This window comes from Actinomadura pelletieri DSM 43383, from assembly GCF_003634705.1.
GTDB lineage: Bacteria > Actinomycetota > Actinomycetes > Streptosporangiales > Streptosporangiaceae > Spirillospora > Spirillospora pelletieri.
In genome coordinates, this window is the sequence record NZ_RBWU01000005.1 from 398,768 (window position 1) to 514,110 (window position 115,343).

At 71.3% G+C, this 115,343-nt stretch carries 95 protein-coding genes and 2 tRNA genes (2 of these 97 running past the window's edge); 44 read left to right on the top strand and 53 right to left on the bottom strand.

Going from position 1 to position 115,343, the window contains the following annotated elements; all coding sequences use genetic code 11:
* Positions 1–855 carry the 3' portion of an exodeoxyribonuclease VII large subunit gene (gene xseA / locus BZB76_RS23635; RefSeq protein WP_121436593.1) on the top strand. 360 nt of this gene lie to the left of the window's left edge, so 855 of the gene's 1,215 nt are visible here — the last part of the coding sequence; its start codon lies beyond the left edge, outside the window; the stop codon is at positions 853–855.
* A 24-nt stretch (positions 856–879) separates the two neighbouring features.
* Positions 880–1,116: an exodeoxyribonuclease VII small subunit gene (locus BZB76_RS23640; RefSeq protein ID WP_121436893.1), complete on the top strand. Its 237-nt coding sequence runs from the start codon at positions 880–882 to the stop codon at positions 1,114–1,116.
* An 18-nt stretch (positions 1,117–1,134) separates the two neighbouring features.
* Here the strand turns inward: BZB76_RS23640 and BZB76_RS23645 are convergent, their stop codons facing one another.
* Entirely contained in the window at positions 1,135–1,863 is a 729-nt protein-coding gene (locus tag BZB76_RS23645; protein ID WP_121436594.1) for a DUF4245 domain-containing protein, read from the bottom strand.
* A 20-nt stretch (positions 1,864–1,883) separates the two neighbouring features.
* Entirely contained in the window at positions 1,884–2,549 is a 666-nt protein-coding gene (locus BZB76_RS23650) for a TetR/AcrR family transcriptional regulator (protein WP_121436595.1), read from the bottom strand.
* 217 nt (positions 2,550–2,766) lie between these two features.
* On the opposite strand from BZB76_RS23650, the gene glpX reads away from it, so the two are divergent.
* Positions 2,767–3,801: a class II fructose-bisphosphatase gene (gene glpX, locus BZB76_RS23655; RefSeq protein ID WP_121436894.1), complete on the top strand. Its 1,035-nt coding sequence runs from the start codon at positions 2,767–2,769 to the stop codon at positions 3,799–3,801.
* A gap of 92 nt (positions 3,802–3,893) precedes the next feature.
* Here glpX and BZB76_RS23665 read toward each other — a convergent pair whose 3' ends face one another.
* Positions 3,894–4,472, bottom strand: coding sequence for a DUF1707 SHOCT-like domain-containing protein (locus tag BZB76_RS23665; protein ID WP_121436596.1), 579 nt, complete (start codon positions 4,470–4,472; stop codon positions 3,894–3,896).
* Positions 4,473–4,675: 203 nt separating this feature from the next.
* Here BZB76_RS23665 and BZB76_RS23670 point away from each other — a divergent pair, with 203 nt between their 5' ends.
* Together BZB76_RS23670 and BZB76_RS23675 are read left to right on the top strand one after the other, a co-directional pair.
* Entirely contained in the window at positions 4,676–5,578 is a 903-nt protein-coding gene (locus BZB76_RS23670; RefSeq protein WP_211343179.1) for an ABC transporter ATP-binding protein, read from the top strand.
* Complete coding sequence (locus tag BZB76_RS23675; protein WP_121436597.1) at positions 5,575–6,384, top strand: ABC transporter permease; 810 nt, start codon at positions 5,575–5,577, stop codon at positions 6,382–6,384. Before BZB76_RS23670 ends, BZB76_RS23675 begins: the two co-directional genes overlap by 4 nt.
* A 31-nt stretch (positions 6,385–6,415) precedes the next feature.
* Here the strand turns inward: BZB76_RS23675 and BZB76_RS23680 are convergent, their stop codons facing one another.
* Complete coding sequence (locus BZB76_RS23680; RefSeq protein WP_121436598.1) at positions 6,416–6,646, bottom strand: hypothetical protein; 231 nt, start codon at positions 6,644–6,646, stop codon at positions 6,416–6,418.
* 28 nt (positions 6,647–6,674) lie between these two features.
* Positions 6,675–8,156, bottom strand: a complete 1,482-nt coding sequence (gene pdxR / locus BZB76_RS23685; RefSeq protein WP_121436599.1) for a MocR-like pyridoxine biosynthesis transcription factor PdxR — start codon at positions 8,154–8,156, stop codon at positions 6,675–6,677.
* 113 nt (positions 8,157–8,269) lie between these two features.
* Here pdxR and BZB76_RS23690 point away from each other — a divergent pair, with 113 nt between their 5' ends.
* The 4 genes from BZB76_RS23690 (at position 8,270) to BZB76_RS23705 (ending at position 13,778) form a co-directional block, all read left to right on the top strand.
* Positions 8,270–9,286, top strand: a complete 1,017-nt coding sequence (locus tag BZB76_RS23690) for a DMT family transporter (RefSeq protein ID WP_121436600.1) — start codon at positions 8,270–8,272, stop codon at positions 9,284–9,286.
* A 1-nt stretch (position 9,287) separates the two neighbouring features.
* Entirely contained in the window at positions 9,288–10,928 is a 1,641-nt protein-coding gene (locus BZB76_RS23695; protein ID WP_121436601.1) for a fumarate hydratase, read from the top strand.
* A 109-nt stretch (positions 10,929–11,037) separates the two neighbouring features.
* Positions 11,038–12,291, top strand: a complete 1,254-nt coding sequence (locus BZB76_RS23700) for a serine/threonine-protein kinase (RefSeq protein WP_170180717.1) — start codon at positions 11,038–11,040, stop codon at positions 12,289–12,291.
* A gap of 80 nt (positions 12,292–12,371) precedes the next feature.
* Complete coding sequence (locus BZB76_RS23705; RefSeq protein WP_121436603.1) at positions 12,372–13,778, top strand: class II fumarate hydratase; 1,407 nt, start codon at positions 12,372–12,374, stop codon at positions 13,776–13,778.
* Positions 13,779–13,800: 22 nt separating this feature from the next.
* Here BZB76_RS23705 and BZB76_RS35375 read toward each other — a convergent pair whose 3' ends face one another.
* From BZB76_RS35375 to mca, 11 genes are all read right to left on the bottom strand, one after another.
* The gene (locus BZB76_RS35375) at positions 13,801–14,778 is read right to left on the bottom strand and encodes an aggregation-promoting factor C-terminal-like domain-containing protein (RefSeq protein WP_211343150.1); all 978 of its coding nucleotides are present in this window, start codon (positions 14,776–14,778) and stop codon (positions 13,801–13,803) included.
* A gap of 423 nt (positions 14,779–15,201) precedes the next feature.
* Complete coding sequence (locus BZB76_RS23715; RefSeq protein WP_121436896.1) at positions 15,202–16,560, bottom strand: PhoH family protein; 1,359 nt, start codon at positions 16,558–16,560, stop codon at positions 15,202–15,204.
* A gap of 117 nt (positions 16,561–16,677) precedes the next feature.
* A complete protein-coding gene (locus BZB76_RS23720; RefSeq protein ID WP_170180739.1) occupies positions 16,678–17,493 on the bottom strand; it encodes an isoprenyl transferase in 816 nt (271 codons plus the stop codon).
* Between the two features lie 299 nt (positions 17,494–17,792).
* Positions 17,793–18,314: a hypothetical protein gene (locus tag BZB76_RS23725; RefSeq protein ID WP_121436605.1), complete on the bottom strand. Its 522-nt coding sequence runs from the start codon at positions 18,312–18,314 to the stop codon at positions 17,793–17,795.
* Between the two features lie 149 nt (positions 18,315–18,463).
* Positions 18,464–19,642: an NlpC/P60 family protein gene (locus tag BZB76_RS23730; RefSeq protein ID WP_121436606.1), complete on the bottom strand. Its 1,179-nt coding sequence runs from the start codon at positions 19,640–19,642 to the stop codon at positions 18,464–18,466.
* A 224-nt stretch (positions 19,643–19,866) separates the two neighbouring features.
* Positions 19,867–21,852 carry a thioredoxin domain-containing protein gene (locus tag BZB76_RS23735; RefSeq protein ID WP_121436607.1) on the bottom strand — a complete coding sequence of 662 codons (1,986 nt, stop codon included), beginning with the start codon at positions 21,850–21,852 and terminating at the stop codon, positions 19,867–19,869.
* 79 nt (positions 21,853–21,931) lie between these two features.
* A complete protein-coding gene (locus BZB76_RS23740; protein WP_121436608.1) occupies positions 21,932–23,296 on the bottom strand; it encodes a dihydrolipoyl dehydrogenase family protein in 1,365 nt (454 codons plus the stop codon).
* Positions 23,289–24,257, bottom strand: coding sequence for a ribonuclease Z (locus BZB76_RS23745; protein WP_121436609.1), 969 nt, complete (start codon positions 24,255–24,257; stop codon positions 23,289–23,291). Before BZB76_RS23745 ends, BZB76_RS23740 begins: the two co-directional genes overlap by 8 nt.
* Positions 24,239–24,874 (bottom strand): tetratricopeptide repeat protein, encoded by a 636-nt coding sequence (locus tag BZB76_RS23750; protein WP_170180719.1) that lies wholly within the window; start codon positions 24,872–24,874, stop codon positions 24,239–24,241. Before BZB76_RS23750 ends, BZB76_RS23745 begins: the two co-directional genes overlap by 19 nt.
* 55 nt (positions 24,875–24,929) lie before the next feature.
* A complete protein-coding gene (locus BZB76_RS23755) occupies positions 24,930–25,178 on the bottom strand; it encodes a hypothetical protein (RefSeq protein ID WP_246007143.1) in 249 nt (82 codons plus the stop codon).
* On the bottom strand, positions 25,178–26,041 hold the full coding sequence (mca, locus tag BZB76_RS23760) for a mycothiol conjugate amidase Mca (protein ID WP_121436897.1): 864 nt from the start codon (positions 26,039–26,041) through the stop codon (positions 25,178–25,180). The genes BZB76_RS23755 and mca overlap by 1 nt, the downstream gene beginning before the upstream one ends.
* A gap of 195 nt (positions 26,042–26,236) precedes the next feature.
* Between mca and BZB76_RS23765 the strand changes: the two genes are divergently transcribed.
* The gene (locus BZB76_RS23765; protein ID WP_121436612.1) at positions 26,237–26,620 is read left to right on the top strand and encodes a DUF4307 domain-containing protein; all 384 of its coding nucleotides are present in this window, start codon (positions 26,237–26,239) and stop codon (positions 26,618–26,620) included.
* A 225-nt stretch (positions 26,621–26,845) separates the two neighbouring features.
* The gene (greA, locus tag BZB76_RS23770; protein ID WP_121436613.1) at positions 26,846–27,346 is read left to right on the top strand and encodes a transcription elongation factor GreA; all 501 of its coding nucleotides are present in this window, start codon (positions 26,846–26,848) and stop codon (positions 27,344–27,346) included.
* An 88-nt stretch (positions 27,347–27,434) separates the two neighbouring features.
* Here greA and BZB76_RS23775 read toward each other — a convergent pair whose 3' ends face one another.
* Positions 27,435–27,914 (bottom strand): Lrp/AsnC family transcriptional regulator, encoded by a 480-nt coding sequence (locus BZB76_RS23775; RefSeq protein ID WP_121436614.1) that lies wholly within the window; start codon positions 27,912–27,914, stop codon positions 27,435–27,437.
* Positions 27,915–28,036: 122 nt separating this feature from the next.
* On the opposite strand from BZB76_RS23775, the gene hppD reads away from it, so the two are divergent.
* From hppD to BZB76_RS23800, 5 genes are all read left to right on the top strand, one after another.
* Positions 28,037–29,128: a 4-hydroxyphenylpyruvate dioxygenase gene (gene hppD, locus BZB76_RS23780; RefSeq protein ID WP_211343151.1), complete on the top strand. Its 1,092-nt coding sequence runs from the start codon at positions 28,037–28,039 to the stop codon at positions 29,126–29,128.
* Between the two features lie 128 nt (positions 29,129–29,256).
* Positions 29,257–30,090 (top strand): RDD family protein, encoded by an 834-nt coding sequence (locus tag BZB76_RS23785; protein WP_121436616.1) that lies wholly within the window; start codon positions 29,257–29,259, stop codon positions 30,088–30,090.
* A gap of 75 nt (positions 30,091–30,165) precedes the next feature.
* Positions 30,166–30,957: an RDD family protein gene (locus BZB76_RS36425; RefSeq protein ID WP_121436617.1), complete on the top strand. Its 792-nt coding sequence runs from the start codon at positions 30,166–30,168 to the stop codon at positions 30,955–30,957.
* A gap of 157 nt (positions 30,958–31,114) precedes the next feature.
* Entirely contained in the window at positions 31,115–32,671 is a 1,557-nt protein-coding gene (locus BZB76_RS23795) for a M1 family metallopeptidase (protein ID WP_246007144.1), read from the top strand.
* A 218-nt stretch (positions 32,672–32,889) separates the two neighbouring features.
* Entirely contained in the window at positions 32,890–34,326 is a 1,437-nt protein-coding gene (locus BZB76_RS23800) for a M1 family metallopeptidase (protein WP_121436619.1), read from the top strand.
* A 61-nt stretch (positions 34,327–34,387) separates the two neighbouring features.
* Here BZB76_RS23800 and ilvA read toward each other — a convergent pair whose 3' ends face one another.
* From ilvA to BZB76_RS23815, 3 genes are all read right to left on the bottom strand, one after another.
* Positions 34,388–35,611: a threonine ammonia-lyase gene (gene ilvA / locus BZB76_RS23805; RefSeq protein ID WP_121436620.1), complete on the bottom strand. Its 1,224-nt coding sequence runs from the start codon at positions 35,609–35,611 to the stop codon at positions 34,388–34,390.
* Positions 35,612–35,689: 78 nt separating this feature from the next.
* Positions 35,690–36,745, bottom strand: a complete 1,056-nt coding sequence (locus tag BZB76_RS23810) for an ROK family protein (protein ID WP_337959767.1) — start codon at positions 36,743–36,745, stop codon at positions 35,690–35,692.
* The gene (locus tag BZB76_RS23815; RefSeq protein ID WP_121436621.1) at positions 36,742–37,905 is read right to left on the bottom strand and encodes an FIST signal transduction protein; all 1,164 of its coding nucleotides are present in this window, start codon (positions 37,903–37,905) and stop codon (positions 36,742–36,744) included. The genes BZB76_RS23810 and BZB76_RS23815 overlap by 4 nt, the downstream gene beginning before the upstream one ends.
* Positions 37,906–38,084: 179 nt before the next feature.
* Here BZB76_RS23815 and BZB76_RS23820 point away from each other — a divergent pair, with 179 nt between their 5' ends.
* Both BZB76_RS23820 and BZB76_RS23825 read left to right on the top strand, forming a co-directional pair.
* Complete coding sequence (locus BZB76_RS23820; protein WP_121436622.1) at positions 38,085–39,521, top strand: sigma 54-interacting transcriptional regulator; 1,437 nt, start codon at positions 38,085–38,087, stop codon at positions 39,519–39,521.
* Between the two features lie 53 nt (positions 39,522–39,574).
* Complete coding sequence (locus BZB76_RS23825) at positions 39,575–41,653, top strand: vWA domain-containing protein (protein WP_121436623.1); 2,079 nt, start codon at positions 39,575–39,577, stop codon at positions 41,651–41,653.
* A gap of 268 nt (positions 41,654–41,921) precedes the next feature.
* On the opposite strand, the gene BZB76_RS23830 is transcribed toward BZB76_RS23825, so the two are convergent.
* Positions 41,922–43,058, bottom strand: a complete 1,137-nt coding sequence (locus BZB76_RS23830; RefSeq protein ID WP_246007145.1) for an alpha/beta hydrolase — start codon at positions 43,056–43,058, stop codon at positions 41,922–41,924.
* 82 nt (positions 43,059–43,140) lie between these two features.
* Complete coding sequence (locus tag BZB76_RS23835; RefSeq protein ID WP_121436625.1) at positions 43,141–44,289, bottom strand: cystathionine gamma-synthase; 1,149 nt, start codon at positions 44,287–44,289, stop codon at positions 43,141–43,143.
* A 172-nt stretch (positions 44,290–44,461) separates the two neighbouring features.
* Here BZB76_RS23835 and BZB76_RS23840 point away from each other — a divergent pair, with 172 nt between their 5' ends.
* Positions 44,462–46,615, top strand: a complete 2,154-nt coding sequence (locus BZB76_RS23840) for an MMPL family transporter (RefSeq protein ID WP_121436626.1) — start codon at positions 44,462–44,464, stop codon at positions 46,613–46,615.
* A gap of 543 nt (positions 46,616–47,158) precedes the next feature.
* Here the strand turns inward: BZB76_RS23840 and BZB76_RS23845 are convergent.
* A complete protein-coding gene (locus tag BZB76_RS23845) occupies positions 47,159–47,314 on the bottom strand; it encodes a DUF2283 domain-containing protein (protein ID WP_121436627.1) in 156 nt (51 codons plus the stop codon).
* A 125-nt stretch (positions 47,315–47,439) separates the two neighbouring features.
* Positions 47,440–48,819: a cystathionine beta-synthase gene (locus BZB76_RS23850; RefSeq protein WP_121436628.1), complete on the bottom strand. Its 1,380-nt coding sequence runs from the start codon at positions 48,817–48,819 to the stop codon at positions 47,440–47,442.
* A gap of 205 nt (positions 48,820–49,024) precedes the next feature.
* Here BZB76_RS23850 and BZB76_RS23855 point away from each other — a divergent pair, with 205 nt between their 5' ends.
* From BZB76_RS23855 to BZB76_RS23880, 6 genes are all read left to right on the top strand, one after another.
* Entirely contained in the window at positions 49,025–49,645 is a 621-nt protein-coding gene (locus BZB76_RS23855; RefSeq protein ID WP_121436629.1) for a sigma-70 family RNA polymerase sigma factor, read from the top strand.
* Complete coding sequence (locus BZB76_RS23860) at positions 49,629–50,714, top strand: hypothetical protein (protein WP_121436630.1); 1,086 nt, start codon at positions 49,629–49,631, stop codon at positions 50,712–50,714. Before BZB76_RS23855 ends, BZB76_RS23860 begins: the two co-directional genes overlap by 17 nt.
* Entirely contained in the window at positions 50,711–51,691 is a 981-nt protein-coding gene (locus tag BZB76_RS23865) for an ABC transporter ATP-binding protein (protein WP_121436631.1), read from the top strand. The genes BZB76_RS23860 and BZB76_RS23865 overlap by 4 nt, the downstream gene beginning before the upstream one ends.
* Entirely contained in the window at positions 51,688–52,551 is an 864-nt protein-coding gene (locus BZB76_RS23870; protein WP_121436632.1) for an ABC transporter permease, read from the top strand. The genes BZB76_RS23865 and BZB76_RS23870 overlap by 4 nt, the downstream gene beginning before the upstream one ends.
* Before the next feature lie 358 nt (positions 52,552–52,909).
* Positions 52,910–54,130, top strand: a complete 1,221-nt coding sequence (locus BZB76_RS23875) for an acetyl-CoA C-acetyltransferase (protein ID WP_121436633.1) — start codon at positions 52,910–52,912, stop codon at positions 54,128–54,130.
* Between the two features lie 239 nt (positions 54,131–54,369).
* The gene (locus tag BZB76_RS23880) at positions 54,370–54,597 is read left to right on the top strand and encodes a DUF4287 domain-containing protein (RefSeq protein ID WP_067799929.1); all 228 of its coding nucleotides are present in this window, start codon (positions 54,370–54,372) and stop codon (positions 54,595–54,597) included.
* 516 nt (positions 54,598–55,113) lie between these two features.
* Here the strand turns inward: BZB76_RS23880 and BZB76_RS23885 are convergent.
* From BZB76_RS23885 to BZB76_RS23895, 3 genes are all read right to left on the bottom strand, one after another.
* A tRNA-Leu gene (locus BZB76_RS23885) sits at positions 55,114–55,186 on the bottom strand.
* Positions 55,187–55,629: 443 nt separating this feature from the next.
* Positions 55,630–56,985, bottom strand: coding sequence for an NAD(P)/FAD-dependent oxidoreductase (locus BZB76_RS23890; RefSeq protein ID WP_121436634.1), 1,356 nt, complete (start codon positions 56,983–56,985; stop codon positions 55,630–55,632).
* Between the two features lie 254 nt (positions 56,986–57,239).
* Positions 57,240–58,067, bottom strand: a complete 828-nt coding sequence (locus BZB76_RS23895; protein ID WP_121436635.1) for a uracil-DNA glycosylase — start codon at positions 58,065–58,067, stop codon at positions 57,240–57,242.
* A 134-nt stretch (positions 58,068–58,201) separates the two neighbouring features.
* Here BZB76_RS23895 and BZB76_RS23900 point away from each other — a divergent pair, with 134 nt between their 5' ends.
* Positions 58,202–59,005: a DUF2510 domain-containing protein gene (locus tag BZB76_RS23900; RefSeq protein WP_147449508.1), complete on the top strand. Its 804-nt coding sequence runs from the start codon at positions 58,202–58,204 to the stop codon at positions 59,003–59,005.
* A 22-nt stretch (positions 59,006–59,027) separates the two neighbouring features.
* On the opposite strand, the gene BZB76_RS23905 is transcribed toward BZB76_RS23900, so the two are convergent.
* The 4 genes from BZB76_RS23905 to eno all read right to left on the bottom strand — a co-directional run bounded on the left by BZB76_RS23905 (position 59,028) and on the right by eno (position 62,473).
* Positions 59,028–59,972 carry a Ppx/GppA phosphatase family protein gene (locus tag BZB76_RS23905; RefSeq protein ID WP_121436637.1) on the bottom strand — a complete coding sequence of 315 codons (945 nt, stop codon included), beginning with the start codon at positions 59,970–59,972 and terminating at the stop codon, positions 59,028–59,030.
* The gene (locus BZB76_RS23910; RefSeq protein ID WP_121436638.1) at positions 59,969–60,535 is read right to left on the bottom strand and encodes a DUF501 domain-containing protein; all 567 of its coding nucleotides are present in this window, start codon (positions 60,533–60,535) and stop codon (positions 59,969–59,971) included. The genes BZB76_RS23905 and BZB76_RS23910 overlap by 4 nt, the downstream gene beginning before the upstream one ends.
* A gap of 87 nt (positions 60,536–60,622) precedes the next feature.
* Positions 60,623–61,084 (bottom strand): FtsB family cell division protein, encoded by a 462-nt coding sequence (locus tag BZB76_RS23915; RefSeq protein WP_121436899.1) that lies wholly within the window; start codon positions 61,082–61,084, stop codon positions 60,623–60,625.
* 105 nt (positions 61,085–61,189) lie between these two features.
* Entirely contained in the window at positions 61,190–62,473 is a 1,284-nt protein-coding gene (eno, locus tag BZB76_RS23920) for a phosphopyruvate hydratase (RefSeq protein WP_121436639.1), read from the bottom strand.
* A 394-nt stretch (positions 62,474–62,867) separates the two neighbouring features.
* Between eno and BZB76_RS23925 the strand changes: the two genes are divergently transcribed.
* Complete coding sequence (locus BZB76_RS23925) at positions 62,868–64,169, top strand: sensor histidine kinase (protein WP_246007147.1); 1,302 nt, start codon at positions 62,868–62,870, stop codon at positions 64,167–64,169.
* A gap of 92 nt (positions 64,170–64,261) precedes the next feature.
* Here the strand turns inward: BZB76_RS23925 and BZB76_RS23930 are convergent, their stop codons facing one another.
* The 6 genes from BZB76_RS23930 to mfd all read right to left on the bottom strand — a co-directional run bounded on the left by BZB76_RS23930 (position 64,262) and on the right by mfd (position 73,656).
* On the bottom strand, positions 64,262–64,492 hold the full coding sequence (locus BZB76_RS23930) for a hypothetical protein (RefSeq protein ID WP_121436640.1): 231 nt from the start codon (positions 64,490–64,492) through the stop codon (positions 64,262–64,264).
* Positions 64,493–64,569: 77 nt separating this feature from the next.
* The gene (locus BZB76_RS23935) at positions 64,570–65,529 is read right to left on the bottom strand and encodes an NADP-dependent oxidoreductase (protein ID WP_121436641.1); all 960 of its coding nucleotides are present in this window, start codon (positions 65,527–65,529) and stop codon (positions 64,570–64,572) included.
* Between the two features lie 177 nt (positions 65,530–65,706).
* On the bottom strand, positions 65,707–68,184 hold the full coding sequence (locus BZB76_RS23940; RefSeq protein ID WP_170180721.1) for a transglycosylase domain-containing protein: 2,478 nt from the start codon (positions 68,182–68,184) through the stop codon (positions 65,707–65,709).
* Positions 68,185–68,263: 79 nt separating this feature from the next.
* Positions 68,264–69,358, bottom strand: a complete 1,095-nt coding sequence (locus BZB76_RS23945; protein ID WP_121436642.1) for a nucleoside triphosphate pyrophosphohydrolase — start codon at positions 69,356–69,358, stop codon at positions 68,264–68,266.
* A gap of 5 nt (positions 69,359–69,363) precedes the next feature.
* Positions 69,364–70,020 carry a SurA N-terminal domain-containing protein gene (locus tag BZB76_RS23950; protein ID WP_147449509.1) on the bottom strand — a complete coding sequence of 219 codons (657 nt, stop codon included), beginning with the start codon at positions 70,018–70,020 and terminating at the stop codon, positions 69,364–69,366.
* Positions 70,021–70,062: 42 nt separating this feature from the next.
* A complete protein-coding gene (gene mfd, locus BZB76_RS23955; protein ID WP_121436644.1) occupies positions 70,063–73,656 on the bottom strand; it encodes a transcription-repair coupling factor in 3,594 nt (1,197 codons plus the stop codon).
* A gap of 268 nt (positions 73,657–73,924) precedes the next feature.
* Between mfd and BZB76_RS36015 the strand changes: the two genes are divergently transcribed.
* From BZB76_RS36015 to BZB76_RS23985, 6 genes are all read left to right on the top strand, one after another.
* Entirely contained in the window at positions 73,925–74,794 is an 870-nt protein-coding gene (locus tag BZB76_RS36015) for a class I SAM-dependent methyltransferase (protein ID WP_246007148.1), read from the top strand.
* A gap of 206 nt (positions 74,795–75,000) precedes the next feature.
* Complete coding sequence (cysC, locus tag BZB76_RS23965; protein WP_246007149.1) at positions 75,001–76,635, top strand: adenylyl-sulfate kinase; 1,635 nt, start codon at positions 75,001–75,003, stop codon at positions 76,633–76,635.
* Between the two features lie 192 nt (positions 76,636–76,827).
* The gene (locus tag BZB76_RS23970; RefSeq protein WP_121436903.1) at positions 76,828–77,808 is read left to right on the top strand and encodes a sulfite exporter TauE/SafE family protein; all 981 of its coding nucleotides are present in this window, start codon (positions 76,828–76,830) and stop codon (positions 77,806–77,808) included.
* Complete coding sequence (locus BZB76_RS23975) at positions 77,786–78,577, top strand: WecB/TagA/CpsF family glycosyltransferase (protein ID WP_246007150.1); 792 nt, start codon at positions 77,786–77,788, stop codon at positions 78,575–78,577. The genes BZB76_RS23970 and BZB76_RS23975 overlap by 23 nt, the downstream gene beginning before the upstream one ends.
* A gap of 106 nt (positions 78,578–78,683) precedes the next feature.
* On the top strand, positions 78,684–79,955 hold the full coding sequence (locus tag BZB76_RS23980) for a hypothetical protein (protein WP_121436646.1): 1,272 nt from the start codon (positions 78,684–78,686) through the stop codon (positions 79,953–79,955).
* A 108-nt stretch (positions 79,956–80,063) separates the two neighbouring features.
* Positions 80,064–81,653: a CBM96 family carbohydrate-binding protein gene (locus BZB76_RS23985; RefSeq protein WP_121436647.1), complete on the top strand. Its 1,590-nt coding sequence runs from the start codon at positions 80,064–80,066 to the stop codon at positions 81,651–81,653.
* A gap of 387 nt (positions 81,654–82,040) precedes the next feature.
* Here the strand turns inward: BZB76_RS23985 and BZB76_RS23990 are convergent, their stop codons facing one another.
* On the bottom strand, positions 82,041–84,878 hold the full coding sequence (locus BZB76_RS23990) for a PKD domain-containing protein (RefSeq protein WP_211343152.1): 2,838 nt from the start codon (positions 84,876–84,878) through the stop codon (positions 82,041–82,043).
* A gap of 400 nt (positions 84,879–85,278) precedes the next feature.
* Between BZB76_RS23990 and BZB76_RS23995 the strand changes: the two genes are divergently transcribed.
* The 8 genes from BZB76_RS23995 to BZB76_RS24030 all read left to right on the top strand — a co-directional run bounded on the left by BZB76_RS23995 (position 85,279) and on the right by BZB76_RS24030 (position 97,101).
* Positions 85,279–86,682, top strand: coding sequence for a hypothetical protein (locus tag BZB76_RS23995; protein WP_121436649.1), 1,404 nt, complete (start codon positions 85,279–85,281; stop codon positions 86,680–86,682).
* Complete coding sequence (locus BZB76_RS24000) at positions 86,679–87,893, top strand: hypothetical protein (protein ID WP_246007151.1); 1,215 nt, start codon at positions 86,679–86,681, stop codon at positions 87,891–87,893. The genes BZB76_RS23995 and BZB76_RS24000 overlap by 4 nt, the downstream gene beginning before the upstream one ends.
* On the top strand, positions 87,890–88,774 hold the full coding sequence (locus BZB76_RS24005; RefSeq protein WP_121436650.1) for a sulfotransferase domain-containing protein: 885 nt from the start codon (positions 87,890–87,892) through the stop codon (positions 88,772–88,774). The genes BZB76_RS24000 and BZB76_RS24005 overlap by 4 nt, the downstream gene beginning before the upstream one ends.
* Before the next feature lie 271 nt (positions 88,775–89,045).
* Entirely contained in the window at positions 89,046–90,554 is a 1,509-nt protein-coding gene (locus BZB76_RS24010) for a GumC domain-containing protein (RefSeq protein WP_121436651.1), read from the top strand.
* A 53-nt stretch (positions 90,555–90,607) separates the two neighbouring features.
* Complete coding sequence (locus tag BZB76_RS24015) at positions 90,608–92,758, top strand: tyrosine-protein kinase domain-containing protein (RefSeq protein ID WP_121436652.1); 2,151 nt, start codon at positions 90,608–90,610, stop codon at positions 92,756–92,758.
* 115 nt (positions 92,759–92,873) lie between these two features.
* The gene (locus BZB76_RS24020; protein WP_246007152.1) at positions 92,874–94,487 is read left to right on the top strand and encodes an oligosaccharide flippase family protein; all 1,614 of its coding nucleotides are present in this window, start codon (positions 92,874–92,876) and stop codon (positions 94,485–94,487) included.
* 5 nt (positions 94,488–94,492) lie between these two features.
* Complete coding sequence (locus BZB76_RS24025; RefSeq protein ID WP_121436653.1) at positions 94,493–95,809, top strand: ParB N-terminal domain-containing protein; 1,317 nt, start codon at positions 94,493–94,495, stop codon at positions 95,807–95,809.
* Positions 95,806–97,101: an RCC1 domain-containing protein gene (locus BZB76_RS24030; protein ID WP_121436654.1), complete on the top strand. Its 1,296-nt coding sequence runs from the start codon at positions 95,806–95,808 to the stop codon at positions 97,099–97,101. Before BZB76_RS24025 ends, BZB76_RS24030 begins: the two co-directional genes overlap by 4 nt.
* Positions 97,102–97,330: 229 nt before the next feature.
* Here BZB76_RS24030 and BZB76_RS24035 read toward each other — a convergent pair whose 3' ends face one another.
* The 12 genes from BZB76_RS24035 to BZB76_RS34915 all read right to left on the bottom strand — a co-directional run bounded on the left by BZB76_RS24035 (position 97,331) and on the right by BZB76_RS34915 (position 110,594).
* Positions 97,331–98,185 (bottom strand): hypothetical protein, encoded by an 855-nt coding sequence (locus BZB76_RS24035; protein WP_121436655.1) that lies wholly within the window; start codon positions 98,183–98,185, stop codon positions 97,331–97,333.
* Positions 98,186–98,321: 136 nt separating this feature from the next.
* On the bottom strand, positions 98,322–99,218 hold the full coding sequence (locus tag BZB76_RS24040; RefSeq protein WP_121436656.1) for a glycosyltransferase family 2 protein: 897 nt from the start codon (positions 99,216–99,218) through the stop codon (positions 98,322–98,324).
* Between the two features lie 97 nt (positions 99,219–99,315).
* Positions 99,316–100,578, bottom strand: a complete 1,263-nt coding sequence (locus BZB76_RS24045) for a sulfate adenylyltransferase subunit 1 (protein WP_121436906.1) — start codon at positions 100,576–100,578, stop codon at positions 99,316–99,318.
* A 44-nt stretch (positions 100,579–100,622) separates the two neighbouring features.
* The gene (gene cysD, locus BZB76_RS24050) at positions 100,623–101,552 is read right to left on the bottom strand and encodes a sulfate adenylyltransferase subunit CysD (protein WP_117400012.1); all 930 of its coding nucleotides are present in this window, start codon (positions 101,550–101,552) and stop codon (positions 100,623–100,625) included.
* 136 nt (positions 101,553–101,688) lie between these two features.
* Positions 101,689–102,597 (bottom strand): 3'(2'),5'-bisphosphate nucleotidase CysQ, encoded by a 909-nt coding sequence (locus tag BZB76_RS24055; protein ID WP_121436657.1) that lies wholly within the window; start codon positions 102,595–102,597, stop codon positions 101,689–101,691.
* 93 nt (positions 102,598–102,690) lie between these two features.
* Complete coding sequence (locus BZB76_RS24060) at positions 102,691–104,166, bottom strand: sugar transferase (RefSeq protein ID WP_121436658.1); 1,476 nt, start codon at positions 104,164–104,166, stop codon at positions 102,691–102,693.
* A 295-nt stretch (positions 104,167–104,461) separates the two neighbouring features.
* On the bottom strand, positions 104,462–105,052 hold the full coding sequence (gene pth / locus BZB76_RS24065) for an aminoacyl-tRNA hydrolase (RefSeq protein WP_420534813.1): 591 nt from the start codon (positions 105,050–105,052) through the stop codon (positions 104,462–104,464).
* A 61-nt stretch (positions 105,053–105,113) separates the two neighbouring features.
* Positions 105,114–105,731, bottom strand: a complete 618-nt coding sequence (locus BZB76_RS24070) for a 50S ribosomal protein L25/general stress protein Ctc (RefSeq protein WP_121436660.1) — start codon at positions 105,729–105,731, stop codon at positions 105,114–105,116.
* Positions 105,732–106,938: 1,207 nt separating this feature from the next.
* The gene (locus BZB76_RS24075; protein WP_211343153.1) at positions 106,939–107,919 is read right to left on the bottom strand and encodes a ribose-phosphate diphosphokinase; all 981 of its coding nucleotides are present in this window, start codon (positions 107,917–107,919) and stop codon (positions 106,939–106,941) included.
* 169 nt (positions 107,920–108,088) lie between these two features.
* Complete coding sequence (gene glmU, locus BZB76_RS24080) at positions 108,089–109,537, bottom strand: bifunctional UDP-N-acetylglucosamine diphosphorylase/glucosamine-1-phosphate N-acetyltransferase GlmU (RefSeq protein ID WP_281273900.1); 1,449 nt, start codon at positions 109,535–109,537, stop codon at positions 108,089–108,091.
* A 153-nt stretch (positions 109,538–109,690) separates the two neighbouring features.
* Positions 109,691–109,763: transfer RNA gene (locus tag BZB76_RS24085), tRNA-Gln, on the bottom strand.
* 69 nt (positions 109,764–109,832) lie between these two features.
* Entirely contained in the window at positions 109,833–110,594 is a 762-nt protein-coding gene (locus BZB76_RS34915; protein WP_170180722.1) for a helix-turn-helix domain-containing protein, read from the bottom strand.
* A gap of 455 nt (positions 110,595–111,049) precedes the next feature.
* Here BZB76_RS34915 and BZB76_RS24095 point away from each other — a divergent pair, with 455 nt between their 5' ends.
* The gene (locus BZB76_RS24095; protein ID WP_121436664.1) at positions 111,050–112,003 is read left to right on the top strand and encodes an acyl-CoA desaturase; all 954 of its coding nucleotides are present in this window, start codon (positions 111,050–111,052) and stop codon (positions 112,001–112,003) included.
* A gap of 17 nt (positions 112,004–112,020) precedes the next feature.
* The gene (locus BZB76_RS24100) at positions 112,021–112,800 is read left to right on the top strand and encodes a TetR/AcrR family transcriptional regulator (RefSeq protein WP_246007154.1); all 780 of its coding nucleotides are present in this window, start codon (positions 112,021–112,023) and stop codon (positions 112,798–112,800) included.
* On the opposite strand, the gene BZB76_RS24105 is transcribed toward BZB76_RS24100, so the two are convergent.
* The 3 genes from BZB76_RS24105 to BZB76_RS24115 form a co-directional block, all read right to left on the bottom strand.
* Entirely contained in the window at positions 112,792–113,190 is a 399-nt protein-coding gene (locus BZB76_RS24105; protein WP_121436666.1) for a VOC family protein, read from the bottom strand. The genes BZB76_RS24100 and BZB76_RS24105 overlap by 9 nt on opposite strands.
* Positions 113,191–113,434: 244 nt before the next feature.
* Positions 113,435–114,247 carry a trans-aconitate 2-methyltransferase gene (locus BZB76_RS24110; protein WP_121436907.1) on the bottom strand — a complete coding sequence of 271 codons (813 nt, stop codon included), beginning with the start codon at positions 114,245–114,247 and terminating at the stop codon, positions 113,435–113,437.
* Positions 114,248–114,273: 26 nt separating this feature from the next.
* Positions 114,274–114,519, bottom strand: coding sequence for a hypothetical protein (locus BZB76_RS24115; protein WP_121436667.1), 246 nt, complete (start codon positions 114,517–114,519; stop codon positions 114,274–114,276).
* Positions 114,520–114,867: 348 nt separating this feature from the next.
* On the opposite strand from BZB76_RS24115, the gene BZB76_RS24120 reads away from it, so the two are divergent.
* Positions 114,868–115,343, top strand: the 5' portion of a protein-coding gene (locus BZB76_RS24120) for a MarR family winged helix-turn-helix transcriptional regulator (RefSeq protein ID WP_121436668.1). 13 nt of this gene lie beyond the right edge of the window; the window shows 476 of its 489 coding nt (coding positions 1–476); the start codon lies at positions 114,868–114,870; its stop codon lies off the right edge, out of view.

Here is a 115,343-nt window from a genome sequence, read left to right on the forward strand (position 1 = left end):
GTGTTGGCGGCCGAGGGGCTGTTCCGGCCCGAGCGTAAGCGGCCGCTGCCGTTTCTGCCCGGCAAGATCGGGCTGATCTGCGGCCGTGACTCCGACGCCGAGCACGACGTGTTGCAGAACGCGCGGCGGCGGTGGCCGGCGGTGGCGTTCCGGGTCGAGAACACCGCGGTGCAGGGCTCGTACGCGGTCGGCGAGGTGATGGAGGCGCTCGGCGCGCTGGACGCCGACCCGGAGATCGACGTGATCATCATCGCGCGGGGCGGTGGCGCGATGGAGGATCTGCTGCCGTTCTCGGACGAGGCGCTCGTCCGCGCGGTGTCCGCGGCCCGTACTCCCGTTGTCAGCGCCATCGGGCACGAGCAGGACTCCCCGATCCTGGACCTGGTCGCGGACGTGCGGGCGTCCACTCCGACCGACGCGGCGAAGAAGACGGTTCCCGACGTCCGGGAGCAGCTTCAGCTCGTCCGGCAACTGCGCGACCGGGGACGGCGCTGTCTGGCGGGCGGGCTGGAGCGGGAGGAGGCGTGGCTGCGGTCGATCCGGTCGCGGCCCGCGCTGGCCGACCCGGTACGGGAGATCGAACGGCAGTCCGAACAGGTCATGGCGCTACGGGACCGGTCGCGGCGCTGCCTGTCCGGCGCGCTGGACCGGGCCGGTGACCAGCTGGCCCACACCCGTGCCCGGCTGCTGACCCTCTCCCCCGCCGCGACCCTCGAACGCGGCTACGCGATCGTTCAGCGGGACGACGCGTCGGTCGTGCGGGAGTCGTCGGCGGTGCGGGACGGCGAGCGGCTCCAGGTGCGGCTGGCCTCCGGCCGTCTCGGGGTCACGGTCACCGAACGCGCGGACTCGTGAGCGAAGGACCGTAGGGTGGGGCAGGTGGCGGACGAGAAGGGGACGGCGGACAAGCCGTCGTACGAGCAGGCACGCGACGAACTGGCGGACGTCGTCAAGCGGCTGGAGGCGGGCGGGCTGACGCTGGAGGAGTCGCTCGGCCTGTGGGAGCGGGGCGAGAAGCTCGCGGCGATCTGTGAGGAGTGGCTGGAGGGCGCACGGGCCCGGCTGGCCGCCGCCCTCGAACGGCCGGGTAACGGCGACTCGGCCGCCCCGTTCTGATCACGCCGTCCGGGTCGGTCAGGACCCCGGAGTGGCGGTCGCCTTGGGCGTCAGCCCGGCGCCGTTCTTGGTCTGCGGCTTCAGGGACGCGGCGAGGACCGCCAGCTCCTCGTAGGACGCCGTGCCGGTCACCACGATGCTCACGCCGTCCGGGAGGGTCCGGGCGAGGGAGTTCGCCTTCTTGTCCTTGCGGTGGTACTTCGTCCAGGCGACGCCGTTGACCTGGTGCGTCCCGGTGGGTTTGCTGCTGTTGGCCATGCGCGGGACGTACTCGGACGCCTTCTCGTTGCTCTGCTCCAGGGCCGCGTACTCGTCGTTCGGCGTCACGAAGCCCAGATGCCAGGCGACGGGCTTCTGCTTGTCCGCGCCGTCCAGACCGTGGACGCGAGAGCTGGTCGGGCGCCACCGGGCGGGGAGCCCCTCGGGCGCGTGCACCGTGTAGGGCGCGTCGTTGCGCATCACCCACAGCTGCGAGCCGTAGTCGACGGTCGGCAGGACCTCCTCGTCGCTGCGCGGCGTGATGGCGTAGATCACCAGCACGAGCAGCAGGCAGGCGCCCATCGCCATGGTGAAGCCGCCGAGCCCGGTGGTCAGCCGCTTGTGCGTGCCCGGACTCACCTCGATCACGGGACGCCCGGCGGGAGCACCCTCGGGGACGTCCCCGGGGGCGTCCTCATGTGCGTCCTGAGAAGCGTCCGCGCGCTGTGCCTCCGTGTCCGAGACGGAGGACTGCCTCTTGTCGGTCACCCTTCCAGGATCCCGTACGGTCAGCCGTGCCCCGTACGGGGGTTCCTGATCGTGCCGAGAATGGCCACGATCTCGTCGGCGAGCCTGCGGGCGGCGTCCTCGTCGTCCATCAGCGAGACCTCCGACACCGCCCCCGCCATCGCGCCGGTCAGCACCATGACCAGGGCCTCGTCGACACCGCCGTCGGCGGTGTTGAACAGGGCGGCGTTGCGGCGTGCCCAGGTGCCGAGCCGCTGCCGCATCACCCGGTCGAAGCCGGGCGGGCCGTCGCCGGAGATGAACAGCCGCGCGACGTCGCGCTCCTTGATGCAGCCGTCGAAGTAGGCGGTGGCCCCGGCGAGGAACTGCTGCATCGGGTCGGTCACGCCCGCCTCCCGCACGGCGTTGATCGCCTGGCGGGTCCGCACCTGCTGGCTGTTCTGGAAGTTCTCGTACAGCGTCAGGTACAGATCGGCCTTACCGCTGAAGTGGTGGTACAGGCTGCCGACGCTCGCGCCCGCCTTCGCGACGATGTCGGTCACCGCGGCCTGGGCGAACCCCGACTCGCAGAAGACGTCCCTCGCCGCGGCGAGCAGGGCGCCGCGGGTGGCCGCCCCGCGGTCGGAACTGCGCGCGGGAACGTCGGCGGGCGCCGCGCCTTCGGTGCGGGTCACCCCACCGGGCGGAACGTCGATATGGCTGCTCATGATGCCTGAGATTACGCCCTCTCCCAGGGGGAAACATCCCTTCCCCGTGCGGCCGTCACTTCCGGCTACACCGTCGCGGCGACCTGAACACGCCATCCGTGCCGGTACGACCGGTGACCCGCTGGTCTGGTCCAATTTGTTGCAGGACGTCCGGTCCACGGAGAATCCGAAGTCACAACAGAACGTGTTCACCACCCAACAAGGGGGCCGCGCCGTCATGACCGATGAGTCCACCGTTTCCTCTCCGCTCACGACCGAACCCGCGGCCCCGGACCGGAACCTGGCGTTGGAGCTGGTACGGGTGACCGAGGCCGCCGCCATGGCCGCGGCCCGCTGGGTCGGCCGCGGGGACAAGAACGGCGCCGACGGTGCCGCGGTGAACGCGATGCGCCAGCTCATCAACACCGTGTCCATGCGCGGTGTCGTCGTGATCGGCGAGGGTGAGAAGGACAACGCGCCGATGCTGTACAACGGCGAGGAGGTCGGGGACGGCTCCGGCGCCGAGTGCGACGTCGCCGTGGACCCGGTGGACGGGACGCGGCTCACCGCGCTCGGCATGAACAACGCGATCGCGGTGCTGTCGGTGGCGCCGCGCGGGTCGATGTTCGACCCGTCCGCCGTGTTCTACATGGAGAAGCTCGTGACGGGCCCGGAGGCCGCCGACGTCGTCGACATCGAACGTCCGATCGCCGACAACATCCGCGCGATCGCCCGCGCCAAGGGCTCCTCACCCCACGACGTGACCGTCTGCATCCTGGACCGTCCCCGGCACGAGGGCATCGTCAAGGAGGTCCGCGAGGCGGGCGCGCGGATCAAGTTCATCATGGACGGCGACGTGGCCGGCGCGATCATGGCGTGCCGTCCGCACACGGGCGTCGACCTGCTGCTCGGCATAGGCGGCACGCCCGAGGGCATCATCGCGGCGTGCGCGATCAAGGCGCTGGGCGGGGTGGTCCAGGGCCGGCTGTGGCCACGGGACGAGGAGGAGCGGCGCAAGGCGATCGACGCGGGTCACGACCTCGGCCGGGTGCTGACCACCGACGACCTGGTGACCTCGGACGACGTGTTCTTCGCCGCGACCGGCATCACCGACGGCGAGCTGGTCGACGGCGTCCGCTACCGCAAGGGCACGGCCGTCACGAACTCCCTCGTCATGCGCTCGCGCAGCGGCACCATCCGGATGATCTCCAGCGAGCACCAGCTCGGCAAGCTGCGCGCCTACAGCTCCATCAACTTCGACACCGCGGTGTGACGGACGGCCGCGGACGCCCGCCGTCCGCGGCCCCACCTCCCTCGCCCCTACCTCTTCCGGCCCTACCTCTTCCGGCCCTACCTCTTCCGGCCCTACCTCTTCCGGCCGAGGCGGCCACGGACGCGGGCGCGCAGCGTGCGTCTGGGCGCCTGGGCGCGGACCGAGCCGAAGATCATGGTGCCGCCGATCTCGATGGTCGGGCCGTCGTTGTCGGGCCGGTCCCGCAGGTCGCGGGCGGTGAGGATGGTGCGCCCGGTGACGTCGACGCGGACGCCCACGGGCACGAGCAGCCGGATCCGGCCGCCGAGGACCATCGACTCGACCACGATGTGGCGGCGCTGGAGGACGGCCTCGCGCAGGTCCAGTTCGACCGTCCCGAACAGGGCGAGCAGGGGAAGCTTCACCGGGACGACCCAGCGCCCGTCCCGGCGGGTGCGGCCGAACAGGACCGAAACGGGACGGTCGTCCACGAGGATCGGCTGGGACTCCTCCGGGCCGAGGTCGCCGGTGAGACCGGTGAGTTCGCCCAGGGTGCGGGCGGCGTAGGCGCGGGAGACCCGGTCGGCGTGCTCGTCGGCGGTGAGGCGCCCGTCCGCGACCGCCTCACTGAGGACGGCGACGACACGTTCGCGGTCGGCGTCGGACGCGCGCAGGTCGCGCACGCTCGTCACCTTCCCGGTCCTACGGGTGGCCGGACGCGGTTCACGATCTCGCTGGGGGACGTCCACATCACGAGGTTAACCGGCGCGATCACGGCCCACCGCGAGAAAACCATTGGGGCCGAGCCCACCCGACTCCTTAATGTGAGGGAATGACCGTGCAACGTGCACAGACCGCCTCTGATCAGGAGGATTCCTCCGGGTCGCCCGAGGAGATGGCGATCAGGCTGCGCGGCGTGGTGAAGCGCTTCGGGGACTTCACCGCGGTGAACGGGCTCGACCTGGACGTCCCCCCGGGCATCTGCCTGGGGCTGCTCGGCCCTAACGGCGCCGGGAAGTCGACCACGATGAAGATGCTCACCGCGCAGGCGATCGCCACCGTGGGCAGCATCCACGTGCTCGGCTTCCGCGTCCCGGAGGAGTCCAAGCGCGCGCGGGCCGCGATGGGGGTCGTCCCGCAGCAGGACAACCTCGACGAGGAGCTGACCGCCCGCGAGAACCTGGAGGTGTTCGCGCACCTGTACCGGGTGCCGCGCCGGGCGCGGCGGCAGGCCGTGGACGACGCGCTGGCCCTCGCGCACCTGACCGAGCGGCAGTCGACCAAGGTGGACGACCTGTCCGGCGGTATGCGGCGGCGGCTGCTGATCGCCCGTGGCCTGGTGCACCGTCCCGCGCTGGTGCTGCTGGACGAGCCGACCGTCGGCCTCGACCCGCAGGTCCGCGCGGAGCTATGGGGCCTGATCGACGGGCTGCGGGCGGGCGGCACGACCGTGCTGATGTCCACGCACTACATCGAGGAGGCCGAACGGCTCGCGGACGAGTGCGCGCTGATGTCGCACGGCCGCGTCATCGCCCGCGGCTCACCGGCGAGCCTGGTGGCCGAGTACGCGGGCGATCAGGTCGTCGAGCACTACGGGCCGCCCGACCGGCTGGCGGAGGTGGAGCGGCTCGCTCAGGCGGCCGGGCTGCCCACGCGCCGCACCGGCCCGTCGGTGTCGGTGCTGAAGGCCGAGACCATGCCGCCTTCCCTGGCCGACGACCTGGGCCCGGACGGCGTCCGCCGTGCCGCCAGCCTGGAGGACGTGTTCGTGGTACTCACCGGGGAGCGTGTGGAATGAGCGGGCAGACGGCGGTACGGGCCGAGCGGGCTCCTCGGCTTCGGCGGTTCGAGTTCGCGCCCGTGCGGGGCATCTGGCGGCACGAACTGGCCCTCTACAAGCGTTACTGGAGGTCGCAGTCGTTCGCCTCGATGGTGGAGCCCACGTTCTTCCTGCTGGCGTTCGGCTACGGGTTCGGCTCGCTGGTCGCGGTGGTCGGCGACTACAGGTACCTCGACTTCGTCGCGACGGGCGTCGTCGGCACGGCAGCGCTGTTCACGTCCGTGTTCCCGGGGATGTTCAACGGCTACATCCGGCGGGTGTTCCAGCACACCTACGACGCGATGCTCGCGGCGCCCGTTGACGTCCACGAACTGGTGACGGCCGAGGCCCTGTGGATCGCGGCGAAGTCGGCGGTGTACTCGTGCACGCCGATCGTCGTCGGGATGTTCTTCGGCCTCGATCCGGCGTTCGGGATGCTGCTGGTGCCGTTCGTGACGTTCTTCACCGCGCTCGGCTTCGGCCTGTTCGGGATGTGGACGTCCTCGGTGGTGCCGTCGATCAACTCGTTCGACTACGTGATCACCGGGGTGGTGACGCCGCTGTTCCTCATCGCCGGGACGTTCTTCCCGATCGACTCGCTACCCGGCTGGGCACAGAACGCCGCCTACCTCAACCCGCTGTACCACTGCGTGGAACTGGTCCGCGACGCGGTCTTCGGCCTGGAGCCGCTGGCCGACCTCGGGCACCTGGCCGGGCTCGTGGTGTTCGCGGCGTTCATGTGGCTCATCGCCGTACGGGGAATGCGTAAGCGCCTCATCGGCTGAGAGTACGAACTCATGGGACGCGCGGGCCGGTTCAGCCGATCTCCAGCGCCCGGACGGCGCGGTCGCCCTCGGCCAGGGCCTGCTCGGGCGTCAGGTCGCGCAGGGCGCGGCTCAGCGCCACCTCGGCGGCGTCGGCCGCGGCCCGGAGGGTCACGGCGTGCTCCTGCGCTCTCTCGAGGTCGCCCAGGCCGACACAGTCGAAGGCCACCTGCGCGTCGTGGCCCGCCATTCTCAGCTGCCTCGCGGCCTCTTCCAGACTCATGGATCACTCCTACCTCGGGGATGTCGTTCTACCCCTCAGCACCGGGAGTAACCGCCTGGCCGAGCAGTCGGGCGGCTTTGACCAGCCGCGGCTCGGACAGACCCGCGTATCCGAGGACGAGTGCGGGCGGGGCGCCGGCCGCGCGTCCGAGCGACCACATGGGACGGGCGGCGGCGACGGACACCCCGGCGTGGGCGGCGCGGGCCACCACCTCGTCCTCGTCGCATCCTCCGGGAAGCTCCACGTACAGGTGAATGCCCGCTGAGACGCCGTGAACCACGGCGCCGGGCAGGTGGACGCGCAGCGCGTCGACCAGCGCGTCCCGCCGGGCCCGGTAGCGCCGCCGCATCGTGCGCAGATGCCGGTCGTACCCGCCGCTCCGGAGGAACTCGGCGAGCGCGTACTGCTCCAGGACGGGCGCGCCGAGGTCGGTGGTGCCGCGATGCTCCCGCAGCCGCCCGGCGACGGCCGGGGGCGCGACCGCCCAGCCGAGGCGCAGCGCGGGCGCGAGGGACTTGCTCACCGAGCCGAGCAGGACGACGCGGTCCGGGTCGACGCCCTGGAGGCAGCCGACGGGTTCGCGGTCGTAGCGGAACTCGGCGTCGTAGTCGTCCTCCAGGATCAGGCCGTCGACGTCCCTGGCCCACGCGATCAGCTGGGCGCGGCGGCGGGCGGACAGCACCACACCGGTCGGGTACTGGTGCGCGGGGGTGACGAGGACGGCCCGCGCCCCGGTGCGGGCGAGGGCGGCGACGTCCAGCCCGTCCGCGTCGACGGGGACGCGGACCACGCGCAGGCCGGACGCGTCCAGCATCGGCAACTGCCGGTCGCTGGTCGGGTCCTCGACGGCGAGGACGGGATGGCCGTCGGCGCGCAGGGTGCGCAGCAGCGCGGACAGCGCGTGCGCCACCCCGTTCATGATCACGACACGGTCGGCGTCGGCATGGGCCGCCCGGACCCGCCCGAGGTAGTCGGCGAGTTCGGCGCGCAGGGCGGGGATGCCGGCGGGGTCGGGGTAGGTCAGCGCGTCGTGCGGGAGCGTGCGCAGCGCGGCGCGGGCGGCGGCGATCCAGCGTTCGCGTGGGAAGGCCGACAGGTCCGGTTTGCTCGGCCACAGGTCGTACGGGAGCGTGGCGTCCGGCCGGGGGTCGCGGGCCGAACGCGCCCCACCTCCCGACGCACCACCCGACACGCCACCCGACGCGCCACCCGACGCGCCGCGCGCCGTGTCGGGGGGCGCGCCGGTGGGACGGCAGTCGGGGCGGGCCAGCGGGGCTATGCGGGTGCCGTCGCCGCGCCGCGCGACCAGGAATCCCTCGGCGGTCAGCTGCTCGTAGGCGGCGACGACGACGCCGCGGGAGACGTCCAGATCGCGGGCGAGGTCGCGGCTGGACGGCAGTCGCGTTCCGGCGGTCAGCCGTCCGGCGCGCACGGCCGCGCGGAAGCCCGCCGCGATCTGCGCCGCGAGCCGACCGGCGGACCGGTCGATCGGGAGATGAAGGTCGGTCACATGACTCTCAGCGTCAAGAGGGAGTGCGCCGTCACGCAACGTCTAATGGCCCATTCTCACCGGCCTCGATTGGCACTGTTGGATGGGCCAAGCGGACTTCTAGCGTTCCGCTCATGAACTCCTCCCACCAGCGCGGCATGATCGGTGCCGGATCCGCGATGTTCCTGGTCGGATCGCTGACCGCCGTGTCGGCGACCATCGCCGACTACCCCGTCTTCGGCGGCCAGGCGGCGCGGTACACGGTCGCGGCCCTGGTGCTGCTGGCCGTGGTCCGGTTCGCCGGTCGTCCCGCCCGGCGTTCGGCGGCGCCGCGCCCGTCCCCGACCCGCCCCTCCCTTCGGGACTGGCTGCTGCTCGCGGCCCTGGCGAGCACGGGCCTGGTCGCGTTCAACGTCTGCATCGTCGCCGCCACGCGGGACACGAGCCCGGCCACGATCGGCACGGTGATCGCGACGGTCCCGATCGTGCTGGCGCTGATCGGCCCGCTGATGGACGGACGCCGCCCGGCCCCGATGCTCGTCCTGGCGGCGTGCGTGGTGGCGTCCGGCGCCGCGCTCGCCAACGGGCTCGGCAGCGGCAGCGTCCGCGGCCTGCTGCTCTCGCTGGGCGCGCTGGCCGGGGAGGTCTGCTTCTCGCTGCTGGCGGTGCCGCTGCTGCCGCGCCTCGGCCCGCTGCGCGTCTCGGCCTACTCGACCGCGCTCGCCGCGCCGATGCTGCTGGTCGTCGGCCTCGCCGTGGACGGGACGGGCGTCGTGCGCACCCCCACGGCGGGCGAGCTGGCGGGCTTCGCGTACCTGTCGGTGTTCGTCACGACGATCGCGTTCCTGCTCTGGTACGGCTCGATCGGACGGCTCGGCGCCGACCGCGCCGGGCTGTTCGCCGGGGTGATCCCGATCAGCGCGGTGATCACGACGGTGGTGCTCGGCATCGCCCGGCCGAGCCTCGCCGACCTGACCGGCGCCGCCCTGGTCGCGGCGGGCGTCGTCGTCGGCCTATGCGCCCGGACCGCCCCCCGCGAGCCCGCCCCGACCGAACCCGGCTCGGTTGGCCCCGCCCCTGCTGAACCCGTCCCGGCCGAACCCGTAACCTGTGAGGCGACCCCCATCGTCATCGCGCGAGGATCTTCCTGAGATGCCTGAGTTCTCCTTCACCGACCTGCTGCCGCTCGGCCCGGACGACACCGACTACCGGCTGCTCACCACGGACGGCGTCGCCACCTTCCAGGCGAACGGGCGGACGTTCCTCCAGGTCGAGCCGGAGGCTCTGCGGTTGCTGACCGAGACCGCGATGCGCGACATCTCGCACCTGCTGCGTCCGGCGCATCTGGCGCAGCTCCGCCGGATCCTGGACGACCCCGAGGCGTCCCCCAACGACCGGTTCGTGGCGCTGGACCTGCTGAAGAACGCGGGGATCTCCTCCGGTGGCGTCCTGCCGATGTGCCAGGACACCGGCACCGCGATCGTGATGGGGAAGCGCGGCCAGCACGTCCTGACCGACGGGAACGACGAGGAGCACATCTCGCGCGGCGTGTACGACGCGTACACGAAGCTGAACCTGCGCTACTCGCAGATGGCGCCGGTGACGATGTGGGACGAGAAGAACACCGGCACGAACCTGCCCGCGCAGATCGAGCTGTACGCGGCGCCCGGTGAGGCGTACAAGTTCCTGTTCATGGCCAAGGGCGGCGGCAGCGCGAACAAGTCGTTCCTGTACCAGGAGACCAAGGCCGTCCTGAACCCGAAGCGGATGATGTCCTTCCTGGAGGAGAAGATCCGTTCGCTCGGCACGGCCGCGTGCCCGCCCTACCACCTGGCGATCGTCGTCGGCGGCACGTCCGCCGAGTACGCGTTGAAGACCGCCAAGTACGCCTCCGCCCACTACCTGGACGCGCTGCCGACCGAGGGTTCGCCGCTCGGGCACGGCTTCCGCGACCTGGAGCTGGAACTCCAGGTGTTCGAGCTGACGCGCAGGCTCGGCATCGGCGCGCAGTTCGGCGGCAAGTACTTCTGCCACGACGTCCGGGTGATCCGGCTTCCCCGGCACGGCGCGTCCTGCCCGGTGGCGATCGCGGTGTCGTGCAGCGCCGACCGGCAGGCCCTCGCCAAGATCACCGCGGAGGGCGTGTTCCTGGAGCGGCTGGAGACCGACCCGGCGCAGTACCTCCCCGACACGACCGACGAGCACCTGGACGACGAGGTCGTCCGGATCGACCTGAACCGTCCGATGGACGAGATCCGCGCCGAGCTGACCCGGTACCCGGTGAAGACGCGGCTGTCGCTGACCGGGCCGCTCGTCGTGGCCCGCGACATCGCGCACGCCAAGATCAAGGAGCGGCTGGACGCGGGCGAGCCGATGCCGCAGTACCTGCGCGACCACGCCGTCTACTACGCGGGCCCGGCCAAGACCCCGGAGGGTTACGCGTCCGGGTCGTTCGGCCCGACCACGGCCGGGCGGATGGACTCCTACGTCGAGCAGTTCCAGGCCGCCGGAGGCTCGCTGGTCATGCTGGCCAAGGGCAACCGGTCCAAGCAGGTCACCGACGCCTGCAAGGAGCACGGCGGCTTCTACCTCGGCTCGATCGGCGGCCCCGCCGCCCGGCTCGCCCAGGACTGCATCAAGAAGGTGGAGGTCCTGGAGTACCCGGAGCTGGGCATGGAGGCGGTCTGGAAGATCGAGGTCGAGGACTTCCCCGCGTTCATCGTGGTGGACGACAAGGGCGAGGACTTCTTCGCCGACACCACCGGACCCGTCCTCGGCATCGGCCGCCGCTGACGCCCGTTCCGGAGGTTTCTTGCCGGAAGGCCACATTACTGGCCCGAAATCCACATTGGTCATGCCGTCTCCGGGATGTCCACCGGGCCACTCCGGTATCTTTTCCGCCATGTCACAGTCAGAGCGCCTCGTTCTCGCGACGCGCTACCGGCTGGTCTCGGAAATAGGCAAGGGTGCCAACGGCATCGTGTGGAGAGGGCACGACGAGCTTCTGGATCGCTCCGTCGCGATCAAGGAGCTGCGGGTCCCCGAGAACCTCTCCGAGGACGACCGGGTGGTCTTCTACCGCCGCACCCTCCGGGAGGCACGTGCGCCGGCACAGTTGCGCACGCACTCCATCGTCGAGGTGTACGACGTCGTCATCGAGCAGGGGCGCCCCTGGATCGTGATGGAGATGATCGAGGCGCCGAGCCTCGAACAGCTCATCGAACGGTCGGGGCCGATGCCGCCCGAACGCGTCGCGCACATCGGCCGCGCGCTGCTGGACGCGCTCAGCACCGCGCACAAGGCCGGGATCGTGCACCGCGACCTGAAACCGAGCAACGTGATCCTGGACGGCGACCGCGTCGTCCTGACCGACTTCGGCCTGGCCTACTCCTCCGGCTCGGCCAGCCTGACGAAGACGGGCCACTTCATGGGCTCGCCCGCGTACGTCGCGCCCGAGGTGGCCGCCGGGGAGCGGGCGACGCCGCGTTCCGACCTGTGGTCGCTCGGCGCGACGCTGTTCGCCGCGCTGGAGGGCCATCCGCCGTTCGAACGCGAGAACGTCATGGCGACGCTGAGCGCGCTCGCCAACGAGTCGCCGCCCGCCCCGCAGAACGCGGGCGAACTCACGCCGGTGATCGTCGGGTTGCTGGAGAAGAACCCGACCCGCCGGCTCAGCCACGCCCGCGCGGTCGACCGGCTCGACCGGGTCCTCACCGGCCCCCGGTCCGCGCGGCGCGCGCAGACGCCCCGGTACCGCGTGATGGTCGTGATCGGGCTGCTCGGCGCGACCGTGGCGTCCTGCGGGATCGGCGCCGCCGCCCTCATCATCGGCATGACACGGCAGAACTCGGGACCGACCCCGACCGAGGCGTCGTCCAGTCCGGCGGGCGACGCGCAGGACATCCCGGCCGGCGTCGCGAACAGCACGCTGACCATCCGCGCCCGCAACTCCGTCTGCAAGGTCTTCGTGTCGGTCCCGGACGGCGCCGTGCTCAGCGACGAGACCCTGCGGGAGGGCGAGGCCCGCCGGTACGACCAGCCACGCCTCAACGCGGTCATCTACGACGCGTCCGCCTGCGACATCTGGGTCAACGGGCGCCGCAAACCCCTCGGCACCCCCGGCGAACGCAAGAACTACACGCTCACCAAGGAGTGACACACCCCACCTTGGGGAATGCGGGAGCCACCCATCCGGCTGCCATGAGTGGCGGCTCAGGACGCGAAGGGGAGGCTTGCATGGACGAGCGGGAGTTCCGCGTCGAGCACGACTCGATGGGCGAGGTCCGGGTTCCGGCGGCCGCGAAATGGCGGGCGCAGACGCAACGCGCGGTGGAGAACTTCCCGATCTCGGGACGGACGCTGGAGCCCGCGCACATCGCCGCGCTCGGCCACATCAAGGCCGCCGCGGCGACGGTGAACGCGGAACTGGGGGTCCTGGACGCCGACCTCGCCGCCGCGATCGCCGAGGCCGCCCGCGAGGTCGCGGACGGCAGATGGAACGACCAGTTCCCGATCGACGTGTTCCAGACCGGGTCCGGGACGTCGTCCAACATGAACGCGAACGAGGTCGTCGCGACGTTGGCGGAGGAACGGCTGGGGCGTCCCGTCCACCCCAACGACCATGTGAACGCCTCTCAGTCGTCGAACGACGTGTTCCCTTCGTCCATCCACATCGCGGCCACCGGAGCCGTCCTCGGCGACCTGATCCCCGCGCTGCGGCATCTACGGGACGCGCTGGACCGCAAGGCCGCCGAGTTCGCGACGGTCGTGAAGGCGGGCCGCACCCACCTGATGGACGCGACGCCCGTGACGCTCGGCCAGGAGTTCGGCGGATACGCGGCGCAGGTCGGGCATGGTGTGGAGCGGCTGGAGGCCGTCCTGCCGCGACTGGCGGAGCTGCCGCTCGGCGGCACCGCCGTCGGCACCGGCATCAACACCCCGGACGGCTTCGGCGGCCTCGTCATCGCGGAGATCGCGCGGGCCACCGGGCTGCCGCTGACCGAGGCCCGCGACCACTTCGAGGCGCAGGGCGCCCGGGACGGCCTGGTGGAGGCGAGCGGCGCGCTCCGCACCGTCGCGGTGAGCCTCACCAAGATCGTCAACGATCTGCGCTGGATGGGCTCCGGCCCGCGCGCCGGGCTCGCCGAGATCCGGCTGCCGGACCTGCAGCCCGGCTCGTCCATCATGCCGGGCAAGGTGAACCCGGTGATCCCGGAGGCGGTCGCGCAGGTCGCCGCGCAGGTGGTCGGGAACGACGCGGCGGTCGCGTTCGGCGGCGCGTCCGGCGCCTTCGAGCTGAACGTGACGCTGCCGATGCTGGCCCGCAACGTCCTGGAGTCGATCACCCTGCTGGCGAACGCGTCACGGCTGCTCGCCGACCGCTGTGTCGACGGCATCGAGGCGAACGTCGACCGGCTCCGCGAGTACGCCGAGTCGTCGCCGTCCATCGTGACGCCGCTGAACCGCTACATCGGGTACGAGGAGGCCGCGAAGGTCGCCAAGCAGGCGCTCAGCGAGCGCAGGACCATCCGCGAGGTGGTGCTGGAGCGCGGCTATGTCGACGAGGGCAAGCTGACCGTCGAGCAGCTCGACGCGGCGCTCGACGTACTGAAGATGACGGGCACGTCCCAGAAGCCCCGGTGAGCGTCCGGAGACGTGGGTCGGATCAGTACCAGCCGACCGACTGGGAATGCGACCACGCGCCGCAGGGGGTCTTGTAGCGGCCCTTGATGTAGCCGAGGCCCCACTTGATCTGCGTGGTGGCGTTGTTCTGCCAGTCGGGTCCGGCGCTGGCCATCTTGGAACCGGGGTTGGCCTGCGGAATGCCGTACGCCTCCGACGACGGGTTGTCGGCGTGGACGTTCCAGTGGCTTTCCTTGTTCCACAACTTCACCAGGCAGCCGAACTGGCCGTCGCCGGAGAACCCGTATCTCGGCATCAGGCTCTTGGCGATCTTCTGCGCCTCGCCCGCCGGGACCGGGTCGCCGGTCGGACCGCCGCCGCCGTTGCCACCGCCGCCGCCGTCTTCTGGCTTCTTGGTGGGGAGCGGTTTGCCCTTCGGGAGCAGGGACGGGACCTTGCCGTCGTCCTCGCGCGCCTCGCGGGAGGCACGGTCGAGCGCCAGCCGGCGCCGCTGCTCCTCCAAGACCTTCGGGTCCACCGGCGGCGGAGGGTCGGCGACGGTCCGTCGGTCGGGCCTGATCTTCGCGCTGTCGCCGCCGCCGGAGTCGCCGGTCAGCGCGAACACGGCGACGGCGCCGCCGCCGAGCAGCACCACGGCGCCCGCGGCGATGGCCGCGACCTTCTTGCCGCCGCTCCTGCCGGGGCCGCCCCGGCCCGTGCGGTCGGTGGGGGCCGGATGGTCGGGAGTGAGCTCGTCGCGCGGCGCCTCGCCAGGAGCGCCGGCGCGGAGACCTTCGGCGGAGTACGCCTGGAAGCCGAGGGTGTCGCCCGCGGGCGCGCCGGCCTGGCGCGGCACGCTGCCCGCGACCTTGACGTCGTCCTCGTGCGGCGAGGAGGGCGACGCCTGCGGCGTCGGTGGCGTCGGGGGCGCCGCGAAGGGGTCGACGGTCTGGACGGGGGTCCGGAAGTCGAAATCCTGTCGATCGTCTCGCCTAGGGGAGCCGGGATGCTCTCCGTACAAGGCGGTCCTTCCGACGGTCGCACGAGCATGGACACGCGCACGAACTGATTCCACCCCCTGCCGTCGCGCGCGTTGATGGGGGGACGCGCGCCGACCCGGCACCGCTGGGGGGTGCTTACGGGGAGACACAATGCCCGAGGCCGAGGGTCGCTCCGCAACCGAATCGAGACGAAAGCTGCGGCCGTGACCGTTGTCAACCGGCCGGACGAACCGCCGAAACCACAACGAGAGCAGGGGTTCCACGCCCTCATGCCGACACCTGTGACCTTCATCACAGGCTGACGGAACGAGTCCACTTGATCACATTCCGTGGAGTGAAATCCGACGAGCGTTCCGAAACCACGAATCCCGGCGGCCGGCGCACACCGGACCGCCGGGACCCGTCCCTTCTCTCGTCCTGTGTCGCCCCGGCTGCCTCGCCCGTCAGCCGATGACGTCGCCGAGCATGTCGGTGACCAGGGCGGCGATCGGCGACCGCTCCGACCGTGTCAGCGTCACATGCGCGAACAGCGGATGCCCCTTGAGCTTCTCCACCACCGCGGCGACGCCGTCGTGCCGCCCGACCCGCAGGTTGTCGCGCTGCGCCACATCATGGGTCAGGACGACCCGGGAGCCCGCGCCGATCCGCGACAGCACGGTCAGCAGCACGCCGCGTTCCAGCGACTGCGCCTCGTCCACGATGACGAACGCGTCGTGCAGCGAGCGGCCCCGGATGTGGGTGAGCGGCAGGACCTCCAACATGTCACGGTCCACGACCTCGTCGATGACCTCCGGGGTCGTCACCGCCGACAGGGTGTCGAAGACGGCCTGCGCCCACGGCGACATCTTCTCGTTCTCGGTGCCGGGCAGGTAGCCGAGCTCCTGGCCGCCGACCGCGTACAGGGGACGGAACACCACCACCTTGCGGTGTCGTCCGCGCTCCATCACGGCCTCCAGGCCCGCGCACAGCGCGAGGGCCGACTTGCCGGTGCCGGCCCGCCCGCCGAGTGAGACGATGCCGATGTCCTCGTCCATCAGCAGGTCGAGGGCGATCCGCTGCTCCGCGGACCGGCCGCGCAGCCCGAACACCTCCCGGTCCCCGCGTACCAGCTTCACCGACTTGTCCGGCTGCGTCCGGCCGAGGGCCGAGCCACGCTCCGACAGCAGCCGCAGACCCGTGTGGCACGGCAGGTCCCGGGCCTCGTCGAGGTCCACGGTTCCCGACTCGTACAGCTCCTCGACGGTCGCGCCCGACACCTCCAGCTCCCGCATGCCGGTCCAGCCGGACTCGACGACGGCGAGTTCCGCGCGGTACTCCTCGGCGGTGAGGCCGACCGCGGACGCCTTCACCCGCATCGGCAGGTCCTTGGAGACCAGGACGACGTCGCGACCCTCCTGGGCCAGCCACGCCGCGACCGACAGGATGCGGGTGTCGTTGTCGCCGAGCCGGAACCCGTCCGGGAGGACGGACGGGTCGGAGTGGTTCAGCTCGACTCGGAGCGTTCCGCCCTGGTCGCCGAGCGGCTCCCCGCCCGACACCGGCGCGACCGAGACCGGCTCGTCCAGCCGCCCATGGCGCAGGCGCAGGTCGTCCAGCATGCGCAGGGCCTGCCGGGCGAAGTATCCGAGCTCGGGGTGGTGCCGTTTGGCCTCCAGCTCGGAGATGACAACGATGGGGAGTACGACCTCGTGTTCGGCGAACCGGGTCGGCGCTCCCGGGTCGGCGAGCAGGACGCTGGTGTCGAGGACGTACGTGCGCCGACCCGGGACGGGTGTTTCCGTCCTGTCTGACGGGTTCCCCACCGGGTTCCCGGACGTGCCGGGACGGCGCGCGGAGGTTGTGGCCACTCGATCTCCCTGATCATGGGGGACGTACGCGCGCCGGTCCGCCGCACGGGCGGTGGGGCCGGAAAGGGGCCGTCAGGAACCGTAGCGCCGGTGCCGCGCGGCGTAGGAGCGCATGGCCCGGAGGAAGTCGACCTTGCGGAAGTCCGGCCAGTGGACCTCGCAGAAGTGGAACTCCGAGTGGGCGCTCTGCCAGAGCATGAAGCCGGAGAGACGCTGCTCCCCCGACGTTCGGATGACCAGGTCCGGATCCGGCTGGCCGCGCGTGTAGAGATGCTCCGCGATGTGCTCCACGTCGAGGACCTCGGCGAGTTCCTCGATGCTGGTGCCCCGGCTCGCCTGCTCGATGAGCAGTGAGCGCACCGCATCAGCGATCTCACGCCTACCTCCATACCCAACCGCGACGTTCACAATCAGGCCGGGTGCGTCGGATGTGGCCTCACCCGCGTCTTTCAGGACACGTGCGGTCTTGTCGGGCAGAAGGTCGAGGGCGCCGACGGGCTTGACATGCCAGCCGTCGGCGGCGAGCTTGCGGACGGTGTTCTCGATGATCTCCAGCAGCGGGTCCAGTTCCACGGCCGGACGATTGAGGTTGTCGGTGGACAGCAGCCACAGCGTGACGTGCTCCACCCCGGCCTCCGCGCTCCACTGGAGCAGCTCGGAGATCTTCTGGGCGCCGCGCTGGTGCCCGGAGCTCACATCGGTGAGACCCATCGACCTGGCCCAGCGCCGGTTCCCGTCCAGGATCACGCCGACGTGCCGGGGGGTGACGTCCTTGGGCAGCGACGCCTCGACCCGGTGCTCGTACATCCGGTAGACGACGTCGCGGACGGCGGCGTACGGGCCGCTGCGGCGCAGGGAGGAGGTGAGCCGCCCGCCCGCACGCCGCATGCCACGACCGATGCCGTCCCGCATGCCGTCCCGCGACTTTCCCGTGCGCCGATCCCCCATGTGGGCTTCCCTTCGAGCGGCCGTCCCTGGCGGGAGGACGCTCAATTATGGCCCGACGGCGCGACTTGTCTCACCAGCTTCTCCCCACTATTTCCGTCATTTCAGGCTAACGGGTGGAGCGTTCCGATCCGGCTCGGTGGCCTGCTCCGGCCCGGTCCTCCCGTCCCCTCTCGGCGAGCGCCGACCGCGACCGGGAAGGGGCCGGGCCCCGCCCCCGCGCCGGGGCCCGGCACGGGTCTTCAGGCCTGGGGGCCCGCGGCGCGGGCGCGCTCGACGTGCTGCAACGCGCTGCGCAGCTCGGCGAGCCACGCGTCGGTGTTCTTGCCGACGAGCCGCACGCACCAGGCGAGCGCGTCGCTGCGGCTGCGGGCGACACCGGCCTCCACGAGCGTGTCGAGGACGCGCCGCTCGGGCTGCCGGAGCCGCGTCATGACCGGCACCGACAGGGTGGTGAACATCTCCCGTTCACCGCCGCACTCGACGCCCCAGGACACCTTGTGCCCGAAGCGGCGCTCCGCCTCGCGGGCGATGCCGATGCGCCGGTCGCGGGTCTCCTCACGGAAGCGCTGGATATGCCCGGCGATCACACCGGCGCGTTCGGCCGCCGACGCCTCGGCGGCGGCGGCCGGTTCGGGGAGGCGGCCGACGACGCTGACCTCCTCACGGTCGAGGACGACCTCGGGCGCGCCCTCGAACCAGTCGTCGGGAAGCCGTCCGGAGAACCACCCGCGCAGCTGCTCCGCCGATTCGCTGTTAGCCATGTAATCAAAATTACAGCCCCTGGTCCCGCCGACGCCAGTGCGACGACCGGTGGTTCGCCGACCGGCCGGCCCGCATGGACCTCAACACGAAAGGGCGCTGTGCCGCCGCCCCCGGCGACGACACGCGTCGACCCGCGTCGACCCGCGGGTCAGCGCAGGAGGCCGTTGGCCCGCTTCGGGCTCACCCGGACGGCGCCGCGCATGTTGCGGGTGTAGACGTTCTGCACCTGCACCACGGTGCCCCTGCGCGGGGCCGCGATCATCTTGCCGTTGCCCAGGTAGAGCGCGATGTGGGAGATGTAGCCGGGCGCGGTCGGGTCGTTGGCCCAGATGAGCATGTCGCCCGGCCTGGCCTTCGCGTAGGGGATGACCCAGCCGACGCGCGCCTGGTCGGCGGCGACGCGCGGAAGCCTGATGCCGGCCTTCGCGAACGCGAACTGCATGAGGCCCGAACAGTCGTAGCCGCCCTCGGCCTCGGACTCCCCGCCCCACACGTAGGGCCAGCCGAGCCGCGTGTACGCGGCCTTGATCACCGTGCGGACCTGCTCGGCCGTCATGACGTCGCCGCGCGGGATCTCCCCGCCCGGCACGTCCCCGGGCGTCGGATAGTCGATCTCCGGGTTGACGGCGACGGCCTTGGCCTGCTCGGGCAGCACCTTACGGATCTTCTTGATGAAGGTCTTCGGCTCGGTCTTCGGCACGCTGATCAACATCGCGTTGCCGCTCGGCATGCCGAGGGCCCGCGCGGTGGTCCGGGAGATCACCGCGTCGATGTCGCCGATGCCCATCGTCGCGTACGCGCCGACCCGCAGCGGGGTCTGGCTCCAGCGTCCGCCGACGGGCACCTGGCTGCCGAGCGCGACCCCGCCGTCGCTGCCCATCGTGAAGGAGATCGCGACGTCGCCGGACGCCACGTTCCGCCACAGCGCGTCCGACTTGGCGGTGGGCTTCGGCGTGTAGTTGCGGAACGTGGACGGGTCGACGCCCAGCAGCCCGACCCGCTTGCCCGCGACCATGCCCTGCACCGCGTCCACGACCTCGACGCCCTGCACGCCCTTGACCCCGCGGATCTTGGCGACGACGGCGGACGGGAGGGCGGACGGCGCGGCCACCAGCACATGCGGGGTGAGCCGCCGGCCCAGCGGCGCGACCGTGTTCGGCGACGAACCGGTGCTGTCGGACGCGGCCACGAACCGGGTGCGTCCGCCGACTCCGGACGTGGTGGCGTCACCGCCGCGTGCCGCCAGCACGACGACATCGGCGGCGAGAGTCGTCAGCACGGAGACACCGATGATCGTCGGTAGGACCCGCCGGGTCGACTTCCCCACTGGCACTCCCTGAAAAGCTGTGCTCGGTCCCCGTCTCCTTGACCCTGATCACTGACCGCTCCGGACACGACTATGACGGAGAGGGCGGGTCACCGTCCAGATACCCCGGCGGCGCACCGGCCACCCTCGTCCAGGGATCCACGTCGGGTCAGCGTCACCCCAGCCACCTCATGGCGACCGTAGGCGTAAACGAGATCAAGTTCACGCTGCCATAAAATGGAGGATCAATCCAATTGCCGACGTAGTTCCCGGTTCAGCTCCGCCGGAGACGTGACGGGCCGGCGGCAGACGAACCCGCGGCACACGTAGGCGGCCGGGACCCCCTCCACCAGCCCGCGGCCCTCCAGCAGCGGAACGCCCGCCGCGTCCGGCGGGCCCACGCTGACCACCGCGCCCGGCGCCACCGCCATCAGCGCGGTGCGGTGCAGCGCCTCGGTGCGCACGTCGCCCGGGTCCCCGATCACCGCGATCTCCACCGGCCCCGCGGCCCGCGCCTCCGCGACGGCCAGCCCCCAGCCCGCGAACCGCGCGTGCGCGGCGGCGAGCGTGGCCGCCGGGGCGAGCGCCTCCGCCGCGGCCTGCCGGTGCCGGTCCGACGCGGTGAGCGCGGCGAACGACAGCAGCGCGCCCGCGGCGGCGAACTGCCCGGACGGCACCGCGTTGTCCGTCGGGTCCTGTGGACGGCGGAACAGCCGCTCGGCGTCGTCGGCGGTGTCGTAGAACCCGCCGGACCCGTCCTCGAAGCGTGCGAGGACGGTGTTCAGCAGCTCGCCCGCCAGCCGCACCTGCCGCGGGTCGCCGGTGACCGCGTGCAGGGCGAGCAGGCCCTCGGCCACGTCCGCGTAGTCCTCCAGAACACCGGCGTTCGCGCCCGGTGTCCCGCCCAGCGACGTCCGCACCAGGCGTCCCTCACGCAGATGCGTCTCGACCAGCAGCCGTGCCGCCTCCTCGGCCGCGCGGACGAGGTCGGGCCGGTCGAACAGCGCGCCGCACTCGGCGAGCGCCGCGATGGCCAGCCCGTTCCACGCCGCGACGACCTTGTCGTCCCGCGCCGGGGGAACCCGGTGCGCGCGTGCCGCGAGCAGGGCCGTCCGGACGCGTTCGTAGCGTTCGACGTCTGCGGGGTCGTTCAGGAGCTGAAGAACCGACGTCCCGTGCTCGAACGTTTCCGTCACCTCGAAGAGGTTCTCCGCGAAGGCGCCGTCATCGTCACCGAGGACCTCCCGCAGTTGCGCGGGCGTCCACACGTAGTACCTGCCCTCGACGCCCTCGCTGTCGGCGTCCAGCGCGGAGGCGAGACCGCCCTCGTCGGTCCGCAGGTCACGGAGCATCCAGTCGCACGTCTCCAACGCGATCCGCCGCGCGAAGGGGGTTCCGGTCAACCGCCACCAGTGCGCGTACACCCGAGCCAGCAACGCGTTGTCGTACAGCATCTTCTCGAAGTGCGGGACGACCCATCCGGCGTCCACCGAGTACCGGGCGAAGCCGCCGCCGAGCTGGTCGTACATGCCGCCCCGGGCCATCGCCTCCAGCGTGTGCCCGGCCATGCGGAGCGCCTCGTCGTCACCGGTCCGCGCGTGGTGGCGCAGCAGGAACTCCAGCACCATCGACGGCGGGAACTTCGGCGCGCCGCCGAACCCGCCGCGCGCCGCGTCGTACGATCCGGCCAGCGCCGTCACCGCGTTCGCGAGCATCTCCTCCCCGGGCGCCTCGGCCCCGCCGAGCCCGCCCTCCCGCGCGGTGAGCGCCTCGACGACCTGCTTCCCCTGCCCGGCCACCTCGTCGCGCTTCTCCGTCCACGCCTTGTGGACGGCCTGCAGCAGCGCCCGGAACTGCGCCCGCGGGAAGTACGTGCCGCAGTAGAACGGATGCCCCTCCGGCGTCGCGAACACCGTCATCGGCCACCCGCCCTGGCCGGTCATGGCCTGGGTCGCCTCCATGTAGACGGCGTCGATGTCCGGCCGTTCCTCCCGGTCGACCTTGATGTTCACGAACATCTCGTTCATGAGCCGCGCGGTCTCGGCGTCCTCGAACGACTCGTGCGCCATCACGTGGCACCAGTGGCAGGCCGCGTATCCGACGGAGAGCAGGACCGGAACGTCGCGTCGGCGCGCTTCGGCGAAGGCCGCGTCGCTCCACTCCCACCAGTCGACCGGGTTGTCCGCGTGTTGCAGCAGGTACGGGCTGGTCGCGTCCTTGAGCCGGTTCATGCCAACGATCCTGCCCGATCCGGACGTCGCTTCACGCCCGGACCGGCGGGTCCTGTCCGCCGGTTCTCGATCCGCAGGTTCAGGCGAGGTCGGCGAGGGCGGCCTCGATGGCGCGGTGGAAGGTGGGATAGGCGTAGATCATCTCGCGGAGGGCCGCGGTCGGGGTCTCGGTGTGGACGGCGACGGCCAGGAACCCGAGGATCTCGCCCGCGGACGGGCCGACGGCGGTGGCGCCGACCAGGGTGCCCCACTCGGTGTTCTCCACGAGTTTGATGAAGCCGTCGTTGCCGACCTTGTGGATCCAGCCCCGCGACGACTCGGGGATCTGGGCCATGCCGACACGGACGGGCAGGTTCTGGTCGCGGGCTTGCGCCTCGGTGAGGCCGACCGAGGCGATCTCGGGGTCGGTGAAGGTGACCCGGGGCACCGCGCGGTAGGAGGCGGGAGAGCCCTCCTCGCCGAGAATGTCGCGGACGGCGATGGCCGCCTGGTACATCGACACGTGCGTGAACTGGCCCATGCCGGTGATGTCCCCGATCGCCCACACCCCTTCGGCCGCGCGCATATGGCCGTCCACGGGGATCTGGCGGGCGTTCTCGTCCAGGCCGACGTGCGCCAGCCCGAGGCCCCGCAGGTTGGGGCGGCGGCCCGTCGCGACGAGGAGCCGGTCGGCGCTGAGGTCCTGGTCCGCGTCGCCGTTCAGGCGCAGGGTGAACTCGCCGTTCTCGTACGTCACGGCGGTGACCTTCACGCCGGCGCGGACGCCGATGCCCTCGCGTTCGAAGACCTCGCGCAGGAGGGCGCCGGACTCCGGTTCCTCGTTGAGCAGCAACCGGTCGGCGGCCTCGACGACGGTGACCCGGGTGTCGAAGCGGGAGAACACCTGCGCCATCTCGGCGCCGACCACGCCGCCGCCGAGCACGATCAGCGACTCGGGGGCCTCGGTGGCCTGGACGGCCTCACGGTTCGTCCAGTACGGGGTGTCCGCCAGGCCGTCGATGGGCGGGGCGACGGGAGAGGTGCCGGTGTTGAGGACGATGCCGCGGCGGGCGCGCAACACCTGGCCGTTCACGGTGACCTCGGACGGCGCGGTGATGCGGCCCTCCCCCCGGACGAGCCGTACGCCCTTGCCGGTGAGGCGGTCGGCGGCGACCTTGTCGTCCCACGCGTCGGTCGCCTCGTCCCGGATCCGCGTCGCGACCGGCGCCCAGTCGGGACGGACGGTCGCGTCCCCCGCCATCCCGGGCACCCGACCGCCCTCCGTCAGGAGCCCGGCGGCCCGGACCATGATCTTGGTGGGCACACAGGCGTAGTAGGGGCACTCGCCGCCGACCAGGCGAGACTCCACGGCGGCGACCGACAGGCCCGCCTCCGCCAGCCGTCCCGCCGTGTCCTCTCCACCGGGTCCGAGTCCGATCACCACGACATCGCCTTCGTCAGCCATGACCAAGATCCTGCCCAGCTTCCCGCCCGGTTAGGCGGCGCGACGGCATCGCGATCCTGTCGAGATCGTGGACGAGGGTGATCTCGCCGCCGAACACGGCGGCGGCCTCGTCCGCGAAACGGGGCTCGTCCGCGGCGTGGTACCGCTCCGAGAAATGCGTCAGGACCAGGTGCCGGACACCCGCCTCCGCCGCGGTCTTCGCCGCCTGAGCCGCGGTGAGGTGCCCGTTCTCGGCGGCGAGAGCGGCGTCCTCGTGCAGGTAGGTGGACTCGATGACCAGCATGTCCACGCCGTCGGCCAGTTCGCGCACGCCGTCGCAGAGCCGGGTGTCCATGACGAACGCGACCTTCTGCCCGGGGCGGCGGACGCTGCACTCCTCCAGCGTGACGGTCCGGCCGTCCGGCGCGGTGACACGGCCGTCCTCCTGGAGTCGCCGCACGAGCGGGCCCCGGACGCCCCGCGCGGCGAGTTCGGCGGGCAGCATCGTCACGCCGTCCGGTTCCTCCAGCCGGTACCCGTACGCCTCGACCGGATGGGACAGGCGCCGCGCGACCAGGCCGAACGGGGCGTCGCCGGTGTCGAGCGGCATCCGCTCCCCCGCGACGGGATGCTCGCGGATCACGTCGGTGTCCCGGAAGACGGCCGCGTGCCGGAGCCGCTCCCAGTAGCCGGCGCCGCTCGCGGGGAAGGCCGCGTCCACCGGGTGCGCGACGCCGTCGCGGGCGATGCGCTGGACGACGCCGGGCACGCCGAGACAGTGGTCGCCGTGGAAGTGGGTCACACAGATCCAGGTCACGTCGTTCGCCGAGACCCCGGCGTGGGACATCTGACGCTGGGTGCCCTCACCCGGGTCGAACAGGAGCCCGTGGCCGTCCCAGCGCAGCAGGTAGCCGTTGTGGTTCCGGGCCTTGGTCGGCACCGCGCTGGCGGAGCCGAGAACGATCAATTCGCGAACCGACATTCCCCCATGGTGCCGCCCTCCGGATCGAGTTCGGCGGCACGGTCCAGGGCGGCTCCCTCGGCCGCGGAGTCGCCGCGCAGGCGGGCGGCGTCGGCGAGGTGCACGAACAGCCGGGCCTGCCGCTCCACGGCGCCCCGCCTTCGCATGATCTCCAGCGCTTGGCCGAAGAAGTTGATCGCGGCCATGGGACGGCGGGCGCGCAGGTACGCCTCGCCGAGAGCGGTGAGGGCACGGGCCCGGCCGTCGTCGTCGGGTTCGGGCAGGGCGGCGAACTCGTCCGGCAGCGGTCCGAGCAGGGCGATGGCGCGGTCGAGGTCCCCGGTCATGATCAGCGCGCGGGCGAGATCGCCGCGCGCCGACAGGACCGCGTGCGGGTCGCCCTCGTGTTCGGCCCGGCGCAGGGCGTCCTCCAGGGCGTCCCGCGCCTCCGCCCAGCGTTCCCGGTCCAGCAGGGCCAGGCCCTCGGCGTCCGGTTCGCCCTCGCCGCCGACCGTGGCGGCGAGATGGCGGTCGAGATCGCGACGGAGCGCGGCGTCCCGGTCGGCCTCGGACTCCCGGGGCTTGGACTCCCCGTGCTCGGACTCCCCGTGCTTGGACTCCCCGTGGTTCGCACGCACGTCCAAGGTCCTCCCCGGCCGTGCTCAGGAATACTCGCCGGAATGCTCGCCTTGCTCAGGAATCCTCGTCGTCCGCCGACGCCGCGCCGGACGTGCCGCTCCGCGCGGCCTTCAGGGCCTGGGCCCGCTCCCACTCCTGCTGTTTGAGGTCCGCCTCCCGGGGCGCCTGGATCTTCTTCATCTGCTTGTTCATCGAGCGGACGAGGAAGATCGTCGCCACCACCAGGGCGAGGAAGACAGCGAAGCCCAGGAATCCCGGGCTGACCGTGTCGTCGTTCAGCGGAATGGCGGTGAGGGCAGGCACTACGTACACACCTTTTCCCGAACCCCGGCGAACAGGTCGTCCTCCGGCAGCTCGGTGTCGACGAGGGATCTGGCCAAATGGTAGTCCTCGGTCGGCCATGCCTCGCGCTGGACGTCCATCGGGACGACGAACCAGAACCCGTTGGGGTCGATCTGGGTGGCGTGGGCGAGCAGGGCGCGGTCCCTGGTCTCGAAGTGCTCGGCGCAGGGGACGCGCGTCGTGACGTCCCACTTCGCGCGCTGCTCCTGCTTCTCGTCGACCTGGTCGAGCCACTCGTCGTACGGCGACTCCAGCCCGGCGTCCAGCATGCCGTTGTGCAGGGCGAGAATCCGCTCCCGGTTGAAGGTCATGTGGTAGTAGAGCTTCAGCGGCTGCCACGGTTCGCCGGTGCCGGGGTAGCGTTCCGGGTCGCCCGCCGCCTCGAAGGCCTCCACCGACACCTCGTGGCACTTCACGTGGTCGGGATGCGGGTAGCCGCCCTTCTCGTCGTAGGTGAGCATCACGTGCGGACGGAACTCGCGGACGGCGCGCACCAGCGGTTCGGCCGCGATCTCCAGCGGCTCCAGCGCGAAGCAGCCGTCCGGCAGCGGCGGAAGCGGGTCGCCCTCGGGGAATCCGGAGTCGACGAAGCCGAGCCAGCGCTGCTGCACGCCGAGGATCTCCCGGGCCCGCGCCATCTCCTCCTCGCGGACCTTGCCGATGTCGGCCTTGACCTCCGGACGGTCCATCGCCGGGTTCAGGATGTCGCCGCGTTCGCCGCCGGTGCAGGTGACGACCAGGACCTCCACGCCGTCGGCGACGTACTTCGCCATCGTGGCCGCGCCCTTGCTGGACTCGTCGTCGGGGTGGGCGTGCACCGCCATGAGGCGCAGCGGCTCGTCCGCACCGCCCGAGATGTTGTTGTCGGCCGTGTTCTCGACCGAGTTGTCGTCGATGACCTCGGACACTAAGGGATCTCCTGTTCGGACCGTGTGAGCGGACCCCGGTTCGAGGCACGCGCCATGACAGACGAGAATTGTCCCTGACAACGTTCGCCCACCGCACGGAGATTCCCCGCCATGACGACAAGCGCGCCGGACGCAGCGGCGTCCCCCCAGTCTCGGGGAGGGCGTCTCGGGCTGGTGGTCATCGGCATCGTCACGGCGCTCGCCGCGGGCGGGTTCGGCATCATCGCCGCGTACGCCGGGCAGACACCCGGCATCGTCGCGCAGACCGTCACCTACGACATCGCCGACACCTCGGTCGTGGTCAACTACTCGGTGGCCAAGGGGAAGGGCGACGAGGTGCGCTGTACCGTCGACGCCTTCGACAAGAACTTCGCCGTACTCGACGCGCAGGAGGTGGCCGCGCCCGCGGGCAAGTCGAGCGTGGACGGGACGGTGACGCTCCGGACGACCCGACGGGCCACCGGGGCGAGGATCCACGCCTGCCGCACCGTCTGACCGCCCGCCGGACACCGGGAAGAACGCCGGTTCCGGTCTCGTTAGGACACCGATACACCCGGTGAGGGTCGAGACACGATTGGCGGGTTGCAGACGCCGAGTTCAGGGAATCTTTACCCGCACACACCGGATAGGCTAGAGGTTTCACCTGGCCGCACTTCATGTCGATGTGACACCCGTTCCACACGGGCGGGCGAGATCGCAACATGTGGATGAGGAGTACCCGTGACCGAGACCCGCGCTGACAACGTCACCTGGCTCACCCAGGAGGCGTACGACCGGCTCAAGGCGGAGCTTGAGCACCTGTCGGGCCCGGGCCGCATCGAGATCGCGCAGAAGATCGAGGCGGCGCGGGAGGAAGGCGACCTGCGCGAGAACGGCGGCTACCACGCGGCCAAGGAGGAACAGGGCAAGATCGAGGGCCGCATCCTCCAGCTCCAGGGCATCCTGGAGAACGCCCGCGTCGGCGAGGCGCCCCGGACCGAGGGCGTCGTCGGCCCCGGCATGACGGTCACGATCTCCTTCGAGGGCGACGACGAGGAGGTCACCTTCCTGCTCGCGTCCCGTGAGGAGGTCGGCGCCCCCATCGACGTGTACTCCCCCAAGTCGCCGCTCGGCGCCGCGATCAACGGCAAGAAGGTGGGCGACAAGGCCACCTACTCCCTTCCCAACGGCCGCAGCATGACCGTCGAGATCCTCGACGCCACCCCCTACGGAGCCGGCTGACCCCTGCCCGGTCCGCGAGGGTCCCTTGGACCGCTCCGGACTTCGCCGTGCCGAACCGGCGGCGGGCCCGCCCGCGCCCGCCGCCGGTTCAGGACCGGTTCGACGCCGCGCGGACCAGCGGAAGCGTGCGGTAGGGGATCTGGGTGGCCAGGGAGATCACCGACGACGCGCGCTCCACGCCCGACACGTCCACGATCACGTCGATGACGCGCTGCAGGTCGGTGTTGCTCCGCGCGACGATCCGGCACAGCATGTCACCGGGCCCGGTGATCGTGTGCGCCTCGATCACCTCGGGCACCTGCGCGAGCCGCGCCGCCACCGGGTCGTGCCCGCCCGCTTGCCGCAGTTGGAGCGTGACGAACGCCGTGACGGAGTAGCCGAGCGCCGCCGCGTCGATCTCCGGGCCGAAGCCCGCGATGACGCCGTCCCGGGCCAGCCGGTCGAGTCGCGCCTGGACGGTCCCCCGCGCCACCTTGAGCCGCCTGGACGCCTCCAGTACCCCGATGCGCGGTTCGGCGGTGAAGAGTTCGATCAGCCGTCCGTCCAGTTCGTCGATCATCACACCCATCCCTCCGCACCCTGGTCAGGATGTACAGAGCGACCGGTCCACACCAGGGTGCACTATACAAATTGCCCAGCTTTTCAACTCACTCTTGCACACCTTGTAGGCGCATGCCGAGATTGGGTGGCATGGATGAGTTTCCGGTCAAGGGCATGGACGCCGTCGTCTTCGCCGTGGGCAACGCAAAGCAGGCGGCGCACTACTACTCGACCGCGTTCGGGATGCGCAGGGTCGCCTACCGCGGCCCCGAGAACGGCAGCCCGGACGAGGCGGTGCACGTACTGGAGTCCGGCGGCGCCCGGTTCGTGTTCCGCGGCCCGGTGAAGGCGGGCACCGATCTCGGTCGGCACATCGCCGCGCACGGCGACGGCGTCGTCGACCTCGCGATCGAGGTTCCCGACGTCTACGCCGCCTACCGTTACGCCCTCGCGCAGGGCGCCACCGGTCTGGAGGAGCCGCACGTCCTGGAGGACGACCACGGCAAGGTGACGATCGCGGCGATCGCCACCTACGGGGAGACCCGGCACTCGCTGGTCGACCGCTCCAACTACACCGGCCCGTACCTGCCGGGCTTCGAGCCCGCCGACCCCGTCGTGGCGCCGCCGGAGAAGCGGTTCTTCCAGGCGATCGACCACTGCGTCGGCAACGTCGAGCGCATGGACGAGTGGGCCGACTTCTACCACCGGGTCATGGGGTTCACCGACATGGCCGAGTTCGTCGGCGACGACATCGCGACCGAGTACTCGGCGCTGATGTCCAAGGTCGTCGCGGACGGCACCCGCAAGGTGAAGTTCCCGCTGAACGAACCGGCGGAGAGCAAGCGCAAGTCGCAGATCGACGAGTACCTGGAGTTCTACGGCGGACCCGGCGTCCAGCACATCGCGCTCGCCACGAACGACATCCTCTCGACCGTCGACCGGATGCGGGCGGCGGGCGTGGAGTTCCTGGAGAGCCCCGACTCCTACTACGAGGACCCCGAACTGCGCGCGCGCATCGGCGAGGTGCGAGCCCCGATCGAGGAGCTGCAGAAGCGCCGGATCCTCGTCGACCGGGACGAGGACGGCTACCTGTTGCAGATCTTCACCAAGCCCGTCCAGGACCGTCCCACGGTCTTCTTCGAGCTGATCGAACGGCACGGCTCGCTGGGCTTCGGCAAGGGCAACTTCAAGGCGCTGTTCGAGGCGATCGAACGGGAGCAGGAGCGGCGCGGCAACCTCTGACACCCTCCACCGCACCCTCCCGCAGACCCTCCACCGCTCGGGGGAAGACCGGCCCCGGACGCCTTCCGTCCGGGGCCGGTGTTCGTCGGCGACACCGTTCGTGCCGTTTACCGGCACACTTGGGGCCCATGAACGTACCGCCTGACAACCCCCGGCCCGCGGGCGGCGACCCGGAGACCCCGGGCCCGCAGGCCCCGGGCACCCCCACCGCGGACGGGGCAACGGACCGTCCACCGCCGTACCAGGGCGCGTACGGCGACCAGCCCGGCCAAGGGCAACCGGGTTTCGCGCCCCCTCACCCCCAGCCCGGTCAGCCGCTGCCCGCCGCGCCACCGCCGCCATCCGGATACGGCGTCCCCCACCCCGGGTACGGCGGCCCCCAGGACCTTCTGGCGGGACGCCTCCGGCGCCTCGGCGCGGGAATCCTGGACGCCATGCTCCTCGGCGTCGTGGCGATGCCCGCCCTCGCGTTCTCCATCCGCTGGGACAGGCTGCGGGAGTCCGTGGACTCCGGCGAGCCGATCAGCGACCCGATGGACCTCTACAACGTCCCCATACTGCTGCTCGGGTACGCGATCACGTTCCTGCTGGGCTTCACCTACTACACGGTGCTGCACGCCAGGTGGGGTCAGACGCTCGGCAAGAAGGCCCTCGGCATCCGGGTGGTGAAGGCGTCCGACCACACCGCCGTGACCTGGGGACAGGCGCTCGGCAGGCAGGCGTTCGTGTACGCCATTTCGATCGGGTCCACGGTGCTCAACCTTCTGGTACCCGCCGCGTCGATCCTCATCGGGCTGGTCGGCATCCTCGACCTCGCCTGGATCCTGTGGGACAAGCGCCGGCAGGCCCTGCACGACAAGGTGTCCGGGACGGTGGTCGTCAAGGCGGCGCCGTGGCTGCCGAACCCCTACGCGCCGGCCCCGCAACCCCAGCCACAGGACGCCGAACGTCCTTCCACTTGATCACCCTTTTGCAACATTTCTCCTGCTCCGGACGCGGCGAGGTTTGGACGGCGGTGGCGTGGCCACCCTGACGACATGACGCAACCGCCGAACGACCCCGCGTCCGGGGGAGGGCCGGAGGATCGGCCGTACGGCCGGCAGCAGCCCGAACGCCCGGGACCCCAGGGCGGACCGCCCTACGGATCCGAGCAGGGACCCTACAAAGGCCAGCAGCCTTACGGGGGTCAACAGCCCTATGGGGGCCAGCACCCTTACGGGGAGCAGCAGCCCTACGGGAGCCAGCAACCGTACGGAGAGCAACCCGGGTACGGGCAGCCCGGGTACGGGCAATCCGGGTACGGGCAACCCCTGCCCGCCTACCGCGGCGGTGCGGGCGAGTATGTCGACCCGGCCGCGGGGATGGCGTCCCGCTGGGCGCGGCTGGGCGCGGGCATCGTCGACGCCGTCCTACTCGGGGTCGTGTCCGTGCTGATCTCGCTCCCGTTCATCGACTGGGGCCGGGTGTTCGACCCCGAGCCCGGTGACTCGGTGTACAACGGTGCCCAGGTGGGGACGAACGCGATCAGCGTGGTCCTGGCCTTCCTCTACTTCTGGCTGATGCACGCGAAGCGGGGACAGACGCTCGGCAAGATGCTGCTGCGGATCCGCGTCGTCCGGGCGGAGGACCGGCAGGCGATCAGCTCCGGGCAGGCCGCGGGACGGTCCGCGTTCTACAGCGTGCTCGGCGGCGTCTGCGGCTGTATCGGCCTGATCGACGTCCTGTGGATCCTCTGGGATCCGCGCAGGCAGGCCCTGCACGACAAGGTGGCGAGCACCGTCGTCGTCCGGGCCGACGGGCACGAACCCGACCCCTACGCCCACCGCTGAGAACATGCCGCGCGGTGCCCGCCGGGTGCCCGCCGAGTTGACCGTCGAGTTGCCGCCATGGGCTCGGCACGGGCAGGCTGGCCCCGTGCATATGGCCGGAAACTCCCCCAGTCCTCGCCGTCACGGCTCGCGGGTCGCGTTCCGCGGTGCCGCCGGCGTGGCCGCTCTCGCCGTGGCGGGTTCGTTGACCGCGGCCTGCCAGATCGTGTCGTTCGACGAGGGTGGGGGAACGTCCGGTTCGCCTTCGGAGTCGGCCGCGACCGGACCGGCGGGCCCGGCGACGGCGGGCGACAACTATGTGCCGGGGAACGGCAACGGCGGCTACGACGTCCAGCATTACGCGCTGAAGCTGACGATCACCCCGGACGGCGCGAAGCAACTCGACGGGACGGCGACGATCACCGCGGTGGCGACCGAGCGTCTCGCCCGGTTCAACCTCGACCTGACCGGTCTGGAGGTGTCGTCGATCACCGTGGACGGCGCCCCGGCACGGCAGCAGCGCGGCGGCGCCGAACTGGAGGTCACGCCCGCGAAGCCGCTGGAGAAGGGCGCGAAGTTCACGACCGTCGTCGCCTATTCGGGGACTCCGGAGCCGGCGTCGGACTCGGGGCTCGGCCAGTACGGCTGGATCCGCACCCCGGACGGCGTGTTCGTGGCATGCCAGCCGAGCGGCGCGCACACCTGGTTCCCGAGCAACGACCATCCGAGCGACAAGGCGACGTTCGACTTCGAGCTCACGGTGCCGGCCGGGCTGACGGCGATCGCGAACGGCACGCCGGAGACGCCGCCCACCAGCTCCGGCGGAACGCCCGACCTCCCCGGCGGCCCGCCGAGCCTGCCCACCGGCCCCCCGATCCCGCCGGAGACGCCGCCGAGCGGGTTCCCGTCCCGGCCCGGACCGGAGATCAGCCCCATCGCGCACCACGCCGCCGGGGCGGCGACCACGACGGCGACCACCACCTCCAAGTGGCGTGTCGACGCGCCGATGGCGACCTATCTCGCGACGATCGACGTCGGACGGTTCAACGTGCGGACGGGACGGACCGCCGGCGGCATCCCCGTCATCACTGCGGTCGACCCGACCGTCAGCGCGAACCTCGACACCTTCCACGGGCTGAACTCCGAGATCACCGACGAGTGGGTGAAGTTGTTCGGCCCCTACCCCTTCTCCTCCACGGGCGGTCTGATCGACAACGCGGACGTCGGTTTCGCGTTGGAGACGCAGACCCGCCCGGTGTACGGGTCGTTCGGCCTGCAACCGACGATCGTCGCGCACGAGCTGGCGCACCAGTGGTTCGGTGACAGCGTCAGCGTCACCAAATGGCAGGACATCTGGCTGAACGAGGGCTTCGCGACCTACGCCGAATGGCTGTGGGAGGAGCGGAGCGGCGGGAAGACCGTCCAGGAGCAGTTCGACCTGCGGTACGGGAGCCCGCGCGCGCGGGAGCTGTGGGACGTGCCACCCGGCAACCCGGGCCGCAGGCAGATGTTCGGCCGGTCGGTGTACGACCGTGGCGGTATGACGCTGGTCGCCCTGCGCGCCAGGGTCGGCGAGGAGGCCTTCTACAAGATCCTCCAGACGTGGACAAAGGAGCGCAGGCACTCTAGCGGGACGACGGCCCAGTTCATCGCGACGGCGAAACGGATCTCGGGGAAGAACCTCGACGCGTTCTTCGACGACTGGCTCTACCAGCAGGGCCGCCCGGCCAAATGACGGGGTGAACGTCCGGTGAACAACCGGATCGGCGTGCCGGTCTGTCCCTAAAAAGACACAAACCGATGATCCGATGCCGGAACCGGCCACGGAAACCGCCCTCTCGCCGGGCTTTTGGGGCCGCTTCACGCTTGCCTCAGCCGTGTCGCACAAGAAAGTCTTGATCACGGTATGGCGCCTGACGGGGGCGGCCAGCCATGGACACGGAGGAAAGTGCGATGAACACCACCCCCAGAGTCCTGGCGACCGTGGCGCTGGGCGCCGCCACGGTCCTCGCCGTGACGGCGGCGCCCGCGGGCGCCGCCGCGGATCAGGAACGCGCCCGGTTCTCTCCGGGGGCGCCCGGCGCGGGCGACCCCTACTTTCCCGACATGGGCAACGGCGGCTACGACGTCGCCCACTACGACATCGGCCTGAAGTACGACCCGACGACCAAGGGCATCCAGGCCGTCACCCACATCAAGGCGCGGGCGACGGCGAACCTGTCCCGGTTCAACCTGGACTTCCTCGGGCCGCTGAAGATCTCGTCGCTGCGGGTGGACGGCCGGACGGCGACCTACCAGCGGACCGGCGCGCAGGAACTGGTGATCACACCCCGCAAGGGACTGCGGAGGAACCGGCACTTCACGGTGACCGTCTCCTACTCCGGCGTACCGCAGACGATCAAGGACCCGACGCTAGGCACGTCCGGCTGGATCCCGACGTCCGACGGCGCGGTGATGCTGAACCAGCCGTTCGGCGCGGCGACGGTGTTCCCGGTGAACGACCACCCGACCGACAAGGCGACGTACACGTTCGTCCTGTCCACGCCCAAGGACCTCACGGCGCTGGCCAACGGCGACCTTCGCGGGAAGTGGACGCGGAACGGCTGGACGACCACCCGGTGGGTCATGGGCCGTCCCATGGCCAGCGAGCTGTCGATGCTGGCCATCGGCAGGTACGACGTCCTCGACGGACGGACCGACACCGGCGTGCCGAACCTCACGGCCGTCGACCGCTCCCTGACCGTCAAGCCGGACGACGCCGAGAAGTTCCACGACCAAACGGCCACGGTCACCGACTACCTGGCGTCTCTGTACGGCCGCTACCCGTTCACCTCGACGGGCGGGATCGCGGTGAAGGCCGGGGTCGGCTACGCGCTGGAGACGCAGGGCCGTCCCGTGTACGACCTGGGCCGGACGCCGGGCTCCATTCCGCGTGGCACGCTCCTCGCCCACGAGATCGGTCACCAGTGGTTCGGGGACGCGGTGTCCCCGGTGCGGTGGTCGGACATCTGGCTGAACGAGGGGTTCGCCACCTACTCCGAGTGGCTGTACTCCGAGAAGTTCGAGGGCACGCCCGTGCAGGAGAGCTTCGACGCCGTCTACGAGACGCCGCCGGGCGAGCGCCTGTGGACGGGCAGGGTCGCCGATCCGGGCCGCGACAACATCTTCGGCGGCCTCGTCTACGAACGCGGCGCGATGGCGCTGCACGTCCTGCGCACGACGGTCGGCGACAAGACGTTCTTCCGGCTGCTCAAGGCGTGGCCCGCCGCCTACATGCACGGCAACGCCTCGACGGCGGACTTCGTCCGCTTCGCCGAACGGATGTCGCGCAAGGACCTGGACGGCTGGGCGCGGACCTGGCTCTACTCCGAGGGCAAGCCGACCCTGTAGCCGCGCGTCGTAGCCGCGTCTCCGTAGCCGCACCCCTTGTAACGGCACCCCGGGAACGGGGTCAGCTCAGCGTGAGGGTGTAGCCCTTCTCGCGGAGCCGGGCGATGACGTCCTCGGAATGGTCGGCGCCACGCGTCTCCAGGTGCATGAGGACCTCCGCCTCCTCGACGTGCAACCGGGCCGCGACCCGCTCGTGCATCACGTCCAGGACGTTCACGCCCAGCTCCGCGAGTTCGCCCAGCAGCGTCACGAGCGCGCCGGGACGGTCCTTCAACCGGCAGCGGACGACCAGGTAGCGGCCCGCCCCGGCGAGGCCGTGCCGCAGCACCTTCGACAGCAGCAGCGGGTCGATGTTGCCGCCCGACAGCAGCACCACCACGGGCGGCTCCACCGCGTACGCGTGTTCGAGCAGCGCCGCGACACCGGCGGCGCCCGCCGGTTCGACGACCTGCTTGGCGCGTTCGAGGGACAGCAGCAGCGCCTGCGAGATCGACTCCTCGGTGACGGTGACGACCGCGTCAACGAGTTCGGTGAACATCGCGAAGGTGAGGTCGCCGGGTCGTCCGACGGCGATCCCGTCCGCCATCGTCGGCTCGACCTCGATCTGCGTGGGCCGGCCGGCGGCGAGCGACGCCGGGAACGCCGCGGCCCGCTTCGCCTGCGCTCCGACGATCTTGATGTCCCGGCCGCCGATCTCCTTCACCGCGCCCTTGGCGGCGGCCGCGATCCCGGCCAGCAGCCCGCCGCCGCCCACCGGCGCCACGATCGTCCGGGCGTCCGGGTACTGCTCCAGCATCTCCAGGCCGATGGTGGCCTGGCCCGCGACGACGTCGGGATGGTCGAACGGGTGGATGAACACGGCGCCGCACTCGTCGGCGTACCTGCGCGCGGCGATGAGACAGTCGTCCACGGACGGGCCGGGGAACACGATCTCGGCGCCGTAGCCACGGGTCGCGGCGATCTTGGGGAGCGGGGCGCCGATCGGCATGAACACGGTGGCCTTGCAGCCGAGCATGGACGCGGCGAGCGCGACGCCCTGCGCGTGGTTGCCCGCGCTGGCCGCGACGACACCGCGGGCGCGTTCGCGCTCACTGAGCCCGGCGATCCGTACATACGCTCCGCGGATCTTGAAGGAGCCGGTGCGTTGCAGGTTCTCGCACTTCAGCAGGACGGGCCCGCCGAGCTGCTCCGACAGCACCCGGGACGGGATCAGCGGGGTGGGGACGGCCACCGCGTCGAGCAGTTCCCGGGCGGCGCGCACATCGTCGACGGTGACCGTGCTCATACCTGTCTCCTGTGAGGGGTGGGCCCCCGAGTCCCCCGGTTCGCTTCGCTCATGACCTGATCTTCGCACCGGCCATGGTCAACCCGCACTCCAGTAATGATCTTGCGCGAGGACCAGGGCGGCGGCGCCGACGAGTCCGGCGGTCTGACCGAGTTCCGCCGGGACGATCTCGGCGCGGCGCGCGAACTCCAGCCCGGCGTGCTCCCCGAACGCCTCCCGCAACGGGTCGAAGAGCAGCGGGCCCGTCTGCGACAGGCCGCCGCCGACCGCCACGACGTCCAGGTCGCACAGGTGGGTCGCGGACGCGAGCGCGACGCCGAGGGCGCGGCCCGCGCGCCGCATCGCCGCGACCGCCACCGGATGCGCCTGCCGCGCGTCGGCGGCCAGGTCGACCCCGGTGGCGTGCGGGTTCTCCCGGCGCCAGCCCCGCTCCCGCGCCCAGGCGACGAGGGCGGGGCCGCGGGCGACCGCCTCCAGGCAGCCGCGGCCCCCGCACGCGCAGGGCGGTCCCTCCGGGTCGACGACGACATGGCCGATGTGCCCGGCGTTGCCGCTGGCGCCGTTGACGAGACGTCCGCCGAGGACGAGCCCGCCACCGACACCCGTGGACACCACCATGCCGAGGACGTTGTCGCGGTCCCGTCCCGCGCCGCGCCAGTGCTCGCCGATCGCGACGCAGATGGCGTCGTTGTGGATGCGGACGGGTAGGTCCGGGTACCGCGCGCGGAGCCTGTCCCGCAGCGGGAAGTCCCGCCAGGCGGGGATGTTGAGCGGCGACACGTTCGCGGCGGGCCAGGTCATCGGCCCGCCGCAGCCGACGCCGACGCCCGCGAGCGGCGGGTCGCCCGCGTCGGTGACGAGCTTGTCGAGCAGCGCGCGCAACGTCCGCCACAGCCGTTCGGCGTCGCGGCCGCCGCCGTCCGGGACGGCCGGGTTCGGTGTCGCGACCCGGTCATAGACGGCGATGCGCCCCTCGGAATCGACGAGCGCGGCGGCCAGCTTCGTCCCGCCGACGTCCACCGCCAGCACGAGCCCCTGCTGCCGTGCGGCGCCGCCCAACTCGGCCGTGCTCGACTCGGCCGTGCTCGACTCGGCCGTGCTCGACTCGGCCGTGCCCGACTCGACATCGCTCAAGCGGGTTCTCCGGCGCGGCCGAACGCGAGGATCGACGCGGTGAACCCGTGGACGTGGTTGCGTCCCGCCACGGGGCCGATCTCACCGGCGGCGAAGAAGCCGCCGATCCCGGCGGGCCCGAACGCGCGGTCGAGCACCTTCGCGTCATGGTCGGAGTCGGGGAACATGGCCTGGCCGCGCCCGTTGCAGGAGAACAGCAGCGCGCCCTCGACCGGGGCCATGTCGAACCGTTCGAGCAGCTCGGCCAGGTCCTTCTCGGCGGCCCCGGCGTCGCGGACCTGGAACCGGACGGTGCGGCCGACGTCCACCACGTCGCCGATCGCGATGGCGCCGCTGTCGGTGTCGGCGCCGACGACGCCGCGGACGAGGAAGTCGCCGTGCTCGTGCTCGTCGGCGTACTCGTCCATGGCGACCCCGATCAGCAGGCCGCGGCCGGCGAGTTCCTGCTCGTCCTCCGGCAGTCCGAGGACGATCTGCTCCAGCTTCTCCAGCGCGGGCACCCCGGCCAGCTCGTACAGGATGTTCTCCGCCGCCCTGGTCACCACCATGTCGGGGCCGATCGGGCGGGCGCCCTGGCTGACCACGGTCGCGGCGGCGACGTTCCCGCCGATCACGACGCCGACGGCGCCGTCGGCGTACACCTCGCCGCCGACGAACAGCCGCGCATCGCCCCGCTCCCTGCCCTCGGCGAGCCCGCCGACCAGGGGCAGGCCGGGCAGCGCGTCGTCCGAGCGCTCCACGAACGCGTCCACGGGGAAGCTGTACGGGTCGGTCAGCAGCACACCGACCACGTCGTCGTCCTGCCCCTCCGGCATGCCGACGACGACCAGGCGGTCGTCGGCCTTGAGCGTCTCCAGCCGGAACGGGTCGAGCCGCGCGCCGGGCAGCACCGCCGCCCAGGCGCTGACCGCGCCCGTCTCCTCGACGCCGCGTCCCGCGCCGATCACGCCGGACGCGCTGCAGCCGAGCAGCACCGCGGGCCCGGCCGCCCGTACCGCCGCGGCGGCCGCCGCCTCGATCTCGCCGGGGTCCTCTGCCCTGATGAAGACGCAGACCAGGTCGGGCGCCGCGCTGAGCGGCGCGAGCGCCTGTTCCACCGCGGACGCGGCGGCCTTGGACAGGTCGGGTCCGAGGGCCAGGCCATCACCGAATCGCGCCATCGGCGCCGCCTCCCTCACTCGATTTCGCCGGCATCGTTCACCCTTCCAGTCTCCCCCGCCGCGGCGTTTCCACCCAAACACCCGATCCGACCGGACACTCCCAGGTAAAGACCGGCAAAGCGGACGAATCCCTTACCGGAGGGTGCGACGGCGCGTACCCGCGACGTAGTGTCGATCGCGTGCGTTCTTCCACACCCCGAGAATCCCCATCCAGCGCGGCAACTCTGGGCGAGTTGCGCACCACCGGCCACGTCCGGCTCTCGGTGAAGGCCGAGATCCGGCGGAACCTGCTCACCCGGCTGCGATCCGGCGAGCCGCGCTTCCCCGGCATCCTCGGGTTCGACGACACCGTCCTGCCCCATCTGGAACGCGCCCTGCTCGCCGGGCACGACCTGGTGCTGCTGGGCGAGCGCGGGCAGGGCAAGACGCGGCTGATCCGCACCCTGGCCGGGCTGCTGGACGAGTGGACCCCGGTCATCGCCGGCTGCGAGATCAACGACCACCCGTACGCGCCGGTGTGCGTGCGCTGCCGCCGGCTCGCCGCCGAGACGGGCGACGACCTGCCCGTCGAGTGGCGCCACCGCGACGACCGGTACGGGGAGAAGCTCGCCACGCCCGACACCAGCGTCGGCGACCTCATCGGCGATGTCGACCCGATCAAGGTGGCGGAGGGCCGGACGCTCGGCGACCCGGAGACCGTCCACTTCGGGCTCGTGCCGCGCACCAACCGCGGCATCTTCTCCATCAACGAGCTGCCCGACCTGGCCGAGCGGATCCAGGTGGCGCTGTTGAACGTCCTGGAGGAACGCGACGTGCAGGTCCGCGGCTACGCGCTGCGGCTGCCGCTGGACGTGCTGCTCGTCGCGTCCGCCAACCCTGAGGACTACACCAACCGCGGGCGCATCATCACCCCGCTGAAAGACCGTTTCGGCGCCGAGATCCGCACCCACTACCCCCTCGAACTGGACGCCGAACTCGCGCTGATCCGGCAGGAGTCCGACTTCGCCGACCTGGCGGGCCTGCCCGCCGAGGTGCCCGACCATCTCGTCGAGGTCATCGGCCGGTTCACCCGGCTCGTCCGCGAGTCCACGGCGGTGGACTCCCGCTCCGGCGTGTCGGCGCGGTTCGCGCTCGCGGGCGCGGAGACCGTCGCGGCGGGCGCGGTGCGGCGCGCGGCCCTGACCGGCGAGAACCAGCCCGTCGCCCGTGTCTGCGACCTGCTCGCCGTCGTCCCGTCCCTGATGGGCAAGGTGGAGTTCGAGGTCAGCGAGGAGGGCCGCGAGCAGGAGGTGCTGGAACACCTGCTGCGCCGGGCCGTCGCCGAGACCTACCGACGGACGCTCGGCGCCGCCGACCTGAACGGGCTGCTCGACAAGTTCGACGCCGGGGAGTCCGTCGAGTCGGGCGAGCTGGTCCCGGCGGCGGAGCTGCTGCGCCGCATCGGCCATGTCCCCGGCCTCGCCAAGATCATGGATCGGCTGGGCATGAGCGGGGAGTCCCCCGGGCAGGCCGCGGCCGCGCTGGAGTTCGCGCTGGAGGGCCTGTTCCTCACCCGGCGCCTGTCGAAGGACGTCACCGCGGGTCGAGGCGACGGGACCGCCGTCTACCGCACCTGAAGAGTCGCACCCGAGCCGCGCGTGCAGAGGGTCTCCACGCGGAAGGAGCTTCGATGAGCCGCTACCGCTACGGAGCGTACGAGGACGGGCCCGACCCGCTCGCCCCGCCCTACGACGTCCGCGACGCCCTCGACGCGATGGGCGACTCGGTGCTGGACGGCACGCGCCCTGACGACGCGCTGCGTGAACTGCTGCGCCGCGGTCTGCCCGGCGCGCGGGGCCGCCGCGGGCTCGACGACATGCTCCGCCAGGTGCGGGACCGGCGCCGGGCCCTGCGCGACCGGGGCCGCCTCGACGGCACGCTGGAGCAGGCCCGCGCCCTCCTCGACACCGCGATCGGGCAGGAACGCGCCGAGCTGTTCCCCGACCCGAGCGACGAGGCGCGGCTACGCGAGGCGGAGCTGGACACGCTGCCGTCCGACACGTCCCGGGCGATCCGGCGGCTGTCGGACTACGAGTGGCGTTCGGACGCCGCCCGGCAGACGTTCGAGCGGCTGAAGGACCTGCTGCGCCGCGAGGTCCTGGACGCGCAGTTCCAGGGCATGAAACAGGCCCTGGAGAACCAGGACCCGGCCGCCATGGAACGCGTCAAGGACATGATGGCCGCGCTGAACGCGATGCTGGAACGCGACGCGCGCGGCGAGCACACCCAGGACGACTTCGACCGCTTCATGAGCGAGTACGGGGACATGTTCCCCGACAACCCACGAAACCTCGACGAGCTCGTCGACGCCCTCGCCCGCCGCGCCGCCGCCATGGACCGGCTGCTGGCCTCGCTCAGCCCGGAGCAGCGCGCGGAGCTGGCCGGACTGATGGACCAGGCGATGCAGGACGCCGGTCTCGCCATGGAGATGGCGCGTCTCGGCGACGCGCTGCGGGCCCGCCGTCCCGACCTCGGCTGGGGCCGTCCCGAGGAGATGACCGGCGACGACCCGCTCGGCATGGGCGACGCCACGACCGCGCTCGCGGAGCTGGCCGACCTCAGCGAGCTGGAGGCCGCCCTCGGGCAGGACTACCCCGGCGCGCGGCTCGACGACATCGACGAGGACGCCGTCCGGCGCGCCCTCGGCCGGCAGGCCGTCGACGACCTCGCCGAGCTGCGTCGCATCGAGGCGGAGCTGGAACGGCAGGGCTTTCTGCGGCGTACGCGCGGAAAGCTGGAGCTGACACCGAAGGCGGTGCGCCGCCTCGGCGAGACGGCGCTGCGCCGCGTGTTCTCCCGGCTGACGTCCGGGCGGCAGGGCGACCACGAGCAGCGGGACGCGGGCCAGGCGGGCGAGCTGACCGGCGCCAGCCGCGAGTGGAGGTTCGGCGACGAGCAGCCGCTCGACGTGGTCCGGACGGTGAGCAACGCGATCCGCCGCAGCGCCATGGACGCCGGGGCCGGGGTGGTGACCCGCCCGTCCGCGAACCTCCGGGAACCCGGCGTCCCGGAGCCCGGTCTGCACGAACCCGGGACCGTCGAGATCGCGAAGGTGACGGGCAACGGGTCGAGACGTCCGGGCGGGGTGCGGCTGAGCGTGGACGACTTCGAGGTCCAGGAGACCGAGCGGCGCACGGGCGCGGCCGTGTGCCTGTTGGTCGACCTGTCGTACTCGATGGTGCTGCGCGGCACCTGGGCCGTCGCCAAACAGACCACCCTCGCGCTGCACACCCTCGTGACCAGCAAGTTCCCGCAGGACGCCATCCAGATCATCGGGTTCTCCAACTACGCGCGGGTTCTGCACCCGACGGAGATGGCGGGCCTGGACTGGGACATGGTGCAGGGCACCAACCTGCACCACGCGCTGATGATCGCGGGACGGCATCTGGACCGGCATCCCGACTTCGAGCCGATCGTCCTCGTCGTCACCGACGGCGAGCCGACCGCGCATCTGCGCCCGGACGGCCGTTCGCTGTTCGACTACCCGCCGTCCACGGACACGCTCGTCCTGACCCTCGCCGAGGTCGACAAGATGACGCGGCGCGGCGCCTGTATGAACTTCTTCATGCTCGCCGAGGACCGGCGGCTCGTGTCGTTCGTGGAGGAGGTCGCGCGGCGCAACGGCGGCCGGGTGTTCGCCCCCGACGCCGACCGCCTCGGCGAGTACGTCGTCAGCGACTACCTCCGCACACGCCGCAACCGCCGCTGAGAAAGCCGACCGCCGTCTCCGGCGAGATCCTCGCGCTACGCGCGCCGCTCGACCGCGACCCACTGAACGACCACCGCCCGGCTCATCGCCACCGGCATGGGCGCCGCGACCGCCGACCGGGCTGAGCAACCGTGTCATCCCGCGCCTAGACCGCGGCGGGGGCGCCGCCGTCCGCGCCGAGCGGAGCCGACCGGGCCGGAGGCCGCCCGGTTCTGCTCGGAGGCGTCCCTGCCCGGCCGGCCCGTTCGCCCTTATTCGGCGGGCGCGTCTATTCGGCGGGCGCGTCCAGGTGCTTCCTGAGCCAGCTCACGATCGTCGGGAAGGTCTGCTGGTCGTCCAGCATCTGCGTCGCGTGCAGGTCGCCCTCGACGGACTTCACGGTCGCCTGGACGCCCGCCTCGCGCAGCGCCCGCGCCAGCTCGGTGCTCTGCGCCACCGGGACGAAGTCGCCGGTACCGTGCATCAGCAGCATCGGCGCGTCGCCTGCGGACACGTGCGTGATGGTGCTGGCGTCGTCCAGTCGCGTCCAGCAGTCGTCGCGGTCACCGCTGTCGTCACCCTCGATGTCGGGCACGCAACCGATGAGGTCGGTCACGGCCTGCCGCAGCTTCACCTGCCGGGGGGACGCGCCTGGCTGCACACCGTCCCGGAAGGCCATCAGCGGGTTGTTCGGCGGCGACAGCGCGATCACGGCGCGGACCTGTGCGGTGCCCGTTCCGAGCGTGCCGATCTGCGTCGCGAGGTGCCCGCCGGCCGACGAGCCGAGCACGGCGACACGTGACGGGTCGGCGTTCCACAGCCGCGCGTGCGTCTTGACGAAGTCGAGCGCGGACAGCGAGTCCTCCCGCTGCGCCGGCCACTGCGCCTTCGGCGCGAGCCGGTAGTTCGCCGACAGGACGACGAAGCCCTGTTCGGTCAGCTGTCGCGCGAAGTACTTCCAGCCGCCGCCCTTGTCTCCGGACTGCCAGTAGCCGCCGTGCAGGATCAGCACCGCCGGGCGCGGCTTCGCCCGGGGGCCCTCGTCGCGCCAGTACGCGTCGAGGCGCTGCGCGGGCGACTTGCCGTAGGAGTAGGTGCGGAACTTCGGCAGCTCGGGCGTGATCATGACCGCCCGCGCGGTGACGGTGCCGTCGGGCTCCCCGTCGGGCGCGGGCTCCGCGCCGGGCGTCCCACCCGGCGTCCCACCGGGTGTCCCGCCCTGGGGACCGCTCTCGGGACCGCTCGGTGGCGGCGTCGTGGACGACGTCGACGGCGACTCCGTGCCCGATCCGCCGAGATCTCCCGGCGGCGTCGACGGTACGGGCGGGGTCGGCGCCGGCGTGGTGGCATGGGCCCCCACGGGAACGGCCACGGCGGAGACACATGCCGCGGCGAACACCGCCCCACAGACCAATGTTTTGCGCACCCGTGGACCTTTCCGTACGAACCTGGCGCGCCGAGTATAGAACCTTGATCAAGTGTAAGGGGCGGGTACCGGGCGAAAAGCGTCAGGCCAGGGCCCTGTCCAGATCGCGGAGAAGGTCGTCGGCGTCCTCGATGCCGACCGACAGTCGGACCAGGTCGGCGGGGACTTCCAGCGGCGATCCGGCCGCCGACGCGTGCGTCATCCGCGCCGGATGCTCGATCAGCGACTCGACGCCGCCGAGGGACTCGCCGAGCGTGAACAGCTTCGTCCGCTCGCACACGCGGACGGCGGCCTCCTCCGTTTCCATCCGGAACGAGACCATGCCGCCGAACGCCCTCATCTGCTTGGCCGCGATGTCATGCCCGGGGTGGCCCGGCAGGCCCGGATACAGCACCTGCCGGACGGACGGGTGCCGGACGAGCATCTCCACGATCTTCTCGGCGTTCGCGCAGTGCCGGTCCATCCGCACGCCCAGCGTCTTGATCCCGCGGAGGGTGAGCCAGGCGTCGAACGGTCCGGCGACGGCGCCCATCGCGTTCTGGTGGAACGCGAGCCGCTCCCCCAGGGCCGGGTCCGACACGACCAGCGCGCCGCCGACGACGTCGGAATGCCCGCCGATGTACTTGGTGGTCGAGTGGACGACCACGTCCGCGCCGAGTTCCAGCGGCCGTTGCAGATACGGCGAGGCGAACGTGTTGTCGACGACCAGCAGCGCCCCCGCGTCGTGCGCGGCCGACGCGAGCGCCGCGATGTCGGCGATGCCGAGCAGCGGGTTCGTCGGCGTCTCCACCCACACGACTTTCGTTTCGTCCCGCACCGCGGCCCGGACGGCGCCGACGTCCCCCAGCGGCACCGCGTCGAACGCGACGCCCCACGGCTCGGCGACCTTCGCGAACAGCCGGTAGGTGCCGCCGTAGGCGTCGTTGGGGATGACGACGTGATCACCGGGCCGGCAGACCGCGCGCAGCAGCGCGTCCTCGGCGGCGAGCCCCGACGCGAACGCCAGCCCGCGCGTGCCGCCCTCGGTTTCGGCCAGGCAGGTTTCGAGCGCGGTTCGTGTCGGGTTGGCCGACCGAGAGTACTCGTAGCCGCCGCGCAGCCCGCCGACGCCGTCCTGCTTGTAGGTCGAGACCTGGTAGATCGGCGGAACGACCGCCCCCGTGCTCGGGTCCGGCTCCTGGCCCGCGTGGACGGCCAGTGTGTCGAAGCCCTGCTGAACGTCGTTGTCCATGGGAACGAGGCTATCCGGCCCACTCCCCTCCTCGAGGATGAGGAGATCCCCCGGAGGTATCAGCCTTCATTTCGGCACGCGGGTTGACCACAGCGCGGCCAGCGTTCTCTACCGTTTTACGGGTATCCCCGCTCGAAACCCCGAGCTTGCACACCGAGCTAAGGAAAACCTCATGTTCGCTGGACTTGCGCGCTTCGTCGTGAGACATCCATGGTGGACGATCGCGGCGTGGCTGGCGGCCGCGGTCCTCATCATCGCCTTGTCACCCAAGCTCGCCACCGAATCCGACCAGGGCGAGTTCCTGCCGTCCAAGTACGAGTCCGTCCAGGCCGCCAAGGTGGCCGAGGACGCGTTCCCGGACCAGGCCGACATGTCGGCGCTGATCGTGGTGCAACGTTCCGACGGCGGGAAGATCACTCCCGCGGACAGCACCAAGATCGCCGCGGCGGCCCAGAACCTGGCCGCCAAGAAGTACCCGACGGTGCACGGTTTCGAGACCGGTCCCCAGGCGGTCGCCCCCAACAAGTCCATCCAGTTGATCAGCGTGCCGATGGAGATGGCGTCGGGTGACGCCGCCAAGGACCAGAGTCAGGCGATCAAGGACATCCGCACGCAGTTGCCCAAGGAGCTGGGCAGCGGACTTGAGGCCAAGGTCGGCGGTGAGCCGGCCGCGTGGGTCGACAACGAGGACTCCTTCACCCAGTCCTTCCTGCTCATCACCATCGCCACCTTCGCGTTGATCATCGGACTGATCCTGCTGATCTTCCGGGCGCCACTGGCGGCGATTCTGCCGATCATTGTGATCATCGCCACCGAACAGGTGTCGATGGGCCTGATCGGGGCCGCGTCCAAGGTGCTGGACTTCAGCGGTGACGACAGCCTCCAGATCATCCTGACCATCGTCCTGTTCGGTGTCGGCGCCGACTACTACCTGTTCCTGCTGTTCCGCTACCGGGAACGCCTCCGCGCCGGCGAGGACCGCAAGACCGCGCTGGTCTCGGCGGTGGAGCGGGTCGGCGAGGTCATCACCTCCGCGGCGGCGGCGATCGCGGCCACGTTCCTGGTGCTGATGCTGGCGTCCTTCGGGATCTTCGCGGCCTGGGGTCCGTCGCTCGCCATCGGCGTCATCGTGATGGGCATCACCTCGCTGACGCTGTTCCCCGCGATCCTGTCGCTGGTCGGCACCGCGGTGTTCTGGCCGTCCAAGTCCTGGAAGAAGCAGCCGAAGGCCGCCACCGCAGCCCGGCTCGGCCGGATGGTCGGCAAGCGTCCGGCCGTCGTCGCGCTGGTCGCCGGCGGCCTGCTGATCGCGCTGGCGACCGGTGCGGTCGGGTTCAAGTCCGACTACGACTTCCAGTCCAGCTTCCCGCAGGACACCGAGTCGGCGCAGGCCAACAAGGACCTCCAGCGGGGCTTCCCCGCCGGCCAGAACACCCCGGTCGAGGTCATGGTCCGCTCCACCGACGGCCAGCCGCTGACGAAGGCCGAACTGGACGCCTTCGGCCAGAAGGCCAAGTCCCTGCCCGGTGTCGGCGGCGTCCAGCCCGCCGTGCTCGGCCAGAACCCGAAGATCGGCCAGGTCAACCTGGTCCTGAACGGCAACCCGGTCGACAACAAGGCGATCACCCTGGTCAAGGAGGACCTCGGTCCGGCCGTCCATGACATCGCGCCCGAGGGCACCGAGGTGTTCGTCGGCGGTGAGACCGCCATCTACAGCGACATCAACAAGGTGGTCAACCGCGACCTGTCGGTCATCCTGCCGGTCGCCGGAGTGCTCATCGCACTGATCCTCCTGTTGCTGCTCCGCTCGGTGGTCGCCCCGCTGTACCTGGTCCCGGCGGTCCTCCTGGGCTTCGCCGCGACCCTGGGCTCCGCGGTGTACGTCTTCCAGGGCCTGCTGGGCGAGCCCGGTGAGATCTTCCACCTGCCGATCATGCTGTACCTGTTCGTGCTGGCCATCGGGACCGACTACAACATCCTGATGACCGCACGGCTCCGCGAGGAGGCCAAGGAGGGCCACGAGCCGCGCAAGGCCGCCGCCCTGGCGGTCGAGCACGGCGGTCCGACGGTCGCCGCGGCCGGTCTGATCCTCGCCGGGACCTTCTCGGTCATGCTGCTGGCCAAGGTGTCGATGCTCCAGCAGATGGGCTTCTCCATCGCCCTGGGCATCGCCCTCTCGGCCTTCGTGATGGCGCTGTTCCTGGTCCCCGGCCTCACGGCCATGCTGGGCCACCGGGCCTGGTGGCCGGGACACGGCGACCAGCCGAAGAAGCAGCTCAGGCCGTCCGACACCCGAGAGGACTACATCCCGACCGGGCGCCGCTGACCCGGCACCCACAGACGTCGGGTTGCGCGGGCCGGCCCGCAACGCCGCCCACCGGCCGTCCCACGCAACCCGACATTATAGAAGCGCCGAAGGTCAAAGACCTTCGGCGCTTCTTCTTACACCAGGCCACAGCGCTACGAGAAATCGACCGTTGGATCAAAGAGCGAATCCTCCGGCATACGCACGAAAGGCAGCCTGACCGCCAGGTTGAGAGTCAGATCCTCCATCTCCTTCTGACTCGCCCGACGTAGCCCCACATAGGTCCTACGTCGCACGTCAAGGTGCATCCAGACACCCCGATTCCTCTCGGTCATCACAACGAGCGCACACCTGACATGGGCACGATGGTCTCGCCGAGGAAGCCGCACCAGGAAAAAGCGGTCACCTTCCCGGTGACGTTCCTCCAGCCAGCCTCGGTTTCCATGATCCAGGCCGTCCCGCTCTTCGGCGGTCTCGAACAACCGCACCAGATCCTCGTAGCCGACCCGTCGGACCCCGGCCGCGGACCACCGAAGCAGACGAGCACGCCCCAAGCCACGTCGGTCATTCATCATCGCCGTCAAGCCGCTCCGCCGCATCAAGCACCCGCCGAGGCAGCTTACTCCTGGCCTCTGAAACTTCCATGCCAATGAGACGTCCGTCCTCATCGAAATCAAAATTGATCATTCCATCGACCTTGATCGGATCACAAGCATACATATGCGCAACCCGAACCTTGTGAAGTCCCGCATTCTTGCGAAAACAGACGCAGGTCGATGCACGGACGGGCGCGCCCAGTGTACTAGGAGTAGTGTGCGCCGCCGGATCATAAAAGTCTTCCGTGATCAGTGGTTCGGAGAGGCGAGGAAGGCCAGGAGGTCTTGGCGGGTTACCAGGCCCTTGGGTTTACCGTCCACGAGGACCACGGCGGCGCCAGCCTTTTCCAGGACGTCCACGGCCTTGCTGACCGGTTCACCGGAACCGATGGTCGGAAGGGGCGCCGACATGTGTTTTTCGACCGGCTCGGAAAGTCTGGCGTGTTCCTTGACGAGAATATCTAGCAGGTCGCTTTCCACCACGGACCCGACGACCTCCGCGGCCATGACCGGCGGTTCTTCCTTCATGACGGGGAGCTGGGACACCTCGTACTCCCGCATGATGGAGATGGCGGTCTGCACGCTTTCATGCGGATGGACATGGACGAACTCCGGCAGCGTCCGCCCTTTCCGGGTGAGGACCTCGCCGACCCTGGCCTCTTCCGTGCTGGGAATGAGGAAGCCGTAGTCCGCCATCCATTCGTCGTTGAAGATTTTTGAGAGGTAGCCGCGGCCGCCGTCTGGGAGAAGGACCACGATCACGGCGTCCGGACCGGCCTCGGCGGCGACGCGCAGGGCGGCGACGACCGCCATCCCGCACGAGCCGCCGACCAGCAGCGCCTCCTCGCGGGCCAGCCGACGGGTCATGTTGAAGGAGTCCTTGTCGGACACCGCGATGACCTCGTCGCAGATGTCCCGGTCGTAGGTCTCCGGCCAGATGTCCTCGCCCACGCCCTCCGTGAGGTAGGGACGGCCGCTGCCGCCGGAGTAGACCGACCCCTCCGGGTCCGCGCCGATGATCTTCACTCGGCCATCGGAGATCTCTTTGAGGTAGCGGCCCGCGCCGGAGATCGTCCCGCCGGTGCCGATGCCCGCGACGAAGTGGGTGACGCGTCCCTCCGTCTGCTCCCAGATCTCCGGGCCCGTCGTCTCGTAGTGCGACACGGGGTTCTGCGGGTTCGTGTACTGGTTCGGTTTCCACGCGCCGGGGATCTCGGCGGCCAGCCTGTCCGAAACCGAGTAGTAGGAGTCGGGATGCTCGGGCGACACCGCCGTCGGGCACACCACGACCTCCGCGCCGTACGCGCGCAGCACGTCGATCTTGTCCTTGGCGACCTTGTCGGGGCAGACGAAGACGCACCGGTAGCCCCGGTCCTGCGCCACGATGGCGAGCCCGACCCCGGTGTTCCCGGACGTCGGCTCGACGATCGTCCCGCCCGGCCGCAGTTCGCCGGACCGCTCCGCCGCCTCGATCATGCGGAGCGCGATCCGGTCCTTCACCGAGCCGCCCGGGTTGAGGTACTCCACCTTGGCGAGCACCTGCGCCCCCTGGCGGCCGCCGGTGACCTTGCGCAGCCGGACGAGCGGGGTGTTGCCCATCAGCTCGACGAGCGAGTCATGTACCTGCACCGCGACATCCTTGTCGTTCCTGTGTGCTGCTCCGGGCGTTGCGGCCCTGCTCAGCGGGTCCGGAAGGATTCCCCTTCTCGACGGTAGCCGAGACGGCCGCCCGCGAGCAGCGGCGGGCCGGAGGGAACGGGCTCTCGATACCTGCGGACGTTTCGAATTCGTCCGGCGTGTGTCACATGAGGGGCTTCGGCGGTGCTCTACAGGTATGGACGTCGTAGGGCATGGTGGGAGCGCACCGGCCGCCGCGCTGCCCTCGGCCCCGTCCGGTGCGGGGCGCGGTGCGGTGACCGAGCGGAAGGGCGGCGGGACGGTGGCGAGGCGTGCGGCGGGGGTCGTCCGGCCCGACCTCGAGGAGGTCTTCCGTGCCGCGTATCCGCGGGTCGTCGCCGTCGCCGCCCGGGTGCTCGGGTCCCGTGACGAGGCCGAGGACGTGGCGCAGGAGGTGTTCCTCGCGTTCGCGCGTTCCTCGGTGCCGGCCGGTGAGGCGGCCGGATGGCTGTCGGTCGCCGCGGCGCACACCGCGCTGAACCATCTGCGCTCCGGCCGCCGCCGCGCCTCCCGCGAGGAGGCCGCGGAGGGCGCCGTCGAAGTCTGCCCGGACATCGCCGACACGGTGGTGACCCGGGACGAGCGGCGCCGCGTGCGGGCGGCGCTGGCGCGGCTGCCGCGCCGGCAGGCGGTCGCCCTCGTGCTGCGGCACAGCGGCCTCAGCTACGCGGAGGTCGCCGCCGCCCTCGACCTTTCCCCAGGCAGCGTGGGCACCGTGGTGCGGCGCGCCGAGTCCGCTCTTGGCAAGGAGTTGAACCGTCATGCGTCATCCGAGTGACGGGACGTTGCGCCGGCTCGTCGACGAGCCGGCGGGTGTCGCCGGCGCCGACCGCGAGCACGTCGCCGGCTGCGCGGTGTGCCTGTCCGGGCTGGCGGCCGCCCAGGACGACGCGGCGGCGGCCGGTGCGGCGCTGGACGCGTTGGAGGCCGGGCCCCCGGTGGACGTGGACGAGGGCTGGGAACGCCTGGCCGCCGCGGTCGCCACGGAAGGGTCACGGCCCACGACCAGGGCCGGCGGAGGCGGGTGGCGGACGAAGCTGCGCAACCCCGTGGTGGCGATCTTCGGGGTGGCCGCGATCCTGAGCGGGGCCGGCGTGGCGGCGGCCGCGGACTGGCTACGGGTCTTCCGCACCGAGCAGGTCGCCCCGATCACCGCCCCCCGGGCCGACCTGGTCCGGATGCCCGAGTTGTCGGCCTTTGGCGACCTGAGGGTGACCGCGGAAGCCGATCTGCGTCCGGCGCCGGGCGCGGACGCCGCGCGGCAGGCCACGGGGCTTCCCGTCCCGCGGGTCGACAGGTTGCCCCGGGGCGTGACGGGAGAGCCGTCCTACCGGGTCGGCGGGCAGGTCGGCGCGCTCTTCACGTTCTCGGTCGAGAAGACCGCGCGGACCGTCCGGGCCGCGGGCGGGACGCCGCCGCCACCGCCTCCCGGCCTGGACGGCAGCAGGTTCCGGTTCCGCGCCGGCCCGGGGGTCGTCGCCGTCTGGTCGCGGGGCCGCGCCATGCCCGCGCTGATCGTGGCCCGCGCGGTCGCGCCCACCGTGTACTCCTCGGGCGTCCCGTTCGCGACGGCCCGCGACTACCTGCTGTCACTGCCCACGCTCCCCGAGAACGTCAGGTCGCAACTGCGCACCTTCACCGGGGGCGGGACGACGCTGCCGCTGTTCGTGTCGACGGAGAAGACGAAGACGTCCACCGCCGAGGTCGGCGGGCGGCCCGCCACGGTGCTCAGGACACGGGACGGCACGGCGGCGGGGGTGGTCTGGGTGGACGACGGCGTCGTCACCGGCGTGGCGGGCTCGCTCAGCGCGGACGAGGTGCTGTCGGTGGCGAGGGGGTTGCGATGACCCGCGACACCGAGGCGGCGGAGCGGCTGCTCGCCGAACTGCCCCCGGCACCGGCGGTGTGGTGCTCGGGGCTGCGCAAGCGGTACCGGCGGCGGGTCGCGGTCGACGACGTGTCCTTCGGCGTCGGCAGCGGTGAGATCGTCGGCCTGCTCGGGCCGAACGGGGCCGGAAAGACCACCGTCATCAAGATCCTGCTCGGCCTGGTCCGCCCGGACGCGGGGGACGTGCTGCTGCTCGGACGGCCGGCACGGGACCCGCGCGCCCGGGCCCGTGTCGGCTACCTGCCGGAACTGTTCCGGTATCAGCCGTGGCTCACCGCGGCCGAGGTGCTCGATCTGCACGTCCGGCTCGCGGGAGTCACGGTGCCGGTCGCGGAACGGCGCGAGTGTCTGGACATGGTCGGGCTCGCCGACCGGGCCGGCGACCGGGTGGGCGGCTTCTCCAAGGGCATGCAGCAGCGACTCGGGCTGGCCGTCGCGCTGGTGGCGCGCCCGGAACTCGTCGTCCTGGACGAGCCCACCAGCGCCCTGGACCCGATCGGCCGGGCCGACGTGCGGGACCTGCTGCTGTCCCTGCGGTCCCGGCGGGTCGCCGTCCTGCTGAACTCGCATCTGATCGGCGAGGTGGAGCGGGTCTGCGACCGGGTCGTCATCCTGGACGGGGGCCGGGTCGCCGCGTCCGGCACCCTGGCCGAGCTGCTCGGCCGGCGCGAGCTGCGGCTCCGGCTGGACGGGGTGGGCGCGGAGGCGGAGGCACGGCTCGCCGCCGCCGGCCGTCTCACCCGCAAAGGCGACGAGTACGTCGTCGAACCGCCCGCCGACCAGGACGCCGGGCCGGACGACGGGGCCGTCCCGGACCTGGTGGCCGACCTGGTCGTCCTGGGTGTGCGGGTGCACGCCGTCGAGCCCGGACGGATCAGCCTCGAACGGCGCCTCCTGGACATCCTGCGCGCCGGTTCCGGAGAGGACCGCCGATGACCGCCCACACCGCCCGTACCGCCCGCACCGTGCTCACCGTCGCCGCCCTCACCCTGCGGGAGGCCGGTCGCCGGCGGGTGCTGCGCGCGCTCGCGGTGATGACGCTGATCCTGCTCGGACTCAGCGCCTGGGGGTTCTCCCGGCTGGACGCGAACTTCGGCACGCTCACCAGCGGTGAGGCGAGGCTCGCGGCATCGCAGGTGCTCAACCTGGTGATGTTCGGGCTGAGTCTGATCGCCGCCCTCGGCACCGCCTTCCTCGCCGGGCCCACCCTGGCCGGGGAGATCGAGTCCGGAACGGCGTTGACGATGCTGGCGCGACCGGTCCACCGGTCGGCGGTGCTGCTCGGCAAGTGGCTGGGCCTGGTGGCGTTCGGCGGCGGCTACATCGCGCTGACCGGGCTCACCCAGCTCCTCATCGTGTGGATCACCACGGGGTACTGGCCGCCGCAGCCGGTGACCGGCCTCGCGCTGCTCGCCGCGCAGACGGCCGTCCTGCTCACGCTCGCGCTGATGCTGTCCACCGTCGTCTCGCCGATGGCGTCGGGCATCGTCGCGGTCGGTCTGTTCGGCGCCACCTGGATCGCGGGGGTCGTCGGCGGGGTCGGGCACGCCCTCGGCAACAAGGGCATGGAGCAGGTCGGGACGGTGTCGCTGGTCCTGCTGCCGACGGACGGTCTCTGGCGCGGGGCCATGCGCGGTTTCCAGGACCCGGCCGTGCTGGCGCAGTTCCCGGCGTTCGACGACTTCCCGTTCCTGAGCCGGACCCCGCTCACCGCCGCCTACCTCGGCTGGACCTGTGTCTGGGCCGTCCTCGTCCTCGGGCTCGCGGCGATCTCCTTCCGCCGCCGCGATCTGTGAACCGGGCCGGGAACGGAGACCCCGGAAGGGACGCAGGGAAGGGACGCAGGGAAGGGACGGAAAGGACAAGGCCGGGGCTCGTCCGGTCACCTGCGACGAGCCCCGGCCAGTCATCCGACTGACTCCCCGTACGGCCGCCGCCCGCGCTTGCGGCGGCCGTACGGTTCCGCCGTGCAACAGCGTCCGGGTTCCGCCGTCCCGGCCGCATGGGACGAATGTCATCACCGGCTCGGGAACTAAGCGGAACCACCTTTATCGGACGTTGCATGTAATGAAACTGATACCCGCGATATACGGGTATGTGAGGTAGCGGTTAGATTGCTGGGTGAACCACCGAGTAACATTCGAGGAGACTCGCATGCCCGAGGCAGTCATCGTCGCCACCGCGCGCTCGCCGATCGGCCGCGCCTTCAAGGGGTCGCTCAAGGACGTCCGGCCCGACGACCTCACCGCCCAGATGGTCACCGCCGCGATGGCCAAGGTCCCGGAGCTGGAGCCGAGTCAGATCGACGACCTGCTGCTCGGCTGCGGACTGCCCGGCGGCGAACAGGGCTACAACATGGCCCGGGTCGTGTCCGTGCTGCTCGGCTGGGACGACGTGCCCGGCGCCACGATCACCCGGTACTGCTCCTCCTCGTTGCAGACCACCCGGATGGCGCTGCACGCCATCAAGGCCGGTGAGGCGGACGTCATCGTCTCGGCGGGCGTCGAGACCGTCAGCCGGTTCTCCAAGGGCAGCAGCGACGGCCTCCCCGACACGCAGAACCCGCTGTTCGCCGACGCGCAGGCCCGCACGGCCAAGGCGAGCGAAGGCGGATCGCCCGTGTGGCACGATCCACGCGAGGACGGCGCCCTCCCCGACATCTACATCGCGATGGGTCAGACCGCCGAGAACGTGGCGAGCGCGCGCGGTGTCTCGCGGCAGGCGCAGGACGAGTTCGGCGTGCGGTCGCAGAACCTTGCGGAGAAGGCGCTCGCCAACGGGTTCTGGGAGAAGGACATCACCCCGGTGACGCTGCCGGACGGCACCGTCCTCGCCAAGGACGACGGACCGCGTCCCGGGACGACCTACGAGAAGGTCTCGCAGCTCCAACCGGTCTTCCGCCCGGACGGAACGGTCACCGCGGGCAACTGCTGTCCGCTGAACGACGGCGCCGCCGCGGTCATCGTCATGAGCGACACCAAGGCCGCCGAACTCGGCATCACCCCGCTGGCCCGGATCGTCTCGACGGGCGTCACCGGCCTCTCCCCCGAGATCATGGGGCTCGGCCCGGTCGAGGCGTCCCGCCGGGCGCTCGCGAAGGCCGGCATGACGATCGACGACATCGATCTCGTCGAGATCAACGAGGCGTTCGCGGCGCAGGTGCTGCCGTCCGCCGAGGACCTCGGGGTCGACATCGACAAGCTCAACGTCAACGGCGGCGCGATCGCGGTCGGTCACCCGTTCGGCATGACCGGCGCCCGCATCACCTCCACGCTCCTCAACGGCCTGAAGTTCCACGACAGGCAGTTCGGGCTGGAGACGATGTGCGTCGGCGGCGGCCAGGGCATGGCGATGGTGGTGGAGCGCCTGTCCTAGCCGGCGTCTGTGCAGGGCGGCGCGCGTGTCCTGGGCGGCGCCGGTATGTCAGGGGCTGCCAGAAACGCCTCTGTGGCGGGCCGTCCACTTGACAGGGCGCCGACCTGCTCGTTTCCGGAGGACATCCCCGTTATAAATGATCTACGTTGCGTAAAAGATAGGTCCCCGTTAGGGGGTTGTCACATCCGGACTCGTGTTGCAGAGTCAGCAGGAAGAGCCCCGCGACCTGGAGGTGCCAATTGTCACTGAACCACTCGCCGGAGACGCACAGCAAGCTGATCGCCCGCATTCCGCAAGTCACAGGACGTGACATCCCCGAGTGGTTCACCGCCATCGAGAACGGCCCGTCGTTCACCCGCTGCGAGGAGCGCAGCTCCTGGCTGGCCGAAGAGCACAACCTCTCCCACGGATACGCGGCGGCCCTGGTACGCGAACACGAGCGCACCCGCCGCGCGCGGCACTACTGAGCCTTCGCTCCACGCGTCCCGCCTGCCGGCGGGACCCCCATGGCCTTCACAGTGAACTTCACATGGACCCGGTGGGATCCCGCCAACGGATGCCCCCGCCGTCGTGCCGCCATGCCGCGCCACGACTCTGGCGCAGAGATCCCACAACGATCAGCCCCACGCCACCGGCGCGGGGCTGATCACTGAGACGGCTGATCATCGACAGGGCTGATCATCGACAGGGCCCGACCATCGACGTCGAGGCACGACCTCCGTCTTCACCCCTGCCCTGCTCCCCGTCTTCGCCTCCACCCACGCCGCTGACCGGCGGCTCCTCGACGGCATCCGGCCCCGGGACGACATGACGGAGCGAACCCGTCATTCCGTCGCTCCCGTAACACAGGCCCGAACTCCACAACATTTCACCGTAATGCCGGTTTTCTTGTGAGTTCCGGTTTCGTCTCCCCGGACATCCGGTCCGGGTGCGGGAAATCGGTGTTCCGGCGCCCCTGACAGAAGCGCCGGCCGACCGTTGGGTGCCCCTGGTCGGACTCGAACCGACACGTTGGCTCTTTTAGGGAGCCCGCCTCTGCCATTGGGCTACAGGGGCGGCGCAATCATATCGAGTGAACTGCCCGTCCCGTTGGGCCCTTCTGTGCTGATCGTGGGGGTGTGGACATGGCGGTTCCGGGGAATGGCGGGGATCCCGCGCTCGTCCCTCCGCGTACTTTCGCAGGCCAGAGCGTTGCGGCAGGGGAGAACGGCCGGACGCGCACCCGGCCGGGTCCGGCCGGTTCCGGGCATTCGACGCCCAAGTATGCGGGGCGCCTTCGTCATATGTTCGCGCGGTGACTCCGCGCCGGTTTCCGATGTGCGCGCGCCGTGGGCGGCCGCGCTCGGACGGCCGGTCTGCGCCCTCGACCGCCCTGCAGGGCTTCCCTCTCGGCGCATCCGTTGAAGGCAGGTCGACGATGCGGTCGGACCCGGCGCCCACGGGCCGGGCGCCTTCATCTCACGCGAGCGCCTCCATCACGCGGGGCGGGAGTCCTTCGGTCAGGTGTCGTGTTGGCGTCCGGCCGCGAGTTCGAACTCCTGGCGCGGCCATTCCAACTCACCCAGGGAGACGATCTCGCGCCGGAAGAACATGGCCAGCGTCCAGTCCATGGTGATCCGGAACTTCCGATTTATCGTCGGCATCCGCGACAAATGGTAGGTCCGATGCATGAACCAGGCGGGGAGTCCGCGCAGCTTCACGCCGTAGACGTTCGCGACGCCTTTGTGCAGGCCAAGGCTCGCCACCGAGCCGACATAGCCATGCACATACGGTTTTCGCGGCTTTCCACGCAGATCCGCCACGATGTTGTCACCCAAACGTTTGGCCTGGCGAACCGCGTGTTGCGCGTTGGGCGCGGTGAAGTCACCGGTGTCGGTGAGGTCGGGAACGGCGGCGTTGTCGCCCGCCGCGTAGACGCCGTCCAGCCCCTCGACGGTCAATTCCGCGGTCGCTTTGACGCGTCCCCTGTCGTCCAGGGGAAGGTCGCTGTCCTTGACGACGGGATGCGGTTTCACCCCGGCGGTCCACACGAGCGTCCCGGCGTCGAACTCCTCCCCGTCGCTCAGCACGATGCGCCGGTTCTCGGCGGACTTCAGCAACGTCTCCAGCTTGACCTCGATGCCCCTGCGGCGCAGCGCCTCGGCGGTCCAGTGCCCCATCTCCGGCCCCACCTCGGGCAGGATCCGGTCGGTCGCCTCGACCATCAGCCAGCGCATCTCCCGTTCGTCGAGCGTCGGGTACGCCTTGAAGGCGTCCCGCGCCATGTCCTCCAGTTCCGCCATCGCCTCGACGCCCGCGAACCCGGCGCCGACGAACACGAACGTCAACGCGCGCCTCCTGACCCGCTCGTCGTCCACGTTGGACGCCGCGATGTCGAGCTGGTGCAGGACGTGGTTGCGCAGGAAGATCGCCTCTTCGATGGTCTTGAAGCCGATCCCGCAGTCGGCGAGGCCGGGGATCGGCAGCGTCCGGGAGACCGACCCGAGGGCGACCACGAGCATGTCGTAGCCGACCTTCCGGTCGGAGACGCCCGCGGTCTGCGAGCCCGCGGGACGGACCGTGAGGCTCCTGGACGCGTGGTCGATGCGCGTGACGAAGCCGTTCAGGATCCGGCACTTGCCGAGCACCTGCCGCAACGGCGCCACGACATGGCGCGGCTCCAGGTTCCCCGCCGCGGCCTCGGGGAGGAACGGCTGGTAGGTCATGTACGACTGGGGGTCGATGACGGTCACGACGACCTCGCCGCTGCGCAGCTCGCGGCGCAGCCTCTTCTGCAGGCGCAATGCCGTGTACATGCCGACGTACCCGCCGCCGACGATCACGATGTGCTTCGCGGAACCGCGATCAGAAGCCATGCCCGAAGCGGTACCCGCGCAGCGGACATACTCACCCACTTGGCACATACCGCGAACTTCTTCGTTCCGTACGGCATCTCACCCGACGAAGCACCAGAAAGACGCGGGACAGGGCCGAACGGGGGCGCCAAGCGGCCGCGGACGGCGGGCCGAGGCGGGGTCGGTCCGACCACCCCGGCCGCTTGGCCAAGGCCCTGCCCCACGCCCCTCGCCCACACACCCCCACACACCCCTCACCCACGCCGAACAACGGGCTAGCGGTGGTCGCGGGCCCGGGTGAGGACGGCGTCCAGCATGTCCTCGGTGACGCGCCCGGTGAAGGTGTTCTGCTGGCTCGGGTGGTAGCAGCCCAGCATCAGCACGGGCCCCGGCGCGCCGCCCTTCGCGGACGGCGGCGGCGTCAGCTCGATCTCGGCGCCATGACCGAACTTCGGCCGGGGACGCGGCAGCCCGTACCCGGCGTTCTTCAACGCGGGCCACACGCCCTGCCAGGCGAACCCGCCGAGGCACACGATGCAGCGGACGCTCCCCGCGACCAGTTCGACCTCGCGGGACAGCCACGGCAGGCAGGTCGTGCGTTCGAGCGGCGTCGGCTTGTTGTCGGGGGGCGCGCACCGGACGGTCGCCGCCACCCGCGCGCCGATCAGCCGTTGCCCGTCGCCCGCGTGGACGCTGGTCGGCTGGGCGGCGAGGCCGACCCGGTGCAGGGACGCGAACAGCCAGTCGCCGGAGCGGTCCCCGGTGAAGATCCGTCCGGTGCGGTTGCCGCCGTGCGCGGCGGGCGCGAGCCCGACGATCAGGATCCTCGGTTCCGGGTCGCCCCAGCCGGCGACGGGCCGTCCCCAGTACTCCTCGTCGGCGAACGCCCTGCGCCGCTGGACGGCGACCCTCTCCCGCCACTCGACGAGCCGGTCGCAGGCACGGCACACCGACTGCCGGGCGCACAGCTCGTCGAGATCGGGCGCCTTGGCGGCCAGCTCGACGACGTCGCCGGTGCCGTGCGCGACGGGCGTTTCGGGGCTCGCGGGGTCTTCCGGCCATCCGGATCCGGGCGGTACGAACGGGGCGTTGCCGGTCGTCATACCACCGATCGTCGCACGCCACAGGCGGTGGCCGGGTTCCGCCCATCTCTCTGCACAGCCGCTCCCGGTCGGTACGATGCGTTCGCCGGTCGGGCAGACGGGGTGCCCGGCGCAGCGTGAAGCGGAGGCAGGAAGTGTCGCAACCGGGCTGGTATCCGGACCCCTACGGCACGGGGAGCCTGCGCTGGTGGGACGGCGAGAACTGGACGGAACGCCTCAACCCGGAGCCGTCCCGTCCACCGCGGTTGCGCCTTCCCGCGCGGGAGCAGCGGCCGCGGGAGGAGTACGAGGAGCCCCGGCGGATGGCACAGCCCGAGACCGGGCCAGGGACGCCCCACGCGGCCCCGCATTCCCGGCAGACCTGGGAGGCCCGTCCGGCCGTCCAGCCCCTGGACGTGAACGTCCGCGACCTGCAGCTCTACGCCGACGACCGGTTCGTCGCGTACGGGAACGCCACGCTCGCGTGGCCACATGTGGAGTGGGTGGCGTACTGGGCGGCGGAGCGACCGACCGGTTCCGGCCGCGCCCCGGCCCATCAATGGATCTTCCAGGCGGGACGGTTCCCGTTCCGGGGCGGGCCGCGCGTCGAGGTGGTCATCGAGCGGGGCGGGCTGGGCGCGAAGGACGAGCCGGAGCAGGTGTGGGGACGGCTGATCCAGCTGTGCCAGGAGTTCGCGGAGCGGCGGCTGGTGGAGGAACTGGCCAGACGCGTCCGCGCCGGAGAGTCGGTGGACGTCGCGCAGGGCCTGACCGTGTACCCGGGCGGCGTCCGCGGCAACCGCGTGTCGCTCAGCTGGTCGGCCATCTCCGGCGCGACGGTCGACGGCGGACGTGTCTGGATCCAGCAGTCCAACAGCGCCGCGCCGGTGCTCTACGTCCCTCAGCAGAACCCGAACGCGGTGCTGATCCCGGCCCTGGTGTCCCGGCTCAAGCGCTGAGAACGACGCCCCCGCGCGGGCCTCAGACGAGGGACCAGGCGAGACCGTCCAGGATGTCGTGCTCGCTGACCACGACGGCACCGAACCCGTACTCCCGCATGATCCGATCCAGGATGAGGGCGCCCGCGCCGATCACGTCCACCCGCCCCGGGTGCATGACGCCGATCTCGGCGCGCTCGGCGCGGGTCGCGTGCAGCAGCCGCCGCGTCACCTCGTGGACCTGCGCGGCGGTGATCCGGGACAGGTGGATACGCGACGAGTCGTACTCCGGCAGGTCCAGCGCGATCCCGGCGACCGTGGTGACGGACCCGGCGAGGCCGACGAGCGTGCGCGCCTCGTGGACCGGCACGGTCTCGCGGACGGTGGCGAGGGCCGCGTCGATGTCGGCGGCGGCGCCGGAGATCTGGGACGGCGACGGCGGGTCACCGTCCTTCAGGTGCCGTTCGGTCATCCGCACGCAGCCGATGTCGATGGACCGGGCAACGTCGGCGGTGGAGCTGCCGACGACGAACTCGGTGGAGCCGCCGCCGATGTCGACGACCAGGTAGGGGCGGGCGGGGCGCAGCGCCGCCAGTTCCCGGGTCGCGCCGAGGAACGACAGCTCGGCCTCCTCGTCCCCGCTGATCACCTCGGGCACCACACCGAAGATGTCGAGGACGCCGCTGACGAAGTCGGCCCGGTTCTCGGCGTCGCGGGTGGCGCTGGTCGCCACGACCCGGGTCTTGATCGGGCCGTGCCCGGCGCCGTGCCGCTCGATCAGTTCGGCGTAGCCGCGCATGGCGGTGAACGTCCGTTCCAGCGCGGCGGGCGACAGCCGTCCGGTCTCGTCGACGCCCTCCCCCAGCCGGACGATCTCCATCCGGCGTTCGACGTCGGTCAGCGTCCCGCCGCCCTCACCCGGCGCGATGTCGGCGATCAGCAGCCGGACGGAGTTCGTCCCGCAGTCGACGGCGGCGACACGCGTCACCGTTCCTCCCCTGGTTCCGCATCGAGTGGTTCCGCATCGAAAGGTTTCGAACCGCACGCTTCCGGATCGACCTGGACACAGGGCCCGGAGCGCCACCATTCGGGCAACGCGTCCAGCCCCTCCCGGCCGAACGGGTTGACGCCGGGCACGGCGAGCTCGTGGGCGATGAGGGCGTGCAGGCACTTGACGCGCTCCGGCATGCCGCCGGCGCTCTGCATGCCCTCCGGCAGCGGCTCGATGCCCTCGTCGCGGGCCGCCTCGTCGCGGCGCCGCAGGTAGTCCTCGTGGGCGGCGGCGTAGCGGGCCGCCAGCGACGGGTCGTCGGCGAGCCTGGCCTGCATCTCCCGCATGATCCCGCTGCCCTCGACCGTTCCGATGACGGACGCGGCCTTCGGGCATGTCAGGTAGAAGAGCGTGGGGAACGGTGTTCCGTCCGGCAGCCGCGGCGCCGTCTCGACGACGGCGGGCAGCCCGCACGGGCACCGGCTCGCCACACGGCGCAGACCGCGCGGGGGCCGCCCGAGCTGGGCCGCGACCGCGGCCGTGTCATGTGCTCCGATCACGACGTCCCCACCCCGGTACTCCCGAAATCCGCCCTCGAACGGCGCGTTCCCGCACCGCCCCTCCGATCGACCCCTCCGGCGGACGCGTCAGCGCGGTCGGTCGGCCGCCTCCACCGACCGCCACAGGGTCTCGTACCAGGGCGGACTGCTGGTCGGTCCGCCCTTGCGGGCCCGGCGCCCGTCTTCCGGACCGTCGTCCACGACGATGTAGCACTTGACGTCAGGACGGCAGTAATGGAGCCTTCGCGTCGCCTCACGCTCAATGTACGACTTTTCACCGAGTTGTTGCTTGCGTTGGGCAAGGATCTCGACCTGCCGCCGGGCGGCGGCCTCCTGGCGGCGCAGGTCGGCGATCTCCTTGCGCTGGGCGATGTACTCCCGGACGGGGTAGGCCAGGCTCAGCGCGATGGCGCACACCACCACGGCGAGGATGGCGGCACGGCTGGTCAGCGCCGGGTTGCTCCGCTGCGTTCCCGCGCCGCGCCCGGACCCACCGGAACCGCCCGCGGACCCGTCCTTGGCGCCCTTCCTTGCCCTGTCCTCAGCCATGTGTCCCCTGCCTGGTCGGACGGACTCGCGGACGCCCGGGTCGTGGACGGGATCACCCGTCCGCGACCCGAACGCCACGAAGCCCGGATCAAGGTTCCGGTCGGGTCACCCCTGGGCGTTGAAGCGCGGGAACGCCGCGGCGCCGGCGTAGCGGGCGGCGTCGTCGAGCAGTTCCTCGATGCGCAGGAGCTGGTTGTACTTGGCGACGCGGTCGCTGCGGGCGGGCGCGCCGGTCTTGATCTGGCCGCAGTTGGTCGCGACGGCCAGGTCGGCGATCGTGGTGTCCTCCGTCTCGCCGGACCGGTGGCTCATCATGCAGCGGTAGCCGCTGGTCTGCGCGAGCGAGACGGCGTCGAGGGTCTCGCTGAGCGTGCCGATCTGGTTGACCTTGACCAGCAGCGCGTTGGCGGCGCGGGCGCCGATGCCGCGGGCCAGCCGCTCGGGGTTGGTGACGAACAGGTCGTCGCCGACGATCTGCACCCGGTCACCGACGGCGGCGGTGAGGCCCTCCCAGCCCGGCCAGTCCTCCTCGTCGAGGGGGTCCTCGATGGAGACCAGGGGGTACTCGGTGATCAGCGCGCCGTAGTAGGCGGCCATGTCGTCACTGGAGCGCTTGACGCCCTCGAAGGTGTACTGGCCGTCGGAGTGGAACTCGGTGGCGGCGACGTCGAGGGCGAGCGCGATGTCGCGTCCGGGGACGAAGCCCGCCTTGCCGATCGCCTCCATGATCAGGTCGAGCGCCTCGCGGTTGCTCGGCAGGTCCGGCGCGAAGCCGCCCTCGTCGCCGAGTCCGGTGGCCAGGCCCTTGGACTTCAGCACCGACTTCAGGGCGTGGTAGGTCTCGGCGCCCCAGCGCAGCGCCTCCGCGAAGGTGGCGGCCCCGATCGGCGCGATCATGAATTCCTGGACGTCGACGTTGGTGTCGGCGTGCGCGCCGCCGTTCAGGATGTTCATCATCGGGACGGGCAGCAGATGCGCGTTGGGGCCGCCGACGTAACGGAACAGCGGCAGGCCCGCGGAGTCGGCGGCGGCCTTGGCGACGGCCAGGCTGACGCCGAGGATCGCGTTGGCGCCGAGCGCCGACTTGGCCGGGGTGCCGTCCAGGTCGACCAGCAGCTGGTCGATCAGCCGCTGGTCGGACGCCGGGTAGCCGACGAGCTTCTCGTCGATGGTCTCGTTGACGGCCTTGACGGCGTTCCGGACGCCCTTGCCGCCGTAGCGCTCACCGCCGTCCCGCAGTTCGACGGCCTCGAACTGGCCGGTGGAGGCCCCGCTCGGCACGGCGGCGTGCGCCTCGGTCCCATCGGCGAGCAGGACCTCGACCTCGACGGTCGGATTGCCGCGGGAGTCCAGGATCTCCCTGGCGAGTACGGCCTCGATCGACGACACGGGGAACCCCCTGAAGAGCGATATGACCGGATGTGGATCTGTCACATCCGTGCGGTTCTGTGCAGCCACCGAGCCTATCGGCGCGCCCCCCGCCCCGCCCAACTGGCTCGCCGCTCCCGGCCGCCGGGGCCGCCACCGGACGTTCCGCGGACCGTCCGACCGGACGCGGCTGAACGATCTTTTACCTGCCCAGCACGGTCGTGTTTGCCCTGTTCCGGCAAGAAAGACCGGGTACTGCCAGGAACAGTTCCGGGAGGTCGCCATACGTGTCCGCCCCACCCAGTCCAAAGGTCGCGATGACGGGTCTCGTGGACCGGGCCCCCGCCTGACCCGATGGCTCTGGCGGACCGCGCTGCGCCATCCGGAACTGCGCGTACGGGTCACGCTCGTGGCCGTGCTGGTCGCCCTCGTCCTGTTCACGGCGATGTCGGTACTGGTGCTGGCGGGCGGCCGGGAGCAGGCCCACACCGACGCCGTCCTGGACATCTCCCAGGACGGCCGCCGGGTGATGGTCGCGATCAACAACGGCACCCTGGGATCGGAGATCGGCGGCTCGGGCGGCGAGCTGCTCCAGGTCCTGGACGAGCGGGGCCGGGTGGTCGCGGCGTCCCCCCGGATGCGCGGCCGCGCGCCGGTGCGGTTCCCGCCGCCCGTGCCGACGGACGATCGCCGGGAAGGGCGCAGTTGCGACGTCGACGCGCCCGGCGGACGCTGTTTCCTCATCGTCGAGTACCGGGTGCAGACCGGGACGTCCACCTATTTCGTCTTCTCGCTGGCGCCCGATCCGGGGCTGCTGCCACAGCCGAAGCTCGCCCTGCTGCTGTTGATGGGCACCCTGGGAGGCACCCTGCTCGTGGGTTATGGGACGTGGCGGTCGGTGAGCCGCACGCTGCGCCCGGTCGACGAGATCCGCCGCGAGCTGGACGAGATCACCGCGACGGACCTGGAGCGCCGGGTGCCCGAACCGTCCCGGCTCGACGAGGTGGGACGGCTCGCGCGGAGCATCAACGCGACGCTCGACCGGCTGGAGCAGGCGGTCGCCCGGCAGCGCGCCTTCGTGGTCGATGTGTCCCACGAGCTGCGCAGCCCGCTCGCCGCGCTGCGGATGGAACTGGAACTGGCGCTGTCGGACCCGGACGACACCGATCTGCCGGAGGCGCTGCGGGCCATCCTCGCCAACACCGACCGGCTGACGGCGGTGGTGGACGACCTGCGGGCGCTGACCCGTCTCACCGCCGACCGGAACTTCCCGCGCGAGGAAGTGGACCTGACCGAACTCGTCGACGAGGAGGTGCTGCGCCGCCCGCTCCGCACCCAGGTGACGGTCCTGGCCGAGGGGGCGGTGACGGTGGACGGCGGCCGCCGCGAACTGGCCCGGCTGCTGACGAACCTGATCGACAACGCCGACCGGCACGCGGCCTCGGAGGTGACGGTGATCCTGGGCACGCAGGAGGACCCGCCGACCGCCGTGGTGGAGGTGATCGACGACGGGACCGGTGTCGCGCCCGAGGACCGGGAGCGGGTGTTCGAACGGTTCGCGCGCCTCGCGGAGGGCCGTCACCGCGACGCCGGAGGCACCGGGCTCGGTCTCGCGATCTCCCGCGACATCGCCGAGGCGCATGACGGTTCGCTCGTCCTCACCGACCGTCTCGACGGCGCCCCCGGCGCCCGTTTCGTCCTACGCCTGCCCCGCTGACCCGCAGGCCGACCCGCAGGCCGACCCGCAGGTGCAACCCGCAGGTGAACGGACCCCGCCATGGACGGGGCCCGCGATGGTGGACGGACCGCTCAAGCCTCCCCGAGTTCGACGCGAAGGCGTTCGCGCTCGTACTCCAGCAGTTCGATCTGGCCTTCCAGTTCCTGCCGGGCGGCGAGGTACTGGCCGGAGTCGACGTTGTCACCGGCGTCGCCGGACGGCGGGGTGAGGTCGGCGCGCAACCGGTCGAGGGACTCGTCGATGTCACGGAGCCGGGTGCGGCGGTCGTCCTCGTCCCGCCCGCCCGTACTGCTCTGGTTCATGTGATTTTCCTCCCGTGGGGCTGCATGCCCGTAACGGGGCGAAATAGTGCTCGCCGGGCGCCCGATCGAACCCGGCGTCAGACGCGGATCACGGTCTTGCCGCGCGCACCGCCCACCCGGTTGACGGCGAGGGCGTCCGGTGTCTCCTCCAGCGGGATCTCGCGTTCGACGCGGACGCGCAGGTCACCCGCGTCGATGAGGTCGGACAGCCGCTCCAGCGCGGCGGCCGAGGGCCGGTCGTCCAGGTTGACGGCGCGCAGGCCCTTGGCCTCCATGGAGTCGGGGTGGACGGCCCAGACGGCGCTGAGGTACGTCCCGCCGGGCCGCAGCAACCGCGCGAGGTTCTCGGTGGTGGAGGTGTCGCCGACCAGGTCGAGGACGGCGTCGATCCCATCGTCGTGGACGGCCAGCACCTTGGCGTTGAGTTCGCTCAGCGGCCGGTCGGCGTGGGAGTAGTCGACGGTCTCGTCCGCGCCGAGGCGCCGCATCGTTCCGGCCATGTCGGCGCGGGCGGTGGCGATGACCTTGACGCCCGCGAGGGACGCGAGTTGCACGAGGCACTGTCCGACGCCGCCGGTCGCGCCGACGACGAGGACGGTCTGTCCGGCCTCGACCCGCGCCTGCTCCAGCATCGCGAGCGCCGCCGAACCCACGGTCGGCACCGCCGCGGCCTCGGTGTAGATCATTCCGTCGGGGATCCTGGCGACCGGGCCGTCCTCCCGGACGACGGCGTACTCGGCGAACGCGCCAAGGCCCCGGTCCGGCGCGGCGAAGATCCCGTAGACCTGTTCGCCGTGCCGCAGCCGGGTCACGCCCGCGCCGACCTCGTCCACGACGCCCGCGCCGTCCTGGCCGAGGATCAGCGGGAACGACGCGTCGACGGTGTCCTTCAGCATCCCGTCGGCGAGTTTCCAGTCGAGCGGGTTCAGCCCCGCCGCGATCACCTTCACCAGGATCTCTCCGGGCCCCGGCACCGGACGCGGCAGGTACATCGGCGCCGGTGTGGCACCGTACTCGGACACGGCGATGGCTCGCATGACGATCGTCCCCCCGATCGGATTTCCGCAAGATCTGCGCAGGTCAACACCCGATCGTTGATCTACCCGCCGTCCGGATGATCACACGGCGCGGTTCCGTGGCGCGGGTCGCATCGACGGGTCGCACGGGTGGTCGCACGGGTGGGTCAATGCCCGGGGAAGGCGGGCGAAACCGGGTCAGCCCGGGGCCTGTTGCCCGCCCTCGCCGGGCAGACCCGGGAAGGTCGGCGGCGGGGTGACCGGTGGGATCGGCGGCAGCGGATCGCCGTCGCGCGGGCCCGGTCCCTTGCTGACGCGCAGCGTGACGGTCTCGCCCGGTTCCACGGAGCCGGGATCGGGCGTCATCTCCGCGACGCTGCCCTTGGGGAACTCGCGGGACTTGACGGGCCTGCCCACGACGACCTTGAACTCGGCGGCGCGGAGCCTCTTGACGGCCTCGTCCAGCTTCATGCCGCGCACGTCGGGCAGCTTGACCTTCTCCTCACCCGATCCCTGGCTGAAGAAGTGGGACGGCGGGCGGCGGAACGAGGACGCGGGCGTGTCCGACAGCGCGCCGAGCATGCTCTGTCTCCAGATCGGCGCGGGGATCGTCGCGCCGAACACGGCGCCGTAGCAGCGGCCGTCCATGCACAGGCTGTCCATCGGGTACTTGTAGCCGCCGCGCGGGTCGCCGACCCACACGGCCGCGGCGAGGTCCGGTGTGTAGCCGGCGAACCAGGCGGCGGAGTAGTCGTCGACCGTGCCGGTCTTGCCCGCGGCGTCGCGGCCGAGGCCCAGGCCGCGCGCCGTGCCCTTGGTGAGGACGCCGCTCAGCACATGGTTGACGGCGTCCGCGACGCCCTTGTCCATGGCCTGCCTGCACTCGCGCGGCGGAACCTCCAACTCTTCTCCGGCCGCGTTGGTGATCTTCTTGATGGCGATCGGCTCGCAGTACTTGCCGCGGGCGCCGAACGCCGCGTACGCGGCCGCGAGCCGCAGCGGCGAGACGGGGTTGGACCCGAGCGTGAAGGACGGGACCTCCTCCAGCGGCTTGCCGTTGGCCTGCCGCATTCCGAGCTTCTCCGCCATCTTGACCGAGTCGCAGAGGCCGACCTCCTTCTCCAGGGCGAGGAAGAAGGTGTTGACGGAGTGGTGGGTGCCGGTGACGAGGCTGAACTTCTTGCCGCCCTCACCGTCGGCGGCGTTGCCCAGCGACGCGGACGCGTCACCGACGCGCTCGCCGTCGCAGTTGCGGTAGCCGACCGGTGTGTACTTGCGCGGCGCGAACAGCCGGGTGCCGAACGGCATGCCCTCGTCCAGCGCGGCGGCCAGCGTGAACGCCTTGAACGTGGACCCGGCCTGCATACCGATGCTGGACCCGTGGCTGGCGTCGGCGGCGAAGTTGATCCAGGTCTTGCCGCGTTCCTTGTCGGGGCCGAGCTCGCGGTCGACGACCATCGCCTTGATCTCGCCGGTGCCCGGCTCGACCATCACTTCGGCCGCGGCCTTGCGCGCGGAGTTCTTGGGCGGGACGTGCCCGTCCACCGCGCGCTGCGCGGCCTTCTGCGCGCGCCGGTCCATGGTGGTGTGGATGGTGAGGCCGCCGCGTTTGAGCAGCTTCTCCCGGACGTCCGCCGTCTGGCCGAACACCGGGTTCGTCAGGATCTCCCGCTGCACGTAGTCGCAGAAGAACGGTGCCTCGCTCGTCACGCAGCCGCTCTTGACGTTGTCGACCTTCAACCGGATCGGCAGTCTCGCCGTGGCCTCCGCCGTGGCGCGGTCGATCCAGCCGAGGTCGGCCATCCGCTTCAGGACGACGTTGCGCCGGTCGCGGGCCGCGGTCGGGTGCTGGGTCGGGTCGTAGGCGTAGGGGTAGCGGACGATCCCGGCGAGCAGCGCCGCCTCGGCGAGGTTCAGTTCCGACGCGTGCTTGGAGAAGTAGTGCCGGGACGCCGCCTCGATGCCGTAGGCGCCGTCGCCGTAGTAGGCGATGTTGAGGTAGCGGCGCAGGATCTCGTCCTTGGTGAACCGCTTCTCCAGCGCGACCGCGTACTTCAGTTCCCGGATCTTGCGCGCGGCGGAGACCTCCTGGGCCTCCTTGCGCTCGGTGTCCGACTCGGCCTGGGTGATCAGCAGGTTCTTGACGTACTGCTGGGTGAGGCCGGAACCGCCCTGCTGGACCTGGCCGCTGCCGAGGTTGCTCAGGAACGCCCGGAGCGTTCCCTGGGCGTCGATGGCGCCGTGGTCGTAGAAACGACTGTCCTCGATGGCCAGCACCGCGATGCGGAGAACGGGAGCGATCTGCGACAGGGGGACGTCCACCCGGTTCTGGTAGAAGAACGTGGCGATGGTGCGTCCGCCCGCGTCGAGGATCCTGGACCGCTGCGGAACGCCGGAGGTCGTTAATCCCTTGGGCTCGGCCTGGAACCAGCGCGCCGCGTCGCGCGCGCCGATGCCCGCCGCGCACGTGGTGGGGAGCAGTACGAGCGCGACGAGAAGCCCCGACAGGCCGCTGAGCGTGCTCAGGCCCCGGAACGCGCGCGCCCGCTCGCGGCGGGAGGTGGAGGGAGCGAAGAAACGACGGCGGGAGCGGCGGGTGGGGCGAGGGCGCGCCGGAATCGGGACGCCCGACACTCTTTCGGGGTCCCCGGAGTCCTCATCCGCCTCAGCCGACACGCGCTCAGAGTAGACGCGCGACCGCGGTCGTACCACCCCATTGGCGATATTTCGGCGAATACCTCGCGAATCAGACGTGTCAGGCGTCGTCTTTCCGCTGGTCTCCGCCGCTTCGCGGTTGCCGTTGTTCCCACGCTCGGACACGATCGCGGAATACCCGGGAAACCGCCCGCAACTCGGACTCGGCGTCCACTCCCCGCTCCGCCGCCTCGCCGACGATCGCGAAGAGCCGCGCGCCCACCTCGCTCCCGGCGCCCGGCTCACCCGCCGCTGATCCGCCCGCCCCGGACTCGCCCGCCCCGGACTCGGCCGCCCCGGACTCGGCCGTGAGGTTCTCCGCGAGGTCGGCGGGGGCGTTCATGCGCGCGGCGCGGCGCCGCAACTGCGCGGCGAGCGACAGCGCGGGCTGTCCCATCGGAACGCCGTCCAGCGCCGACGCGTCCGCGCCGCTCTTCTCCGCCCGCTCCGCCGCCTTGATCTGCTCCCAGTTGGCGTTGACCTCGTCGGCGCCGGAGACGGTCACGTCCCCGAACACGTGCGGATGGCGCCGGACGAGCTTGTCGACGATCGCGCCCGCCACATCGTCGATCGTGAACGCGGTGTCGTCGTCGCGCTCGGCCGCGACCACCGAGTGGAACGCCACCTGCATCAGCACATCGCCGAGTTCCTCGCGCAGCGCGCCGTAGTCGCCCGACTCGATCGTGTCGAGGACCTCGTACGCCTCCTCCAGCAGGTACGGGACGAGGGTCGCGTGGGTCTGCTTGCGGTCCCACGGGCATTCGCGGCGCAGCGTGTCCATCACCGACACCAGATCGAGGAGCCGCGCGCCGGGCAGGTCGTACGACCCGTGCAGCACCTCCACGTCCAGCGGCTCGCTCTCCGTGTCGGTGGAGGCGACCTCGACCACAAGACGGCCGATCTCGCGCATCAGGGCCTCGTCGCCGTCCGGCGCGGCGACCCACAGGACGTCCGCGCGGCGCGCGTCGGCGACCAGCCGGGCCGGGTCGGGCTCGTCCACGACCTCCGGGGCGATCCCGGCGTCGTGCAGGGACGGCAGCAGCGGATGCCCCGCGCGGATCCCGACCGTGGAGGCCGACCGGAGCGCGTCCCAGGCGCGCCAGGTCAGCAGGCCCGGCGCCACCCGGTGCGTGGTCGCGAGCAGTGTCAGGCTCATGCGCCTCAGATACCCGAATCGGGGCTGGACAGCCGGTACCGGACGGGCCCGACCCCGACCTCACGCGGGTCGTAGTTCCCATACCGGGGGTTGACGTCGATGTCCATGGCGCTCGCGGTGCCGCGGAACAGCCCCGGCCACTGCATCCCCGCCTGCCGCACCGCGATCTGCGTGGCGACGAGCCGGGCCAGGTCACGGGTGTACCGGCGGGGCAGCCCGCTGGCGAGCGTGATCGACTCGGCGCCGCCCCGCACGGTCGGCGGACGGCCCATGATCCGGTTGGCGTCCGCGTCGAGCAGCCCGACCGCCTGGTCGACCTGCGTTCCGGTGACCTTCACCCCGGCCCGCTCGGCCGCCTCCTCGGCGACCCGGAAGTTGATCAGCAGGGTGAGCGCGCCCCGCACGTCGGAGTCGGACTCACCGGCGAGCTGCGCCGGATCGCCGGGGTTGGCGCGCAGCTGGTTGGCCACCGGGTCGGCGCGGAACTGCTCCCGCCAGTCGCGGACGGTCTGGCTGAGCGTGGTGACGGTGATGCGGTCGTCGTCCACCACCGCGGCGGCTCCGACCTTGGGGGAGCCTCCGCAACCGGTCAGCGCGCCGGCCGCGACCAGGGCCACGGCCACGACCTTCGCTGACTTGCCGGGCACGGACTTACCAGGCACGGAAACCTCGTCTCGTCGTGATCAAGTGGAATTCGCGTCAGACTACCGGCTGGCGGGGGCGGGTGCCGCCGCCGGGAACAGCGCCTCGACGAGGTCCGTCGCCCAGCCCAGCAGCTCCTGGTCGCGCAGCGGACGGCCACCGATCGCCTCGGTCTTCGGTGCCGGGACGAGCAGGGTGTCGGTCGCCGGCTTCAGGATGCTCTTCGGGTACAGCCGCTGCAACCTGACCTGCATCGAGTCGGGCAGGTCGACCGGCGTGAACTTGATGAAGTTGCCCTGGACGGTGATGTCGCTGAGCCCGGCACGGCGCGCCTTCGTCCGGAACCGCGCCACGTCCAGGAGGTTCAGCACCGGGACGGGCAGCGGCCCGAACCGGTCCTTCAGCTCCTCGTGCACGGCGCCGATCTCCTCCTCGGACGTGATCGCGGCGATACGGCGGTAGGCGTCCAGCCGGAGCCGTTCGCCCGGCACGTACTCGTGCGGCAGGTGCGCGTCGACCGGCAGCTCCACCTTCGTCTCCACGGCCTCCGGCTCCCGGCCGCCCTCCTTCAGATCCCGGACCGCCTCCCCGACCATCCGGACGTACAGGTCGAACCCGACGCCCGCGACATGCCCGGACTGTTCGGCGCCGAGGATGTTGCCCGCGCCGCGGATCTCCAGGTCCTTCATCGCGACGTACATACCGGCGCCGACCTCGGTGTGCTGCGCGAGGGTCGAGAGCCGCTCGTGCGCGGTCTCGGTCAGCGTCTGCTCCGGCTGGTAGAGGAAGTAGGCATAGGCGCGTTCCCGGCCGCGTCCGACACGGCCGCGGAGCTGGTGCAGCTGCGACAGGCCGTACATGTCGGCGCGGTCCACGATGAGCGTGTTCGCGTTCGGCACGTCCAGGCCCGACTCCACGATCGTCGTCGCGACCAGGACGTCGTAGTTCTTCTCCCAGAAGTCGACCATGACGCGTTCGAGCTCGTGCTCGTTCATCTGGCCGTGCGCGATCCCGATCCGCGCCTCCGGGACGAGCTTCGCCAGGTTCGCCGCCACCTTGTTGATCGACCGGACCCGGTTGTGGACGAAGAACACCTGTCCCTCGCGCAGCAGCTCGCGCCGGATCGCCGCCGCGATCTGCTTCTCCTCGTACGGGCCGACGAACGTCAGGACGGGATGGCGTTCCTCCGGCGGCGTCAGGATCGTCGACATCTCCCGGATGCCGGTCAGGCCCATCTCCAACGTCCGCGGGATCGGCGTCGCGGACATGGCGAGCACGTCCACCTGCGTCCGGAGCCGCTTCAGCTCCTCCTTGTGCTCGACGCCGAACCGCTGCTCCTCGTCGATGACGACCAGCCCGAGGTTCTTGAACCTGGTCTGCGACGACAGGATCCGGTGCGTGCCGACGACCACGTCGACGGTGCCGTCGGCCATGCCGCGCAGCGTCTCGTCGATCTCCTTGTCGGACTGGAACCGGCTGATCGGCTTCACCACCACCGGGAACGCGGCGAACCGTTCGGTGAACGTCGACATGTGCTGCTGGACCAGCAGCGTCGTCGGCACGAGCACCGCGACCTGCCGGCCGTCCTGGACGGCCTTGAACGCCGCCCGCACCGCGATCTCCGTCTTGCCGTAGCCGACGTCGCCGCAGATCAGCCGGTCCATCGGCACGGGCCGTTCCATGTCGGCCTTCACCTCGTCGATGGCGGCGAGCTGGTCGGGCGTCTCCACGTAGGGGAACGCGTCCTCCAGTTCCCGCTGCCACGGGGTGTCGGGGCCGAACGGGTGGCCGGGGCTCGCCATCCGCGCCGAGTACAGCCGGATCAGCTCCCCGGCGATCTGCCGGACGGCCTTGCGGGCCCGGGACTTGGCCTTCTGCCAGTCGGCGCCGCCGAGCCGGTGCAGGCTCGGCGCCTCGCCGCCGACGTAGCGGGTCAGCTCCTCAAGCTGGTCGGTCGGGACGAACAGCCGGTCACCCCTGGCGTACTCCAGGGTCAGGTACTCGCGGGTGGCGCCCTGCACCGTCCGGCTGACCATCTCCACGTACCGTCCGACGCCGTGCTGCTCGTGCACCACGTAGTCGCCGGGCTTGAGCTGCAACGGGTCGATGCCGCCGCGCCGCCGCGACGGCATCCGCCGCGCGTCCTTCGTGGACGACTTCTGCCCGGACAGGTCGGTCTCGGTCAACACCGCCAGCTTCAGCGGCTCCCAGACGAACCCCTTCTCCAGCAGCCCCGTCGTGACGGTGACCAGCCCCGGCTCGGGCGGCCCGGCCAGATCGGCGAGCCGGGCGCCGACGCCCTCCTCCCCCACGAGCTGGACGAGCCGTTCCGCGGGCCCGTGCCCGGCCGTGACCATCACCACACGCCAGCCGTCGTCGGCCCAACCCTTGAGGTCGCCGACGACCCGCATGGTGTCGCCCCGGTAGGCCTCCGCGGGCCGCACCCCGAGATTGACCACCTCGGCGGTGCCGGTGTCGACCCCGCCCGCCGCCGCCCCCGCTTCCAGGGGGTTCAGCGCTGTCACGCTCCAGCGGGGCAGTCCCAGCTCCGCGCTGTGCTCGCGGACCTCCTCCAACGACCGGAACGCGGCGGCGCCGAGATCGATCGGCGCCTCTCCCCCGGCGGCGGCGTTGACCCAGCTCGCCTCCAGGAACTCCTGGCTCGTCCGGACCAGTTCCTCGGCCCGGGTGCGGATCCGCTCCGGCTCGCACACCAGCAGCACCGAACCGTCCGGGAGCAGGTCGGTCAGCAGCTCCATGCTCTCGGCGAGGACGGGCGAGAACGCCTCCATGCCCTCCACGGTGTCGCCGTCGGCGATCCGGCCGAGGATCTCCTCCAGCGCCGGATGCTCCTCGGCCAGCAGCTTCGCGCGCTCCCTGACCCGCTGCGTCAGCGGCAGCTCGCGGCACGGCGGCGCCCACAGCCCGGCCGGCGCGACGTCGAGGGAACGCTGGTCGGCCGCCTTGAAGTAGCGGATCTCCTCGACGGTGTCGCCCCAGAACTCCACCCGCAGCGGATGCTCCTCCGTCGGCGGGAACACGTCGAGGATCCCGCCGCGCACCGCGATCTCGCCGCGCTTCTCGACCAGGTCGACGCGGTGGTACCCGGCGTCCACGAGCCTGCGGACGGCGTCGTCCATGTCGGCGTCCTCGCCGGAGGTCAGCCGCAGCGGCTCCAGATCGGCGAGACCCGACACGATCGGCTGGAGCACCGCGCGGATCGGCGTCACCACCACGTCCAGCGCGCCGCCCCGGCCCGCCGCGCCGTCCGCCCTGCCGGACACCGCGCCGTCCGGCAGGGCGGCGTCCGGGTGGACGAGACGGCGCAACACGGCGATGCGCTGCCCGACCGTGTCGGAACGCGGCGACAGCTTCTCGTGCGGCAGCGTCTCCCACGCCGGGAAGTGCGCCACCCGGCCCGGGTCGAGCAGGCTCGTCAGGGCGGCCGTCAGGTCCTCCGCCTCCCGGCCGGTGGCGGTCACCGCGAGGACGACCCCGCCCCCGGCGGCGCCGCCGACACGGCGGCCCAGCGCCGCGGCGAGGACCGGCCACACCGAGGCGGGGGCGACGATCTGGCGGTCCGTACGCGCCGCCGCGAGGGCGCGTTCCAGCCCGGGGCCGGAGCACGCCAGATCAACAAGTCCAGAAAGCGTCATCTTCGTCCGCTCATCAAGCCGAGGGAGCCTCATAGAACCGGGAGCAGGGCAGCCCGGAAACCCGGAAACCCACCCGGATCCCGGTATCGCGTACCAGGGTACGCGCCACCACCGACGCTCGTTCCGTCGTGCCGCGCCCCGAACCGGTGGTGCGGACGGGCCGAATGAGACCACGGCGAACACCGTCGGCGACGCAACGCGACACGTCGGCGGCCAAGAATAGGCAAATAGCGGACGGACCGCAGTCGAACGGTTACGCTGCGATACTGTGACCGATCTGCGTACGCCGCCGGTCAACGACGGCGATCTCTTCTCAGAACGCGCCCGCCAGTACGCCCTAGAGAAGCCCCTGCAGCGGATCCACATCCTGGAAGCGGGCTGCGGCTGGGGTACGGGCCTGGACGTGGGCGACCGCGAACACCACGTCACGGGCGTCGACATGGAGTCTCCGGAGCTGCGCGCCTACACCTGCGAGCGCCCCGACCTCGACACCTGGCATCTGGGCGACCTGCGGACCGTTCCGCTGCCGCCGCGCGCCTTCGACATCGTGCACGCCTCCTATCTGATCGAGCGGGTGCCGCACGCCGAACTCGTCCTCGACCGGTTCGTGGCCGCGCTCAAGCCCGGCGGGCTGCTGCTCGTCCATCTGCGCGACCGCGGCACCGCGTTCGGTTTCCTCGACCGGACGCTGCCGCGCTGGATGCACGCCTCCGGCCGCCGCCGGAGACGGCGGATGCGCCCGGGACGCGGCCCGCGCGGCGCGCACGCCCGCGTCCCGTACACGCCCGGCACCGAGGCCGGCACCGGGCCCGGCGCGGCGGCGGGCGAGGGGAACGGCACCGCGGAGCGGCCCCAGCCGGCGCCGCGGCCGGTGATCCGCACCGGGCCGCCGCCGGCGATCTACGACCGGGTGGCGTCCCGTGCGGGTATGCAGTGGTACTGCGTGATGCGCGGGCTGGTGATCTCCGAGGAGTACACCTCGCGCCAGGCCATCGACGCCCTCGGCGCCGGTACCGGCCTGGTCGCGCTGGTGTGCCGACTGGTGTCGCTGGTCAGCCGGGGCCGCCTTCCGGCGGACCATAGCGACGTCACGTTCGTGATCCGCAAACCGGAGAACCGCTTCGCCCGGGTCATCTGACCGGGACATCTCAGAACCGGAACAGCTGAGAACCAGGACATCTCAGAACCAGGACAGCTGAGAACCGGGTCGTCTGAAACCGGGACATCTGAGATCGACCTTGCGGGGTGGTGGTGCGGGAGTCCGGTCGGCGCAGTATTTTTCCTGCGGAAACTCCATGCACACGGTTCAGCCCGGCGTTCCGCCGGGCAAGATCGGAGATCGCGGTGACCGCCGAAGCCGGCCTTCCCGACACGCTGCGCGACCTGCCCGCCTGGACCCCCGGCCCGGTGGAGCTCGCCGACCTGGAGCTGATCCTGGCGGGCGTGTACCGGCCGCTGACCGGGTTCCTCGGCTCGTTCGACACCGCCATGGTGATCGCCGGTGGACGGCTCGCGGACGGCACCCCCTGGCCGGTCCCGGTCACCCTGTCGGTTCCGAAGGAGCTGACCGGTCACGAACGGCTCGTCCTCCAGGACCCGGAGGGCGTGCCGCTGGCGGTGCTGCGGGTCACCGAGGCATGGCAGGACCCGACGAGCCACGGCTGGCGACTCGCCGGGCCCCTGGAGGCCCTTCGCGCCCCCGCCCACGGACCGTTCCACGGCCTGCGCCGCCGCCCCGACGAACTCGAACCCTCCGAAGGCCCCACACTTGCAGCTCCACCCGAGGGGGGACGACCCCCCACACCCCCCGTAAACAAGCTCACAACTCCACCCGAGGGGGGACGACCCCCCACACCCCCCGTAAACAAGCTCACAACTCCACCCGAGGGGGGACGACCCCCCACACCCCCCGTGAACAAGCTCGCGGTGGCCACCCGCGAGCCCCTGCACCGCAAGCAGCTCGGCCAGATCAGGCAGGTCTCCGAGCGGCTCGGCGCGACCGTCCTGGTGCTGCCGCTGCTGGGCGGCGAGCACGACGAGTCGCTTGTCCGGGCCCTGCTGGGCGTTCGCCGGGAACTGCCGGACGGCGCCCAGGTCGTCCCCGTCCCGCTGCCCGTTCGCGGCGCCGAGCCGACGGACCCGAAGCGCGACGTCCAGCTCCAGGCACATGTCGCCGCCGCGTACGGCGCCACGCATCTGCTCGCCGACCGGGAGGTGGAGGGCACCGCCGTCCCGACCGTCGTGCCGGAGCCGTGGGCCTACGACGCCGATGTCGAGGTGTGGCGGCCCGTGGCGCGCATCGAGCCCGACCACGTCCAGGCGGAACTGACCCGGGAACGGCTGGACGAGCTGCTGGACGCCGGCGAGCCGATCCCCGACTGGTTCACCCCGCCCGCCGTCGCCCGGGAACTGGCGCTGGCCAGGCCGCCGAAGCTCTCCCGCGGCATCACCGTGTTCTTCACCGGCCTGTCGGGCTCCGGGAAGTCCACGGTCGCCCGCGGCCTCGCGGACGCGCTGATCGAGCGCGGCGGCCGGACGGTCACGCTGCTCGACGGCGACGTCGTCCGGCGGATGCTGTCGTCCGGCCTGACGTTCTCGCGCGCCGACCGGGACCTCAACATCCGGCGCATCGGCTTCGTCGCCGCCGAGATCACCCGGCACGGCGGCACCGCCATCTGCGCGCCGATCGCGCCCTACGCGGCGACCCGCGCGGAGGTCCGGCGGATGGTGTCCGCCGTCGGCGACTTCATCCTCGTGCACGTGTCGACGCCGCTGGAGGAGTGCGAGCGGCGCGACCGCAAGGGCCTGTACGCCAAGGCCCGCGCGGGCGTGATCCCCGAGTTCACCGGTATCTCCGACCCCTATGAGGAGCCGGAGGACGCCGACCTGACGCTCGACACCTCGCGGATGAGCCCGCAGCAGGCGGTCGACAAGGTCCTCGACCTGCTGGTGGACGGCGGTTGGGTCCGCCCCGCCTGAACGGGCCCGACCTGCTCGAGCCCGCCTGAACGGGCCCGCCCGAACTCGCCCGCCCGGCTGGGCCGCACGGCTTGCCTACCCGCCTCGCCTGCCTTGCCTGGAGGGTTCGGTTCCGACGCCGCGGTTATCACAGCCGAGGGCATCCTCTATGGTGATACGGGATTTTTCCTACATAGCAGGTAGGTCATGCCGATGGACTTCGATTGGACGATGGCGCTGGGTTCGTTCCTGGTCGCCATCATCGTCGGGCTGACCGGCATGGGCGGCGGTGCCCTGATGACACCGATGCTCGTGACGTTCTTCAATGTCAGCCCGCTCGCCGCCGTGTCCAGCGACCTGGTGGCCGCCGCCGTGATGAAGCCCGTCGGCAGCGCCGTCCACTACCGGCAGGGCACGATCGACATGCGGCTCGTGGGCTGGCTCTGCGTGGGCTCGGTGCCCGCCGCCTTCTCCGGTGTGCTGCTGGCACGGGCCCTCGGCGACGGCGAGTCCGTCGAAACCCTCATCAGCAAGGCGATGGGCGTCGCCCTGATGATCGCGGCCGCGGGCCTCGTGCTGCGCGGTCAGCTGACCCGCCGGGCCCGCGCCGCGTCCGGCGGGGAGCCCGGCGAGGACGACGGCGAGGTGCCCAGGGTCAAGATCCGGCCCGTCCCGACCGTCCTGGTCGGGTTGGTCGGCGGGGTCGTCGTCGGCATCACCTCGGTCGGCTCCGGCTCCCTCATCATCGTCGCGCTTCTCGCCCTGTACCCGGCGCTCAAGGCCAACCAGCTCGTCGGCACCGACCTGCTCCAGGCCGTCCCGCTCGTGTTCGCCGCCGCCCTCGGCCACCTGCTGTTCGGCGACTTCCGCATGGAGGTCACCGCCGCCCTGCTCGTCGGCTCCATCCCCGGCGTCTACCTCGGCTCGAAGATCTCCTCGCGCGCGCCGTCCAAGCTGATCCGGCGCGTGCTCGTGCTCGTCCTCGTCGCGTCGTCGCTGAAGCTGTTCGGCGTCGAACCCGTCCCGCTCGCGTGGACGATGGTCGTGCTGACCGCCGGCGCGGGCGCCGTCCTGCTGGTCATGCACCGCCGTGATGCCCGAAACCGGGATACGCTGCCCTCTTCCGCCGCATCCCCCGGTCTTTCCGGCACGTCACGAGAGCAGGGCAAGCGTGGACCAACGATGGCCGCATGACACCGTCGACGTCCTCGGCGTCCGCATCAGCCGCACCGGCGTCGCGCAGTTCCGGTCCTTCGTCGAGAGGGCCGTCAAGGACCGGACGAAGCTGACCGTCACCTTCGCCAACCCCGACTACGTGCTCAAGGCCCAGAAGGACCACGAGCTGCGCGCCCTCATGAACGCCTTCGACCTGAACCTCCCGGACGGGTGGGGCGTCGTGCTCGCCGCGCGGATCTTCGGCCGGCCGGTGCCGGGGCGGATGGCCAACGACGACCTCACCGACGACCTGTTCGGGCAGCCCGCCGAGCACGGCTGGCGGGTGTTCCTGTTCGGCAACGCGCCCGGCGTCGCCGACGAGGCGGCCGAGAACGTCCGCAAGTGGTTTCCCGGCCTGGAGATCGCCGGGACGCGGCACGGGCACTGGGCGGACGAGACCGGCCGCATCCCCGCCGCGACCGCCGAACGCCTCGTCGCCGAGATCAACGACGCGGCCCCCGACATCCTGCACGTCGGCCTCGGCACGCCGCTCCAGCAGCGGTTCGTCATCGAGTACCGCGACCGGCTCACCGCGCCCGTCGTGATCACCTGCGGCGCCTACTTCGAGCACCTCGCCGAACGGCGCGACTACTACCCGGCGTGGGTGTTGAAGCTGCGTGTCGGGTTCCTGTACCGGCTGGCCCGCGAGCCGCGCCGGCTGTGGCGGCGCTACACGGTGGAACTCGGGTCCTATCTCGTCCGGGTTACGGTCGCCCGAATCCGCCAGGGCAAGAGCCGGATGGAGTGATCATCGTCCCATTCCGGGCGCCATTCCCGGAAAGGCTGCCCGATTTCTCGCCTTGTGATAAGACAGGGTGCCAACACCATCCCCGGTCGTACCCCGGAGCCCATACATGCGCCGAAGCACCGCCTGCATCCTGGCCACCTCCCTCGCGGCGTTCGCCCTTCCGGCGACGGCGGGCGCGGCCTCGGCCGACCTCGCCCAGTCCAAGGTGGTCTCGGCGAACCCGGTGAACAACACCCCGCACGTCCTGGACGGCACCGTCCGCGCCATCACCGTCGTCGGTGACTTCGTCGTCGTCGGCGGCAACTTCGAGCAGGTGCGCGAGGCGGGCAGCGGCAAGAAGGCGCTGAAGCGGCACAACCTGTTCGCCTACGAGATGAAGACCGGGAAGATCAGCACGACGTTCGTCCCGAAGGTGGACGGCACCGTCCACGCGCTCCAGCCCGGCAGCGGCGCCTGGGTCTACATCGCCGGGACGTTCACCAACGTCAACGGGAAGAAGACCGGCACGGTCACCGCCCTCAAGATCACCACCAACCAGGTGCACACCGGTTTCAAGCCGAACGTGAACTACCGCGTCACCACGATGGTGCGGCGCGGCGCGCGGCTCTACATCGGCGGCACGTTCACCAAGGCCGGCGGCAAGGCCCGCACCGCGGTCGCCCGCCTGGACTCGCTGACCGGCGTCGCCGACAACGGCTTCAACTTCAGCGTCACCACACCGCGCTCGGGCGCGCTCAAGGTCTACAAGCTCGCCGTCGACCCCGCCGACACCCGCATGGTGATCAACGGGACGTTCACCCGCGTCAACGGCCAGAGCCGGCCGCAGATCGCGATGATCAACCTGGGCAAGGGCGCGGCGAAGCTGTCCACCTGGGCGACCACCGAGTACGCCGACGCGTGCAACCTCAACGCGTTCGACACCTATATGCGCGGGATGGACTTCTCCCCCGACGGCAAGTACTTCGTGGCCGTCACCACCGGCGGGCCCTACGGCACCAGCACGCTGTGCGACACCGCCGCGCGCTGGGAGGCGTCCCGCACCGGCTCCGGACAGAAGCCCACCTGGGTCAACCACACCGGCGGCGACACGCTCCTGTCCACCTCGATCACCGGCGTCGCCGTGTACGTCGGCGGGCACCAGCGCTGGCTGGACAACCCCAGGGGCCGCGACAACCCGGGCCCCGGCTCGGTGTCCCGGCCCGGCATCGGCGCGCTCAACCCGTCCACCGGCAAGGCCCTCGCCTGGAACCCGACGCGGACGCTCGGGCACGGTGTCGAGGCCCTCGTCGCGCACCCCAAGGGCCTGCTGGTCGGCAGCGACACCGACCAGCTCGGCAAGGAGTACCACGGTCGCATCGGAATGTTCCCGGCGGGCTGAGCCCACCGGTATCCGGCGCCGCCTTCCTGTTCGGGGACGCGATGCGTGGCGCGCACCGCCGCCCTTGTGAGATAAAGGGCGAGACCATCGAGAGGAAAGGGGCAGACGGTGCGTAATAACCCGTTCCCCGGTGGCCATCACCGGCCCGACCCACGCCGCTCCCAGCCGGTTCCACGCGATTCCCGCCGCGGGCGCAGCTCCGCGTTCTACTTCACCGCCGCCGGCATGGTCCTCGTCGTCGGCGGCTCCGCGGGCGCGATCGCGCTCGGCGGCGGCGTCATCGACCGCGACGTCCGCACCGCGTCCGGCGGGTACGGCTCCGTCGTCACCGCGTCGGCCGACACCTACGTGGTCCGCGAGATGCCCGGCAAGGGCTTCGGCGACGCCAAGAAGATCACCGCGTCGGCATGGCCGGCGTGGAACACCGAGGCGTACATGGCGTTCGACGTGCCGGCCGGGACACCCGACTTCACCGGCGCCCGCGTCGAGGCCACCTTCGAGCGCACCGACAACCGGCCCCGCCGCGTCGAGCTGCGCGTCCTGCCCGCCTCGTGGACGGAGAACGACACCCTGTGGCGGAACCGTCCCGTCGCGGGCGAGGTCGTCGCGACCGCCGAGGTCCGCGGCAAACGGATCTCCTTCGACGTCGGCGACGTCGTCCGCGGCCCCGGCCGCTACGCGTTCGCCATCACGAACCGGAACAAGAGGTCGGCCGCGTCCCTGCGCTCCCGCGAGACCGGCGAGGGCCCGCGCCTTCTGCTGCGGACCCGCCGGGGCGACAAGCCGTCCCCACGGCCGTCCGCCTCGACCACGCCCAAGCCGTCGGCGACGTCGCTGCCGACCCCCGGCCCCGAGCCGACCTGGACCGTGCCGGAGCCGGAGCCGACGCAGCGCCCCAGCACGCCCCCGGTCGGCCGGACGCTCTGCGGCCTCTCCCTCGAACTCAAGCCGGGCGAAACGTTCCAGCGCGCCCTCGGCCGCATGGACGACGTGTACGGCGGCCTGGAGACCGTCCGGCTGTTCTACCGCGGCGTCCCGCCCGCGTGGCCGGGCAACCCCAACACCGGCACGCGCCCGCCGATCATCTCGTTCAAGTTCGCCCCGAAGGACATCCTCGCCGGCAAGCACGACAAGGCGCTGACCCAGTGGTTCACCACCGCGCCCCGTGACCGCGACGTCTACTGGGTCTACTACCACGAGCCCGAGGACAACATCGCCGCCGGTGAGTTCACCGCCGCCGACTACCGCGCCGCGTGGCGCCGGCTGCGCTCCCTCGCCGACCGGGCCGACAACCCGCGACTGCACGCAACGCTGGTCCTCATGGGCTGGAGCCTCGACCCGCTGTCCAAGCGCGACTGGCGTGACTACTACCCGGGCCGCGACGTCATCCAGGTCCTCGGCTGGGACGTGTACAACCTCAGCTGGAAGAAGGGCATCTACGACTCCCCCGCCACCATGTACGACCGGGTGATCGCCACCAGCAAGGCCGAGAACCTGCCCTTCGGCGTCGCCGAGACCGGCAGCTTCCTCGTCAAGGGCGACAAGGGCGACCGCCGCGCCGCCTGGATCCGCGAGACCAACGCCTACCTCGCCAAGCACAAGGCCCTGTGGGTCGCCTACTTCGACCTCAACTGGCCCACCGGCGACTACCGTCTCCTCGACTCCCACAGCCGCAACGCGTGGCGCGACTTCTGCTGACCCGTTGACCGCTCGAAGCAGAGCGGAACACGAGCCGGCACGTCCCGTCATGGGGCGGATGCCCCGAGGCCACGTCGCCCCGGGGGAAGCTCATCGCTCATCCCATGAGCCGCTGAGCCTCCCCCGGGCGCTCTCCGCCCTCGACTGACCAACCGCCGTAGCCACCGGTGCCGAGCGGCTTGACTCAGACCCCGGCCACGCTCCCGATCGAACGGGCCGAGCGCCCGACCACATCACGGCGCGGCCATCGGCGTCAGTGGTGGCGTTCTTGCCACCGTGACCACCGGTCGCAACCGTGCCATCGCCGAGCAATGACCCCGCGAACAGCAGTGGGCCGGACGCCTGGAGCGTCCGGCCCGCCGATGGTTCAGGGGTTACCCCCTTCGTTTACTTCTTGGCGAGGACGATCGTCCACATCGCGGCGCGGCTGGCGGCGTCGGTGGTGGCGGTCTTGCCACCGTAGCCGCCGGTGGCGACCGTGCCGTTGCTGTCGGCGATCAGGGCGGTGATGCGGCCGCCGCCGGAGCCGATGCCGGTGCCACGGGTGGTGACGCCGGCCGGGGCCGTCCACGCGGTGGTGCTGGAGGACTTGTCGCTCCAGTACGTCAGCGCCCAGGCGCCGGACCCGGCGACCGTCGCGGTCGGGCTGGTGTGCGAGGTGGTGGTGGCCGCGTCGGCGCCCTTGGCGACCGCAGCGATCGGGTCGGTCGTGTTGGTGCCCTCGTAGGCCACCAGCCGGATGTCGGCCTTGGTGTAGTCGCTGAGGCCGATGTTCACCTGCTGGCCGGCGTCGCCCGCCTGAGCGACCCGCTTCCACAGGACCGACGTCGCGCCGGCCGCGGTCTGGGTGTCGACCTGCGTCCAGCCGGCCGGCGGCGTGGTCATCGTCGCGTTGCTGCTGTTGAAGGTCAGCACCATGATCAGAGCGTCGCCGGGCTGGACGGCCGGCGGGATCTGCGCGAACGCCGTCTTGACGTTGGCGTTGCCGCCCGCGCCGCCGCGGTACCCGATGTTGGTCGAGTCGGCGGCGACCGTGACGGACTGGGTCTTGGTGCCCGTGCCGCCGCGGTTGTCGGTCACGGTCAGCTTGACCGTGTAGGTGCCGGCCTCGTCGTAGGTGTGCTGCGGCGTGGCGCCGGTGCCGTTCTCACCGTCGCCGAAGTCCCACGCGTAGGACGCGATCGTGCCGTCGGAGTCGTTGGAACCGGCCGCGTTGAACGAGCACTCGAGCTGGTTGCAGTTGGACGTGAACGCGGCGGTCGGCGCCTGGTTCGGCGTCCCGGCGTAGAGGAAGACCGTGCGGCCGCGCCAGTCGGCGGTGCTCACCTGGGTGCTGGTGCCGGACGGGACGCCGGCCTCGGAGAACGCCAGGCGGTACAGCCGGCCGTTGGTGCTGTTGACGTAGTAGAGGCTGCCGTCGTCGACGAACATGCCGCCGACCTGCGCCCAGCTCATGCCGGTGAGGTTGCCGACGGCGGTGTACTCCTGCGCGCCGACGACGTTGCTCTCCGGGTTGAACGTCCGGTAGTAGAGCGCGGTCGTGCCGCGGGTGTAGTAGATCCGGCCGTTGGAGAAGAACATGGCCGTGATGTTCGGCACCTGGCCGTGCCAGGTCGTCATGTTGGTGAGCTGGTCGGCGGTGTTGATCGTGGTCGGGGTGCCGAGCGCCGTGCCGTCGAACGTGCGGCGGCGGAACGCGCCGTCGGAGCTTCCGTAGAACAGCTCACCGTTGATCATGAAGGCGCCACGGGCCTGCCGCCAGTCGAAGCCGGCGGTGTTGTCGGTCACCTCGGCGCCGGTGGTCGTCCCGTCGAACGAGCGGTGCTTGAGGTAGTTCTGGGCGCCGACGCCGGTGCCGCCGCCGGAGTACACGTCACCGGGCAGTTCGCCGGTGCTGTAGGCGGGGATCACCGTGCCGCCGGTGAGGGGCATCAGCGCGAGCCTCGGGTGGTACTCGCCGCCGATGTTCAGGGTGTCGCTGCCGACCCACAGGCCCTCGTCGGTGGCAAGCATGTCGAACACGCCGACGCCCTTGTCGCGGCCGGGGTTCCAGCTGAACGGCAGGCCGCTCTCGGGGTCGAGCGCGGCGATGCCCTCGCGGCCGACGGCGCCCTGGCCGGGACGGTCGCCGAGGAACGGGTTGTTGGCCCAGCGGAAGTGGCCGCCGACGTACACGGCGGTGTCGGTGATCTCGACGGCGTAGGAGGTGTCGCCGCCGGTGTAGTTGACCCAGGTGGGCTGCTGGCCGCCGCCGGTCGCGGCGCTCTCCCAGCGGGCCTGCGTGTCGCACAGCTTGACGGAGCCGCCGTAGGCGCCGGTGGTCGTCACGACGAAGTACTTGCCGTTGGGCGAGAACGCGATGTCGCGCATGTAGGTGTCGAACGACTGGGAGCACTGGTCGCCGTAGCGGGTGGTGTCCCAGTTCGCGAGCGAGGCGGACTGGCCGGTGAGATCGAGCATGACGATCTGCCGGCGGGTGCTGCCCGCGACGGAGCTGAAGTTGCCGACGCCGACGAGCTTGGAGCCGTCGGGGCTGACGTCCATCTTGTAGACCTGCGTGACGCCGTCGCCGGTCTGCGTGCCGGCGAAGTTCAGGCTCATGAAGTCGTCACGCGCGCCGGTCGTGGGGTCGAGCGTGGCGAGACCGGGCCGCGCGGCGCCGCCGACGGTGGCGAAGGTACCGGCGACGTACAGCCGGCCGCCGGCCAGACGCAGGTCGCGGACGCGGGCGTCGAGCTGCGGTTTGAACGCGGTGATCGGCGCGCCGGTCTGCGCGTTGAGCCGGGCGAGCACGAAGTGCCGGACGCCGTTGATCTCGCTGAAGTTGCCGCCGACGTAGACGGACTGCCCGTCGGGCGCGGGCAGCAGCACGCTGGCCTCGCCCTTGTTCAGGTTGGGCGCGAAGGTCGGGTCGATCGCGCCGGTGCCGGGATCGAAGGCGAAGATCCGGTTGCGGGTCAGCGTGGGCTTCTGCGCGCCGACCTCCTTCACCTGGGTGAAGGATCCACCGACGTAGATCTTGGAGCCGATCTTCACGATCGACTTCACGTCACCGTCCAGGACGTACGGCGTGTTGTCGGCCGGGTTCGCGCCGACCACACGGCCGTGCCCCGGTTCGGACCCGCGCTGGTCGGCGTGCGCCGGACCGGTGACGGCGAATCCCGCCAGTGTCCCGGCCACGAGCGCCGCGCCCGCTGCCAGGGCCCCCCACCTTCGTCTGCCCATCGACCCCTCCGTGCCAAGTAGCAATAGCTGTCATAACGTGCGCATAAAAGGTGACCGGCGCCGTGTCAGCGTAGCCAGCCGACCATCGACGCCGTCGAACCAGTCCCTAACTTTTCGGTTTCAACTACCGAAGAGCGGAATTTCCGGGCGGTCCCGGACGTGCGCCACGGTTCGCGGGCCCGTCCGGTGTGCCCCGCGAGGTACGCTGCGCACCTCGGGAGGACGCTTCTCCGTCGACTACGGACGACCGGAAAGCGTGACCGAAACCGGCCACCGCCCACTGTCCCCCCTGGCGGGAGGACGGACGTCCCTCAGATGCGGCGGTGCGTCCGGCGACCGGGCGGCGCGGACCGCGCACCCGGGCGGTGCGTCCAGGGGAACGGAGCTGGGATTGACCGGGATGCGTGGAATCGCGGGGAGCACACCCCTCGCGCCGCCGCGGCTGCTGCCGTGGCGGTTGCGGCCGGGCTGGCCCCTCAGCGTCGCGTTCCTGGGTTTTCCGGTGTGGTGGTTCCTCGGTCTCGCCAACGTGGTCCTGCTCGTCATGACGGTGCCGATGGCGGTGACGCTGTGGCGGCGGCGCGGCACCCTCGTCGCGCCCGGCGGGTTCGGCGCCTGGCTGTTCTTCCTCGTCTGGGTCGTGCTCGGCGTGCTCGTGCTGTGGGCGGACGCCCCCCTCGCCGAACCCGGCGGCGGGTTCAGCCGGCTGCTGGTCTACGGCTGGCGGCTCGGCTGGTACGTGTCGTTCACCGTCGTCCTGCTGTACATCGGCAACATGAGCGAGCGCGAGCTGTCGTCCGGGCGGATCGGCAAGCTGCTCGGCTACATGTTCGTCTTCACGACCGTGGGCGGGCTGATCGGCTCGTTCTTCCCGTCCATCCAGCTCACCTCGCCGATGGAGATGCTGCTGCCGCAGGGCCTCACGAGCAACTCGTTCGTGCGCGACATCGTCCATCCGAAGGTCGCCGACATCGAGTCGATCCTCGGCTTCGAGCAGGCCCGGCCGATGGCGCCGTTCGCCTACGCCAACAGTTGGGGCGCGGCCTACGCGTTCTTCCTCCCCTACTTCCTGCTGACCTGGATCGTGCATGCGCGCACCTGGCGGCGCGTGGTCGGGTTCGCCGTCCTCACCGCGTCGCTGTGGCCGGTCGTGTACTCGCTGAACCGGGGCCTGTGGGCGGCGCTCGGCGCGATCGGGCTGTTCGGCGTGGTCAAGCTGATCCAGGTCGGCGGGCCGCGGGTGATCGCCTGGACGGCCGGGATGCTCGCCGCCGGCGCGATCGTGGTGGCGCTGTCACCGCTGCCCGGCCTCGTCCAGGACCGGCTCGACAACCCGCACAGCAACAACCGCCGCACGATGCTCGCCGAGGAGACGACCCGCAGCGCGCTCAGCGGCTCCCCCGTCGTCGGGTTCGGTTCCACCCGCGACGTGCAGGGCGACCTCGGTCAGGTGTCCGGCGGCGACAAGCAGGGCTGCAAGGCGTGCGGCTCGCCGCCGCTCGGCACGCAGGGGCATCTGTGGCTGCTGCTGTTCGCCAACGGGCTCGTCGGGACGGTCGCGTTCTGCGCCTTCTTCGCCATCCGGTTCTTCCGGCACTGGCGGGACCGCGGCGAGTACTCGCTGGCGGGCTGCTGCGTGCTGATCGCCTGCGGACTGTTCATGATCACTTACGACATGGTGGAGGTACCGCTGTACACGGTGATGATCGCGGTCGCGCTGATGTGGCGGGCGCGGCGGGACGCGCGCGGCGGCCCCGCGTACCGCCCGTTCGCGCGCGCCCTGACCGCCGAGGCGTCCCGGTGAGCGGCGCGGGCCCCGAGGGGGGCCGGGTGCGGGACGCCTGGATCGAGGCCGTCGCGGAGCTGTGGCCGGACGCGCGCGTCGAGCCCGTCCGCCCCGGCGAGTCGAAGGGCGCCCGCCGCGAGCTCGCGTTCCTGCCGGACGCCGAGCACCCGCGGCTGCTGGTCCCGGCCGGGCTGCCCGGCGCGGCGGCGAGCGCGCTGCGCCGCTACAGCCATGACCTCGGTGTCAAACAGCGCGTCTCGCGCGGGCTCACCGCCACGGCCGTCCGCACCGGGCTTCCGGAGCGGACGTTGAAGGACCGCCTGCGCGTCACCGGCGGGGGCCCGTCCATCGAGGACCGGCTCGCCGAGCTGCTCGACCGGCCCGTCGTGGTCAGCGTGGGCCTCGGCAGCGCCCGCGCCAACCGCAAGCCGATCCTGCACGTGCTGTCGGAGCGCGGGGAGCCGCTCGCGTTCGTCAAGGTCGGCGACACCGGCACGGCACGCGGTCTGCTCGCCGGGGAGGCCGACGCCCTGCGGTACCTGGACGGGAGGCTCTCCGGGCGCCTGCACGTCCCGCGGCTGCTGTACCACGGGACGTGGCGATCGCTCGACCTGCTCGTCCTGGAGCCGCTGCCGACGAGCGCGCGGGGCTGGCGGCCGCGCGGGCAGGCCCCGGTCGCCGAGATGCGCGCGCTGTTCGAGGTCGGCGGCGTCGACCGGACGGCCCTACGCGACGGCCCCTTCTTGGACGCGGTCGCCGCGAGCGTCGCCGATGTGGCCGACGACCGGCAGCGCGACCGGTTCGGCGAGGTCGTGGAGCACGTCGGCAAGGCGCACGGTGACCTCGTCCTCGACTTCGGCGCCTGGCACGGCGACTGGACGCCGTGGAACATGGCCTGGCACCGCGGCGTGCTGCGCCTGTGGGACTGGGAGCGTTTCGCGCGCGGCGTCCCGAACGGCTTCGACCTGCTGCACTACCGGCTGCAGGAGGCCATGCGCACCGCGTCCGGGCCGCCCTACGCGACATGGCCGGACGGCGCCGCCGCCGTCCTCGAACCCCTCGGCCTGACCGGGGAGGCCGCGGCGGCGACCGTCCGCCTGTACCTGCTGGAGCTGTGCCGCCGCTACCTGCTGGCCGCACAGGAGCCGATCGGCGGGCCGCTGCGCCCCGACGCCGAGCGCCTGCTCGGGCTCCTGCACACCGACGCAACCGACGGGAGGAACCAGTGATCTCGCGCCGCGACGCCCCGCAGTGGGTCAAGGAGACCGGGCGCGCCGCCACCCGCGTCGGCGGGCGGTTGACCGCCGGCGCCCGGATGCTGCCCGACTTTCTCATGGTCGGGACGCAACGCGGCGGCACCACGTCGCTGTTCCGGGCGCTGGCCGCGCACCCTGCGGCCGTCCAGCCGAACTTCCACAAGGGCGTGCACTACTTCGACGTCAACTACACGCGCGGTCTCGGCTGGTACCGGGGGCACTTCCCCGTCCGCTCGCTGACCGAGCGCCGCGTCGCCGCGGCGATGGAGGGCGCGCGCCCGCTGGCGTTCGAGTCGGCGGGCTACTACATGCACCATCCGGTCGCGGCGGAGCGCATCGCGCGGGACCTGCCCGGCGTGAAGCTGATCGTGCTGCTCCGTGACCCGGTGATCCGGGCGTACTCGGCGCACAAGCACGAGTCGGCGCGCGGCTTCGAGACCGAGCCGTTCGAGCGCGCCCTCGACCTGGAGCCCGAGCGGCTCGCCGGGGAGGTCGAGAAGCTCCGGGCCGACCCCGGGTACGTCAGCCACAGCCACCGGCACCACTCGTACGTGGACCGCGGCCAGTACGCCGACCAGATCGCGCGGCTGTTCGAGCTGTTCGGACGCGACCGCGTGCACGTCCTGTACGCGGAGGACTTCTTCACCGAGCCCGAACCCTGCTACGACGCGATCCTGGAGTTCCTCGGCCTGCCGCCGTGGCGGCCCGCGTCGTTCGAGCGGCACAACGCGCGCCCCGGGTCGCCGCTGCCCGACCACCTGCACCGCCGCCTGTCCGAGCACTACGCCCCCTGGGACGACAAGCTCGCCGCGCTCCTCGGCGCCGAGCCCGCCTGGCGCCGGGACGCCCGATGAGCAGGACGCGCGGCCTCCCGCCGACAAGCCCGGCGGCGGTTCCTGCGGCAGGCCCGGCGGACGCCCCACCGACAGGCCCGGCGGACGCCCCACCGACAGGCCCGGCGGCGGGTCCGGCGGCAGGCCCGACGGACGTCCCGCCGACAGGCCCGGCGGACGTCGCGGCGGCAGGCCCGGCGGACGCCCCTGCGGCAGGCCCTGCGGACGTCCCGGCGGCGGGTCCGGCGGATGTCCCGGCGGTGGGCCCGCGTCCGGCCGAGACGGCGGCGCGATGAGCAAGCGCACCCTCGGCCCGTCCAGCGTGCAGGCGGAGCCCCCGCTCGCACCGGACTCGATCCCCGTGACCCGGTACGCGGGTGTCGTCCGGCGGCACCTGACGGTGCTGGTGATCGCGGTGCTGGCCGGCTGTGCGCTCGCCACCGTCAGGATCGCGCTGACCCCGGCGACGTACACCGCGCGCATCGCGGTGCTCGCGCCGCCGGTCGCGCTGCACCCGGGCATCAACATCGGCTCGGCGATCGACACCTACACCCGGAACCCGCGCGAGACGACGATGGACACCGAGGCGCAGCTCGTCTGGTCCACCCGGGTGCTGGCGACGCTGGCGGCGACACCGGGGTTCGACGGGACCCGCGCGGAACTCCGCGACCGGATCGAGCTGAGCGTCCCGTCCAACACGCACGTGTTCACGATCGGGGTGCGGGGCGACACGCCGCAGACCGCGCGCAACGGCGCCAGGGTCGTCGCCGACGCGTACCTGGGCCTGCGACAGCAGATCCTCGGCGAGCTGCAGCGGCGCAACCGCGCCGCGCTGGAGGAGAACCTCGAACTGCTCAAGAAGCAGCTCGACGCGCTGCCGGGTGACGAGGACGAGCTGCGCCGCATCACCACCCGCACCCGCCGCCAGGCCATCGTCAAGCAGATCCGCGACGTGCAGCAGCAGATCTCGGGTCTGAAGAGCCGGGCCGAGCAGCCCGGCGAGGTGCTGCGCGACGCCACGCTGCCCGAGCGCCGCGACGATCCCAACCGCGACATCGCGGTCGCGACCGGTATCGGTCTCGGGCTGCTCGGCTGGATCGCGTTCGTGCTGCTGCGCGAGACCCGGCCGCGGCGGATCCGGCGGCCCGCCGACATCCGGCTGCACGCCCGGCTGCCGATCATCGTGGAGGCGCGCAATCTCGGCGGCGGGCACCGCGAGGTCTGCCGGCGGCTGCGCAACCTCGTGTTCGACGCCGAGGCGACGACCGTCCTCGTCGCCGGGGTGCCGGGCACCGCCGGCGTCGAACTCGCCTACGAGCTCGCCGAGCTGTGCACCGAGGGCGGCTCGGCCGCGACCGTGCTGCGCGTCACCGCGGACGGCGCGGCCCCCGAGCCGCCGCGCCCCGACCAGGGCCGCGGCGCGTTCGGCGTCCGGCTGGTGCGCAGCGACGACGACCGGCAGCTCACCCGCGCCGTCGACCGGGCGGGACGCGACTCGCGCGTCGTCGTCATCACCACGCCCGACATCAACGGCGCGGACACCATCGCCGCGGCCGCCGCCAGTGACCTGGTCCTGGTCGTGGTCGAACGGGGCCGCGCCCTCGACCGCGAGGTGGCGAGCGGGGTGCTGGCGCTCGACCAGTCCGCCAACCCCGCCCGCGCCATCGTGCTGACCGCACCCGCTCCCGCCGGACCCCCGCCCCGGGCCCCCCGGCGGGCTCCCACCCGCCCGCCCCATCGAGCCACCGGCCCCGGACGAGGTAGAGATGAACAGAACCGTCCCCGTGCGACGCGCCGATAAAGTCAAGATGAACCATTCGCGAAGCACGACCCAGATTCACGAGGGGGATCGCCGTGGCAGCTGACCAAGCGGCAGACCCACAGGGGGGGCAGCTGCTGTCCCTGGTCCGCCGGTACACCGCGGCGCTGATCGTGCTCGGCGTGCTCGGCGCGGGCGCCGGCATCGTCCTGGAGATCGCGGTGCCGCCGCCGTACAAGGCGACGGCGACCGTCCTCGTCAGCCCGCTGGAGGGCAACCCCTACTCGCCGGAGGGCCGCGGCGACGACCTCGTGAACCTGCAGACCGAGGCGCAACTCGTCGCCACCGACGGGGTCGCGAAGATCGTCGAGAAGAAGCTCGGACATGAACCGGACGGCAAGGTCGCCGTGTCCGTCCCGCCGAACACGCAGGTGCTCAACCTGACCTACACCACCAGCGACTCCGGGCGCGCCCGCGCGGGCGCGCAGGCGTTCGCCGACGCCTACCTGGAGTACCGCAAGCAGCGCGCGCAGGGCGTGGTGAACAACCAGCTCGCCAAGCTCAAGGCGCAGGCGGAGAAGGTGGAGCTGCAGCTCCAGCAGGCCAACCGGGAACTCGTCACCCTGAGCGGCGCCAAGCGCGCCACCCTCGCGCAGCGCATCACCGCCTACACCAACCAGCTCGGCGTGATCGACGAGCAGTCCAACGACATCGCCAGCACCCCGGTCGACCCCGGCCAGGTCATCACCCCGGCGGACGCCCCGGGCGGCCCCGGCCTGATCCGCCCGGCGATGTACGGCACGGGCGGTCTCATCCTCGGCCTCGTCGCCGGCTTCGCGGTCATGCTGCTGCGGGAGCGACTGAACCAGCGGCTGCGCAACGCCGAGGCGATCGAGGGCCTCGGCCTGCGGGCGCTCGCCACGATCCCGGCGGGCGGTCCGGGCGGCGACACGCTCGCCCTGGTCAGCGCGCCGAAGAGCCCGGTCGGCGAGGCGTACCGGCGGCTGCGCGCCGCGGTGGTCGCGACCGCGCCGCAGACCCCGACGGCACTGTTGGTGTCCAACGCCACACCGGGCGGCAGCGCCCGGCTGGCCAGCGCGAACCTCGCGGTGTCGCTCGCCTTCGCCGGCGCCAAGACCATCATGATCGACGCGACCACCGAGGACGCCGACATGACCGGGCTGTTCGGCGCGCGGCCCGGCAAGGGCCTGTCGGACACGCTGCTCAGCGGCACCGACCCGGCGACCCTGCTGATCCACACCGACTCGCAGCTGCGGCTGCTGCCCCGCGGGCCGCGCGCCCGCGAGGCCGCGCACCGGTTCAGCGGCCCGCGGATGCGCGAGGCCGTGAAGGTGCTGCGCCGCCGCAGCGAGTACCTCGTCATCAACGCGGCGAGCCTGCACGACGCCGACGCGCAGGCGCTGTGCACGTTCGCGGACGCGGTCATCCTCGTCGTGAACCAGGGCGTGACGACGAAGGAGGAGCTGCGGCAGGCGTACGTCGAGGCCGAGCGCGCCGGCGTCACCGTGCTCGGCGCGCTGTTGGAACCGGCGGAGCAGCGCGGGGCGCGGCCGGCGCGGCAGTTGGAGCCGCCCCGCCAGGGCCGGCCGACGCGCGGCGGCTGGGAGACCCGCGCCCAGACCGAGGCGCCGCCGCTCGGCTGGGGCGACGACCAGCCCGGCCCGGAGGACCCGCGGGCCCCCGACTCGCCGGAGGACGGCGGCTACTGGCCGGGCCGCCTCCGCGACGAGGACGAGGACGCCGACTCCGCGTCCCTCACCACCCAGGCCCTCCCCCAGCTCGAGCAGGGCCAGCCCAAGCGACAGCAGCAGATCAAGCCGCAGCCCTGGACCGGGGACCCGCGGCAGTCGTCGCCCCGGCAGCCGCGCCACGGCGACCCGCGGCGCGGGGGCCCGCCGCAGGGCTCGGGCCGGCGCGGCGCGCCGCTCAGCCTGGAGCCGCCCGCGAGTCCGGGCAAGCCGGTCGCGCCCAAGCCGGTCTCCCCCACCGACGTCACGCAGGGCGTCGGCCAGGGCGAGCCGACGGACGCCGAGCGGGCCGAGGCCGCGGCGGCGCTGGAGTCGGCCGCCACACGGACGCAGGAGGACATCTCCAAGTACATGCCGCCCGAGCCGCCCGAGGGCAAGGACGGCCCGGCCGCGCCGAAGGGCCCGTCGGACGCGGCACCGGGCACCGGCCGCTACGGCAAGCAGCCGCACAAGACCGGCCGGCATGCCGGATCCTGATCCGCGGGCCGCAGCGGACGGGCCCGTTCCTGGGTCTTGCGCGCCCGGGTCTTCCGCGCCCGGCCCCGCCGCGAACGGGCCCGCCGCGAACGGACCCGCCGCGAACGGGCCCGCCGTGAGTGGGCCCGCCGCGGACGGGCCGGAACGTTCCGGCGGCCCCAACATGAACAGGCTGGCCAGGGGCGGCGCCCTCAACCTGGTGGGCGCCGCCGTCGCGGGCGTGCAGGGCCTCGCGCTGGTCTTCCTCGTCGCACACCTGTACTCGCAGCGAGTCGCGGGCACGTTCTTCGCGGCGACGTCGCTGTTCATCATCCTGCAGGCGGTCTCCGGGCTCGGCACCGACGCCGGGCTGCTGCGCTGGGTGCCGCGCCATCTCGCGCTCGGCGACCGGGCGGCGGCGCTGCGGACGGTGCCGGTCGCGCTGATCCCGGTCGCGGCGACCGCGGCGCTCGCCGGGCTGGTCCTGGCGCTGGCGGCTCCCTGGACCGCGGGCCACATCGGCGCCGACGACCCCGGCCAGGCCGCCGACATGGTCCGGGTGCTGGCGTTGTTCCTGCCGCTCGCCGGGGCGCACGACGCGCTGCTCGCCGCGACGCGCGGGTACGGATCGATGCGGCCGACCGTCCTGGTCGACAAGATCCTGCGGCAGACGCTCCAGGTCGCCGGGATCGTCGTGGCGGCGGCGCTCGGCGGCGACGCCGTATGGCTCGCGTTCGCATGGGCCGCGCCCTACCTGCCGTGCCTGACGATCGCCGCACTCTGGTACCGGAGGATCAGCGGCCCCGCGCGGCGGGACGCGGCCCCCACGGAACAGGGCCGGCGGGCCCTCGCGGGCGACTTCTGGCGGTTCACCGCGCCACGCGCGTTCGCGCAGATCTGCCAGTCGGCGTTCCAGCGGGCCGACATCGTCCTCGTCGCCGCGCTCAGCTCGCCCCGCGAGGCCGCGATCTACACGGCCGCGACCCGGTTCATCGTGATCAGCCAGCTCGTCACGCAGGCCGTGCAGAACGTCATGCAGCCCGCGGTGAGCCGGCTGATGGCGCTGTCCGACAAGGCGGGCGCGCAGCGGGTGTTCGCGGTGTGCGCGTCGTGGAACCTCGCGCTCGCGTGGCCGGTGCACCTGTCGATCGCGGTCGGCGCGCCCGTGTACATCGCGTTGTTCGGCTCCGACTACGCGGGCGACGGCGAGACCGTCACGGTCATCCTCGCGATGGCGATGCTCGTCGCGACCGCCACCGGCGCCCGCGACGTGATGCTGCTGATGGCGGGCCGCAGCGGCCTCAGCCTCGTCAACCAGAGCGCCGCGCTCGGCGTGAACCTCGTGCTGAACGTCCTGCTGATCCCGCCGCTCGGGATCGCGGGCGCGGCGCTCGCGCGGGCGTGCGCGCTGCTGGTGCGGACGCTGCTGGCGCTCGTCCAGGTCCGCCGCATCCTCGGCATGTCACCGGTGAGCGCGGGCCTGTTCTGGGCGGGCGGCGCGGCGCTGGTGAGCTTCGCGGCGCTGCCGCTGGCGGTCCGGCTCGTCGCGGGCTCGGACCCGGTGGCGCTGGCCTGCGGGCTCGTCCCGGGCGCGATCCTGTACCTCACCCTGCTCTGGGCCGGCCGCGAGCGGCTGTCCCTGACGGGGTTCACCTCCCTGCTCCGCGGGAGGCGCGGCCGCGCGGCCGCATCCGGGCCGGGGGGCGTCACCGTCCCGCCGGTCGCCGACACGACACCAGCCAGGAACTGAAAGCCATGTCAGCAATAGACCAGGTACGCCGCAAATCCCGCGCGGTGCTGCGCAAGAGCGGGCTCGCCCCGAGCGGCCCCGTGTACGGGCGGCTGGTCGACGCGGGACGCTCGCTGCCGATTCCGGCCGCGGCCCGCGTCGCCGTGTCCACCGCCGTGCTGCGCCGGCCGTGGAAGGTGCCCGTCCGGTTCGACCGGCTGCTCGTCGGCGCGCAGGGCGGTTGGACCGCCCGCGAGTTCGCCGACCGCACCGGCGACCTGTTGTGGCCGTCCACCCCGTTCCTGGACGGCCCCCACGTCGGCCTGCTGCGGCTCGCCGACGAGCACGGGGAGCTGACCGACGGGCAGATCCTCGACAGCGCCTACGGGCGGCTCGGGCTGCGCTGCATCGAGGCGGGCGGCAACTACTTCGGCGGGACGGACGAGGCGGGTGTGCTCGCCGCCGCCCGCGCGTTCGTCGCCCGCTACCGCGGCGAGGAGGTCCCCGGCGCCGCGCCGCGCCCGCAGCAGAGCGGCCCGCAGGACCCGGTGCTCGTCGCGCCCGTCCGCGGCTCGGACCGCTACCAGATCCTCGACGGCCACCACCGGCTCGCGATCGCGGCGATGAGCGGCGCGACGGGCGCCGACGTCGTCGCGAAGTGGCTGCCCGTCACCACCCCCCTGCAGGACCTGCTGCTCAAGATGAGCTGGCTGGACGGCACCCACGAGCTGTACCAGCCGATCGACGCGCCGGAGCTGGAGTCGGGCTGGACGACGGTCCGGCAGTGCACCGACCGGCTCGCCAAGATCGACGCGTTCCTCGGCGAGCGCGGCATCGCCGGCGGCCGGTACCTGGACGTCGCGAGCTGCTACGGCTGGTTCGTGGCGAAGATGGCCGAGCGCGGCTTCGACGCCGAGGGCATCGAGCGCGACCCGCTCGCCGTACCGCTGGGTCAGGCGATCTACGGGCTTCCGGACGGTGTGATCTCCAGCGGCGACTGCGTCGAGTTCCTCGGCGGGCACGACGCGGGCCGCTGGGACGTCGTGTCGTGCTTCAGCCTGCTGCACCACTTCGTCCTCGGCCGCGGCTCGGTCAGCGCCGAGGAGCTGATCCGGCTGCTGGACCGCGCCACCGGGCGGGTGCTGTTCTTCGACACCGGTCAGGACAACGAGAAGTGGTTCGCCGAGTCGCTGCGCGGCTGGAACCCGTCGCACGTCGAGCGGTTCCTGCGTGAGAACACCTCGTTCGACGAGATCGTCGACCTCGGACCGGACGAGGACGCCCGCCCCCCGTACGAGGACAACTACGCCAGGCACCTGTTCGCGTGCGTCCGAAAGGCATGATTCGTCTAGGCCGCCCGTTCGTCCTCGGAGTTCTGCTGCTGACCGCCGCGGGGTGCGGCGGGTCGGCGTCGCCCGCGGTGGCGCCGCCGTCCTCCACACCGCCCGCGGCGGGCTCCGACAGCGGACGGACGGGCACGGTCCTGACGAGCGGGCTCAACGAGAACGGGCAGCTCGGCCGTCCCGGCGCGTCCATCGAGACGGGGCTCGCGCCGGTCGGCGGGCTCGGCGAGGTCCGCGCCGTCGCGGGCGGCGCCCGGCACTCCCTGGCCATCGCCGCGGACGGGACGGTCGTCGCATGGGGCGCCAACGACCAGGGCCAGCTCGGCGACGGCACGAACCGTGACAGCCGCGTCCCGGTACCGGTGCTCGCCCCGGACGGCGGCCCGGGCCGGCTCACCGGCGTCGTCGCCGTCAGCGCCAACAACGACTTCTCCATGGCGCTGCGCCGCGACGGGACGGTGGTGACGTGGGGCGACGGGTCGTCGGGGCAGCGCGGCATCGGCGAGCGCACCAGCCCCCGCTTCCCGACGACGGTGAAGTCCCCGGACGGCCGCCGGGCGCTGAGGGACGTCGCCGCGATCGCCGCCGACGGGCACACCGAGCTGGTGCTGCGCCGCAACGGGCAGGTGCTCGCGTGGGGCGCCAACGACTACGGCATGGTCGGCGACGGCACCCGCGAGGACCGTTCCCTACCCGTGCCGGTGCGCGGCCTGGACGGCGCGGGACGGTTGAAGGACGTCGTCCGCATCGCGATCGGCGGCCAGTACGGCCTGGCGCTGCTCCGCGACGGGCGCGTCGTGTCGTGGGGGCACAACGACCTCGGCCAGCTAGGCGACGGCACCCGGAACGGCCGCCTCACCCCCGCACCGGTACGCGGCGTGGGCGGGAACGGCGTCCTCGACCGCGTCATCTCGGTCGCGGCGGCGGAGAAGCACGGCTACGCGGTCCGCGCGGACGGCACCGTCGTCGCCTGGGGCAACAACACCGCAGGACAGCTCGGCGACGGCACGCTGAAACTCCGCGAGACCCCCGTCGAGGTCGTCGGACGCGGCGACGAGAAGCGGCTGCGCGGGGTCGCGCAGGTCTTCGCGGGCGAGGCGTACGGCGCGGCGGTCCTCACCAACGGCACGACGCTGACCTGGGGCGCGGGCGGCAGCGGACAGCTCGGCTCCGGAAAACGAGCGCCACGCAGCCGTCCAGGCGAGGTGGTCACAACACAAGGCGGCGCCCCCGGCACCGCCCTGACAGTCGGCGTCGGCGAACGCCATCTGATCCTGCTGGCGCGCCCCTAGCCGTTCTTCAACGGCTCGGGGCTGCCGCGAACAGCTCAGCGGCTCCGGGAAACGGGCGCTGAGTTGATTGCAGGAACGGCCCACTGCGCTCGCCGTGCGGCTCACTACGTGACCGTTCCTGTGCGAACGCGCATCGCTTCGCGATCCGCCCGGTATCGCTTGCCTTCGGCTTTGCTGCACCGGGCGGGTCACGTGTTCGCGTGCGGGCTGAGGCCCGTCGGAGGAGGTGTTAGGCGTTCTTCGGCGGCTCGGGCTGCTGCGGGCCCTCCGGCTTCGGCGCCTCGGCGGACGCCTGCGCGCCCGGCGCCTGACCTCCCGGCGCAGGGGCGCCCGGGGCCGGCCCGCCCGCGGCCGGGGCGTGACCCGCGGCGGCGGGTGCGGGCGTTGCGGAGCGCCGGCGCCACAGCAGGAACCCGCCCCCCGCGGCGACCACGGCCGCCACGCCGGCGCCGGTGAGCACGAACGGCATCGCGGAGCCGCCGTCCTTCTCCTCAGCGGCCACATAGCCCGCCGCGGGCGCGGTGGGCTGCGACTGGGCGAGGGTCCGCTCCTCCTGCTGCTGCACCTGCGACTCCGGCGCGGGCTTGCCGTTGTTGCCGGGCTTGCCGGGCTTCGGCGGCGCGTACTTCGACTCCGGCAGCGTCCGGACGAACCTCAGCAGCGCCAGGTCGGGCTTGCCCTTGCTGCCCTGGACGGCCGTGGAGTACACCGACTGGACCTGGGCGTCCGGAAGCGTGTTGGACGACGCCTTGAGCTGGTCGCCCGCCAGCACCACGTAGGTCCCCTTGCGCTTCACCAGTGCCGGGAGCTGCTTGACGATCTGCCCGGCGTCCTCCCCGGCGGGGACGACCGCGACGAACACCGGGACGGACCGTCCCTGCGCGGAGCGGAGCAGTTCCTGCGCGCCGTCCGTCCGGTAGTACTTGGCGCGCGAGTCGACGTAGTAGCCGCTCTCGGTGATGCCCTCGGCGACCGCGTCGAGATCGATCTGCGCGTGCGCGGGCGATGCGGTCAGTGCGAGCGCCGGCGCGAGCGCCAGCACGGTCGTCCCGGACGCGGCGATGCGGCGGACGGAGATGTTCACCTGAGAGGCTCCTTACGACACTGCGACTTCTGAGGCTGCGAGTTCTGAGCTGCGACTTCTAGATCTGCGGCGGGCAATCAACGTACCGGCGAACACCGGGAAAGGTGGCCGAAGCCGGGGAAACGGCAGGCATCGGTCAGATGCCGCGCCCCCGGGTGTGCAGGGCGAGCAGGACGCGCTTGCCGGACACGACGCCCGACGCGACGGCCAGCGCGAACGGCACCCGCCGCTCCTTCGGGTTCGCTCTGATCGCGCGCGCCGACCAGCGCAGCGCGTCCCGCCGCCGGCCGACGGTGGCGCACCCGAACGCCAGCTGCCCGTAGACGCGGCCCGCCGCGCCCGGCACCTCGCCGATCTCCGGGTAGTGCTCCAGGAACCACTCCAGCGCCGCGACCTTCGTCTCCCACGCCTGCGCGTAGTACGACGTCAGCCCCCACAGCACCCGGACGTACGGCTCGTCGACGTTCACGACCGGGTGGCGGCGGGCGGCGCGGAGCGCGAGGTCCCAGTCCTCGCCCTGGCTGCCGGGGATCGTCTCGTCCACCATGCCGATCTCCACCAGCGGCTCACGGCGCGCGACATAGGTGGACGAGTGGACGCTCATCATCCGGTCGCGGATCAGCGCGTCGTAGGTGACACGGTCGGTGCCGGCGAGGCGGGGCAGCTCGCGCCCGTCGAAGTCGATGACGATGCCGGAGCTGCACAGCACCGCGTCGGGCTCGGCCTCCAGCGCCTTCACCTGCGCGGCGAGCTTGCCGGGCAGCCACTGGTCGTCGTCGTCGCAGAACGCGACGAGGTCGGTGTCCAGATGGTCGATCCCGGAGTTGCGGGCGCCGGCGAGGCCGGGCGCCCGGGTGTTGGCGATCACCTCGACCCGGTCGCCGGCGAGCGAGGCGTCCGGCTCGGCCCGGTCGAACACGACGACGGCGCGCAGCTCGCCGTCGTACTCCTGCGCCAGCACCGACTCCAGCGCGCGGCGCAGCAGCTCCGGCCTGTTGTGCGTCGGGAGGACGACTCCGACGGATGGGGGCATCGAGGACCTGCCTATGGGGTGGGAGGAAGGAAGGGACCGGAAGCCCGGACGGCCCGCCGCGCCGAATGCCGCCGGGACCGGGCCCGGCGGCCTCCGGTCAGCGCGCCCCGGTGATCATGCCGGCGCCGACGGTGTTGTTGGTGGCCTCGTCGATGAGGATGAACCCGCCGGTGAGCCGGTTACGGCCGTAGTCGTCGACGAACAGCGGCTGCGTGACCCGCAGGGACACCCGGCCGATCTCGTTCAGTTCGAGGGCCGGGGCCTGCTCGTCACGGTGCAGCGTGTTGACGTCCAGGCGGTAGTGCAGTTCCTTCACCACCGCCTTCGCGGTCCGCGTCGTGTGCTTGATGATCAGCTTCGTCCGGGGAGTGAGGGTCCGGTCGGGCGTCATCCAGCAGACCATCGCGTCGATGTCCTGCGCGACCTCCGGCCGGTTGTTGGGACGCGCGATCATGTCGCCGCGGGAGATGTCGATGTCGTCGGCGAGCCGCAGCGTCACCGACATCGGCGCGTAGGCCTCGTCGACCGGGCCGCGCGGCCCGTCGATGTGCGTGATCGTCGTGGACAGCCCGGACGGCAGGTGCAGCACCTCGTCACCGGGCTTGAGGACACCGCCCGCGACCTGGCCCGCGTAGCCGCGGTAGTCGTGCAGGTCGGGGTCGGTGGACGCGTGCGGGCGGATCACGTACTGCACCGGGAACCGCACGTCGATCAGGTTCCGGTCGGACGCGATGTGCACATGCTCCAGATGGTGCAGCAGCGACGACCCCTCGTACCACGGCATGTTCACGCTGCGCGACACGACGTTGTCGCCGTGCAGCGCGGAGATCGGCACGAACGTCAGGTCGGTCACCTCCAGCTTGGAGGCGAACGCGGTGAACTCGTCCACGATCCGCTCGTAGACGTCCCGGTCGTAGTCGACCAGGTCCATCTTGTTGACCGCCACGACCAGATGCGGGACCTGGAGCAACGTGGTGAGGAACGCGTGCCGCCGCGACTGCTCCAGGATGCCCTTGCGGGCGTCCACCAGAATGATCGCCAGGTCGGCGGTGGACGCGCCCGTCACCATGTTGCGGGTGTACTGGATGTGCCCCGGGGTGTCGGCGATGATGAACTTGCGGCGCGGCGTCGCGAAGTACCGGTACGCCACGTCGATCGTGATGCCCTGCTCCCGCTCGGCGCGCAGGCCGTCGGTCAGCAGCGCGAGGTTCGTGTACTCCTCGCCGCGGTCGGCGCTGGTCCGCTCCACCGACTCCAACTGATCCTCGAAGATCGACTTGGAGTCGAACAGCAGCCGGCCGATCAGCGTGGACTTGCCGTCGTCGACGCTGCCCGCCGTCGCGAACCGCAACAGATCCATGCCCTTGGGGGACGAGCCCCCGGCGGCCTCGTTCGCGCCGGCCATCAGAAGTAGCCCTCCTTCTTACGGTCCTCCATCGCGGCCTCGCTGGTGCGGTCGTCCGCGCGGGTCTGCCCGCGCTCGGTGATCCGCGTCGCCGCGATCTCCTCGACGACCTCGTCTAGCGTCGTCGCGGACGACTTCACCGCGCCCGTGCAGGACGCGTCCCCGACCGTCCGGTACCGGACGGTCGCCTCGAACGCCGGTTCGTCGTCGCCGCGGTTGGCGAACCCGGTCTCGGCGTCCAGCAGCAGCCCGTCCCGCTCGAAAACCTGGCGGGTGTGCGCGAAGTAGATCGACGGAAGCTCCAGCTCCTCCCGCCGGACATAGTCCCAGATGTCGAGTTCGGTCCAGTTCGACAGGGGGAACACCCGGACATGCTCACCCTGCACGATCTTGGTGTTGAACAGGTTCCACAGCTCCGGGCGCTGGTTCTTCGGATCCCACTGCCCGAACTCGTCCCGGAACGACACCACCCGCTCCTTCGCGCGGGCCTTCTCCTCGTCGCGGCGCGCCCCGCCGAACGCGGCGTCGAACTGGTGTTCCTCGATCGCGTCCAGCAGCGTCGTCGTCTGGAGCCGGTTCCGGGACGCGCGGCGCCCCTTCTGCTCCACGACCCGGCCGCTGTCGATCGAGTCCTGCACGGACGCGATCACCAGCCGGACCCCGGTCTGAGCGACCCGGCGGTCCCGGAACTCGATCACTTCGGGGAAGTTGTGCCCGGTGTCGACGTGCATCACGGGGAACGGGATCGGCGCGGGCCAGAAGGCCTTCTGCGCCAGCCGCAGCATCACGATGCTGTCCTTGCCGCCGGAGAACAGCAGCACCGGCCGCTCGAACTCGGCCGCCACCTCCCGGAAGATGTGGATGGACTCGGCCTCGAGGACGTCGAGCTGCGACAGCAGATAGTCGCAACGCTGCACGGTCTGGGACATCGTTGGGCTTCTCCGCCTTTCTGGCAAGGGGCGACCGGCGGGACGCGGCCGCCACGGGGACGCGTTCCCCACCGGGATCGAACACCGGCCCGGCCCGGCACCATCCCGTCCGCTGATCGGATGGTGAAAGGACTGGTCAGGACAGGGCGTCGTGCACATCCCGGATGCCGGTCAGCAGCGTCGACGCCGACGTGGGGTGGCACACCAGGATATCCGGCAGCCGGGGGTCCTTCCGGTTGTAGTTCAGTGGCGACCCGTCGATCCGGGACGCATGGGCTCCGGCGGCGAGCGCGACGGCCACGGGCGCGGCCGAATCCCACTCGTACTGGCCGCCCGCGTGGACGTAGGCGTCGACCTCCCCGAGCAGCACCGCGGAGATCTTCGCCCCCGCCGAGCCGATCGGCACCAGCTCCACCTCCAGGTCGAGCCGCTCCGCCAGTCGCCGGACGAACTCGGGCGGACGGGTACGGCTGACCGCGATGCGGAGCTTGCCCGCGTCCGGGGCCGGGACGTGCAGCGCGGCCTCGGCGGGCTCCCCCGCGTCGGCCCGGACGAGACAGGCGCCGCCGGTCGCGTCCGTCCGCAACGTCAGCCCCTGCGCCGGAAGCGCCACCGAGCCCGCCGTGAGCCGGCCACCCTCGGCACCGTCCCGCCGCCACAGGGCCACATGGACGGCCCAGTCACGGCGGCCCTCCTCGGAGAACTCACGGGTGCCGTCCAACGGGTCGACGATCCACACCCGGTCGGCGGTGAGCCGCTCCGCGTCGGCCGTGTTCCGCGTCGGCGCGCGGTCGGCGCCACCCCCCGCGACGGCCCGTTTCCCCGCCACGGCGGACCGGCCCTCCTCCGACAGCACCGCGTCGCCGGGACAGCGTTCCGCCAGCGCCGCCATGAGGTACTCGTGGGCCCGGACGTCGCCCGTGTCCTTCAGGGCCCGCGCGTCGGCGAACCCCACCTCGTCCCGCACGTCCAGCAGCAGCCGGCCCGCCTCGGCGGCCAACTCCGCCGCCACGGCATGATCGTCCGCCACCGCTTGCACCGTCATCTCGTCCGCTCACATTCCCGAAATCGGCTGTCCGCTCGGCCCACCATCTCATGCGCACCGCGAGCCCCACCGGGCGAGGTGCGCCGGAACCGGTCAGTACGCGCCGGACCCACGGAAGACCGCCGACCAGGTCTTCCACATGATCTGCAGGTCCAGCGCCAGCGTCCAGTTGTCCACGTACCGCAGGTCGAGCCGCACCGACTCCTCCCACGTCAGGTCGGAACGGCCGCTCACCTGCCACAGGCCCGTCAACCCCGGCTTCACCACCAGCCGCCGGTACACGTCGCCGCCGTACTGGGCGACCTCCTCCGGCAGCGGCGGACGCGGCCCCACCAGCGACATGTCACCGCGCACCACGTTGATCAGCTGCGGCAGCTCGTCCAGCGAGTACCGGCGCAGCCACCGTCCCACCCGGGTGATCCGCGGATCCGCACGGATCTTGAACAGGACGCCGTCGTTCTCGTTCTGCCGCATCAGCTCCAGCTTGCGGGCCTCCGCGTCCTGCACCATCGTGCGGAACTTCAGCACGGTGAACTCGCGGCCACCGCGCCCCACGCGCACCTGCCGGAACATCACCGGGCCCTCGCTCGTCGCCTTGATCAGCACAGCGACGGCCAGCATCAACGGACTCAACAGCGCCAGACCCGCCAGCGCCGCCGTCCGGTCGAACACACCCTTGAACACCTTCCGGGTGCCGTCCAGCTCGGGGTGCTCCACATGCAGCAACGGCAGACCCGACACCGGCCTGATCGAGATGCGGGGGCCGGTCACGTCCATCAACGCGGGCGCGACCACGAGCTCCACGTCGTCCCGCTCGATCTGCCACGCCAGCCGCCGCAACGCCACCCCGTCCATCTCCGGACAGGCCAGCACCGCCACCGAATCCGCCCCGATCCGGTCGGCCACCGCAGCGGCCTGCCCGAAATCGCCCAGCACCGGCACGCCCTCGACCTCGCTCACGGCGTCGTCGCCCGCGGCCAGCGCGGGCGGCAGACACACCGCCACGATGTCCATCCCGTGGTAGCGCTTCTGCCGCAGCACCTTGATGAGATCGGCGACCGACGTCCGGTGCCCCACCGCGACCACGCGCCGCATGCACTCGCCGTTCCAGCGCTTGCGATGCAGCCACTTGCGCAGCCGGTACCGGGCCACCAGATTGAGGAACGTTCCGAGTGGCATCGCCATCACGACATAGCCGCGCGCCACCTCCGTCTTCGTCGCGTAGGCGACGATCGCCAACGTGGCCGTGAAGATGAAGCCCGCGCGGATGACCCGGTGGAACTCCTCGTAGCCCACGCCGATGTACCGCGGCTGGTACGCCCGACACAGCATCAGCGTCGGCAGCCACAGCACCGGAAGCGCCACCGTCAACGCCACATACGGGACGTTCGGAGCGGACGGCACCCCCGGGAAGCGGAGCACGAACGCGATCACACCGGCGAGCAACATGCTGAAGAAGTCGAGACATCCCGCGACACCGCGGTAGAGACCGCTCCAACTCTGGAACGACGCGCGGCTGTGCTCATAGCTGATCGGTGACTCGGCCTGGACCTTGTCAACGACGGCCATAAACCCCTCACCAATCCCCTGCAACACGCGCGCCCCGGTGACGCGATTCACACCGAAGACGGCTGAACGTCGCCCTAGGTTCACAAACATCATGAACCTCATCAGAGGGGCATCCTACGACCTCTTTACCGTGGTCAGAGCCCCGCCGCGCCCACCACACCACCACGAGCGGCAAACCACCCCGGACGTGCGGAGAAACCCCGCCCCGCACCCGCGGTCAACGACCGACCGGAGCGTACACCTCCAACCGCTGACCGTATCCGGCCACGCCCTGACCTGCCCCTTTGACCACTCGTCAGCCCGCGTGGAAGACGTTCTGAGCCGCCTCCAGCCCCACCGACACAAGGGCCTCCACCGCATCCGCCGCCCGATCCACCTCAAGATCGAGATCCTTGCGCTCCGCCGCGGAGAAGTCCTTCAACACGAACGCCGCCGCGTCCATCCGCCCCGGCGGACGCCCCACCCCGAACCGCACCCGCAGATACTCCCTCGACCCCAACGCCCTCGTCACCGAACGCAGACCGTTGTGGCCATTGTCACCGCCCCCCGACTTCAACCGCACCGCACCGAACGGAATGTCCAACTCGTCATGCACGACGACGAGCCGCTCCACCGGCACCTTGTAGAAATCACACAACCCCTTCACCGGCCCACCCGACTCGTTCATGAACGAACGCGGCTTCGCCAACACCACCCGCACCCCCGCCGACCGCCCCTCCACGACCTCCGCCCGCGCCCGATGCGACCTGAACCGTCCACCCATCCGCGCCGCCAACACGTCCACCACCATGAACCCGGCGTTATGCCTGTTCCTCGCATACGACGGCCCAGGATTGCCCAGACCCGCCACCAACCAAAGATCCGCGCCCACCCGAAACACCTCCACACCCGACGAACACGGCCCCCACCGGTGCACACACCGTGGGGGCCGTGAAAAGAACAGCGAGCTACTCGGCGGACTCGCCCTCACCCTCGGCGCCCTCGCCCGCCTCACCCTCGGCGGCCTCCGCCTCCGGCTCCGTCGCCGCGCTCGCATCCGTGATCTGGACCACCAGCACGTCCTCGTCCGCCGCCAGCGTCGTACCCGCCGGAAGCTTCAGGTCCTTCGCCAGCACCTGACTGTCAATCTGCAGCTCACTGATGTCCAGCTCGACCGACTCCGGAATCCGCGTCGCCTCGGTCTCCACCGAGATCTCCACGGCCGTCTGCGCGACCTGGCCACCCGCCACCACATCACCGACCAGCTGGATCGGCAGATCGACGACGACCTTCTCCCCGCGCTTCACCAGCAGCAGGTCCACGTGCTCCAGGAACCCCTTGATCGGGTCGCGCTGCACGTCCTTCGGCAACGCCAGCTCGGTACCGTCCCCGAGCCCCTCGATGGTCAACAGCACGTTCGGCGTCTTGAGCGCCAGCATCAGGTCATGGCCCGGCAGCGAGATGTGCTGCGGGTCGGTGCCGTGACCGTAGAGCACGGCGGGCACCCTGCCGGCCCGGCGGGTGCGCCGCGCGGCACCCTTACCGAACTCGGTGCGCGGCTCGGCGGCAATACGTACCTCGGACACGGCGAAAACTCCTCAATGTTGCGATCCACGGCCGTCCACCCTTGGACGTCCGCTACGGACAGTGGCGATCCTCGCGCGCCGACCAGGGACGAGCGATTCAAAGACTCTTTGCGTCCCCCAGGGAGCGCGGAACCATCACGACTCGCACTGAACAACCTGAAGCAGACGCGGGTTGCCCAAGTCTAGCGCGTGTTTATTGCAGAGCACTCCTCCTTCGGGCGCAGAGCGCCCTCCATCGTCGTGCACTGCGCGCGATCGCTGGCACCGCTCCGACTCGCCTAACGGCTCGCTGCTGTGTTTATGGCAGAGCACTCCTCCTTCGGGCGCAGAGCGCCCTCCATCGTCGTGCACTGCGCGCGATCGCTGGCATCGCTCCGACTCGCCTAACGGCTCGCTGCGCGATCAGGTTCTCGCAGGCTCGAACCTGCCTTCGGACGCGATCGCAGTGGCCCAGGTTGTCACGGGGTTGCGCAGGCAAGCCGAGGTCAGCCCGTACGGACGACTGAGGTGGCCGCAACCGTGCAACTCCATCGCTCCGTCTGCTCTCCTCCTTCGGGCGCAGAGCGCCCTCCATCGTCGTGCACTGCGGGCGATCGCTGGCATCGCTCCGACTCACCTGGCGGCTCGCTGCGCGATCAGGTTCTCGCAAGCTCGAACCTGCCTTCGGACGCGATCGCAGTGGCCCAGGTTGGCACGGGGTTGCGCAGGCAAGCCGAGGTCAGCCCGTACGGACGACTGAGGTGGCCGCAACCGTGCAACTCCATCGCTCCGTCTCGCCTGACGGCTCGCGGCGCGACCAGGCACCCGCAGGCTTGACCTGCCTCCGGACGCAACCGCAAACCCTGAGGTCGTCGCAGGGTTGCGCAGAGGACGGAGGCCACAGCGCACTTGAACGATAGGACTCCGGCCCGAAGAGGCGTTGGACCCGGCGCAACTCCGTCACCCTGCACTGCGTACCCGGCATCGCATCGCAGTTCACGACGATGGGGGCGCGCAGCGCCCGAAGGAGGAGTGCACTGCAATAAACACACCAGGGCCGCCAGGCCCGACAGCCGCGCAGGTCCTTTGACCAACGACCCCAGCCCGCCTGCGCAACCCCGCAACAACCTCAACACTCGCGATCGCGTCCGAAGGCAGGTGCGAGCGAAGCGAGAACCTGATCGCGCAGCGAGCCGCCAGGCCCGAAGGAGGAGTGAAATGCAATAAATTACGAGATTCCGCCGAAGAGGCTGGTTACGGAGCCGTCGGAGAAGACCTCGTTGATGGCGCGGGCGACCAGGGGGGCGATGGACAGGACGGTCAGCTTGTCGAACTGCTTCTCCATGGGGATGGGGAGGGTGTTCGTCAGGACGACGTCCGAGATCCGGGAGTTCTTCAGGCGGTCCACGGCCGGGCCGGACAGGACGCCGTGGGTGGCGGCGACCACGACCCGGGTGGCGCCGTGGTCGAAGAGGGCGTCGGCGGCCTTCACGATCGTGCCGCCGGTGTCGATCATGTCGTCCACGACGACGCAGGTGCGGCCCTCGACCTCGCCGACGACGTCGAAGACCTTCACCTCGTTCGCCACGTCGGGGTCGCGCTTCTTGTGGATGATCGCCATGGGGACGCCGCCGAGGCGGTCCGACCAGCGCTCGGTGACCCGGACCCGGCCCGCGTCGGGTGCCACGACCGTCACCTGGGAGGTGTCCAGGCGGCTCTCGAAGTGGCGGGCCAGCAGGTCCAAGGCGAACAGGTGGTCGACCGGGCCGTTGAAGAAGCCTTGGATCTGGGCCGTGTGCAGGTCCACGGTGATCAAACGGTCGGCGCCCGCGGTCTTGAAAAGGTCCGCCATCAGGCGGGCCGAAATCGGTTCGCGGCCTCGGTGCTTCTTGTCCTGACGGGCGTAGCCGAAGAACGGTGCCACCACCGTGATGCGTTTGGCGGACGCGCGTTTGAGCGCGTCCACCATGATCAACTGCTCCATGATCCACTGATTGATGGGGGCGGTGTGGCTCTGGATCACGAAGGCATCGGAACCACGCACCGACTCCAGGAACCGAACGAACGTCTCACCGTTCGCGAAATCGTAAGCGGACGTCGGCGTCAGTTCGACATGGAGGTTGTCGGCTACTTCCCTGGCCAGGTCCGGGTGGGCTCGGCCGGTGAAGAGCATCAGCTTCTTCTGGCCACTCGCCTTGATCCCACTCACCTCTGACAACTCCCCCTCAACGGAAACATGCTTCATGTGGGTTGTTGTCCCCACTTCCCGGGCACCACACAAGTCCAGCGCACGGGTTGCCTAGTTGTTGTCGGAAGACACCGCTGTCCCCCACGCCCCCACCGTCTCGGCGGGGCAGTCCTTGATGAACCCACCGTCGCTACGGCGCGTCCTCCGCCGGGGTCTCCCGGGCTCGCCGGGCGGCCTCCGCCGCGGGCGTGCCCGCGCGCTTGCGCTCGACCCAGCCCTCGATGTTGCGCTGCCGGGCCCGCGCGACCGCCATCGCCCCCGGCGGGACGTCCTGGACGATCACCGAGCCCGCCGCGGTGTAGGCACCGTCGCCCACCGTCACCGGCGCGATGAACATGTTGTCGCTGCCCGCACGCACATGCGAGCCGATGACACTGCGGTGCTTGCGCACCCCGTCATAGTTCACGAAGACCGAACTCGCCCCGATGTTGGAATGCTCACCGATCTCCGCGTCACCCACATACGTCAGATGTGGCACCTTCGAGCCCTCACCGATGTCGGCGTTCTTGGTCTCCACATAGGTGCCGATCTTGCCCTCGCGGCCCAGTCGCGTTCCCGGCCGCAGGTAGGCGTACGGGCCGACCGACGCGCCCGGGCCGATCTCCGCCTCGACGCATACGGCCCTGGCCACACGGGCTCCCTCGCCGACCCGGGTGTCGGTCAGCGTGCAGTCCGGCCCGACCTGGGCACCCTCACCGAGATGCGTTCGGCCGTGCAGTTGGGTTCCGGGGAGAATCTCCACGTCCTGGTCGGCGGTCACCTGCACGTCGATCCACGTCGTCGCCGGGTCGACGATCGTGACCCCGGCCCGCATGTGGGCTTCGAGGATCCGGTCGTTCAACTGCCGGCGCGCCTGCGCGAGCTGAACCCGGTCGTTCACGCCCTGCGTCTCGATCCAGTCGGCGACCAGGTGCGCCCCGGCCCGGTGCCCGTCCTGGCGGGCGATCGCCACGACGTCGGTGAGATACTCCTCACCATTGGCGTTGTCGGTCGTCAGGCGCTTGAGTGCGTCCACCAGAAGTGCGCCGTCGAACGCGTACATGCCGACGTTGATCTCGCGGATGGCGCGCTGCTCCTCGGACGCGTCCTTGTGCTCGACGATCGCCTCGACACTGCCGTCCGCGGCCCGGACCATTCGGCCATAACCGGTCGCGTCGGGCATCTCGGTCGTGAGGACGGTGACCGCGTTGCCCTGCTCCTCATGCGTCCGGACGAGCGCCCCGAGCGTCTCGCCCCGGAGCAGCGGGTGATCGCCGTTGGTGACGACGACGGTCCCCTCCAGGGCACCGGTCTGCTCCAACGCCATCCGGACGGCGTGGCCCGTCCCGTTCTGCCGCTCCTGCACGGCCGTCTCGGCGTCCGGCTCCACCCGCGCGAGATGGTCGACGACCTGTTCGCGCCGGTGCCCGACGACCACGACGAGCCGCTCGGGTTCCAACTCCCGGGCGGCGGCCAGCACATGGCCGACCATGCTTCGCCCGCACAGCTCATGCAGCACCTTCGAGGTGCGGGACTTCATTCGGGTGCCCTCGCCCGCGGCGAGAACGATGACGGCGGCCGGGCGGCTCGCAGCGCTCACAAGGAGGCTCCTCGGCATCACGGTCGGGATTGGTAACGAGCGCGCCCACCTGCGACATCACGACCGGACGCACCCGACACGGGCAGGATACCGCCCACTCTCCACCTGTCACCCCGCCGCCCACCCACGGGGCATCTGGCACATTTCGGACAGCTCCGCCGCCAGGGCTCGAACCTGGAGTCTTCGGGACCAAAACCCGCTGCGTTGCCAATTACGCTACGGCGGACCGGCAGGCTTCCTCTGTTGAGCGCCTGCCCGGCCCCACGATACCCAGCCGGAGGGCATCGGGCCCACCTCATTCCGCGGAGGGACACCGCTTGTTGACGATCTTCCGGATCGTCTCGTCCGAGCGGGTGACGAGTCGAGCTTCGGCCGCTTCCGGCCCGAGCATGGCGGCGTGGGCCCAACCCTCGATCCTGCGGTAGAGATCCGCGCTCTGCCTCACGGTGATGAGCAGGCAACCTCGGTAGGCCTGAGCGAGGTTCCTTCGGTTGGTCTTCGGCCTGTGGCGTTTGATGATCGGCGTTTGGAACCGGTCACTGGGAGTATCGACCAGTTCGGCCCAGTACGCGGTGGCCGCCGCCAGATCTGCCGTCTCGTGGATGTGCAGCCGGAATTGGATGTGTTCGGCGGGCACCCCGACAACGCTGAGAAAGCGCAGGAAGAGGACGATCAGAGCCGCGTCACTGTTGATGAAGGAGACGAACTCGCTTCGCTTGTAGGGCTTGTCCTTGCCTCCTTCGCACCAGTAGGCGAGCGCGCCGAGCATCAGGATGTCGCGGTCGTCCAGGTCGCCGATCTGATGGCACGCTGTGAGCTTGGTTTTCAGGCGTTCCTGTTCGCGGGCGGTGTGGACGGGTTCCCAGCGGGACTTCCACATGGCCGCCACCCGCTCCTGGGAGTAGCCCTTTCGCGGCGGGGCGGAGATGTCTCTCAGCCAGAGGGAGCAGGTGCTGAGGGAGATGTCGAGCGAACCCGCGATCTCCCGGTAGGTCCAGCCCCGGCGGCGGAGTTCGATGGCTTTGGGCTTGAGCTTGTCTCGGACCTCGTCCGGCATGGGTCCAGTCATGGGTGAACCGTACCACTGATTTTAACTCTTCGTGGCCGATCCGTTACTCTTTGCAGATGGCCGGAGCTGGGGTGATTTGGGCGGGATTGGTTTAGAAGGTCCATGACGGAGCAGGCCATCTCCGTGCCGTCCGGTCAGGGCCACGGCGCGGACGGCACGTCGGTCTCGGCGGAGACGCGGCGGTTGACAAGGAGGAAGAACTGGTCACCGAAGGGATCGCCGACCAAGAGGCGGCGAGCGAACCTTTGGTGAGCGTGGAGCGTTCGTCCCGGAGAGGGGCATCGTCACCCGTCCGTGGACTTGGCGCTCGTCGGTTCGATACGCGTCTCGTGGCCTGTAAGGCGTTCCTTCTGAATTTACTGTCCGGCCCTGTCAACTTACGGTTCCGTAGGTTACGTTGGCGTAGGTAAGGCTAAGCAAAGTCGCAGAGAGAGGGGTGACGGATGACCACGGCCCCAGCCCAGGACCCACCTCGTCCACAGAAGCGCCCGGAAATCGAGCCCGAGCCTCAGGGGAACGCGGAACGGGTGCTCGTCGCGGTGTTCACCGGTGTGCCGTTCCTGGCCCTCTTCGCTGCGATTCCGCTGGCCTGGGGCAGGTTTCTCGGCTGGACGGACATCGTCCTCATGGCGGTGTTCTACGTCCTGACCGCGGGTGGCATCACGGTCGGGTACCACCGGCACTTCACTCACGGCTCGTTCAAGGCCAAGCGGCCGCTGAAGATCTTCCTGGCGTTGGCGGGGAGCCTGGCCATGGAGGGCCCGGTCATCATGTGGGTGGCCGATCACCGGCGCCATCACAAGCATTCCGACAAGGAGATGGATCCGCACTCGCCGTGGCGGTTCGGCAGTGACTGGAAGGCGCTGACGAAGGGGCTGGCGTGGGCGCACTACGGCTGGCTGTTCGACGGCGCCCGGACGTCGAAGCGGCGGTTCGCCAAGGACCTGTTGGACGACCCCGACATCCGGCGCATCCATCTCGCGTTCCCGGGCCTGGTGGCGGTGTCGTTCCTGCTGCCCGCGCTCATCGGGGGCATGATCACTATGTCGTGGGCGGGGTTCCTGACGGCGCTGTTCTGGGCCGGGTTCGTGCGGATCACGCTGGTGCACCATGTCACGTGGTCGATCAACTCGATCTGTCACACGTTCGGCAGGGAGGACTTCGAGGTCCGTGACAAGTCCCGGAACGTGTGGTGGCTGGCCATCCCGTCGCTGGGCGAGTCGTGGCACAACCTGCACCATTCGGACCCGACCTGTGCGCGGCACGGGGTGCTGAAGGGGCAGATCGACATCAGCGCGCGGATCATCTGGTTGCTGGAGAAGGCGGGCTGGGCGTACGACGTCCGCTGGCCGAGCGACGAGAGGCTGGCGGCGAAACGCACCAAGCGGGCGGCTTGACCGCCACAATTGGTGACGTGACAGAACCCGTTCCCAGGACCCGCAGAAAGCGGATGACCGGTAAGGAACGACGTGAGCAGCTGCTCAACATCGGTCGGACGCTGTTCGCCGAGCGTGGGCTGGACGGCACGTCGGTGGAGGAGATCGCGTCCGCGGCGGGCGTGTCGAAGCCCGTGGTGTACGAGCACTTCGGCGGCAAGGAAGGGTTGTACGCGGTCGTCGTCGACCGGGAGTTCGAGCGGCTGCTGAGGTTGGTGACCGAGGGGTTGAACTCGGTGACCGACTATCGGAGCAAGCTGGAGAAGGCGGCGCTGGCGCTGTTGGAGTACATCGAGGAGCATCCGGACGGTTTCCGGATTCTCGTTCGGGACTCGCACGGCGGTACGGGCACCGGCAGTTACGCGAGCCTGCTGAGTGAGATCGCGGGTGAGGTGGAGTACATCCTCGCGCAGGAGTTCGACCGGCATGGTTATGACGACAAGTTCGCGCCGCTGTACGCGCAGAGTCTGGTCGGCATGGTGGCGTTGACGGGCCAGTGGTGGTTGGACGTCCGCAAGCCGCGCCGGGAGGACGTGGCGGCGCATGTGGTGAATCTCGCGTGGAACGGCCTGTCGGGGTTGGAGCCGAGGCCGTCGCTGGATCCGCGGCGCCGTCGTAAGGAGCAGGAGCGCGCGGAGAAGCGTGCGGAGAAGGCGGCCGCGAAGGCGGAGAAGGCCGAGGAGCGGGCGGCGGCGAAGGCGGAGAAGGCTCAGCGTCGGGGTCGGCGTGACGGGGAGTTCACGGATCCGTCAGCGTGAGGGGCGCGCCGGTTCCAGGAATTCGAGGCGGTTGCCGACGGGGTCGTCGGCGTAGAACCGGCGGTGTCCGGGGAGCAGCGTGTCCGGGGTGATGTCGTGGCCCGCGGCGCGGAGGCGTGCGGCGAGCGCGTCGAGGTCGTGGACGAGGAGTGCGGGGTGCGCCTTGCGGGCGGGGCGGAAGGTGTCCTCGATGCCGAGGTGCAGTTCTATGCCGTGCCCGTTTCCATGCCCGTGCCGGTCGGTGGTGCGGAACCAGGCTCCGCCTCGTCGGGCGAGTTCGGGGGGTTTGGTGATCTCTTCGAGTCCGAGGACGTCGGTGTAGAAGGCGCGGAGCGCGTCCTCGCTGCCCGGTGGCGCGGCGAGCAGGATGTGATGGACTCCGGTGATCATGTGGCTCCCGTGGTGCGACCGGTGGCCGTCCGGAGTTCTTCTGGTTCGGCCACCGGTCAGGGGTCGCCGGTCCCGGGTTACGGAACCGGATTTTTCGGATACCGCCCGGCCTGTCCGAGATTGCACCGCAGGGGAACGAGTCACTTCCTCGTCAGGATCGGGCGGCATCCCGTCCGTGAGGATGTCGGTCATAGCCGGTATCTCTTGACATCAAGACATATGATGCTCGACCCGTATCTTGATGTCAAGAATCGGGTCGGGTGGCGATCACATAGATCCGCCGGAAGGGGAACACGGTGCCGTAGGCCGCGGCCGGGTACGCGCGCCGGAGCCGTTCCCGGTAGGCGGCGAGGAACTCCTCGGTCTCCTCGGGGTCGAGCACGGACAGCACGGGACGAAGGGTGCTCCCCTTCACCCATTCGAGGACGGGGTCGTCACCGTGCAAAACCTGGGCGTGCGTGGTCTCCCACGCGTCGACGGCACAGCCATGGCGGGCCAGCAGGTCAAGGTAGCCCGCCGGGTCGAGGACGGGATTGTCCCGCTGAAGCGCGCCGAGCTTGTCGCGCCAGCGGTCGGAGCGGCCCAGTTCGCGGAGCAGGACATGGCTGGGCGCGCCGAAGTTGCCGGGCACCTGAAAGGCGAGCCTCCCGCCCGGGGTGAGCGCGTCGACCCACTGGGGCAGCAGGTCGGGGTGTTCGGGAATCCAGTGCAGGACGGCGTTGCTCACGATGAGATCGACGGGACGTTCGGGTTTCCACGCGGCGACGTCGCCGACACGGAAGCTCAGCCGTCCCGGGATCTCCCGCCGCCGCGCCTCGGCGATCATGTCGGTGGAGCCGTCCAGGCCCTCGATGACGGCGTCCGGCCAGCGGGCGGCGAGGGTCGCGGTCAGTTCCCCGGTGCCGCAGCCGAGATCGACGATCCGGCCGGGGGCGGCGTCACCGAGGCGCGCGACGAGTTCGGCGAAGGGTCGGGCGCGTTCACCGGCGAACGCCTCGTACTGTGCGGGATCCCACACCGCGTGCCTGACCCCGATGTTCCCGGCCTCCGCGTTCATGACCCCGCCCCCCATTTGTCTCGACGTCAAGAGACAGCGTGCTCGCCGGGTGCCCCGGTGTCAAGGACCGACCGCCGCGGCGGCCAGGGGCCGGGACGGGTGACGGGCCGCCCGTCTCCTCGACCCTCCTCGACCCGCACCTCCGGATGTGCGGCCCGAACCTCGGCGGTCTGCGCCGGCAGCCGCTCGACGTGCTTCCTGCCTTCGCGTTCGGTGCCCTTCGACGTCCCGTCGACCCGCACGACCGGGCCCTTCTTCACGGGCGCGGACACCGACCCGACCTCGGATGCCGCTTCATTTGTGCGGCGGCCCGGTCGAACGCGCGACCGGGCACCGCGGTGATCAACACGTGTTCGACGGGCCGACGTTCGAGATCGCCCTGTCGAGATCGCCCTGTGGCGACGTTGCCGCCGACGGCGACACATCACGCGGCGGTCGCGCGCCAGGGATGCCCGGCGCTCCACCGGGCCACTTTCCCGGAGGGTTCGTCCTACCGGAAATGCCGGCCGCAGGCACCCTCTCCGCATGAGGCAAGACCGGTTGAACCCCGTGTCCACCGATCGGTGGACCCCGGCCGACGCGACCCCGTCAGCCGATGCCCGGACGAGTAGGGTGTCCGCATGCAGGATGAGGTGGACAGGCTCGTCGAGGCGTGGAACAACGAACGTCCGGACCTGGACGTTCAGCCATTGCAGGTCCTCAGCCGCGTCTCCCGCCTCGCCCGGCATCTCGACCGCGCCCGGCGCGCCATGTTCGTCGAGCACGACATGGAGTCGTGGGAGTTCGACGTCCTCACCGCGTTGCGCCGCGCCGGAAGCCCCTACCAGCTCAGCCCCGGGCGGTTGTTGCGGGCCACGCTGGTCACGTCCGGCACGATGACGAACCGCATCGACCGGCTCGCCGCGGCGGGGCTCGTCGAACGGCATCCCGACCCGCAGGACAAGCGCGGCGTCCTGGTGCGTCTCACCGACGCGGGCCGGACCCGGGTGGACGCCGCGTTCGCGGACCTGCTCGAACGGGAGCAGGTCATCCTCGACGCCCTCAGCCCCGACCAGAGGGACGCCCTCGCCGACCTCCTCCGCACGCTGCTGATCCC

Bases quoted from the DNA above. Each gene is read 5' to 3' on its own strand.
- BZB76_RS23650 (WP_121436595.1), bottom strand. From the start codon at position 2,549: ATGAGCAGCCATATCGACGTTCCGCCCGGTGGGGTGACCCGCACCGAA.
- glpX (WP_121436894.1), top strand. From the start codon at position 2,767: ATGACCGATGAGTCCACCGTTTCCTCTCCGCTCACGACCGAACCCGCG.
- BZB76_RS23670 (WP_211343179.1), top strand. From the start codon at position 4,676: ATGGCGATCAGGCTGCGCGGCGTGGTGAAGCGCTTCGGGGACTTCACC.
- BZB76_RS23675 (WP_121436597.1), top strand. From the start codon at position 5,575: ATGAGCGGGCAGACGGCGGTACGGGCCGAGCGGGCTCCTCGGCTTCGG.
- BZB76_RS23680 (WP_121436598.1), bottom strand. From the start codon at position 6,646: ATGAGTCTGGAAGAGGCCGCGAGGCAGCTGAGAATGGCGGGCCACGAC.
- BZB76_RS23690 (WP_121436600.1), top strand. From the start codon at position 8,270: ATGAACTCCTCCCACCAGCGCGGCATGATCGGTGCCGGATCCGCGATG.
- BZB76_RS23695 (WP_121436601.1), top strand. From the start codon at position 9,288: ATGCCTGAGTTCTCCTTCACCGACCTGCTGCCGCTCGGCCCGGACGAC.
- BZB76_RS23700 (WP_170180717.1), top strand. From the start codon at position 11,038: ATGTCACAGTCAGAGCGCCTCGTTCTCGCGACGCGCTACCGGCTGGTC.
- BZB76_RS23705 (WP_121436603.1), top strand. From the start codon at position 12,372: ATGGACGAGCGGGAGTTCCGCGTCGAGCACGACTCGATGGGCGAGGTC.
- BZB76_RS23720 (WP_170180739.1), bottom strand. From the start codon at position 17,493: ATGCGGCGTGCGGGCGGGCGGCTCACCTCCTCCCTGCGCCGCAGCGGC.
- BZB76_RS23725 (WP_121436605.1), bottom strand. From the start codon at position 18,314: ATGGCTAACAGCGAATCGGCGGAGCAGCTGCGCGGGTGGTTCTCCGGA.
- BZB76_RS23735 (WP_121436607.1), bottom strand. From the start codon at position 21,852: ATGAACCGGCTCAAGGACGCGACCAGCCCGTACCTGCTGCAACACGCG.
- BZB76_RS23740 (WP_121436608.1), bottom strand. From the start codon at position 23,296: ATGGCTGACGAAGGCGATGTCGTGGTGATCGGACTCGGACCCGGTGGA.
- BZB76_RS23745 (WP_121436609.1), bottom strand. From the start codon at position 24,257: ATGTCGGTTCGCGAATTGATCGTTCTCGGCTCCGCCAGCGCGGTGCCG.
- mca (WP_121436897.1), bottom strand. From the start codon at position 26,041: ATGGCGGTGCACGCCCACCCCGACGACGAGTCCAGCAAGGGCGCGGCC.
- BZB76_RS23765 (WP_121436612.1), top strand. From the start codon at position 26,237: ATGACGACAAGCGCGCCGGACGCAGCGGCGTCCCCCCAGTCTCGGGGA.
- BZB76_RS23775 (WP_121436614.1), bottom strand. From the start codon at position 27,914: ATGGGTGTGATGATCGACGAACTGGACGGACGGCTGATCGAACTCTTC.
- hppD (WP_211343151.1), top strand. From the start codon at position 28,037: ATGGATGAGTTTCCGGTCAAGGGCATGGACGCCGTCGTCTTCGCCGTG.
- BZB76_RS23785 (WP_121436616.1), top strand. From the start codon at position 29,257: ATGAACGTACCGCCTGACAACCCCCGGCCCGCGGGCGGCGACCCGGAG.
- BZB76_RS36425 (WP_121436617.1), top strand. From the start codon at position 30,166: ATGACGCAACCGCCGAACGACCCCGCGTCCGGGGGAGGGCCGGAGGAT.
- BZB76_RS23800 (WP_121436619.1), top strand. From the start codon at position 32,890: ATGAACACCACCCCCAGAGTCCTGGCGACCGTGGCGCTGGGCGCCGCC.
- ilvA (WP_121436620.1), bottom strand. From the start codon at position 35,611: ATGAGCACGGTCACCGTCGACGATGTGCGCGCCGCCCGGGAACTGCTC.
- BZB76_RS23815 (WP_121436621.1), bottom strand. From the start codon at position 37,905: ATGGCGCGATTCGGTGATGGCCTGGCCCTCGGACCCGACCTGTCCAAG.
- BZB76_RS23825 (WP_121436623.1), top strand. From the start codon at position 39,575: ATGAGCCGCTACCGCTACGGAGCGTACGAGGACGGGCCCGACCCGCTC.
- BZB76_RS23835 (WP_121436625.1), bottom strand. From the start codon at position 44,289: ATGGACAACGACGTTCAGCAGGGCTTCGACACACTGGCCGTCCACGCG.
- BZB76_RS23840 (WP_121436626.1), top strand. From the start codon at position 44,462: ATGTTCGCTGGACTTGCGCGCTTCGTCGTGAGACATCCATGGTGGACG.
- BZB76_RS23845 (WP_121436627.1), bottom strand. From the start codon at position 47,314: ATGTATGCTTGTGATCCGATCAAGGTCGATGGAATGATCAATTTTGAT.
- BZB76_RS23855 (WP_121436629.1), top strand. From the start codon at position 49,025: ATGGACGTCGTAGGGCATGGTGGGAGCGCACCGGCCGCCGCGCTGCCC.
- BZB76_RS23860 (WP_121436630.1), top strand. From the start codon at position 49,629: ATGCGTCATCCGAGTGACGGGACGTTGCGCCGGCTCGTCGACGAGCCG.
- BZB76_RS23865 (WP_121436631.1), top strand. From the start codon at position 50,711: ATGACCCGCGACACCGAGGCGGCGGAGCGGCTGCTCGCCGAACTGCCC.
- BZB76_RS23870 (WP_121436632.1), top strand. From the start codon at position 51,688: ATGACCGCCCACACCGCCCGTACCGCCCGCACCGTGCTCACCGTCGCC.
- BZB76_RS23875 (WP_121436633.1), top strand. From the start codon at position 52,910: ATGCCCGAGGCAGTCATCGTCGCCACCGCGCGCTCGCCGATCGGCCGC.
- BZB76_RS23890 (WP_121436634.1), bottom strand. From the start codon at position 56,985: ATGGCTTCTGATCGCGGTTCCGCGAAGCACATCGTGATCGTCGGCGGC.
- BZB76_RS23895 (WP_121436635.1), bottom strand. From the start codon at position 58,067: ATGACGACCGGCAACGCCCCGTTCGTACCGCCCGGATCCGGATGGCCG.
- BZB76_RS23915 (WP_121436899.1), bottom strand. From the start codon at position 61,084: ATGGCTGAGGACAGGGCAAGGAAGGGCGCCAAGGACGGGTCCGCGGGC.
- BZB76_RS23930 (WP_121436640.1), bottom strand. From the start codon at position 64,492: ATGAACCAGAGCAGTACGGGCGGGCGGGACGAGGACGACCGCCGCACC.
- BZB76_RS23935 (WP_121436641.1), bottom strand. From the start codon at position 65,529: ATGCGAGCCATCGCCGTGTCCGAGTACGGTGCCACACCGGCGCCGATG.
- BZB76_RS23945 (WP_121436642.1), bottom strand. From the start codon at position 69,358: ATGAGCCTGACACTGCTCGCGACCACGCACCGGGTGGCGCCGGGCCTG.
- mfd (WP_121436644.1), bottom strand. From the start codon at position 73,656: ATGACGCTTTCTGGACTTGTTGATCTGGCGTGCTCCGGCCCCGGGCTG.
- BZB76_RS23970 (WP_121436903.1), top strand. From the start codon at position 76,828: ATGGACTTCGATTGGACGATGGCGCTGGGTTCGTTCCTGGTCGCCATC.
- BZB76_RS23980 (WP_121436646.1), top strand. From the start codon at position 78,684: ATGCGCCGAAGCACCGCCTGCATCCTGGCCACCTCCCTCGCGGCGTTC.
- BZB76_RS23990 (WP_211343152.1), bottom strand. From the start codon at position 84,878: ATGGGCAGACGAAGGTGGGGGGCCCTGGCAGCGGGCGCGGCGCTCGTG.
- BZB76_RS23995 (WP_121436649.1), top strand. From the start codon at position 85,279: ATGCGTGGAATCGCGGGGAGCACACCCCTCGCGCCGCCGCGGCTGCTG.
- BZB76_RS24010 (WP_121436651.1), top strand. From the start codon at position 89,046: ATGAGCAAGCGCACCCTCGGCCCGTCCAGCGTGCAGGCGGAGCCCCCG.
- BZB76_RS24025 (WP_121436653.1), top strand. From the start codon at position 94,493: ATGTCAGCAATAGACCAGGTACGCCGCAAATCCCGCGCGGTGCTGCGC.
- BZB76_RS24030 (WP_121436654.1), top strand. From the start codon at position 95,806: ATGATTCGTCTAGGCCGCCCGTTCGTCCTCGGAGTTCTGCTGCTGACC.
- BZB76_RS24040 (WP_121436656.1), bottom strand. From the start codon at position 99,218: ATGCCCCCATCCGTCGGAGTCGTCCTCCCGACGCACAACAGGCCGGAG.
- BZB76_RS24045 (WP_121436906.1), bottom strand. From the start codon at position 100,578: ATGGATCTGTTGCGGTTCGCGACGGCGGGCAGCGTCGACGACGGCAAG.
- cysD (WP_117400012.1), bottom strand. From the start codon at position 101,552: ATGTCCCAGACCGTGCAGCGTTGCGACTATCTGCTGTCGCAGCTCGAC.
- BZB76_RS24055 (WP_121436657.1), bottom strand. From the start codon at position 102,597: ATGACGGTGCAAGCGGTGGCGGACGATCATGCCGTGGCGGCGGAGTTG.
- BZB76_RS24060 (WP_121436658.1), bottom strand. From the start codon at position 104,166: ATGGCCGTCGTTGACAAGGTCCAGGCCGAGTCACCGATCAGCTATGAG.
- BZB76_RS34915 (WP_170180722.1), bottom strand. From the start codon at position 110,594: ATGCCGGACGAGGTCCGAGACAAGCTCAAGCCCAAAGCCATCGAACTC.
- BZB76_RS24095 (WP_121436664.1), top strand. From the start codon at position 111,050: ATGACCACGGCCCCAGCCCAGGACCCACCTCGTCCACAGAAGCGCCCG.
- BZB76_RS24105 (WP_121436666.1), bottom strand. From the start codon at position 113,190: ATGATCACCGGAGTCCATCACATCCTGCTCGCCGCGCCACCGGGCAGC.
- BZB76_RS24110 (WP_121436907.1), bottom strand. From the start codon at position 114,247: ATGAACGCGGAGGCCGGGAACATCGGGGTCAGGCACGCGGTGTGGGAT.